General features: G+C 38.7%; 110 protein-coding genes and 1 riboswitch (1 of these 111 running past the window's edge). Of the genes, 84 read left to right on the top strand and 26 right to left on the bottom strand.

The genetic code is table 11. From position 1 onward, the window contains the following. The 3 genes from T357_RS0111900 to tnpA form a co-directional block, all read right to left on the bottom strand. Positions 1-91, bottom strand: the beginning of a protein-coding gene (locus tag T357_RS0111900; RefSeq protein ID WP_031552828.1) for a hypothetical protein. The gene continues 1,712 nt to the left of window position 1, outside the view; 91 of the gene's 1,803 nt are visible here — the first part of the coding sequence; the start codon lies at positions 89-91; its stop codon lies off the left edge, out of view. A 10-nt stretch (positions 92-101) separates the two neighbouring features. After that, on the bottom strand, positions 102-5,051 hold the full coding sequence (locus T357_RS0111895; RefSeq protein ID WP_031552826.1) for a hypothetical protein: 4,950 nt from the start codon (positions 5,049-5,051) through the stop codon (positions 102-104). A 147-nt stretch (positions 5,052-5,198) separates the two neighbouring features. After that, entirely contained in the window at positions 5,199-5,624 is a 426-nt protein-coding gene (gene tnpA, locus T357_RS0111890; protein WP_031552824.1) for an IS200/IS605 family transposase, read from the bottom strand. Between the two features lie 78 nt (positions 5,625-5,702). On the opposite strand from tnpA, the gene T357_RS0111885 reads away from it, so the two are divergent. Both T357_RS0111885 and T357_RS0111880 read left to right on the top strand, forming a co-directional pair. Continuing rightward, positions 5,703-7,070 carry an RNA-guided endonuclease InsQ/TnpB family protein gene (locus T357_RS0111885; RefSeq protein ID WP_049962404.1) on the top strand — a complete coding sequence of 456 codons (1,368 nt, stop codon included), beginning with the start codon at positions 5,703-5,705 and terminating at the stop codon, positions 7,068-7,070. Between the two features lie 239 nt (positions 7,071-7,309). Then, positions 7,310-9,067, top strand: a complete 1,758-nt coding sequence (locus T357_RS0111880) for a hypothetical protein (RefSeq protein WP_031552818.1) — start codon at positions 7,310-7,312, stop codon at positions 9,065-9,067. 172 nt (positions 9,068-9,239) lie between these two features. Here the strand turns inward: T357_RS0111880 and T357_RS0111875 are convergent, their stop codons facing one another. From T357_RS0111875 to T357_RS0111855, 5 genes are all read right to left on the bottom strand, one after another. Beyond that, positions 9,240-9,746, bottom strand: a complete 507-nt coding sequence (locus T357_RS0111875; protein ID WP_031552815.1) for a methyltransferase family protein — start codon at positions 9,744-9,746, stop codon at positions 9,240-9,242. A gap of 9 nt (positions 9,747-9,755) precedes the next feature. After that, positions 9,756-10,376: a class I SAM-dependent methyltransferase gene (locus tag T357_RS0111870; RefSeq protein ID WP_031552811.1), complete on the bottom strand. Its 621-nt coding sequence runs from the start codon at positions 10,374-10,376 to the stop codon at positions 9,756-9,758. Between the two features lie 3 nt (positions 10,377-10,379). After that, positions 10,380-11,144 carry a class I SAM-dependent methyltransferase gene (locus T357_RS0111865; RefSeq protein ID WP_031552808.1) on the bottom strand — a complete coding sequence of 255 codons (765 nt, stop codon included), beginning with the start codon at positions 11,142-11,144 and terminating at the stop codon, positions 10,380-10,382. A 135-nt stretch (positions 11,145-11,279) separates the two neighbouring features. After that, a complete protein-coding gene (locus tag T357_RS0111860) occupies positions 11,280-12,440 on the bottom strand; it encodes a hypothetical protein (RefSeq protein ID WP_031552805.1) in 1,161 nt (386 codons plus the stop codon). Between the two features lies 1 nt (position 12,441). After that, complete coding sequence (locus tag T357_RS0111855) at positions 12,442-14,148, bottom strand: single-stranded-DNA-specific exonuclease RecJ (RefSeq protein ID WP_031552803.1); 1,707 nt, start codon at positions 14,146-14,148, stop codon at positions 12,442-12,444. A gap of 137 nt (positions 14,149-14,285) precedes the next feature. Between T357_RS0111855 and T357_RS21210 the strand changes: the two genes are divergently transcribed. Continuing rightward, the gene (locus T357_RS21210) at positions 14,286-14,474 is read left to right on the top strand and encodes a hypothetical protein (protein WP_155991406.1); all 189 of its coding nucleotides are present in this window, start codon (positions 14,286-14,288) and stop codon (positions 14,472-14,474) included. Between the two features lie 69 nt (positions 14,475-14,543). Here T357_RS21210 and T357_RS0111845 read toward each other — a convergent pair whose 3' ends face one another. From T357_RS0111845 to T357_RS0111805, 9 genes are all read right to left on the bottom strand, one after another. After that, entirely contained in the window at positions 14,544-15,224 is a 681-nt protein-coding gene (locus tag T357_RS0111845) for a hypothetical protein (RefSeq protein ID WP_031552800.1), read from the bottom strand. Positions 15,225-15,375: 151 nt separating this feature from the next. Next, the gene (locus tag T357_RS0111840; RefSeq protein WP_031552797.1) at positions 15,376-17,211 is read right to left on the bottom strand and encodes an AAA family ATPase; all 1,836 of its coding nucleotides are present in this window, start codon (positions 17,209-17,211) and stop codon (positions 15,376-15,378) included. A 5-nt stretch (positions 17,212-17,216) separates the two neighbouring features. Beyond that, on the bottom strand, positions 17,217-17,879 hold the full coding sequence (locus tag T357_RS0111835; protein WP_031552795.1) for a hypothetical protein: 663 nt from the start codon (positions 17,877-17,879) through the stop codon (positions 17,217-17,219). Between the two features lies 1 nt (position 17,880). Next, positions 17,881-19,092 (bottom strand): hypothetical protein, encoded by a 1,212-nt coding sequence (locus tag T357_RS0111830; protein WP_031552793.1) that lies wholly within the window; start codon positions 19,090-19,092, stop codon positions 17,881-17,883. 174 nt (positions 19,093-19,266) lie between these two features. Next, entirely contained in the window at positions 19,267-20,169 is a 903-nt protein-coding gene (locus tag T357_RS20365; protein WP_031552791.1) for a 3'-5' exonuclease, read from the bottom strand. An 11-nt stretch (positions 20,170-20,180) separates the two neighbouring features. Then, positions 20,181-21,221 (bottom strand): hypothetical protein, encoded by a 1,041-nt coding sequence (locus T357_RS19310; RefSeq protein WP_044916832.1) that lies wholly within the window; start codon positions 21,219-21,221, stop codon positions 20,181-20,183. Between the two features lie 182 nt (positions 21,222-21,403). After that, positions 21,404-25,018 (bottom strand): DNA polymerase III subunit alpha, encoded by a 3,615-nt coding sequence (locus T357_RS0111815; RefSeq protein WP_031552788.1) that lies wholly within the window; start codon positions 25,016-25,018, stop codon positions 21,404-21,406. Between the two features lie 142 nt (positions 25,019-25,160). Next, positions 25,161-26,255, bottom strand: coding sequence for a glycerol dehydrogenase (locus tag T357_RS0111810; RefSeq protein WP_031552786.1), 1,095 nt, complete (start codon positions 26,253-26,255; stop codon positions 25,161-25,163). A gap of 207 nt (positions 26,256-26,462) precedes the next feature. Next, complete coding sequence (locus T357_RS0111805) at positions 26,463-26,864, bottom strand: hypothetical protein (protein ID WP_031552784.1); 402 nt, start codon at positions 26,862-26,864, stop codon at positions 26,463-26,465. 1,716 nt (positions 26,865-28,580) lie between these two features. Here T357_RS0111805 and T357_RS20360 point away from each other — a divergent pair. The 4 genes from T357_RS20360 (at position 28,581) to T357_RS0111785 (ending at position 31,774) form a co-directional block, all read left to right on the top strand. Further along, positions 28,581-29,420, top strand: a complete 840-nt coding sequence (locus T357_RS20360; RefSeq protein WP_049962403.1) for a ParA family protein — start codon at positions 28,581-28,583, stop codon at positions 29,418-29,420. Positions 29,421-29,424: 4 nt separating this feature from the next. Continuing rightward, positions 29,425-30,036: a hypothetical protein gene (locus T357_RS0111795; protein WP_031552778.1), complete on the top strand. Its 612-nt coding sequence runs from the start codon at positions 29,425-29,427 to the stop codon at positions 30,034-30,036. 170 nt (positions 30,037-30,206) lie between these two features. After that, positions 30,207-31,379 (top strand): hypothetical protein, encoded by a 1,173-nt coding sequence (locus T357_RS0111790; protein ID WP_031552775.1) that lies wholly within the window; start codon positions 30,207-30,209, stop codon positions 31,377-31,379. Then, the gene (locus T357_RS0111785) at positions 31,376-31,774 is read left to right on the top strand and encodes a hypothetical protein (protein ID WP_031552773.1); all 399 of its coding nucleotides are present in this window, start codon (positions 31,376-31,378) and stop codon (positions 31,772-31,774) included. The genes T357_RS0111790 and T357_RS0111785 overlap by 4 nt, the downstream gene beginning before the upstream one ends. 166 nt (positions 31,775-31,940) lie before the next feature. On the opposite strand, the gene T357_RS0111780 is transcribed toward T357_RS0111785, so the two are convergent. Continuing rightward, positions 31,941-32,645: a recombinase family protein gene (locus T357_RS0111780; RefSeq protein WP_044916830.1), complete on the bottom strand. Its 705-nt coding sequence runs from the start codon at positions 32,643-32,645 to the stop codon at positions 31,941-31,943. Positions 32,646-32,948: 303 nt separating this feature from the next. Here T357_RS0111780 and T357_RS0111775 point away from each other — a divergent pair, with 303 nt between their 5' ends. Continuing rightward, positions 32,949-33,362 (top strand): hypothetical protein, encoded by a 414-nt coding sequence (locus T357_RS0111775; RefSeq protein WP_031552767.1) that lies wholly within the window; start codon positions 32,949-32,951, stop codon positions 33,360-33,362. A 136-nt stretch (positions 33,363-33,498) separates the two neighbouring features. On the opposite strand, the gene T357_RS0111770 is transcribed toward T357_RS0111775, so the two are convergent. The 3 genes from T357_RS0111770 to T357_RS0111760 form a co-directional block, all read right to left on the bottom strand. After that, entirely contained in the window at positions 33,499-35,055 is a 1,557-nt protein-coding gene (locus T357_RS0111770; protein ID WP_197027345.1) for a hypothetical protein, read from the bottom strand. 1,620 nt (positions 35,056-36,675) lie between these two features. Beyond that, positions 36,676-36,873, bottom strand: coding sequence for a hypothetical protein (locus T357_RS0111765; RefSeq protein ID WP_031552762.1), 198 nt, complete (start codon positions 36,871-36,873; stop codon positions 36,676-36,678). 84 nt (positions 36,874-36,957) lie between these two features. Continuing rightward, positions 36,958-37,668: a gamma-glutamyl-gamma-aminobutyrate hydrolase family protein gene (locus T357_RS0111760; protein WP_031552759.1), complete on the bottom strand. Its 711-nt coding sequence runs from the start codon at positions 37,666-37,668 to the stop codon at positions 36,958-36,960. Between the two features lie 208 nt (positions 37,669-37,876). Between T357_RS0111760 and T357_RS0111755 the strand changes: the two genes are divergently transcribed. Next, complete coding sequence (locus T357_RS0111755; RefSeq protein WP_031552756.1) at positions 37,877-38,614, top strand: YggS family pyridoxal phosphate-dependent enzyme; 738 nt, start codon at positions 37,877-37,879, stop codon at positions 38,612-38,614. Between the two features lie 71 nt (positions 38,615-38,685). Here T357_RS0111755 and T357_RS0111750 read toward each other — a convergent pair whose 3' ends face one another. Then, the gene (locus tag T357_RS0111750; protein WP_031552753.1) at positions 38,686-39,279 is read right to left on the bottom strand and encodes a hypothetical protein; all 594 of its coding nucleotides are present in this window, start codon (positions 39,277-39,279) and stop codon (positions 38,686-38,688) included. A gap of 464 nt (positions 39,280-39,743) precedes the next feature. On the opposite strand from T357_RS0111750, the gene T357_RS0111745 reads away from it, so the two are divergent. From T357_RS0111745 to T357_RS0111620, 25 genes are all read left to right on the top strand, one after another. Then, entirely contained in the window at positions 39,744-40,001 is a 258-nt protein-coding gene (locus T357_RS0111745) for a hypothetical protein (RefSeq protein ID WP_031552749.1), read from the top strand. Next, the gene (locus tag T357_RS21205; RefSeq protein WP_155991403.1) at positions 39,998-40,156 is read left to right on the top strand and encodes a hypothetical protein; all 159 of its coding nucleotides are present in this window, start codon (positions 39,998-40,000) and stop codon (positions 40,154-40,156) included. Before T357_RS0111745 ends, T357_RS21205 begins: the two co-directional genes overlap by 4 nt. A gap of 115 nt (positions 40,157-40,271) precedes the next feature. Next, entirely contained in the window at positions 40,272-40,427 is a 156-nt protein-coding gene (locus T357_RS21460; RefSeq protein ID WP_197027343.1) for a hypothetical protein, read from the top strand. 13 nt (positions 40,428-40,440) lie between these two features. Then, positions 40,441-41,772, top strand: coding sequence for a hypothetical protein (locus tag T357_RS0111730; RefSeq protein WP_031552746.1), 1,332 nt, complete (start codon positions 40,441-40,443; stop codon positions 41,770-41,772). 3 nt (positions 41,773-41,775) lie between these two features. After that, entirely contained in the window at positions 41,776-42,450 is a 675-nt protein-coding gene (locus tag T357_RS0111725) for a hypothetical protein (protein ID WP_031552744.1), read from the top strand. 142 nt (positions 42,451-42,592) lie between these two features. Then, positions 42,593-42,790, top strand: coding sequence for a hypothetical protein (locus tag T357_RS0111720; RefSeq protein ID WP_031552741.1), 198 nt, complete (start codon positions 42,593-42,595; stop codon positions 42,788-42,790). A 267-nt stretch (positions 42,791-43,057) separates the two neighbouring features. Continuing rightward, complete coding sequence (locus T357_RS0111715; RefSeq protein ID WP_031552737.1) at positions 43,058-43,276, top strand: helix-turn-helix domain-containing protein; 219 nt, start codon at positions 43,058-43,060, stop codon at positions 43,274-43,276. 11 nt (positions 43,277-43,287) lie between these two features. Continuing rightward, positions 43,288-43,704, top strand: coding sequence for a BREX-3 system P-loop-containing protein BrxF (brxF, locus tag T357_RS0111710; RefSeq protein ID WP_031552733.1), 417 nt, complete (start codon positions 43,288-43,290; stop codon positions 43,702-43,704). Between the two features lie 12 nt (positions 43,705-43,716). Next, complete coding sequence (locus T357_RS19305; RefSeq protein WP_031552730.1) at positions 43,717-47,421, top strand: DUF6079 family protein; 3,705 nt, start codon at positions 43,717-43,719, stop codon at positions 47,419-47,421. A gap of 2 nt (positions 47,422-47,423) precedes the next feature. Continuing rightward, entirely contained in the window at positions 47,424-49,949 is a 2,526-nt protein-coding gene (locus tag T357_RS0111700) for a DNA methyltransferase (RefSeq protein ID WP_031552727.1), read from the top strand. A 16-nt stretch (positions 49,950-49,965) separates the two neighbouring features. Next, positions 49,966-52,638 (top strand): DEAD/DEAH box helicase, encoded by a 2,673-nt coding sequence (locus tag T357_RS0111695; protein WP_031552724.1) that lies wholly within the window; start codon positions 49,966-49,968, stop codon positions 52,636-52,638. A gap of 4 nt (positions 52,639-52,642) precedes the next feature. Further along, a complete protein-coding gene (locus tag T357_RS0111690) occupies positions 52,643-54,109 on the top strand; it encodes a PglZ domain-containing protein (protein ID WP_031552721.1) in 1,467 nt (488 codons plus the stop codon). Then, complete coding sequence (locus T357_RS20355; protein ID WP_049962402.1) at positions 54,102-54,806, top strand: hypothetical protein; 705 nt, start codon at positions 54,102-54,104, stop codon at positions 54,804-54,806. Before T357_RS0111690 ends, T357_RS20355 begins: the two co-directional genes overlap by 8 nt. Positions 54,807-54,940: 134 nt before the next feature. Next, complete coding sequence (locus T357_RS0111680) at positions 54,941-55,147, top strand: YdbC family protein (RefSeq protein WP_031552715.1); 207 nt, start codon at positions 54,941-54,943, stop codon at positions 55,145-55,147. 21 nt (positions 55,148-55,168) lie between these two features. Then, positions 55,169-55,615, top strand: a complete 447-nt coding sequence (locus tag T357_RS0111675; protein ID WP_031552712.1) for an anaerobic ribonucleoside triphosphate reductase — start codon at positions 55,169-55,171, stop codon at positions 55,613-55,615. After that, positions 55,605-56,399 (top strand): hypothetical protein, encoded by a 795-nt coding sequence (locus T357_RS20350; RefSeq protein WP_049962401.1) that lies wholly within the window; start codon positions 55,605-55,607, stop codon positions 56,397-56,399. Before T357_RS0111675 ends, T357_RS20350 begins: the two co-directional genes overlap by 11 nt. Positions 56,400-56,408: 9 nt before the next feature. Continuing rightward, entirely contained in the window at positions 56,409-57,023 is a 615-nt protein-coding gene (locus T357_RS0111665) for an AbiTii domain-containing protein (RefSeq protein WP_031552706.1), read from the top strand. 464 nt (positions 57,024-57,487) lie between these two features. Further along, positions 57,488-58,492 (top strand): sigma-70 family RNA polymerase sigma factor, encoded by a 1,005-nt coding sequence (locus tag T357_RS19300; protein ID WP_031552703.1) that lies wholly within the window; start codon positions 57,488-57,490, stop codon positions 58,490-58,492. Continuing rightward, positions 58,485-61,469 (top strand): DEAD/DEAH box helicase, encoded by a 2,985-nt coding sequence (locus T357_RS0111655; protein ID WP_031552700.1) that lies wholly within the window; start codon positions 58,485-58,487, stop codon positions 61,467-61,469. Before T357_RS19300 ends, T357_RS0111655 begins: the two co-directional genes overlap by 8 nt. 129 nt (positions 61,470-61,598) lie before the next feature. Further along, on the top strand, positions 61,599-62,279 hold the full coding sequence (locus T357_RS0111645; protein WP_049962400.1) for a 3'-5' exonuclease: 681 nt from the start codon (positions 61,599-61,601) through the stop codon (positions 62,277-62,279). Between the two features lie 340 nt (positions 62,280-62,619). Continuing rightward, positions 62,620-63,822: a DUF2130 domain-containing protein gene (locus T357_RS0111640; RefSeq protein WP_031552695.1), complete on the top strand. Its 1,203-nt coding sequence runs from the start codon at positions 62,620-62,622 to the stop codon at positions 63,820-63,822. Positions 63,823-63,877: 55 nt separating this feature from the next. After that, complete coding sequence (locus T357_RS0111635; RefSeq protein WP_031552692.1) at positions 63,878-64,222, top strand: hypothetical protein; 345 nt, start codon at positions 63,878-63,880, stop codon at positions 64,220-64,222. 30 nt (positions 64,223-64,252) lie between these two features. Then, on the top strand, positions 64,253-65,503 hold the full coding sequence (locus tag T357_RS0111630; protein ID WP_031552689.1) for a hypothetical protein: 1,251 nt from the start codon (positions 64,253-64,255) through the stop codon (positions 65,501-65,503). Positions 65,504-65,597: 94 nt separating this feature from the next. After that, on the top strand, positions 65,598-67,013 hold the full coding sequence (locus tag T357_RS0111625) for a PIN domain-containing protein (RefSeq protein WP_242840105.1): 1,416 nt from the start codon (positions 65,598-65,600) through the stop codon (positions 67,011-67,013). 320 nt (positions 67,014-67,333) lie between these two features. Further along, positions 67,334-68,188 carry a transposase gene (locus T357_RS0111620; protein ID WP_197027341.1) on the top strand — a complete coding sequence of 285 codons (855 nt, stop codon included), beginning with the start codon at positions 67,334-67,336 and terminating at the stop codon, positions 68,186-68,188. Between the two features lie 4 nt (positions 68,189-68,192). Here T357_RS0111620 and T357_RS0111615 read toward each other — a convergent pair whose 3' ends face one another. The 3 genes from T357_RS0111615 to T357_RS0111605 are packed head-to-tail and all read right to left on the bottom strand — an operon-like array spanning position 68,193 to position 71,800. Next, complete coding sequence (locus T357_RS0111615; RefSeq protein ID WP_242840104.1) at positions 68,193-69,257, bottom strand: tyrosine-type recombinase/integrase; 1,065 nt, start codon at positions 69,255-69,257, stop codon at positions 68,193-68,195. Next, positions 69,247-70,221: a tyrosine-type recombinase/integrase gene (locus tag T357_RS0111610; RefSeq protein WP_031552679.1), complete on the bottom strand. Its 975-nt coding sequence runs from the start codon at positions 70,219-70,221 to the stop codon at positions 69,247-69,249. Before T357_RS0111610 ends, T357_RS0111615 begins: the two co-directional genes overlap by 11 nt. Further along, the gene (locus T357_RS0111605; protein ID WP_031552676.1) at positions 70,214-71,800 is read right to left on the bottom strand and encodes a tyrosine-type recombinase/integrase; all 1,587 of its coding nucleotides are present in this window, start codon (positions 71,798-71,800) and stop codon (positions 70,214-70,216) included. Before T357_RS0111605 ends, T357_RS0111610 begins: the two co-directional genes overlap by 8 nt. A gap of 380 nt (positions 71,801-72,180) precedes the next feature. On the opposite strand from T357_RS0111605, the gene T357_RS0111595 reads away from it, so the two are divergent. The 24 genes from T357_RS0111595 to T357_RS0111475 all read left to right on the top strand — a co-directional run bounded on the left by T357_RS0111595 (position 72,181) and on the right by T357_RS0111475 (position 96,995). Beyond that, positions 72,181-72,780: a Mu transposase domain-containing protein gene (locus tag T357_RS0111595; RefSeq protein ID WP_242840103.1), complete on the top strand. Its 600-nt coding sequence runs from the start codon at positions 72,181-72,183 to the stop codon at positions 72,778-72,780. 12 nt (positions 72,781-72,792) lie between these two features. Next, positions 72,793-73,542, top strand: coding sequence for an IS21-like element helper ATPase IstB (istB, locus tag T357_RS0111590; RefSeq protein ID WP_031552671.1), 750 nt, complete (start codon positions 72,793-72,795; stop codon positions 73,540-73,542). 391 nt (positions 73,543-73,933) lie between these two features. Further along, a complete protein-coding gene (locus tag T357_RS0111585; protein WP_031552669.1) occupies positions 73,934-74,425 on the top strand; it encodes a hypothetical protein in 492 nt (163 codons plus the stop codon). 434 nt (positions 74,426-74,859) lie between these two features. Beyond that, positions 74,860-75,240, top strand: a complete 381-nt coding sequence (locus T357_RS19295) for a macro domain-containing protein (protein ID WP_049962399.1) — start codon at positions 74,860-74,862, stop codon at positions 75,238-75,240. Between the two features lie 136 nt (positions 75,241-75,376). Further along, positions 75,377-76,909 carry a tetratricopeptide repeat protein gene (locus T357_RS0111575; protein ID WP_155991400.1) on the top strand — a complete coding sequence of 511 codons (1,533 nt, stop codon included), beginning with the start codon at positions 75,377-75,379 and terminating at the stop codon, positions 76,907-76,909. A 417-nt stretch (positions 76,910-77,326) separates the two neighbouring features. Then, the gene (locus T357_RS0111565) at positions 77,327-77,533 is read left to right on the top strand and encodes a YdbC family protein (protein ID WP_031552662.1); all 207 of its coding nucleotides are present in this window, start codon (positions 77,327-77,329) and stop codon (positions 77,531-77,533) included. Positions 77,534-77,664: 131 nt separating this feature from the next. Further along, on the top strand, positions 77,665-79,938 hold the full coding sequence (locus T357_RS22005; protein ID WP_049962398.1) for an AAA family ATPase: 2,274 nt from the start codon (positions 77,665-77,667) through the stop codon (positions 79,936-79,938). A gap of 101 nt (positions 79,939-80,039) precedes the next feature. After that, a complete protein-coding gene (locus tag T357_RS0111555) occupies positions 80,040-81,368 on the top strand; it encodes an McrC family protein (RefSeq protein WP_031552657.1) in 1,329 nt (442 codons plus the stop codon). A gap of 229 nt (positions 81,369-81,597) precedes the next feature. Beyond that, positions 81,598-81,936 (top strand): hypothetical protein, encoded by a 339-nt coding sequence (locus T357_RS0111550; RefSeq protein WP_031552654.1) that lies wholly within the window; start codon positions 81,598-81,600, stop codon positions 81,934-81,936. Positions 81,937-81,949: 13 nt separating this feature from the next. After that, the gene (locus T357_RS0111545) at positions 81,950-82,885 is read left to right on the top strand and encodes a DUF4268 domain-containing protein (RefSeq protein WP_044916825.1); all 936 of its coding nucleotides are present in this window, start codon (positions 81,950-81,952) and stop codon (positions 82,883-82,885) included. A gap of 72 nt (positions 82,886-82,957) precedes the next feature. Next, on the top strand, positions 82,958-87,988 hold the full coding sequence (locus T357_RS0111540) for an AAA domain-containing protein (protein WP_031552647.1): 5,031 nt from the start codon (positions 82,958-82,960) through the stop codon (positions 87,986-87,988). A gap of 49 nt (positions 87,989-88,037) precedes the next feature. Next, positions 88,038-88,478, top strand: a complete 441-nt coding sequence (locus tag T357_RS0111535) for a GatB/YqeY domain-containing protein (RefSeq protein WP_031552645.1) — start codon at positions 88,038-88,040, stop codon at positions 88,476-88,478. 333 nt (positions 88,479-88,811) lie between these two features. Continuing rightward, positions 88,812-89,618: a hypothetical protein gene (locus T357_RS0111530; RefSeq protein ID WP_031552643.1), complete on the top strand. Its 807-nt coding sequence runs from the start codon at positions 88,812-88,814 to the stop codon at positions 89,616-89,618. Positions 89,619-89,621: 3 nt separating this feature from the next. Beyond that, a complete protein-coding gene (locus T357_RS0111525) occupies positions 89,622-90,338 on the top strand; it encodes an InlB B-repeat-containing protein (protein WP_031552640.1) in 717 nt (238 codons plus the stop codon). 10 nt (positions 90,339-90,348) lie between these two features. Further along, entirely contained in the window at positions 90,349-90,687 is a 339-nt protein-coding gene (locus T357_RS0111520) for a GNAT family N-acetyltransferase (RefSeq protein ID WP_044916823.1), read from the top strand. A 45-nt stretch (positions 90,688-90,732) separates the two neighbouring features. Further along, positions 90,733-91,470, top strand: a complete 738-nt coding sequence (locus T357_RS0111515) for a DUF429 domain-containing protein (protein WP_031552636.1) — start codon at positions 90,733-90,735, stop codon at positions 91,468-91,470. Positions 91,471-91,706: 236 nt separating this feature from the next. Next, positions 91,707-92,234 carry a macro domain-containing protein gene (locus tag T357_RS0111505; RefSeq protein ID WP_031552634.1) on the top strand — a complete coding sequence of 176 codons (528 nt, stop codon included), beginning with the start codon at positions 91,707-91,709 and terminating at the stop codon, positions 92,232-92,234. Positions 92,235-92,268: 34 nt separating this feature from the next. Further along, on the top strand, positions 92,269-93,951 hold the full coding sequence (locus tag T357_RS0111500; RefSeq protein WP_031552632.1) for a hypothetical protein: 1,683 nt from the start codon (positions 92,269-92,271) through the stop codon (positions 93,949-93,951). Positions 93,952-93,972: 21 nt separating this feature from the next. Then, the gene (locus T357_RS0111495) at positions 93,973-94,386 is read left to right on the top strand and encodes a WapI family immunity protein (RefSeq protein ID WP_031552627.1); all 414 of its coding nucleotides are present in this window, start codon (positions 93,973-93,975) and stop codon (positions 94,384-94,386) included. 127 nt (positions 94,387-94,513) lie between these two features. Next, the gene (locus tag T357_RS20340) at positions 94,514-95,287 is read left to right on the top strand and encodes a YdcF family protein (protein WP_197027340.1); all 774 of its coding nucleotides are present in this window, start codon (positions 94,514-94,516) and stop codon (positions 95,285-95,287) included. A 42-nt stretch (positions 95,288-95,329) separates the two neighbouring features. Further along, positions 95,330-95,527, top strand: a complete 198-nt coding sequence (locus tag T357_RS21760) for a hypothetical protein (protein ID WP_242840102.1) — start codon at positions 95,330-95,332, stop codon at positions 95,525-95,527. A 43-nt stretch (positions 95,528-95,570) separates the two neighbouring features. Beyond that, positions 95,571-95,819: a hypothetical protein gene (locus tag T357_RS21755; protein ID WP_242840101.1), complete on the top strand. Its 249-nt coding sequence runs from the start codon at positions 95,571-95,573 to the stop codon at positions 95,817-95,819. A 31-nt stretch (positions 95,820-95,850) separates the two neighbouring features. After that, complete coding sequence (locus T357_RS0111480) at positions 95,851-96,606, top strand: DUF6429 family protein (RefSeq protein WP_330373120.1); 756 nt, start codon at positions 95,851-95,853, stop codon at positions 96,604-96,606. 20 nt (positions 96,607-96,626) lie between these two features. After that, positions 96,627-96,995, top strand: coding sequence for a DUF488 domain-containing protein (locus tag T357_RS0111475; protein ID WP_031552619.1), 369 nt, complete (start codon positions 96,627-96,629; stop codon positions 96,993-96,995). A 668-nt stretch (positions 96,996-97,663) separates the two neighbouring features. Here T357_RS0111475 and T357_RS0111465 read toward each other — a convergent pair. Next, positions 97,664-98,428, bottom strand: coding sequence for a hypothetical protein (locus T357_RS0111465; RefSeq protein ID WP_031552617.1), 765 nt, complete (start codon positions 98,426-98,428; stop codon positions 97,664-97,666). Between the two features lie 208 nt (positions 98,429-98,636). Between T357_RS0111465 and T357_RS0111460 the strand changes: the two genes are divergently transcribed. From T357_RS0111460 to T357_RS0111335, 26 genes are all read left to right on the top strand, one after another. Next, positions 98,637-99,746: a hypothetical protein gene (locus T357_RS0111460; RefSeq protein WP_197027339.1), complete on the top strand. Its 1,110-nt coding sequence runs from the start codon at positions 98,637-98,639 to the stop codon at positions 99,744-99,746. Between the two features lie 286 nt (positions 99,747-100,032). Next, entirely contained in the window at positions 100,033-100,356 is a 324-nt protein-coding gene (locus T357_RS0111455; protein WP_031552613.1) for a hypothetical protein, read from the top strand. Beyond that, on the top strand, positions 100,353-100,982 hold the full coding sequence (locus T357_RS0111450; protein WP_031552611.1) for an L-2-amino-thiazoline-4-carboxylic acid hydrolase: 630 nt from the start codon (positions 100,353-100,355) through the stop codon (positions 100,980-100,982). Before T357_RS0111455 ends, T357_RS0111450 begins: the two co-directional genes overlap by 4 nt. Positions 100,983-101,010: 28 nt before the next feature. Continuing rightward, positions 101,011-101,664, top strand: coding sequence for a class I SAM-dependent methyltransferase (locus T357_RS0111445; RefSeq protein WP_031552609.1), 654 nt, complete (start codon positions 101,011-101,013; stop codon positions 101,662-101,664). Between the two features lie 51 nt (positions 101,665-101,715). Beyond that, entirely contained in the window at positions 101,716-102,126 is a 411-nt protein-coding gene (locus T357_RS0111440; protein ID WP_031552607.1) for a peptide deformylase, read from the top strand. Positions 102,127-102,140: 14 nt separating this feature from the next. Beyond that, positions 102,141-102,554 (top strand): EamA family transporter, encoded by a 414-nt coding sequence (locus tag T357_RS0111435; RefSeq protein ID WP_031552604.1) that lies wholly within the window; start codon positions 102,141-102,143, stop codon positions 102,552-102,554. Between the two features lie 76 nt (positions 102,555-102,630). Continuing rightward, the gene (locus tag T357_RS0111430) at positions 102,631-103,092 is read left to right on the top strand and encodes an RpiB/LacA/LacB family sugar-phosphate isomerase (RefSeq protein ID WP_029201160.1); all 462 of its coding nucleotides are present in this window, start codon (positions 102,631-102,633) and stop codon (positions 103,090-103,092) included. A gap of 114 nt (positions 103,093-103,206) precedes the next feature. Next, positions 103,207-103,719: an RNA 2',3'-cyclic phosphodiesterase gene (gene thpR, locus T357_RS0111425; protein ID WP_031552603.1), complete on the top strand. Its 513-nt coding sequence runs from the start codon at positions 103,207-103,209 to the stop codon at positions 103,717-103,719. Positions 103,720-103,774: 55 nt separating this feature from the next. Further along, a complete protein-coding gene (locus tag T357_RS0111420) occupies positions 103,775-104,242 on the top strand; it encodes an HD domain-containing protein (protein ID WP_031552602.1) in 468 nt (155 codons plus the stop codon). After that, complete coding sequence (locus tag T357_RS0111415; protein WP_242840100.1) at positions 104,239-104,940, top strand: YczE/YyaS/YitT family protein; 702 nt, start codon at positions 104,239-104,241, stop codon at positions 104,938-104,940. Before T357_RS0111420 ends, T357_RS0111415 begins: the two co-directional genes overlap by 4 nt. A gap of 26 nt (positions 104,941-104,966) precedes the next feature. Further along, positions 104,967-105,623: a metallophosphoesterase family protein gene (locus T357_RS0111410; RefSeq protein WP_081828144.1), complete on the top strand. Its 657-nt coding sequence runs from the start codon at positions 104,967-104,969 to the stop codon at positions 105,621-105,623. A gap of 107 nt (positions 105,624-105,730) precedes the next feature. Beyond that, entirely contained in the window at positions 105,731-106,423 is a 693-nt protein-coding gene (locus T357_RS0111405; RefSeq protein WP_031552599.1) for an AlkZ-related protein, read from the top strand. A gap of 19 nt (positions 106,424-106,442) precedes the next feature. Beyond that, positions 106,443-106,889 carry a hypothetical protein gene (locus tag T357_RS0111400; protein ID WP_031552590.1) on the top strand — a complete coding sequence of 149 codons (447 nt, stop codon included), beginning with the start codon at positions 106,443-106,445 and terminating at the stop codon, positions 106,887-106,889. A 10-nt stretch (positions 106,890-106,899) separates the two neighbouring features. Then, positions 106,900-107,439, top strand: a complete 540-nt coding sequence (locus T357_RS0111395) for a 3'-5' exonuclease (RefSeq protein WP_031552588.1) — start codon at positions 106,900-106,902, stop codon at positions 107,437-107,439. 3 nt (positions 107,440-107,442) lie between these two features. Beyond that, positions 107,443-107,760, top strand: coding sequence for a hypothetical protein (locus T357_RS0111390; protein ID WP_031552585.1), 318 nt, complete (start codon positions 107,443-107,445; stop codon positions 107,758-107,760). Positions 107,761-107,795: 35 nt separating this feature from the next. Further along, positions 107,796-107,894: a YrrC family ATP-dependent DNA helicase gene (locus T357_RS22340; protein ID WP_442944865.1), complete on the top strand. Its 99-nt coding sequence runs from the start codon at positions 107,796-107,798 to the stop codon at positions 107,892-107,894. Between the two features lie 70 nt (positions 107,895-107,964). Continuing rightward, complete coding sequence (locus T357_RS20335) at positions 107,965-108,294, top strand: hypothetical protein (protein ID WP_155991397.1); 330 nt, start codon at positions 107,965-107,967, stop codon at positions 108,292-108,294. A gap of 154 nt (positions 108,295-108,448) precedes the next feature. After that, positions 108,449-108,736, top strand: a complete 288-nt coding sequence (locus T357_RS0111380) for a hypothetical protein (RefSeq protein ID WP_031552582.1) — start codon at positions 108,449-108,451, stop codon at positions 108,734-108,736. A gap of 66 nt (positions 108,737-108,802) precedes the next feature. Continuing rightward, the gene (locus tag T357_RS0111375) at positions 108,803-109,789 is read left to right on the top strand and encodes a virulence RhuM family protein (protein ID WP_031552579.1); all 987 of its coding nucleotides are present in this window, start codon (positions 108,803-108,805) and stop codon (positions 109,787-109,789) included. Positions 109,790-110,323: 534 nt separating this feature from the next. Then, positions 110,324-110,875: a flavin reductase family protein gene (locus T357_RS0111365; protein WP_031552577.1), complete on the top strand. Its 552-nt coding sequence runs from the start codon at positions 110,324-110,326 to the stop codon at positions 110,873-110,875. Positions 110,876-110,922: 47 nt separating this feature from the next. Next, on the top strand, positions 110,923-111,396 hold the full coding sequence (locus T357_RS0111360) for a MazG nucleotide pyrophosphohydrolase domain-containing protein (protein WP_031552574.1): 474 nt from the start codon (positions 110,923-110,925) through the stop codon (positions 111,394-111,396). A gap of 41 nt (positions 111,397-111,437) precedes the next feature. Beyond that, entirely contained in the window at positions 111,438-112,025 is a 588-nt protein-coding gene (locus tag T357_RS0111355; protein WP_031552570.1) for an HD domain-containing protein, read from the top strand. 29 nt (positions 112,026-112,054) lie between these two features. Continuing rightward, complete coding sequence (locus T357_RS0111350) at positions 112,055-112,564, top strand: pyridoxamine 5'-phosphate oxidase family protein (protein ID WP_031552567.1); 510 nt, start codon at positions 112,055-112,057, stop codon at positions 112,562-112,564. 15 nt (positions 112,565-112,579) lie between these two features. Continuing rightward, positions 112,580-113,185, top strand: a complete 606-nt coding sequence (locus T357_RS0111345; protein ID WP_031552564.1) for an HD domain-containing protein — start codon at positions 112,580-112,582, stop codon at positions 113,183-113,185. Positions 113,186-113,223: 38 nt separating this feature from the next. Further along, a complete protein-coding gene (locus T357_RS0111340) occupies positions 113,224-113,979 on the top strand; it encodes a YdcF family protein (protein ID WP_044916818.1) in 756 nt (251 codons plus the stop codon). Between the two features lie 12 nt (positions 113,980-113,991). Beyond that, positions 113,992-114,945 (top strand): MBL fold metallo-hydrolase, encoded by a 954-nt coding sequence (locus T357_RS0111335; RefSeq protein WP_081828143.1) that lies wholly within the window; start codon positions 113,992-113,994, stop codon positions 114,943-114,945. Between the two features lie 292 nt (positions 114,946-115,237). Beyond that, positions 115,238-115,311: riboswitch (cyclic di-GMP riboswitch) on the top strand. The last annotated feature ends 32 nt before the right edge of the window (positions 115,312-115,343 follow it).

Here is a 115,343-nt window from a genome sequence, read left to right as displayed (position 1 = left end):
CCCGTGTGCCTAATATAAGGCACACTATGAGCGTAAGGCATGTGAGCATGGATATTCTTCTTATAAAGTTTTTAAATCTGATAGTTACCATTTATTATCCTTTATGTCTTACTTTTCTTGTTTTGTTTCTCTTTTCCGGCAGCTTCCTGAGCCTTTTCCAAAATACCCGTTGTGTTCTGTGTTGTCTGTTCTTCGCTTTCAGCAGTCTCATTAACCTTTTCCATGATGCCGGTTGATGTCGTGAAGTTATAAGTGAAGGTTAGATCGGTTGTTCCAAATGGATCACTATCATTGCGGGCAAAGGTCATGAACTTATATACAGAATCTTCACCCTTTCTATGAATAATGGTCTCGCCCGGGATGTAATTGTCTCGGTTTTCTATATCTGCTCTGGATGTCAATTTACGTCCATTTACTTCAATCAGATATATATCAGAGAAGCAATCATGTTCATCCGCATGAGTTATTCTTTCTCCACCTCGTAATATTCTGCTAACAGCATCGAGCATCTCCTGGGTGATAGTTCCCCCATTTACTGAATAGCCTAAACTATAAGAGTCATGTGTTTCCGGAGCAAACCAGCCAGAATTAATTACTGCTTTCGGGTTATCGCCATATATGGATTTTTTGTCACATATATTTGCTAGCAAGGATGCTTCATATAGAACTCCTTCATATGAGCCTTGTTCACTTAAACATCCGGCTGTTATTCTTCTTATCTCGTCATCGGTAAGATCAGGCCAAGCCTGTCCCTTAAATGGGTCCTGTATACCGTAGTTTGTTCCGGTACTTATTGCATTTATTCTTCCGAGTCCTCCGCCTGATCGATGGACCTTTAGAGCATCCGGATCATAGTCCACATATTTTCCGACTTTATCGTAATCAATATCCGTTGCGGGCTTCATTCCGGGAAGTCTCGAAATGTTACCTATAGTTACATAGATAACTACTCCCATGTGTCCGCCACACTCATAAACCCATTTGTATTCCTTATGGATATGATCATTCTCATGGATATGGAATGATCCTCCTAAACCATTTGAATCCTTTGGATATGTTTTATTGTCTCCATAGCTTCCGCTTGAAAGCATACATTCCTCAAATTCGTAATCATACTCGGGATCTCCTTGATCATCATATCCAACGAGCACCTTATGCGTATGGTCACCGTGACCTTTGGAGGAATAACCATTAAGGCAGTTTACGCCCCATCTCCATTCTTCTGTCTTTCTCCATCCATCAATTCTTGGAGTCACATCAAGATCATCATCTCTAGGATGTGAGCATAGTCCTGATTTGTGACTTCCTGTTCCGTTTGTGATAGGTACATCACAACTTGAGCACTGCTGACTAAGCTCATTTCCGTCATCATCATATTCCGTAACGATATTCGGTGTGTAATCCTCCTGAAGCCACATGACTTTTCCGTCCTCGGGACAAGCTCCTGTGACAGCGTCTGTCACCATTCCGGATGTATCCTGTGCGTCATCAGTACCCGTAACCTGTGTGGCCGAATTTCCGGGTCTGTATTCCTCGATGGTTATCTGATGTGTTGCCGCCCAAAGGAACTCACAGTAATCAATGAAATACTGCCTTATCTCTTGTTCTGCCAACAGGTCATCACCCTTAAGGTTAACAGTGTTTCTGAAAGTGTAAGGTATATATCTTGACGCCATTGAAAGGATATCTTCGGTGTTATTAAGGTCTACATGATTAGGCTCAAGCTCATTACCGTAGGCATCTCTGAATACTACTCTCTCGGCTTCGTAGAAAGTAACATTCTCATTTGCAACAGAACCTACCTGATATGCAAAATTCTGTCTGTTGTTAAGTGACTCATTTATTATGTTTGAGAAATTTTTGTTCTTTTCTTCAAGTGAATCCTTCACCATCGCTAATAAGTCTGTTTCATCAGCAATGATACCGTTTGCAAGAGTTCCATTCTTTGAACCACTATCCGACGGATCATCGATGTTTGTGAGCATTGATATAAGTGATGTAAGACATGCTACTACAAATACAATTAGCACCACGTACCAGAATACTGCGCTTATGGATCCCACGACGCCGGCGAGTGTAGCTGATGCTGAACTTACAGCTGCCGACACAGCCTGATATGCGGCTGTGCTTGTGATCTTTCCGACGAGAGCCTTTGCAGCTGTTCCTACTGAAGTCTTAGCAAGATATCCTGCGAGTTTAGCAGATGCTTTTGAACCGAATTTTGCTAGTGTATTGTCGAAACCGAATCTTTTGGCTACTGCTTTCGCCACGTTACCAGCCTTTGCTTTCTCCATGAACGATACCACCTGAGTCGCCTTTACCGATGCATGGATGCTTATCTTTGCAACACCTTTTGCGTAGGCATTTATAAGGTTTATTAGGCTGTTGTATGCCGTTCTGAGTCCTCTTGCGGTCTGTGTAAAGCTTCTTAGTCCGTGTCCAAAGTCAGTGTCCCGGAGTGCTTCCCCGACTTTCATTGAGACAAGCATGAAATAACTTCCCATAAGCTGTGAGAACTTCGGCATACGGAATAGTCTTTCCTGATTTGCTGCTTTAAGAAGTGATATAAACTGTTGTGCTTCTTCAGAACTGCTCACTCTTTTTAGCTTTTTCATGATGTCATCAAGGAATGCCTGGTCAAAGATATTCGCTTTTTTCATACCGAGAAGGATCTTCTTAGCCTCGTCAGAACATTTCATATTGCATATTACGTTTGCAATGTTTTGGTCGGTGAAACGTCTTACCATGTTAAGGAAACCACCATTCCTTGTTCCCATAAGAGAACTCATGAGTGAGTTTGTTTCCCCAACATTCACACCTTTCATAAGTGATTTCCAGCTTTCAAGTGTTTTTTTATCTATGCCGAACTTTTTGATTATGTCGGCGTCATTTATATTTACTCCTTTCAGAATTTTTTCCTGTAATGACCTAAAGTCACCTACTTTATCTTTTCCGATGTGGAAATACTGCATTATCTCTGCATCGGTATAATCCGCAAAACTCTTGTGGATGAGCTTATCAAACAATAGATTATTCTTCAGCGTGTTAAGAGAGGAGTTTTCTCCAATGACATCCATATACTCATCAAAGATGTTCTTAAATACCCCTGCCGAGATATTAGTATGTGCACCGTTTACCATTGCCCCATGCGCAAGGAGACATCCCATTGCATAATTCATCATGGGTGATGCATACATGTAGCATTCTCTTAGTACCTGTTGTCCGTCAGAACCACTCATTACAGCATTCATTGCAACTCTTCCGGCAATCTTTCCCACCTGATGAACAGATTTCATATCGCTCAGCGACTTAAAGGTGTTAATGGTCCTTTGCGTCATGATTTCCTTTGTGAAATCGATGGTGTGGGTTTTTACTATTTCGCTCGCGAATAAACTATCATTTGCATATGTGCTACTTTGAGTAAATCTATTTTCTTCGGTTTTAGTTTTAGTATTAAAGGGATTTTTACCGTTACCATTACCAAACGCCCATTCATTTACATTGACACCCTGACTAAAGATATCTTTTTCTGTAGTGCCGGCAGCATTACTGTCGAAATTATAGATTCCTGTTTTGCTAATGCGTTCTTTTTTAGTATTCAGTTCATCTATCTTTTCTGAACGTTCATCAATCTGCCTTTTTATTTCTTTAAGCTCTTCAAGCTTTACGGATGATGTGGTTCTGCCTCTGTAGTTAGGATTATTCTCCTCTGCTTTTTCTTCCTTCTTTTTAAATGGATCCTCTCTGTTACTTCTGCCACCAAATCTATCCTTACAGTAAGACTCAAATCTTTTGGTTGTGCCCTTTACCTGATCACGTATCTCGTCAAATTTTTTTACGATATCAGGTGTTATTGGTGTCGTTTTTACTGTGCCTGTCTTACCAAGATTTTCTTCAGTAACATCCTTTAAATTGGTTGCTTTTGTTGTTCCGAAGCCTGTTTTCTTTTCCGATAAGTCCTTGCTCGGTTCGTCAACTCTCTTTTCCGTTACACTTCTATATGGCTCGTAGGTTTTGTTTTCGGTTATGTCCTTTTTAGGTTCATCGGAACTTGCTCCTGTTACGTTTCTGTATGAACCGTCTGTTTTTGTTTCATAAGGACTTTTCTTTTGTGATTCATTATATTCGTTACTCCATTCATCGGGCTTTCTTACTGCTTCCTGAGTTTTCGGAGTTGTTTTAATCGTACTGTCAGTTTTTTGAGAACTATCTTCAGCTTTTATCTCATCATTAGCCAGGTTATCAAGGGTTACATCTCTGAGATTGGTGCCCTGGGATGTTTCAAAACTCGCATTATTTTCCGATGAGCCCTTATTCTGTTCATCTTTTTTATTCTCAAAAGGACTTTCATAAGAAGATATTTCTTCTGTGGTAGGTACGTAAGAGTGAGTGTCTGATCCCTTGTTTTCTCTCTCATAAGAAGTTGTTTCCTCTGTAGGAGGGACGTGAGAGGGAATGTCCGATTCCTTGTTCTCTCTCTTTTTCTTCTTTTTGTCATAAAAGTCATCATCAACCGGAGAATCTTCATCATCTTCGGGTGATTCCTCTTCTTCAACCGGTTCTTCTTCAGCTTCCTCTGGTTCTTCTTGAAGGGATTCCTCTATATCCCTTTCTAATTCTTCTGCTTCTTCCAGTGCTTTTTGTTCTTCTTCAAGCTGCTTTTCTATCTCAGCAAGATACTCAGACTTAATATCTTGTATCCCTTCATAATCTATATATCTTGCTACAAGAACATTTTCTGAATATGCTTTGAATTCCGGCCCGAAGGCACCAACACCGACAAACTCAGCTTGTATACCCTTTTCTCTAAGTTTTACAGAAAATTCACCGAGAGTTTGTGTGTCTGCTGTCACAACAACCATCCGGTCATCATGCATCAGGTCTCTTTCAAAAGAACGATTTCTCTGAATAGTGACTTCTGTAAGCTTATATGTATTTATATGATATTCCTGATATAGATCGAAAAATTCCGGGAATGCTTCTAATATCGATGCGTAAGCCTGAATAATCAGCTTTATGGAATTCTTGTCAGTAGATCTTAAATTTGTCATGTAGTCCTAATCCTCCGTATAGGAGAATTATGTGTGGACTTCTTTTCGTATTAGGTTTTTTTGAGAAATTTTGTAATATTTCTATCAGTTCAGGCATAATGCCACGTCCATAGGAGCTACGCATCGCATGGGTGTGGGTGAATGCCTTTAAGCCACTCCTTGATTTTTGATGTATTCCTGTACCATCGATAATGAATTTTCACTCACGGTACACACGAAGTAACTTTCAGACCAGAAATATGGCTCCCAGTACCATTTTTTGAGCAGTGTATCTCCGTACAGTTTTCGGATGGTTCTTGATGACTGGGTCTTGACCACATTAACAAGCTCTCCGGGAGCTGTCATCGGGTCTGCCTCGAACAGGATGTGTATATGATCTTCCTCACCGTTCATCTCAAGTATATTAAGACCTCTTTCCTCAAAGAGGTCTTTTATCTTATCATAAAGGTTTTCGCCAAGGACCCCTGTTATCACCGGATGGCGGTATTTGGTGACAAGGACCATATGGTATTGCAGTAAAAAACAGCTGTGCCTGTTTACATAATAGGATTGGTTTTGTTTGCGTTTATACATGTTACCTCCTTTACAACCATATATACAATTATTATAATTATATACGATAAATACTGAGTTTTTAAGGGGTACAACCATTTGTATATTGTAAGCCATATAAATATTACAAATACCAGACATTGGTCATATGGTTATTGCAACAATTATACTGTTTTGGCGTGGAAACTTTACAATGCTTCGCTATACAGAATCAGACAATGTTTTACAGGCTGGGATAAGTCTGTCCGTACGGTTAATGAAGCAGAGGTTTTTAAAGAGATCAAACTTCTTGAAAGCAGTTATCCTTCGATAAGGGTTAAGCGGGTTATTAGTTATTCTCATCTTGAAAAGCTCATGCGTGTAACAAAAAACCCTGATTTCTTTACATCACTTCCCATGCAGACAGCACAGGCAGTCGTAAAACAGGCAGTGCAGGACTTCAAGAACTGGCTTGCGACGATTAAGGATTATAAAAAGCATCCTGACAAATATCTTGGCAAACCTAAAATGCCGCATTACAAAAAGTCAGCCTGCACGGTTACGATCACTAATCAGGATGCAGTTGTTTATGGGAGAGAGTTAAAGCTACCTCTTGTCAAAGAGAGGCTTAAAATAGCCAACATTCCTGCAAACAGCAAGCTTAAAGAATTAAAGATTATCCCTTATTACGGAAGATTTATCATGTCGCTGACTTTTGAAAGTGACGATATCAATGTCAAAAACAATGGCCTTAACAAGGCAGGTATAGACTTTGGAGTGGATAATATTGCAGCTATAGTATCAACGGATGGTTCATCCAGGATATACAAAGGCGGTGCTATTCTTTCCAAAAACGCTTATTATGCCAAAAACAAGGCTAAAGCCGTAAGCATAATCACAAAAGGTCATTCTAAAATGCATGCTGATTCAAAGCATCTAAGGCAGTTGGGTTATAACCACGCAAATTTTGTCAGGGACCAGATCCACAAAATCAGCCGCAGTATTGCTGATTACTGTTTAAGCCACGATGTAAGCCTGCTTGTACTTGGAGAAAATAAGTATTGGAAGCAGAGACTTAATATCGGTGATTCAAACAATCAGAATTTCGTCCAGATGCCAATAGCAAAGTTAAAGCAGATGATCCAGTATAAGGCTTCCATGGCGGGTATAACCGTTGTACTACAGGAAGAAAGCTACACATCCAAAGCAAGTTTTCTTGATGGTGACTATATTCCCGTGTATGGAATTGATAATTATAATGCTGATTTTTCCGGTTCACGAATTAAACGTGGGCTTTATCGTAATGCGAACGGAACCGTTATAAATGCTGACATCAATGGAGCTGCAAACATTCTTAGAAAGGCTGACCCAAATGCGTGGCATTTAAACAAACTGGACAGCATTGAATTTCTCACAAATCCTGAAGTGTTAGGATTCCACGAACTGAATCCCCAAGGTATTCCGGTAAGACGGATAAAGGCTGCGTGAACTAGCCTGTGTTGGTACGGACAGCTACAGAAAAAGAGCCATACTTTAAGTACAGCTCTTCTTGTAGTTCGAAAGACGTAAGTGTTACGACCGCCAAAGATACCACCTCTATAAGCCCGTCAGGGTGTTAGGGGTGGAGGTTCATCAGCAACTATAATGTTAGAGTGAAATCTATACATAATTATAGTGAGAATACTGATATAATCATTATTTGCATCACAACTGGTCCGAGGTATTTTATGGGTTTTATAAGAAAAATCTTTGATGTAGATAAAAAATCAGATGCTGGTTCGCTTAATGAGTCAGGTGACAAGACTTATGACAATACTCTTCATAAGACAATAAATGATGTTCCTGTCAAAACGGAGGCTCCAACAGTCCTTCGCCCTTGTCACAATCAAGGTTCCTTAGCAAACACGTCCTCTACGGATAAACGTTTATTCACGCCTTTAGAGGAACATGAAACCCTTGTATATCATACTGATTGGGGAAAGCGAGATTATGACGTTTCAGAAATTCAGCTAAGAACCATGTACAACAACAGGGAAACTGATGAGATGAGTAAAGATTTTAAGAAAATCATTACTGAAAATCTTGCTGTGAGAAATCTCTGCGATGCTGCTCGGGAGTATGGATTCTACAGTACATTTATTGTCGGTGACCGCCATACATATTTTGTATACGGAACAGATAACGAATACATCAATACAACAGAGTTTGTCGAGCATAACGGAAGACTATTCCCCCTTGAGTTTGTCTTAGAAAACGGATATTCATATTCTGAGTTTTTCTGCTGTTTTAAATGGACTGCTGTTAATATTGATGCTTTTCTTGATCCACGTAGTCATGAAACTGACAGGACTTCAAAACTTCTTTTCATGATTATGGCTGACCTTGAATTTTTGCTTACTACATATAAGCGCTATAACCTTGAGGTCCCGGAGTATGTTTTATGGGACCAGTCAACCGTTAACTATATACATGTCTGTGATGCCGTAGTTGCAAACCCACAGCAGAACGGTACGATCAAAAACCATTATGCCGATGTGCTTGTTAAAACACTAAAGGATATAGCTGTATGGTGCTATCCTGCAAGAAACAATGAGAGCATTGGATATCTCGCGTTCATCCTGGGGACCAGATATAACGTTTTTCATGGCATTAAAGGCGGAGCACACAAAATCTATACTTCCCAAAAGAACTGGAATGATTTTGTGTGGCAGGCAGAAGCAACGAATCCAAAGGCTTTCTATGACTCTTCCTTTAGTCCAGAAGAAGCAGAATTCATACTTAAAGGAATGAGAGAACGATGGGCGCCTTGCCGTGTAGTTGAGAAAAACTCCACTATTACTAAAATGGAAATAGATACAGCACTCAGTTCCACGCTCTATAATGAAGACTCAAAAAAACATTTTGTGAGCAAAGAAGTGACATTAAGATACTGTGCTTTTGATGAAGGTTTAGTTGATTATCTTAGCGAGGAATATACAGAACAGGTACTTTCAAAAGAGTGTATGGATTATGGTGACCAGCTTATTAAGGAGCTTGATTCTGACGAGATGGCAGCTACAACATCACACACAGGTATTGGAATGATTACCGTCAAACCATATGAGCTTGAAGGGTTAATGGATTTAGCATTAGAATATCATGTTAATTTTGGGCATCCAAGATCATGGAGATTCCGTAGAACGTTCAAGGACGGAATTGTTTTTGTCTACCAGTACCATGATATCCCTGTTGTTAACAGTTTCGGATCAAATGGTTCAGGCCACAGGGCCTGCTCTATGACAAACTCCTTCTCTGAACTCCGTGTGCGTACACCTGCTTATAACGGAAAGATATGGCTGGCTGAACAATCCTATCAAAGTGGTGCCTCTCATCCTATCCCATATTCAAATTACACACAATACCTCATTGACAGAGGGTTCCTAGTATCTAATGACGGCATGGATATTCCGATACCGGACGAAGCAACATTAAAGGAACATACCTGATTCTTTAACTATATATATCGGCAATATTTTCAAATATTGCCGATATATATGACATAATCACAATTTAAAGAAGCATTGGACGCTATCCGTTCAAAATAACAGGCTGTGTAACATCATATCTCTTAGTTGGCGCTTCCAGATTCCCATAAGATTCGATAGGCATTTGATTAGATCACTTCCTTTTTCTTTTCCACGGAATGCATCTATTAACGTGTTTCTTATATTCAGTGTATTCGTTACCATAAAGGTGTGTTAACCATTTTTCCTCTGTGTTAACCAGAATAACGGTCATGACGAGCCAGTTAATCAGTGGAAGGAGAAGCATCCATGCATTATGCCACATGAGGATTATTCCTGAAAATGCTATCCACCATCCGCTATACATAGGATTCCTAACTATCGAATATATCCCTTTTGTCTGAAGCCGATTCTCTGTTATTGAGTCATCCATATCCGACTTCACTGCTCCTATATACCAGATAGATATACCGAAAATTATGAGCACCATTCCTATTAAACGAAAAACTATAATCCATTCGTCCTTCAGGGTTCCTAACTTTAACACATACCCAAACAGTATTACCCCTATGATATTAACAATAGCCATAGTTAAGACTAAATATGGACCAATTCCAAACAAAGGAAGTTTCTGGTCTTCCTTCATATAGTTTTTTAACATCTTTAAACCTTATTTCCTTGCAACAACAGTAATCCACGGCTTATTCTCATGATGATATTTACTGACGCTTGAAAAACCCACATTTATCAATGCTTTTTCAATCTCATCCAGGGTATAGCACTTCATCCCATCTATGATGTTCTCGAACTGCAGGCTTGCTTTATCGATACCATCTGCCTCATTGACAATTAAAAATGTCCCACCGGGCTTAATAGCTCTATGTACTTCTGAAAAGCATTTTTCAAGTCCCGGCCAGAAATATATAGTCTCAAAAGCTGTGGCAAGATCATACTTTTCGTCAAATCCAAGCTTTGATACATCACCCTTTTGTACCTTGCAGCGTCCCTTCTTTATCATTTCTTCATTGAATGCTGTGGCCTTCTCAACAGATACATCCGAATAATCAATGGCAGTGACAATTGATAAATAATATTTTTTCATAAGCTCATAGGCATTTCTTCCGCCACCGCACCCGATTTCCAGAATCTCTTCAGGAGTTATGTTCTCCAAATGTGATATGCCCCAGTCAGCCAATTTGGCGTGCCCACTGTTCATGGTATTTACCATCATCTTACCAAGGAATCCCTCCGGCTTTCTTGTCTGATTTAAAAACTTTTTGATAAATCCCATCTTTTATTTCCTCCCCACGAGAATTGCTGAGCCACTGAGTCCCATCCATGTTGACTCCCACTTTGACATGAACATACCGTCAGTAGTATCAACGAGCTTTACTTCTTCATATCCCATATCTTTAAGCTTCTTTACAAAGCTTTCCATGTCACCATATTTACTTTTAGACATGATATCGTGTATTGCAAAAGTACCGCCCTTCTTCAAAGTACGCAGTGTTTCCAGTAGAAGTTCCTGTCTGTCCTTTGATTGGATGTTGTGATATACGTAATTACTTGTCACAGCATCGAAAGTCTCATCAGGGAAATCGAGACTTATTGCATCTCCTTTTTGGAAAGTAGTGTTCGATACTCCTTCAGCCCGTGAATTACTTTCGCATAGTTCTTTACTGAAAGAAGCATATTCCTTTCCCCATCGATCAATCCCGATTACTTGAGCCGTCGGGTTCTTCTTTGCTACTGCTATACTTAGTGCCCCGCTTCCGCATCCTACATCAAGACATTTACCGCCATCAGGAATTCTTATGTACGAAGAAACACCATCTATTATCTGTTTTGACATTTGTCTTTTCCCGTCATAGGAAAAAGCTCTGTACAGTAAATACATCCACTGTGTCAAAAGTCCGCACATAATTGAAACAGCAAGCATTACTTTTCCGATTTTCTTTTTTACTCCAATCATCATAGTAATAATGGTTAAAACTACAGATACTGCTAGAGAACAAGCTATCATCCCTTTGGGCATCCAATTCTTATAGTCTGCTTTCATAAGACTCTCCCTTCTGCCTAACATAATTATGCCTACATAATAACACATTTAGTTAGCTATAACTAACCTTTTATTTTTTATACAGAAAAAGGACCGGACATTGTAAATATCCGATCCTTTGTATGTTAATTGTTATTAGGCAACAGGCTGAGGCTTAAACCTTCTAGCCATATCCTCTTTCCTTGCATTCCCATACCACAGTCTCTTCACAGAATCATGGTTGAACCTCATTTGTTCCACGAACTGAACAAATTCCTGTTCCGTCATGGTGAAGTCCTCAGTATCGATACCCTTTGCCGGTTCTGACACTTTGCAGGCCCTCGCCATGTCCGGATTCTCCAATTCGCCAAGCATCTTCACAGGAGCATAGAAATTCTCCATGTGAAAATTAAAAGGCTGATCTCTAGTTACATCGCAAGTAATAACCAATTTATACCACATACGGTAAATCGTATCGGTATCTGTCTTCCGAATGTCCCCTGATACCTTGACGAGTTTTTTACCGCGAACAACGTACTCACCACTAAACGGTTTCGTTGGATCGTTGAACTCGCCACCCTTTTTTGCAGACGGATATATCCTTATTCCTCCGGCTGTACGCGTCTTGGCTGTCATCTGTTCTTCAGACGGACGAGCCTTGAAAAGAGCACTATCCTTAGGTGAAAAGGTTATTGCAAAGGTACTCGCTTTACTTTCATCAAAAACATTCCTCTTAATATCCATGGCAATAGACGGGTCCATTAGCTCAAGTGCAGCATCGATTGCCGCAATGTCATGAGCGTTGTTTTTGTATTTATCCTTTCCCGGAAGAAGAAATGCTCTCTGTCCAGCCATCTGTTTTAACAACACAGGAAGGTCAGTAGCTCCAAGTATCAGGTCTCCGGGGTTCTGCTTTGCTTTCCCCCAGTTACCTACCTTCAAGATATCGAAGGCCATAGTTCCCGAAGCTTCTGTCTTTGGTGTTGACACTGCAGGCGTGAAGAGTCCCTGCTCGTACATCATAATGAACATAAGCGCATTATCGGCGCGCTTTGTAAAATCCGCCATATCCTGTTGAGGTATATTGGCATACAGAGAAATGTTTCTCATCTGCCCCTCATAATTAACAACACGCTTAGATGTATCAAGTATATTCAGCTTATTTACCGAATACGGTGATAACACCTGAAGGAATGGTTTGTCATGACCGTCTTCAACCGGCGTATACATATCCTTTACGGATATGTTTTTCTCGTTTCTCTTTACTACTGCAAGCTGTCCTGCATATTCTCTGTTGTTTCTTTTTTCGTTTGTCATTTTATGACACTCCTTTCTGACGTCTTCTTTCCAGCATGAGCTGTAAAGGCGTCTTCCGTAATGTTTCTCTTTCCGGTATTTTGGCCGGAAGTATATTTTGAACGAGGAATTGTGTTGTTAATTCCCCGTTAAAATAATTTTTCCCAAGCGTACCTACCAATCCTATTTCTGTTGGGAATCCAAGTTCCTCATATTCTTTTAAGCCTCTGAAAGAGACTGCCTGAATTGAAATTCCCTGGAATTTGACACCCGATTTTCCAATAGCAAGATACAGATTATTGCCTTTTATGGGGTAAAGTTTGAAATAGGGGATATATAAGACTGGAGCGGGATTTCCCACTCCATATGGTGAAAACTTGTCGATTTCTTTCGATATCTCATCGATATCCTTTGCTTCTACTACGATGTCTGCAACAATTGTTTCTTCATCGTAAGGAATATCTTTGAGATCTTCATTGAGTGCGGTCCGAAGCTCACAATAGTTGTCTTTCGATACTGTGAGTCCGGCTGCTCCGGAATGACCACCGTAACCATAGAGAAGGTCCTGATGCCTGTCCAGAAGCTCTTTAAGATTCACTCCCTGGGCGGATCTTCCTGAACCTTTCTGCAGCAATTCATCCGTCGAGTGCTTAGTGAATGCAAATGACGGGCGGTTATACCGTTCCATGAGTTTACCCGCAATGATGCCGACGATTCCCTCATGTATGCTGTCATTTGAAATGAGTATTACCTTATCCTTGTCATAACCTTTGGATTCAACAAACTCAAAACACTTTCCGGCCCAAAAGTCCGTAAGGCTTTTTCTTTCCTCGTTTATTGCTACCAAGCGTTCTGCAATTGCATAGGCTTCATTAAATGAAGTTTCCATGTCTGCAAGAGCCAAAGCCTGTTCTGCTCCGTCATCAAGCAGCCTTCCGACCGCGTTTATACATGGAACTATCGAAAAACCGATAGTCTGCTCGTCCACATACTCTTCGCAGTTCATGGCTACCATTAAGGAGTACAGCCCCATGCTACGTGATTCCTTGTCGGAATTTATGAGCCTGAGTCCTTCCTTTAAGAGCCATCTGTTACCATCGATTAGCGTTACTGAATCCCCAACTGTTGCAATCGCACCGGCAACAATCGCCTGTTTCTTAAACTGCTCTGAAACAGGGGCCTGCAAAGCTAGCATTGCAGCCATGCCGCCTGCACACCAATCTTTAAAATTACTTTTTCCATCAAAATGCGCGTCGAATATGAGGTCAGCTTTAGGAAGTATCACATTCCCTTCGCTATCTATTACCGGTTGATGATGGTCCATTATGATAACAGATGAACCACAGCTTTTTGCGTAATCTATCGCATCGAGTGCGGCCACACCATTATCAATTGTTATCACCGTATCGTTTTCGGTAAGTCCAAAGGGCTCTAATTGAAAAGGCTTTGCCCCGTACCCTTCGCTGAGACGATGTGGGAGTCTTGTAAGGACCTTTGCGTCGGTGATTTCTTTCATGACACCCTTCAGTATCCAGGTCCCCCAGACTCCATCGTCGTCATAGTCACCGAAGATGAGGATTCTCTTCGGTTTCTTCTTTTCCAAGAGTTTGAATAACTCATGGAAGTCGTATGTCCATACTCTCTTATCGTTAGTCAACTGTTCCACGGTCATTCCCGTGTTTTCAGTCACGATTTGAGATATAGACTTTTCTTTATTTCTAATCTTCATTTGATTCCTTTCTTCATACTCTCCATATGACTTATTCTTTTTTCAAATTAATTATGGAAGGGGAAAAGAGTTATAGTCTTGAAATCACGTATGTACTTCGTTATTCTTAAAATAAGAATGTGAAGGGAGTGATAATTTTGAGCGAGATTAAAGAGTTTTCAATGGTGATACCCGATTCTGTCGTTGATCTTCTGGATGACATGATCCAAAAGAGAAAAATTACACTTCCCGAGTCCGATACTTCCAGGGAGACGATGGCTATAATGTGCATACAGCAGTTTCACGACATGATGTACATGCCACATCTTGTGAGATTTGATGATTAAAATACAAAACCCTCTTGATGCAAGAAATTTTTGCACTCAAGAGGGTTTATTTTGTATGTATTAAGGTAGTTAAGATGCTTTGGTACTGTCCTTCTTCTCTGCTATCGCATAATCATAGATTGTGTAATTATGATAGAATATCACCTTTTTGTCCTTGTTGGCTTTCTTGTCCGGAGTTTGGACGATTCCGTATGTCTTTATCTCATCACCAACATGAGCCTCCTTTAAAATCCTTGATTTAATTGCCCCATAGCAGAGAGCTCTTACTACATTTTTTCTGTCATTTTCAGATATGTCTATCTGGATCACCGCAGGCTTATTGTTGCTGTCAATAGACGTAAGATGTATCTCTGTGATCTTCCCTGATACATAACCGGAATTTTCGGGGGTCGAGTATTCCCTGCCAGGAATAAAATAAGCTGAATCTAGTCTTGATATATCTCTTTTAATGATAGTTGCCTCAATGTCGGTCACTGCTTCCTGATGTCTTGAATCTATATATGATTTAAAATGTCCTTCGACTTCGATAGAATCACCTACCTTTATCTTCTCTTCCAAAAGATACTTTTCGGCATCGGAACCAGCTGTTACAAAAAAGTTTGGATATGTCTCAACAGCTACGGTCTTTATCTCGCTGTCTCTTCTTCTTGTGACAAACACAGGGGATGCCACCGTAAATGAATATCCTTTTGCAATCTTCTGTAAACTTGTAACTCTTCCTTTTGCGAAAAATCTGTTTAAAACTGCCATGATGCTTTCTCCTTTTTAATTCGTACTGCATTGCTGCATTTTTTCTTACACTTTAATTATGAAAGGGGATTTTTCAGATAATGTGTATTTGAGACAAAAAAAGAGCGGATTTCCGAAAATTTCGAAATCCACTCTTTAAAAAACGAAATAATTAAGCCGCAGACTCTATTTTTATATCTGAATCTTTTATATGAATTGCGTTGAGGTCGCTGAAGGCATCTACAATTTCCTTGTGGTCTACGCCCATAACGAATACGTTGTGATACCAAAGCGCTACCTCCGGAGATGTAAGCATCGCCTTCAGCTTTTCGATAGTTTCACGATCTAACTGCTCGATGTTATCAATAACCATAACTCCGGTTGGAGCCATCTGGTTTATTAAGTCCATCATAAGAACCGCTACAACAATCTTTTCTCCGGAAGAAAGGAAACTATGCTGTGTCCACTCCTTGTTGTTTGGAGTTTTTGCATAGATTGTTATTCCATTCTCAGGTCTAAGGCATATTGAGAATCCTTCCATTACCTGTCCGGCACGATCTTCCAAAAGAGTGTTTATGTCCTGTATGCAAAGGTCTACACACTGGGCCTTAATCACACCCTTTGAATCCAATGCTTTAACAAGGATATCAAGAGTTTCGGCACTCTCGGTAAGCTTTCCTATCTTACCTTCAAGCTCTTTCTTCTGCTCTGTATCCTTGATGTCCTGGGCTTCAAGCTTTAATTTACGTATAGTTTCATCGTACTCCGATGCATCAATAACATCAGCGGGCTTTTCAGGGATTTCAATCGGATTCTTCTCAAATGCTTCTTTGGATGCAGCTATGGTCTTACGCTTGTTCTCAAGCTTACTAACTTCATCCCAGATTCGCTCATTCGCAATGCACTTTTCCAATGTTCCAGCATCTTTATCAAGCGCTGTCTGCACTTTCTTAATGCATGCTTCATTCTGCAATAAGCTTTCCTGAAGTTCTTTCTTCACTCCTGTCTTATCTGTTGTGCAGATAAGCTTTCCGGAAATGGGGCATACAGGCTTATCGAGGTTTTCAAGAGTAGTCTCTATGAGAGACACATCCTTACTAAGCGTAGCCAAGAGATTTGAGTGCTCTGTTTTTGATTTCTGAGCAAGCTCTTTCTTCTCCTGGATTTTCTGCTTCATCTCATCTGTAGCAGTCCTTCCATCAAGAAGCTTATCAATCTCTTTAAGCTGTTCCTCATAAGCTACGATTACTTTCTTCTGCTCCTCTGCCTTTTTTACCGCAGCTTCGTATTCCCGCTGTTTCTGTATCATGAGTGTTGCATCCTTGTGTGCAAGGATAAACGCTTTTTCTTCATCCTCAACTTCCTGAAGTGTCCTCTTCACAGGATTGGGACGCAGTCTGTCAGCCATTGTTTTAATGGCCTTAAGTTCCGCGTTCACCTCCCTTCTCTTTACCGAAAGCAACTTCTGCGCCTTGTCGAGTTCTGCTAAATCGAAGCTCTCCGGCATCGGAGGAAGGACAGCTCGGAGTTCTGTTTCTGCTAAATCTGAAGCCGATGGACTGAATGCCAGCACTCTGTCAGCATCGAGTGCTGAACCGATGTGCGGGAGTAGATAATCCATTATACTCTCAGACTGAGCAGCGTTAAAAAGCTCTGAAGTCGTTGTCACCCTCAGTGCTTCTGCAGAATCTACATCTCCGCCTTCACAGGCTTCATCAAGAAGAACCTTTGTATAAGCCTCCAGTGTAACCTTTTTCCCATTTACGTAATATGAGTAAGTTGAAGGTGTCTTTTTCACGCCAAGCTTTACCCCGTCATTGACGGTTACCTGAACTGCATATTCAGGCAACACATTCTTTGGCTTATCACCAAAGATTATGTTCAGGGCCGTCACCAGCGTAGTTTTACCTACGCCATTTGGTGCAAGGAAAACTGTTAACGGGTTTGTGATGCTTACATTAAATGTTCTACCATTGAGGTTCTTAACCTCTAACTTCTTTATCTTCATAGTATTTATCCTTTCTGCGGGACTTGTCCCATTGCGTTCACACCTTTTTCGACTACAAGGTAATCGTTTGCTTCGTAGTATGTTTTCCCACTCTTGTTTGAATAGAATGGTTTATGCGTACTTTTGAAGCATACCTTGTCACCAAGGTGTATTTCTTCCAATGCCATTGCGATCTTATTGTCACCCGTGATGTTAATCACCACTTCTTCTGGCATATCATTCCTCGTTCCGATATAAAGGACTATGTTTAAGAATTCCCGTCCTGTCCTATCGGAATACTTTTCTTCCATTTTCATAACTTCTCCGATGATGGCGTAGTTCCTTCTGTCTTCACCAAGGGAGATTTCACCATATGATTTAATTGCATAGGCTCGACCTTCAAGATGTAGGATGTCTCCAAAACGGACGAACGCAATTACATGGGATCCGTTACTTAACTTCCCTGAGTAGATTTTCTTTCTCAGAGACTGAACATAGTTCTTTTCCTCGCTATCTATAATTACATCCCGGACTATGAAATTAGTCCTTACCTTTTCGGACGCTCTCTTATTTTGATGGTATTCTTCGTATTCTATGACTACCTCAAAATGATCTATAAAATCATTTGCGGAGATAATTTCTCCGCAAATGATCGCCAGTTCTTCTTTTTCGAATATCAGTCCAAACATATCAAGCCCCCTCAATATCAAGAGTTGATACATTGGCCAACGCTTTTCTTAACTTGAAATAGGTCTCATCGCAAAGCGTCTGACCCTTTTCTGCCAAATGTGCCTCAAGAAGCTCCGGCAACTGACACATAATCTCTGTCAGGTCATATGCCGTACTCTTTTCGGGATTCAATTCTTTCAGCTTCTTAAGAGCCGCTTTTTTAAGCCGTTTCTTACTGAAAGGCGAATACTCAAAACACACTTTTTCGATAGCCTTGTCGATGATCTTTTCGTCAATCACCATTGGCTTCTTCTTTAGTTCCTTAAGGTGCTTAACATAATGCTCAAACTGAGCATATGTCATTGCAACTATGTCCTTGTCTGAAGTCTTAAGGGAGTTATGCTTGAACTTTTCCCTTGAAGAATAAAAGACCTCGTGGCTAGTTTGAGTTTTCCAGGCAGCCGACACCGTATATGAGGAATTACCTGTATCCGAGTTAGTAATCTCGATATATGGGACCATATTGATACCGTCTAATTTCAGCAGCCTTTCATACTCCGGCAGCTTATACAGGAGCCTTGTGTACCGGTGATTGTAGGAACCAGACATGAATTCAAGTCTCCCTAGCTTTTGATCCTTTCGGAATTCTCTTATCAGCTTTTCCATATCAGACAGCTTCTTTTCACAATATCTGTCTGAAAGGAATGCATGAATCTTTCCAATTCCGTCTGCTGTCTTTATGACCGCCTTTACCGTTGCCTTGGTTGTCATGAGTCTCTTTGCGATTTCACTCGCCTTATCGAGACCACCTACGGTTTTTCCGCCATCGTAATCAATTCTCTGACAGAGAGTTGATAAGGCATTCCCTGAAAGTAGGTAGGCACTCCCGCCAATACCAAGTACCAAATCTTCATTGATCTTAAAATCACCTTGTGGAACTTGAATTCTAGCGGGCTGGAATCTTTCGTTTATTGCGACCGTTTTCACGGCGCCTTTAACATTAAGCTTCACAGTCCTTGCCAACGGTCTGTTAGGTTCTATGCTCCATACAGGAATATTAGGTGGCCCACAATCAGGATCATCACGGAGCACCATGACTGATATCTGGTCAGTGCGGGTCCTTTCTACGTAGGTATGTACATCATTTTCTTCCATGAATTCATAGATTTCTTTTTCACTATTGGTAAAAAAAGCAAACCTATCCTCGATGTACTTTTCTGTGATATTACTCATATCTTTCTTTGCCTCCTGGCATAAAAAACAGAGTAATCTGAGTTTTTGACTTTTTTCTCTCGTCTTTAACTCCGGATTACTCATTTACGTTACAAGCTAATTATGGAAGGAGATTTTTTATATAGAAAAATGAGCGCCCGGTTTTGGACGCTCATTTTAAAAATTATGTGAGTTTTATACGAATTCGGCAACTGGGTAGATCATCCCACCGGCTTCTTTTACAGCCGTGAATACATCATCCATGTTATCAGCTCCGGCCATTGCCATACACTGATGTGCCATGTCATCTATATCATATCTCTCAATTCGATCAGATGTAGTGCATTGCCATTTTTCTTTTTCCATGTATTTAAAATCGCCGTTGTCGGTGGCGATGTAAATACAATTATCCTTCGAAGCATCCCTTGAAAGAGACCTGTTTTCAAAATACTTAAGTCTCTTTACCCTGTTTTTCACTAGGAGCGGGATAATCTTCTCTACGTGTTTTCTTGCAAGTGGTATGAGATAGGACAGGAGTTTTTCTGTAGCATCCACGTCTGCTGATGCATCGTGGAAGCTGTGATCAGGCCCCACAATGTTTAACTCTGTGACATATGTCTTGAGTTTTCTATTGGAGGTCTCACCGTCCATTATTAGGACTTTGGCCTCGTCATATACGTCTATTTCATAATCAAACGTAAACGATTCTCCGCTGCATCTTCTGAACATGGAATCGAGCATTTCATCGTCGAATCTTCTGTTACAGAAACCAACGGGAACACAGCCTTCCATGAAATCCTTAATGGTCCGAAATACATCGGACTCATTAGGTTTTTCTTCAAGCATCTCATCTGTCATTCCAGTAAGGGTAACGATGTTTTCCGGCAAAGAGAATCCAGGATTTATGAGAAGATTCAGACTATCAGTTGTGATAAATCCATCATCTCCATCGAAGATGACTTTCTTTCCGTAGAACTGTATAATCCGATCTTTATCCCTATCAAACCCCGTTGTCTCAAGATCGTAAATAACATAAACTACTGGCTTTTCAAGGGCGAGCATGAGATGTCTCGCCAAATCATATGACAACATTCTCATATCATGCCCCCTTAACTTGCAAGAGCCATCCTGATTGTGTCAGGTGTCACTTCAGTATTGTTCTCTTTGCAATAAGCCGCAATCTTTTCTATATTGCCTACTGTAATGCCTCGACTAGCACAATATGCCTTCGACATACGAACGTACTTTGCCAAGTCAGGATGTGTTGAACTTGCATTAGGATCTACCTGTAACACAGCCTTTGCAAAACCTGTCTGATTCACAATCAATTGAGAGTAATAGTTATTTTCAAACTTATTCGCAAGGCCAAATGCAAACTTAAAGTCCGGAGCCAGCTCACCTTCTACATCACCTGTTTCTGATGTTGCTGTATCTGCACTTTCCTCAAGAGCCTTAAGCTCTGCTTCTAATTGAGCTTTCTTGCGAGCTTTTGCCTCTGCCTCGGCTCTTGCCTTGGCCTCGGCCTCTGCCCTGACTTTTTCAGCCATTGCTCTAGCCTCCGCTTCTGCCTTTGCTTCAGCTTCTGCTTTCATTCTCTCGGCTTCTGCTCTTGCCTTTTCCTCTTCTTCTGATTTCTCAGCAGCTTCAGCACGTGCCTTCTCAGCTTCTGCCTTTATTCTGGCATCTTCCTCAGCTTTAGCCTTGGCTTCTGCTTTAGCTTTTTCGGCTTCTATTCTCTGTTTCTCTTCTTCGGCTTTGGCCCTAGCTTCTTCCTCAGCCTTTGCTTTGGCTTCAGCGCGAGCCTTCTCAGCTTCTATTCTCTGTTTCTCTTCTTGAGCTTTGACTCTTGCTTCATTCTCAACCTTTGCCTTTGCTTCAGCCTGAGCCTTAGCCTTTCCGATATCTGTCTGGGCAGTTGGTATGCTTTCATTCTCGATATGGTCTTCTGCTATGTGGAAGAAGGCTCTAAGCGCATCTATTTCTGCTTCCATCTGAGCGCTTCTAAGGTTTTCACCAGACGATAGTCTAACTACTCTGTCTGAACCTTTAGAGACTACAACAGAAACTCCGTTTGAGCCGGCAGGCTGTACGTCTACAAATAATCCTTCTTTGCGGGCTCTTTCTTCTAATAAGATAAATTCTTTCAACATTTTCTTACCTCTTTCTTCGTTTGGAATATTACTCACATATTTTTTTATGCTCATATTCCTTTTTTTATTGATTCAAATTAATTATGTGAGGGGATAATTTATATAAGGTTCAAATTTGCGTAGTGGTAATGATTTTTCGCAAAAAAAGAGACCAGCTTTTTTCTGCCAGTCTCTTAGATATGCTAATTTTTCACTATTTCCGCATTAAAGTTTTTTGAATTTACAATGCATGGATTTATAGGATGTTCATATTTCCTTTTCTCGTTGAATGTTGCATCAATGATGATACAGGGGTTGCCATTTTTACTTATATATGGCTTTATGGCATCCTGTTTCTCGAAGTACCATTCTGCAATGTTGTTAATACGTATGCAGATGATATCTTTTGCCTGTGACAAAGCATTCATTGTTGTTATGACAAGTTTCTGCCTACCATTATCCGGTCTTATTTGGAGTTCCACTTCCGCCGCAGCGTTTTCTTTTATCAGAGTTTTGAACTTGGAATACTCTTTGGCATAACACCATACCTTTACGGTTCCGGTCTTGTCTGAAAGGTTGAAACTTGCCATTTCGGCGCCGTCTGACCTTCTTTTCGTAACTTTAAGGTCTGATATCATACCGGCCACCTTGACTGAATCCCAGCTTTTGACTGAACCCGTCTTAATAATGGTAGATAACCCTTTCGGAATGATATAAGCATCAAGTGGATGCCCACTTATGTAATCACACAACAGGTCCCTTTCAATATTGAAACGTTCTTCAATGTTTTCAAGTATGTTTTCATTAATCTCAAGCTCCATCATTTCGCCTTTTACAGATTTAAGTGACTCCATACAGCTCTCTGTCTTTATGACATTACCACTTTCTAATGCAACAACCAGATCTGTCTCAGCTTTCTTCAGTTTCTTCACCAACGATAATACTGTTGGCACAAGAGTCAGAAGGGCCTTTCTGTTATTACAGAAACTATCGAATGCGCCGCTATTTATCAGCATCTCAAGTACTGTTTTATCCGGCTTTGTACGAAATATAAAATCCTGGAATGAGGAATAATCTCCATTATCTTCTCTTTCCTTAATGATATACCGTACACCTTCTCCAATATTCTTGATACCGGACAAACCATAGCGTATGTCGGATCCTTCCATCAGAAATCCCATCCCCGACTTATTGATGTCTGGTCTTAGGATTCTTACATTACGTTCTTTAAGGTCCTTAAAGTATCTAACCCACCTTTCTGTAGGCACGCTGTTTAGGTTCGCACACATCCATTCAACAGGATAATTCCATTTTAACCATGCTGTCTGGTATGCTAAAACCCCATACGAAACTGCATGAGACTTATTGAAGGCGTACTTAGCAAATTCAAGCATCTGCTCAAATATCTTTTTTGTTGTTTCTTCTTCTATTCCGTTTGCGATGCATCCGGGGGCCTCCTCGTCTCCGTAAATAAAAGCCTGTCTCATTCCTTCGAGTTTCGCTTTTATTTTTTTACTCATGGCCTGTCTGAAACCATCAGCACGAGTCTCTGAAAAACCGGCAAGTTCTTTTGCGATCCTCATGATCTGTTCCTGATAAACTATTGCACCGTAAGTTTCCTTGAGAATCTTTTCAAGTTCAGGGCATAGATACTCAGGCTTTTTACCGTTTCTCGTTTCGATTACAGAATCGATAAACTGCATTGGACCCGGTCTGAACATGGCGTTCTCCTGAGCAATATCCTTAAGGTTTCTCGGCTTAAATCGTTTGTTAAGACTCTTCATTCCATTGGATTCCATCTGGAATACTGTATCTGTATTTCCTTTCTGGAAAATACTCGACATTACACTCTTGTCAAAAGGAATATCCGAAAGACACACTTTTAATCCATGAGTCTTTTCAATCATCCGTTCCGTACGTGTGATTATGGTTAAGGTGTTGAGTCCTAACAGGTCTATCTTTAATAGTCCGAGTTTTTCTGCCTCATTCTTATCACACTGTATATTCATCATTCCGGAAGATTCATTCCAAACGAGCGGGACTATATCCGTCAGATTTGTTCCATCCGTTATAATGATTCCCGCAGCGTGCTGACTTTTAGCACTTATAGAGCCCTGAATAAGTCTTGCTCCATGTATAATAAAGTCTGCATCTTCCTGCCCGCTGAAAATCTCCAGAAGCTCATGTTCGAGAGTACCCTTCCCGTTATAGTCCATCGTGAAATCAAGATGGTCTTGTCCGGATAGTTCCTCCGCTTTTTCAGAGATTAAACTGCATAATGAATCGTACTCCGTTGATTTAAGTCCTTTTCTGTATGCAAGTGCTTTTCCGGCGGCATTAATAGCTGACCTTCCCTGGAACTTTCCTAGTGTCATAATGCCGGCTACGCAGTCCTCTCCATATTTGTGTTTTACATACTCGATTACAAATGGTCTTGCCTTAGTCTCTATATCAATGTCTATATCAGGCATTGATGTTCGTTCAGACGATAAGAATCTTGAAAAATATAGTCCGTTTGCCACAGGGTCTATATCCGTGATATGTAACGCATACGAAACTATGCTGCCACCGGCTGATCCTCTGCCTGGACCTACACCTTCCCCGACTCTACCTTTTACCTTTTCAGAAATCACCTTTTTGTCGAAAGTTCTTGCTATAGCCTTCTCTTCTTCATCATCAAGATTTAGCTTTGCAACCAGTCTTCCATAGTCGCAAATGTCCTGAACGATAAGGAAGTAATCATTTACGTCTAGCTTATTTATGACTGAAAGCTCGTTTTTAGCTCTTTCATCAAATAAAGCTTCATGGTCCTTTCCATATCTTTTATTGATTCCCTCTTTTACAAGATCTTCAACATAAGTCTTTTTTGTATATCCATCCGGAACCGTTACAGCTGGGTAATGTTTCTCGTTTGTAAGTGTACATTCGCACTTTATCTCGATTTCTTGTATACCACCGTAGCCTTTAATAATACTTTCCGTAGGAATTATCTCAGCAAGTCTTTTTACAAGCTGTTTGTCAGTCTTGATATAGAATTCTCTGTCTGTATCCGTCAGATCTTTCCATTTCTTATTTTTCTGAGACAGCACAATAGCTCTTGCCACTGCGTCATCAGAAGTATTGCTAGTCATGTATGGCTCGTTAGAAATTACAAGAGGGATATCCCATTCTTCAGAACACCTTGCCAGTTCAGGCATGACTTTCTTTTCAGTTTCATCTCCATGATATTGAAGCTCAATGAAAAAATTGCCGACTCCAAAGGTATCTTGATACCAATCGGATTCTCTTTTTAAAGCCATATGCTTTTCATTTGCAGATATCGATTCATCAAGTAATGTTTTTGCAAGGACTCCTTCTATTCCGGATGAAGTCACTATGACATTTCCATGTCCTAGAGAATTACTTCCAAAATGTTCTGTTAAGATGCCTTTATCCATTAGAGGATATTCTGTTTTCCCTACTGTCATTATATTTCTGTTTGAGGCTGTAATTGCTCTAAACATTGCCTTTAATCCGTCTTCATTCTTGGCCATGATAACAAGCCTTCGAATGTCTTTTGCGTATTTAACAAAAGCTTCAACCGATAGTATTGGCTTAATGCCATATTTTTTACATGTATCGTAAAACTCATACATCCCGAACATATTGCCAAAATCTGATAATGCTATAGCAGGGCATTCTAATTCCTTTGCTCGCCTTACTATATTTTCCACAGATTGAGTTGAATCCTTAATTGAAAACAAGGAATGAACATGCAGAACGCCAAGACTCAGATTATCAGGTATCGATTCAAGCATCTGTATATAATCTCTTTCCATATCTTTTACCTCATTTAATAACTTATATTTGCTTTCTATGTAATTATGAAAAGAGAAAACTCAGATAAGAAAATAGAGGCTGAGAATGGATTGTTAATCCCTCTCAACCTCTTTGAATTTATAACTATTTATTAAAAATAAATCACTTGCCAAGAGCTATTCTACCCATAGCATCTGCCTGCATGATTGCATCGTAAAGCTCACAAGGCTGAACATCTCCTGCAAGATTATGGATAGTTTCGCCAGGAACACAGGCATTTTCAGCAATAATCCTAACCTGATCTTCAGATGTAATTCCAATCTGCTCAAGTGTTACAGGAAGACCGACTTCAAGGCAGAAGCTTTGAACATCGTCAAACTCTTCCTTAGTAGCACCTTCAAGTACAAGCTGTACCAGTGTGCCGAGAGCTACGCAATCACCATGATCTGCATGCTTGCATCCTACTGCGGTAACACCGTTATAGAAGGAATGTGCAGCTGCACAGTTAACATTATCAGCACCAACACCTGAAAGGTAGACGTTAGCCTCTATAATATTCTCAAGAGCAGGAGTTACTACATGAAGCTTACAAGCCTCAATAGCCTGCTTTCCATACTGACGGAGTGTCTCGTAGCAGAGCTTTGCAAGTGCCTGACCGGCTCTTGTGATTCCGGTTCCTTCAAGACTTGCTGATTCTGTACGAATTGAAGCCCTTCCCTCGAAATATGTTCCGAGAGCATCACCCATTCCAGATATAAGGAAATGTACCGGTGCGTTTGCTATTACATTACAGTCGACCATTACCGCATCAGGGTTTGTTGGATAGAAAAGATACTTGTCAAAGCTGTGGTCATCGTTATAAATAACTGACAGCCCTGTACAAGGTGCATCTGTTGCGGCAACTGTAGGAACAATTACAATATGCTTGCCCTCATAATATGCTGTAGCCTTAGCTGTATCTACAGCGCTTCCTCCGCCGATAGCAACAACAACGTCAATGTTGTCGTTTTTTACTATCTCCTGCATCTTCTTGATCTCACCATTGCTTGAGATTCCGCCGAAGATCTCATAACGTCTGTAGTCATCGTGACCTTCAAAACTCTTCTCAATCTTGTCGTGACAAGCCTTATAACCGCTATTTGAACATACAAACAGCCAACGCTTGCCCATGTAACCCATCTCATCGTAAAACTTGTTTAATGCGTCTCGCCCCTGAACGTACTTGAGTGGTTCGCGCATTGCTCTTAACCTGCCCATCATAATAAATGTGCCTCCTTTGTGTTAATTATTTAACAATGCATATATAATTTTAGACCTTTGTGTTCAGAGGTACAATATGTTAAATGTACAAATTGATAAACAATTAACAATAAATTGTTACATATTGGCCTTCTTTGCTGAACTGAAAACATGTCCAGATCATATATAAAAAAATGGCTGCGAGAAACCGCAACCATTTTTGATTCACAGAAGGTCATAAGCTAGCTCCTTAAGCTCTCTTTCGCCCTTACAATGGATCACAAAATCCATTGATACATGCCCATATCTTCTTTCTATGATTTTTTGAACTTTTGGATCCTTTCTAAGTTTAAAAAGAAAGTTACCGACCTCCGCAACAGATGCTGTCTCTATATCCTTTTCGAAAGCGACCTTTACTTCTTCCTTTTCTTTTCTTTCTACTTTTATTCGTTCAGGTGCCGACAAAGACTTCACAGCTCCTATTTGTGTTGTTTCAGAGACTATACTTTCAAGCTCTTTACATGGCTTTTCAATGGCCAGAGCTTTCCTGCCCTTGTACTCAAAACTTCTGTATGTCTCGTCACCAAGAACTATTATGAGCCTGTCGTTATCTTTAAATGCTTCCATATTCTGTGTCTCTCTCCTTCCAACTTATATTACTGTTTTTATTAAATATGGAAGGGGATTTCTCAGATAATAGCTTTCTGCAGCTTAATACGTCAAATTTAAATTCGTCATTTTAGGTAAACGTGAAACATGAGCTGTTTTAAAGCTCCTCAAGAAGAATATTTGAACATTTTGGATAGTATTCGTAATGATTTTTCGTTCAGAATTGACAGGATTCTATATCTACTCCTCAACTACTCTTTCACCTAAAGAAATCATATATACTATATTTGCATGTAATTTTATAAATAATGTGAGAATTTATATTATTAGAAATACTATTACTTAACAGTCTTAAGAGTAAGATTATTTGATTATATTATAAATATATGTATATATTCTTATATATTTACATATATTCCATAAAAATATATATTTGTATAATCCTTCTCATAATTAAAAGAATTAAACGCGTACTATAAAATCAGTCCTCTGATGAATGCTTAAGTTACATAAGATTCTAGACATATAAATGATATAGAGTTATTTCTTAATCACCGATATATTTGATGGTCTCCTGTTTAATTATATACTGGCCAATGATTCATAATCTTTACCATAATATATAGCTTTCATTACCGGATCCGACTTTGACATTATATCTTCTAATAATCAACTGTTTTTTATACCTGTTTACTATAGATATATATTAATATATTCAGATATATTCTCATATATTCCAATATATTTCAAAATACTCAATCTGACGAATGATTAAATAGATATATTCATATATATCTGCGTATATATCTATATATTTATTAGTATATACGTATATTCTTATTTAATAGATATATTTTTATATATTTGAGTATTTTTATAAATATCTATCAATATATTTATATACATTAATTTAATACATATATTTCTATATATTTGTATTAAAAATATTCTGATATTTTAATATCTATTGAAATATTTATATATATTTGTATATATTTCATTATATGCATTATATAACTTGCCAATGGAACACTGCATTTTAATATATTTACATATATTTATATATATTTGATTTTATTTAAGTCCAAATAATCCAGCATTTATTTGATATATATGTATATATTTATAATATATCAACGGTGTAGATCCTGAAATAATTGCAAGTATTATAGCTCACAATGCGTTTAAACTAATTATATAAAATACCCGCGCTTTTTCAAGTATTATTAAATTCATATATTTATATATATTTGTATTTATTCAGTTATTAACAAGTGAACTATATCTATATTATATACATCTCAAAGCAAATCAATAAAAATATATTAGTATATTCCTATTTATTTACCTTAAAGACAAATTATCCTTTTTACGTATATATGTATATATTTCTATATTCCCATCCTTTAACAAATTTTCTAATTTGTATATTTTAATATATCTCTTTACATAAAATATATATACGTATATTTACATATGTTCTTATTTTAAATTCAAATATATATTCATGTATTTATAAAGATATCATTACATTTCAATATATGCCTAAATATATTTTAATATATGTGTATATTTACGTATATTCGTATATATGTATTAATATTTCTAAATATTCTCAAATATATTGAACTCAGTTTCTTGTTGTGGTATATTGTAAGTATTCGGAAAATATTTACATATATTTACGTATATTTGTATATATACAGTTTTAACGTCAATGGGAGGTCACAGATAATGAATTCAAAAGTTATCGTAGTACATAATTTAAAAGGTGGAGTCGCAAAAACCACAACTGTAATCCAGATGGCAACAGCACTTGTAAAGTTCCATAGCAAGAAAGTTCTTGTCATTGACTGCGACCCGCAGTTCAACACGACTTTCACCTGTGGAGTAGACACAAACGAAATACGAACACTTTGGGATATCTTTGAATATTATACCGGCCAGGAAGATGCTGAAGAAGTCACTATGGACGACATAATAGTGCCTACAAAGGACGGATTTGATCTTGTTCCTGGTGATCTTGAGCTTGTTGGTGCCGATGATGATTATATGGGTGTTTCCGATAACATCAAAACACTTAACAAGGCACTTCGTGACATGAAAAAAGAATATGATTACATTATCATCGATACACCTCCTTCACTTAGCCTTATGGTTAAGAATGCTTACTTTGCTTCACCAAATTCCCAGATAATATGTCCTACAACTCTTGATGTATATGGATATCAGGGACTTGATTCTTTACAAAAGCGTCTTGATCATTTCGCAAAGAAGTACAGAATGACTGAAAATCATCCTGATTTCAAGATAACTGGAATTCTTAGAACCATTGTGGAGTCAAACACCAAGAATGATCAGACATATTCAGAAGGTATTGAATACTTCGCAAATGAGAACAATATTTACTGCTTCAAGGAAATCATCCATAAGACCACACAAGTTAAAAGAGCACAGAACGAGATGCAGAACCTTTTTGACTACAAGGCCGATTCTACCGCAGCCATGGATTACAAATACTTTGTAAAAGAACTCCTGGATCTTGAAAAGAAACTTGATAAGGATGTGAGGTAAACCTATGAGTATTAACGCAGAGAAGAAAAAGAAAAAAGAGTTCCAGGTTCCCGCAGCCATGCAGACAATGATGGCAAGAAATAAAAAAGCTGCATTGGAAGAAGAGAATGAAGCAGTACCAGAGCCTATTGAGGAAGCACCTAAGCCCGTTAAGAAAGCAGTGCCAGCTCAAGACAAAACTCCAGTAAAAGATACAAAACCGGCTCAGGAACAAGCTGTAAAGAATGATGTTAACCCGCCTGTAGAGCCGGTCATTAATACTCCAGTTGTTCCCAAGAGAGTAGATGAGCCAATTTCCCAACCAGTACAGAGTGTTGTGGAAACTACACCATTATCAACATCAAGGATTATTCAGCAAACTACATCCAAGACTAAAAAACGTGGTCCCAAAGTTGAGCCATATTTCATAGGCTCAGAGAAGAGACCGATGCCTCTTGTTCTTAACGAGAGAGATAAGCGTTTTATGGACTTCATGTCAGAAACTTATGGTCGTAATACTAACTTTTTTGTAAGGGCAATGATAGCTCATGAGCTCCAGGCTCGTAAGAAGGAATTTGAACAGTATCTTGCAGAAAACGGAGAAGCCATTTCCGGGAACACCATTGTGAATATATAAATATATTTATATATATTTGTATATATTTACAAATTAGCATATTTCTATTCAAAGAATCGCCGTATTAATTACGACGATTCTTTTAAATTATTCGCGTCTATATTAAATTTGACGTTTGTCAAAATTTCACCTATAATTTTTCTAGAAAAATTCTTTTGGGTGATTTTTTTATGAAGGCTGAAATTGACATCAGACGACTGAAAAAATTCATATCGATTTTTGGAACGCCTCCGGTTTTTTTAGATCACGAAGTAATAAAATCATCTAACGTCACAATTAAATATGACGTTTCAGCGTCTAATTATTCATTATTCTTTAAACCAGTAATTGTCAGAATGGAAACGGTCAATGTCGGAAAAAACAAGATTCCGACCGGCCTGTATATTCTCATAGAAGGGCAGGAGCGATTACCTTTGGCAAAGGTTTTCGATTCTATACCGGCTATTGTAATAGACAGTCGTTTGTCAGAAACCGAAATAGCTTCTCTCGAATTTTTGCTGAACACTGACATTGAAGACTTAGACGAGTCTTCAATCATACAGGTAGTAAAGTTTGGGTATGATCTTATCTTAAGGACTATTGCTCCTGACAAAGGTAAAGATCCGAACCTAATTGATGGCAATATCAACCGGCGTGTCATTGAGGTCCTTTCTGAACTGATACCTATGTCAACACAGAATCTATACAGATATGTAGGTATCATCCGGCACCTCGAGCCACCTCTAATAAATTTATTTAAAAGTGGGGTGCTGAGCCTGAGAGCAGCATACCTGATCTCAAGTGTAAAACCGGATGTTCAGCTCTGTGTATATGATTTCATTTTGAGATACCAGATGATAACTGTTACAGAACAGGATGCCTATACCTTATGCCGATTGATGAAAGAGGAGATTGATTATATGGATGAGCAGAAGTTAAAGGAAATGGAAGAGCAGAACAAGCTGCTCGAAAAAGAGCTCGCTAACGTTAAGAACCAGCTTGCCCAGGCAAGGAGCAAATCAAAGTTATACCGAAAAGAGATACTTGATGCTGTAGACGAAGATATGAGGAGCGGAGCCGGCAGTTATAGTAATATCCCAAATCTAAGTACCCTGCTTGCTATAGAGGACAAGTTTAAGAGCATTAACAGCCTTACCTCAAGTCTTGTTAAGACAATCTACAAAGCTACATCAGTTCAATACGACTTCCATAACAGGGAGCTTGAGAATCTTGAACTTCTCATCAATAAGTTTGTCTCAGTGTATAATGACATTTCCGAGGATGAAAAGCTTGCCGTGGTGAATGAGTCTGATGTAAAGGATGGGGTTCTTAACGCTAAGAAGAAGAGAGGACGGAAAGCATGATTACAAAAATTACTGATCCCTCAGCCGGGGTTATATACAGCCTGAAACTTGTTCTTCAAGAGATGAATCAGAAGGAGACAACTGAGCTGGCAAAGGATATTGAAGAATTAAACGTCCTTCTTGTAAAAAGCGGGGTACATCTAACTTTAAATTCTGCCGGTGAATCGGCAAATGTGGTTCTGTCATATGTAAACAATATCGCTAAGAGAAATGCCGGAAGAAAAAAGTTGATAGGGCAGGCTAAGACCGTTTCGGATGTCTTTAATTATAGAAAATCCCATACATCCGAAGAAGCTGCAGCTTACGCAGGAATCGGCATACGTTCTTATCAGAGAAGAGTTAAGAAGTACAAAGAACTTAATCGTTGGCATGAAGATAACCAGCTTTACTTCTAAATCATCTTATGATGTTAAATGAATGAGCGAGGAACCACAAATTATTTGTGGTTCCTCGCTCATACGTTTTTTAAATCCCATTTTTGAACGCGACACAATTAATTTTGACGTTTTTGGCGTTGTTTGCAATGAAAAATACTTTATTTTCTTCTTATATTATTTTCTATCATGCAGATTCAGAAACTGTCGCTGCCTGAGTCTTCAATTCCTTTTTATATTTATAGAATGTGTTTCTCGCCAGTTTTGTCAGCTTCATCATATCTATATCCGAAAGATTACCATTAAAGTCCTTTGAGGATTTAAGGATGATCTCTTTCATTTCCTTTGATTTTTTCGTGGTAAGTTTCGTTCCTTTTGGTTGTCCGATCTGTTTCCCTTTAAGACGAGCTGTTTCGATACCGCCCTTAGTTCTTTCATGCAGATCCAAGACTTCTTTTTCAGCCTGGTCAAAAGCCACACGAATTTGTCTTTTGGCAAGTTTCCGGAAGTAGTTGTTTATACCTTTAAATATTTCATCCTCATCTGTGCCTGTGAGCTCTATACGGTCTTTGATGTTGTTCTTATATATATCGGTGTCTATATAATGCTCATTCAGGAATACAAGGTTTATGTCTCTATCGAACAGCTCGAAATATGCTTTAATCCCTTCCTCTGCATTACGGCTCATACGGGATACAGAATCGAAAACAATGGTATCTCCGGATTTGACCGACTTACATAATCTACTCCATTCAGGTCTGTCGATTTTTGTTCCCGTGAAGGCTTCCTGTCTTATTATGGCACTGGGATACTCTTTGGATATGTTTCTTATTTGTCTCTCAATGCTCTGCGTTTTTCTCGAAATTCTGCAATAGCCCCAAATTGTACCCATATTGCCCCTCCAAACATATCAAATGTAACGAACATTATTATTGATACTAGATTTTAGGGTATTTTCAAACTGTAGTCAATCACTTTTGATACGTTTTAACATACATTACTTTTAAGACTTTATTTAATAATGCTAATTATGTACTTGCTTCTTAGCGGGAAAGATTGTCCTGATAAAGACGGATTCGGTCTCACTAATAATGAATTGTACTATTTATTAAACTATGACATCGTTTTTTGATATAGTTGTATAATAACGACGGAAAATTAAAAAAATATCACAGTGAGAGAGGGCAGTATAAATATGGCTTTAAAACTCAAAGAATATAAAAATGGTATTTATGGTCTGAAATGCGGAAAGCACTATGTTGTACCGAGTACTTCAGAGAATGATAAGTATGATGTAATAGATAGCAAACGAGATATAGTCTCTCAGGGATTTTCAGATATAGAGGATGCTCAGTGGGCGATCAAGTATTATGAGCTTAGTCCCAGAAAGAAAGAGATTTTTGACAAAATAGCAAAGATGGCCATCTGGGAGCTCAGTGGCATCATGGAACAGTACATCAGAGGAGATGATGTTCTTGGTAATCCTGATGATAATGAATGGCTTTATAAAACGGTACTTGCGTTAAGACACAGGAAAAAATATATGAAGCCTGAGATTCCCGGAAATGCTACCAGCTTTCAGAAACTAAAAGTAGAAGAGAAGAAATAATACTCTCACACTGATACCAAACAAATAGCTGCACGCTCGATCTGAACGAGCGTGCAGCTAATATTTCTTATCAACGGAATTATGTTCACAGCCTTTAAAGCTTTCTCTAGTACACCAATCCTGATCTCACTGCTTATTATTCATAGAAGCGCATTGACACCTGCCCTGTTTCCTCATCAATTGAGGTTGTTATCTGCACAGCTTTGTCAGGAGTGAGCTCTTTAGTGTTTATGATAGCATCCTGCACTGTGTCATTAACCTTTAACATGTTTACAACATCCATAAGAGTTATGGTTGATGTGCTTTTGACTCTTTTATCTGCATCAACCATATCAAGATACAGGTATTTAGCCTTCTTTTCAACATACTCTCTGTCTTCATAAGACATGTTTTCTACATTATAGTCAGCATTTCTTATAATCTTTCTGACCTTTCCAAGCATGTCTGACATATCATTATAGCCACCGCCATAAAACATGTCCGGAGTGAGTTCTATAGGTGCTTTATAATTCTTCATTCCATAAAGTACAACGCCCATGGCATTCTTTATCTTTTCTTTTTCGGCTTGATCCTTTAGATAAACAAAGCCATTACGAACCATGTCATAGTCATATCTAGCTTCTGTTGCTATCTTTAAACATGACTCATCATCGAAAGCATTGTTGATTACAGGTGATACTTCAATTATTATGTCACGGACTCTGGCGATTGTATTTGTTCTTGCAATCACGATATCACTATCTTCCAGAACCGGTTCATCTATCGTATCATCAGATTTTTTCGTGCTAACGCGAAACCTTATAAGCTTTTTTTCGCGTCCTTTTTTTACTTCTTCATATATCTCATATACCTTCTCTGCAAACTCGCTGTCGTTTATTTCATCAAGTATCTTAACCAGAAGATCACGGAATTTATCGTATCTTAAATATGTCGAAACAAGGTGGCTCTTGAAATCGTTAGTTAGATTGTCAAAGTCCTCATTGGTCTCTGATATTTTGAGTCGCTGTGTCAAAGATGATTCAACTTCAGGTGGGATATCCGGCTTGGTACTCATATAACCGATGAGCCATTTGAGTTTATTTGTTCCGATGCTGATTATGTATTCATCACGTGCTTTAAAATTGGAATCTTTAATTATGTTTGTGATTTCACCATTTATTAACTCATAAAACTTCAATGTAAACTGAGACTTTAACCCCATTTCAAGAGATAAAGACACCTTTGTATGTAAGCTCAGATGCATGAGTTCTTTTGCAATATTTGGAGCGTCCTTTTTATTTATAAATTTTATATAAAATGTTTTGTCCTTCGTATCATAATATGCGCCGGATATGAGATTAACAACGCCGGATGTTTTTCCATCATTTCCGGGGATCAGAACTTTAAATTCGTCGACAAAACTTCCCGAACCAATATCGTCAGCCGGAAACAGTGTATCTCTTAGATCAGTCCAGTTAGAGTTTCTGCCTGGTATCAGCGACAAAAAATCCTTCTCTTTAAAAACTGCATTTATTCCTTCTGAAAAATCAAGACGTGACTTTTCCAGAAGCTCACCCTTCATATAAGCCTTTTGTTCCTCTGTGATAGAAAACTCATCCATATCCCGAAGATTGTACAGGGCCATATTAAAGAGTTTAAGAGATGTAATCTGCTGTCGTCCGATAGAATTTATCAGTACAGTACTCTTACTCATAGTGATTGGCACTATCTTCTGTTTCTTTTTTACTTTCGGTTTAGTTTTTCTCAACATAATAAAATCCCAACATCTTAATTCTGAACAATAAAGTCTATTAGTTAATATTATATATTTATGTGGTCTATAAAACAACAATTATTGTACTTTGTAGGGGTGTAAAAACGGGATATATTGCACTTTGTAGGGGTGTTAATATAATATTTCTTGCACTTTGTAGGGGGATTTCAAAGAAAAATGTACTTTGTAGGGGGATATCCATTATGTCTGGTTCCTGAAATCAGGATACAAAATATTATTTCCTGTAGGTCCGAACTGGTTTTTAAACGTTGAATCGTGTCCTTTTAATAATGGATGCAGCATTTGTAATCACCCCTAAAAAGTGCAACTAATGCAAAACTATTAGAAATGTGAGAGTGTAATCCCTTTGTAGAGAGACTTTATAAAGGGATCATGGCGCTTTTCCGGAACAATACAACCATTAATAGACTGCTTTTTCTGTAAGAATATTTGTAAAACAGTCCATATCCCCCTAAAAAGTGCAGAAGAATTTGTAATATCTTCAAATTTATTACTCATCTGATAGAAAATCATGTACTTATTAGGGGGATATGACTTATATGATGTACTTTTTAGGGGGATGAAGCTCTAACTCGTGTACTTTTTAGGGGGATATGAACTAAATCAATGTACTTTTTAGGGGTGTATGGACCACAAAAACCGCTTATATGGGCTATTTGCAACCAAAAATATGGTTAAAGATAATTTCATACACCCCTATAAAGTGCAATGTATTATATATTATCCTTAAAAAGTAAGCCCAGCTGGCACTAAAATAAATACAGTTTCGGGAAAATAGTGCCGAATTGCTGCTCTTTTCAGGGGGATTTACGAAAAAGAATGCACTTTTTAGGGGGATATACGGAAAATCAGTGTACTTTTTAGGGGTGTATGCGAAAAAAAGTGTATTTCAGGGAGAATCAAACCATATTTACCGCACTTTTTAGGGGGATATACAGAATATAATGCACTTTTCAGGGGGATGAAGCTCTAATTCGTGTACTTTTTAGGGGGATGTTCAAAAAAAGAGTGTACTTTTTAGGGGGATGTAACCCAGATTACTCACTTATTCGGGGGAGATCAAGGCATTATTTGCCATTATTTCTATCCTTTTTATTATGAAAAACGAATAAAAACATTTGAAAGCCCCCCTAATAAGTGCAATAAATAAGCCATTTTCTGCTTCATATAAAATGTATCTGATTTTATGCACTTTTTAGGGGTGCAAGCATACACTTTTTAGGGGGATGAGCCCAAAAATCGATATGTTAACGGAATGCACTTTTTAGGGGTATCAATATATACTTTATAGGGGTGTAAACATACACTTTTCAGGGGCGCAAAACTGCACTTTTTAGGGGTAATGAGTTTTAAAAAACCGTATAAACACGTTATTTTGACACTCTAAATCCCCTCTGTAATAATAAATGTTGTTGTTGTAATTAAATTATCTATATATACATATATTAATTAATTACAACAACAAGAATAGCAACTTATTTCGGGTATAGAAATAAACAAACGCGCTGAAGGATTAACAGATCTTTCAGCGCGTTTTTCTTATTCTTTTTTCAATTTTCCCATCTTTATATATTCGATAATTGCGATAGTATTTGCCAAAAACAGGGATATGACAAGGAGCCACATGACTTCAGGTCTTGATTTGTCCATGAAGATATCGACCACCAATGCCAATATCCATAAAAATACTGCCGCCTTTATCTCAAAAGTCCATTTCCATTTTCCTCTAAAAAACATGTGACTCACTCCCTTCTTTATGATTCCATATATAAGATTATACCAAAGCGGAATATACAAATACAGCAGATTGAGATGTATATATTATTTGGAAATGTGACATGCATCCACAAATGCTTGCACAAGCTTCATACTGTCTTCACAAACTTTGTATGAAAACTCCGGATGCCACTGAACAGCCACTGCAAATTGTTGATCCTTTATTTCTATTGCCTCAACTAATCCATCTTCTGAGAAAGCCATCCTTGTCACTCTTGGAGAAATCTCTTTTACTGCTTGATGGTGATAACTGTTGACTTCATGTATGCCGGGTCCAATAATCCTTGCCAGCTTTGTCCCAACTTCTACATTCACCTTATGTGCTGCCTGTTCATACGGTGGCAACATATGATGTTCTACTTCACTATCAAACTCCGATGGCAGATCCTGATAAAGTGTTCCTCCGAGATGAGCATTTATAAATTGGATTCCACGACAGATTCCAAGAAGGGGTTTATCATCCCTTATGCAAAGATCCAACATATATCCTTCCATTGAATCCCTTAATGAACATGGGATTCCGCATTTATCTGTTGCTTCCTGCCCATATACTAAAGGCGATACATCATGTCCCCCGGTAAATAGTATTCCGTCACATATTTTGTAAGCATCATTTAGTTCCGCTTTATCATCAGTTAAAGGAAGCATTACAGGTAATCCACCACATTTTTCTATCACTTTCATATAGCCTGGTAACATCCAGTAACTTTCTTTTTCGTCATCATATAGCGGTATCAATCCTATAATTGGTCTCATATTCTTCTCCATAAATAAAAGGGCATCTGCCTATACTGACAGACACCCTTGCCTTTGATGATTTATATGATAAAGCTATTGGCTGTTTAATACAACCCTGCTTCAGGTATTTTATTCTGGTCATATGTTTTCTCTTTTTTTGGTTCTTTATAAATGATCAGATTTGTAATATGCTGAATCTCAAATGATTCGGAAGGAGATATTAGTAATGAGTGGTGAGAAATCTATAGAGTCAAATCTTAGGTTCGTGGAAGACAGGATAAGGGCTGCATGCGAAAGATCCGGACGGAATCCTTCAGAAGTGACTCTTGTTGCAGTAAGTAAGACAAAGCCCTTTTCAGATATCCTTGAAGCAAGGAAAGCCGGTGCCAAAGAGTTCGGTGAAAACTATGTCCAGGAGATGATGGAGAAAATAGAAGAGGCTTCTAATATATCTGATATGGCCAATGTAAAATGGCATATGATAGGACACCTTCAGAAGAATAAGGTCAAGTACCTTATCGGGAATACAGCTCTTATCCATTCCGTTGATTCCATAGCCCTTGCTGAACAGATTGAGAAAGAAGCAGCAAAGAAGGATGTGGTGATGCGCATTCTTCTTGAAGTTAACGTGGCAGAAGAGGAGAGTAAATGGGGATTTAATACAGAGACCGTGAAGGATGCAGGTAAAGAGATATTGGCTTTCCCTCATGTGAAGGTTCTCGGTCTCATGACTTCAGCACCTTATACAGAGAATCCGGAGACCAACAGACTGTTCTTTAGAGACCTTAATACTTTGGCACATGAGCTTTATGAGGATAAACTCATAGCCGATCAGGACAATGACTTCAAACTCCCGGTTCTTTCCATGGGTATGACCGGGGACTATGAAGTAGCGGTAGAAGAGGGCGCCACAATGGTGAGAGTCGGTACCGCAATATTCGGAAACAGGCACTATAATGTGTAGTGAACTTAAATAATATAGAAAAAAATGGCCTGTGAAGTATTAGCAGTATCTTCACAGGCCTTTTCTTTTTTCTATCCTGATCCGATTCCTCCGGCATCCGAAGCTACAGCATCAGCTTCTACTATTTCCGGGGCACCTTCAGGCGCTTCTGTTTCGCCTATATCCGGCTGATCTTCCGGCTTTTCATCTTCGTCTTCCCAAAGAGATTTATGCTTCTTATTGGTTTTCTTCGACATCATCCGCATTTGTTCTGCCATGGTGTATAGTTCCGGGAACTTTTCCATCAGCTTCTTTAAATCCTTTGCAGGTACACGATCACCTTTTCCGTAACGAATGGCCACCTGCATGCATTTGCTCATTTCTTCGCTTTCCTTGGCATAAGCGTCAGCTTCATTTTTTGCAGCCTGTATATTCTGTAGGGATGCCTGAAGTTCTGTTACCATGGCCGTATAATCACAGTATTCCTTATGTTTTTTCGAAAGTGCCTGGTAGCTAAGTTCCAACCGGTCATAATCTTCCTTTAAGACATCGGCTTTTTCCGGCTCTTCTTCCATTATCTTCGCCAATGATTCCTTCTCATGACGAACTTCGCTCATTCTCATCGTATATTTTCTGATCTGTTTCCCATAGGTAGTGAGGGCATCATTGATTGTGAGTTTTGACATGGCAAACCTCCTGAGATCATGTTCAGTAAATTAAATACTTCCTATTGGGCTTATCGGCAGATTCAGGACAATTTATATAGAAAAAATATATAAAAAAAGCCAAATCGGGAATAGATATGAAGGGCGTTGATTTAAATGGTAAAAATCCTAGTTTTATTAAATCAGCGCCCGACTAACGAATATTTGTAAATATATAAGAATATATACATATATCTATAAATAATAGGTGATTATCTTATTTTGGTTAATCTAAGAATATATGTTCTCTTTCTATGTACATTTTTTTCTCACCTTATTTGCTACGATATTTATAGGATAAGAAGAACAAATAAGCATCATTGGAAAGGATTTGCTTCTTCTTACATCAAAAAGCATCCGTGACCAATACAATGGCGGATGCATATATTGAAAGTATAGAGTAGTGGTCACGAAGAGTGTGACCGGTAGAGAATCAGGAGGACAAAATGGTTAGGATGCCGAACAAAAAGACACTGATGCTAAGGAACATCGATATCCGTATAAGATATGCCGCAGGATACAGCGAAAAGGAAGTCTCTGAGATGTGTGGCATGGAATTGGATGTGTTCCGGAAGAAATGGAATGATGTATTAGAGCGGGTAGATTACCTTTCAAGACAAGGGTTTGAAGATGATGTAAGGGCCTTTATGAATGATGGCATTTTCTGCATAAAAGGCTTTAAGGAGGTGGCAAAGATAGCATGAGTGATAAGAGATATGACGTAGACCGTGAAGATGATCATCCAGACTATGAGTTTGATCATCACGGTGAAAGATCAGGGGACAGTCTTTGGGAATTCGTGACAGTAGAAGTGTTTGCCATATTCATATCCCTGGTTCTACTTCATATTTTCTTTTGAAAAACAAATAAATTCATAAATCAGGTTCAAAAAATCTGTTTAACAAAATACCGGTAAAACCTGTGTAGGGAGGCACAGGATGAATGTTCATATATATCTAACAAGGAGGTTAGACATGAAGGTTATAGCTATTTTACTGATCCTTTTAGGAGTGGCGGGGATCTTTCTTGGTTCCATGATGTTTGGGGACATTGGCCTTGCCTGTATCGTTGGAGCGCTTGCGGCGTTACTTTCAGGAATCGGGTTCCTGATGGTTTCCAGAAAGGTATAGGAGGAGCTGAATCATGAAGAAATGGTCTTTGGCACTTATTTTATCAATGGCAATTATGGCAGGCTGTGGGTCAAATCCAAGTTCTGCTCAGGCTACCGAAGCAAATGTTGAAGTGAAGGATAATCGTACAGAAACCGAGAAAAGCAGCGGTTCAGGCTCTACAGTAGTCGATAACAGACAGAAGAAGGAATCAGCTTCTTCGATGGCTTCAAAATCAGTAAGTGATGATGATTTTGAAAAGACCGGCTATATCTATGAAAACTCGATAGGAGATTCACTTTACTTCTATATAGTAAAGAATAATTCCGCTGCCACAGTAGATATCAACGGAAATGCAACAGCTTATGACTCGGCAGGTAGTGTGATAGGGGCAAGTCAGCGGGATATAGATGTACTTGGTCCCGGTGAGACGAGCCTTATGGTTTTCTACTTTGACAGCGTATCCGGAATAGATAAGGTTGACTGCGCTCTTTCATATGACACAAGTCCATATTATAAGCCGGTCATCAGCAATATCCGTATGGAACAGACTATCAATGATAAGAACTTGACCATAATGGCAACTAATGAAGGCGAAATCAATGCCCAGTTTGTAGAAGCCTACGCTCTTTTCTTTGATTCTGATGGAAAAGTCATTGCATATGATTCCAAATATGTGACTGATAATGACAGTGAGATAAAGCCGGGAGCAACATTATCAGCACAGCTTACCACTTACAATGGTTTTGATCATGTTGAATGTTATCTGACAGGCAGATCAGATGGAGAGGCTTCCGTTTCAACAAACGAAGTATCAGACAGTGACTTTTCTGTTAAGGAATACAGCTATGAAAACACTATAGGCGACAGCATGAGGTTCCTTGTGATAGGAAACAACAGCGAAAAAACCGTAGGGATTAATATCAATATGACAGCATATGATGCATCAGGAAACGTGATCGGTGCTGACGATGGTTCCATAGATGTGGTAGGTCCTGGGGAAGAATCAATAGCAACCTTCTACTTTGACTCTGTGAAGGACATTGACCATGTTGAATATACCATGGGCTATGATACAGATCCTTATTATGGTTCAGTACTTAGTGATCTTGAAGTGGTTCAGAATATAAATGATAAGAACGTGGTCGTTACTGCAACAAACAAGGGAACTGAAGCTGCAAAGTTTGTAGAAGCATACGCTTTATTCCTGGACTCTTCCGGAAACGTAGTTGAATATGGTTCTACATACATAACAGACGGAGACAGTGAGATAAAGCCCGGAGCAACACTTTCAAAGCAGATCACAGCCTATGAGCCATTTGATACGGTTGAACTGTACCTTACCGGACGAAAGGGAGGATTCTAAGCCATGAAGAAGAGAGCATTGGCCATATTCCTTACACTTGCAATTGTTTTATCGGCTCTTTCAGGCTGCGGCAGTCAGGTAGAGGAAGCAAAGCTAGAGGCTTTAAATAATACAAATGCAGAGACTGAAAAAAGTTCGGAACCTACGACAGAAGAGACTACAGAGACTTCCGATGATGGCATGAAGGAACTTGAAGCGATTGGTGACGTAAATGTCGATAAAGGACTTTTCAATGTAACTCTTAATATTCCGAAGGACTTTATAGGAGAGGCTACCCAGGAAGAGCTTGATGAGCTTGCAAAGGAAAAAGGGTTTAAATCTATAACGTTGAACAGCGACGGAAGTGCTACTTATGTGATGAATAAAGCACAGCATGAGGAGCTTCTTTCAGGAATCAGGGATTCCATTAATTCTTCACTCCAAGAGATGGTAGGTTCAGAAGAGTATCCGAATATAACAAAGATCGAAGCTAATGAGGATTTTACAAGCTTTACTGTTACCACAAAGAACAAGGAGCCGGATTTTGCTGAGTCATTTGGAATATTAGCGCTATATATGTATGGCGGCATGTACGGAGTCTTTTCCGGGGAAAAACCTGAGAATGTCCATGTGGATTTTGTGAATGCGGATTCCGGAGAGGTGGTAAGCTCTTCGGATTCGAAGGATATCAGTTCTTAAAATTATCAACTTGTAATCAAATGCATCCGTGACCAATACAATGGCGGGTGCATTTATTTTAATAGCACCTTTAAAATTGTAGATACTTGTTTTGCAAATATTTTCTATTTAGAAACAAATATGAGATTATGTCGAGGTAAATATGGAAAAAACATTATTTGAATCTGAAATCTTTAACAAAGAAGCAAAAGGAATGGCTCCTTTTAGAATCAGGGTAACGGAGTCGATAGGTAACGGTACTCATACGGTTCAAGTCACCCGTGTAGAATTTGATAAAGCTTGCGATAATCTTGTTATTAAAAACGAAGAAATATTGAATGGTTCCGCTTGGCATGATTGAGATTCCAGATCAAGCTGATGTATTCTTCAATCTTTACGAACTGATATAGGGATAACGAACAAAATCATGTACATAGCCATATATGAAAAAAGTCAGTACAATTCCTGATGATTATTTACAAACCATTAATCCACAAATACAAATTAAATATTTGCAAATCTAAATGTTATATTTTTTATCTATGCCAAGTATGTTATACTGATTAAGTACCGTGAACCTTTATTGCTTTAGCATAATCTAGGCAGATTATTAATGTGAGGTAATGGAATGGCTATATCATACAATGGCTTATGGAAACTACTGATTGACAAAAAAAAGAAAAAGACTGACTTGATAGAAGATATAGGAATAAGTAGTAGCACACTGGCAAAAATGAGTAAAGGTGATGCTGTGTCTCTCAACATTCTCGAAAAGATTTGTGAAATGTATGAATGTGATTTTGGCGATATTATGAATTATGAGAAGAGTAATAAAATAGGAGAATAATTATATCTACTATGGGGACTATTATAGAATTCAAAGAATTACCAAAGAATGATTACATGTTGGCCAGATTGTTGGTTTACTGTGCAAAATTTAATATTGTAAATCAAACCTATTCCGTTAGTAAAGAGTTGGCAGATGGATTACTTGCTTGTAAGCCTAACAGGCGAAGTATGAAGCTTGAACAGATTTTTAATAATGTGTTAGACAGATATCCAGACGAAGTAACTATAAAAGATATAGATGTAATGTTTAATCCAGATTATATGGTGGATGTATTGAAGATTCTAATAGCAGCCAGGAAAAGAAAACGATACAGCGTTATCTGGCCTGGCAGATTAGAAAATGAGAAACTGATATACGGAGAAGAAGGCTATCCGGATTATAAGGTATATAAAATAGAAGATTATGACATTACGTGTGTGAGATAGGAGGAATAATAAATGAAGTATTCAGAATTGATAAGCTTTAAGCCAATTGAATCTACCATCCAGTTGCTTGAGACAGCGGATAAGAAGATCGCTCAGGACATGGTACAGACATATGTTATGTCTGATACGATGGCAGAAAACATAAAACCGACTGTTATAGATCAACTGCAGATGGAAGAAGTGGTAGATAACAAAGCGGTCATGATAGTTGGTAACTATGGTACCGGTAAATCACATCTCATGTCTGTTATCGCTGCTATCACAACTGATGCTGATAATCTTCAGTTTGCACAGAACAAGCGCTTTGCAAAGGATATGGAGATTGTTGCCGGAAAGTTTGAAGTTTTGAGACTTAAGGTTGATGGTTTGACCATGCCACTCAGAGAAGTTATCTTGGCTGAAATTGAAGATGACTTCACAAACCGTGGCATCGACTATACGGTTCCGGATTTGAATAATGTCCGCGATAATGCACGTCTGATCAAAGAGGTAATGCAGGTATTTCAGTCAAAGTATCCGGATAAGGGATACTTGATAGTTATAGATGAGTTGCTTTCATACCTGACATCACGTGATGAGAGACAGATTGTTCTGGATCTGGCCTTCCTTCAGTCTATGGCTGAAATGTGCTCCAAGTCGAGAATCCGTCTAATCTGCGGAGTACAGGAGAAGGTGTTCGATAATCCGAGATTCAGTTTTGTAAGCGAGACACTAAAGAAGGTCGGTGACCGTTTTACTCAGATTATCATTACCAAGGAGGCAACAGCCTATGTTGTATCAGAACGTATTTTGAAGAAAACACCGGAGCAGAAGGCTATTATCAGGCAACATTTAGAAAAGTTCTCCGGTTTATACGGTGGAATGTCATCGAAGATGGAGGATTTTGTAGATCTGTTCCCGATTCATCCGTCATACATTGATGTATTTAATAAAATCTATGTCATTGAGAATAGGCATATTCTGAAAAATATATCTATGACTATAAAGGACATCTTTGATACGCAGGTTCCAGAAGATGCACCTGGCGTTATTTCCTTCGATGATTACTGGCCTGCGATTAAGTCTAATGGTCTGTTGAAGAGCGATGTTACAATTAGCCGTGTTGTTGGTGCCAGTGGACAGTTGGAAGAGATCATTAATCGTTCCTTTACTAAGGCTGCATATAAGCCAATGGCAATACAGATCATCTATGCGTTGAGCGTTCATCGTTTGACTACGAATGGCCTGGATGTACAGTTTGGTCTTACAGCAGAGAACCTGAAGGATGATCTTTGTCTTTATTTGACGATGCCGGAACAAGATGCAGATTTCCTTTTGGGAGCAGTAAATGCGACATTGAAGGAAATTATGAAGACGGTTTCTGGCCAGTTTATTATTCATAATGAGTCAAACAATCAGTACTACATCGATGTTGACAAGGTGGTCGATTATGATGAACGTATCAAACAGAAGGCCTCTATAATGTCGGATGATGAATTGAACCGCTATTTCTATACTGTTGTCTATGGGTGTTTAGAGTGGAATGAAAAAGAATATGTTGGTGGATTTAAGATATATCAGTATGATCTTAACTGGAATTCACACAACATCTTCCGTGAAGGCTATCTGTTTATGGGTATTCCTGGCGAAAGAAGCACAGCGCAGCCTGAAAGAGATTTCTATATTCACATCATGCCGCCATTCGGAGATGTGAGTGCAGATACGCATAATCTTGATGATGAAGTGTACTTCTATTTCAGGGGCAATGACGATTTCAAAGAGAATCTTCGTCTTTATGCAGCCGCAAATGCTCAGGCTGATATTAGCGAAGGTAAGGATAAAGATGCTTATCTAGGAAAAGCGGCAATTCTTAAGAAAAAGCTGATCAAATACCTGAGTGAGAATAAGAACACTTGCTTCAATGTGACATATAAGTGCCAGATGAAGCAACTGATTGAGGTTTTGAAAGGTAAATATAACAGAGACATGACATTTAAGGATACCATCGATTTGGCATCCTCTATAAGTTTGGATGAGTATTTTGAAACCATCTATCCTGGATACCCAGTAATGAAGACGAAGATCACTAGAAAGAATCAAGCGGAGAATGTCAAGGCTGCTTTTGATTATTTTGCCGGCAGGAAGAATCAACAGGCAACACTTATGCTACAGAGTTTTGGAATCCTTGATGGTGATAAGATCCGCCCGGAAGGCTCAAAGTATGCTTCGTACTATATTGATATGATCAAGAAGCTACAACCTCAAGGAGTTTTAAATTACACCGATATCTTTGATGAAGAGAAAACTTTTGATGGTCACGTACAGTTTATAGATAAAGAATTTAAAATCAATTATTTGTTTACGCCGATTATCTTTCTTTCATTGGTATATGCAGGATACGCGGTAATCACATTAAAGGATGGTAGTACGCTGACTGCATCAACATTAGATAAGGTTCCAAAGACAAGCGTATTTGACCTATATGAGTTCAAATATCTGTCTAGACCGGCACAGCTTTCTATGTCTGAACTTAAGAAACTGTTTGAAGTATTAGATATCAATCCGGCACTTCTTGATAATCCGAATGACAGAGACAAGGGTGTTGAGGAACTTATAAAGAAATCACTGGAAATGAGTAATAATTCTGTGCTTTCTGATAGAAAGTTATCAGACGGATTTGAATTATGGGGTGAACCGCTTGCTAACCAGCAACAGGTAACAATGATGAGAAATGCTGCAACAGCTGTTAAGGATGAGTTTAGTAATTATCAGAAAAAATTCAATACTCCTGCAAAACTGAATAATTTTAGTTTGACATATGATCAGATTGAAGAACTGGATAAGCAGATTCAGTTGCTTCGCAGGATTCCGGAGTATATTACCTTTAAGACTGACTGTGCGGATATTGTAGGATACATTTCAGCAATCGAGTACATTGATCTTGGAACTGACATGAAGTCTGCTATAGAGGATAGCAAGGCAACCTTCAGGGAAATCCGTGACAGTATCATGGATGGAACCGCAGGTGATGTTGCTGCCGGTAAGGTTGTAGCAAAGCTTGAAAAGATCAAGGAGAAATATATAGACATCTACTTTGATGAGCACAAGAAAAAGAGACTTGGTATTGATGATGCAAAGCGTCGTGGAAAGATTCAGGAAGGACAGTCACTTAGCAATCTCAGGAAGCTGAAAGGAATTGAAATTCTGTCAGGAGCTAAGCTATCAGAACTTGAACAAAGTATGGCTGAACTGAAGGTATGCTACAGTCTTACGCCGCAGGATTTGAAGAGCAGTCCGATTTGCCCTCATTGCCGTTTCAGCTTAGATGACAAGGCAAAGAATGTAGCTGGACAGATTGAGCAGATGGAAGACCGCATCGATCTCATGGTGAATGAGTGGACAAAGATGCTTCTTGATACATTGTCCGATCCTATCATCCTTGACCAGAAGAAATTCTTGAAGGCACAGGAAGCACAAGCAATCGATGATTTTGTATCATCCGGCACTCTTCCTAAAAAGGTGGACGATTTCTTCGTAAATAGCATCAATTCCTTACTTAAGGGATTTGAACCGGTTGTCATTGAGATGGAAGATCTGATGCATAAGCTGGAAGAACTGCCACCGATGGATGAGGGATCTTTTAAAGCAAAGATTAATGAAATAGTTTCAGGCTATACAAAAGGCAAGGACACTGGAAAGCTTCGTATCGTAGTGAAGCGCAGGGAAAGTGAGGATTGATTATGGAATCGAGAAAACTTACAAAGGCGGATTTAGACAAAGTACGCGGAATAGAAGGCTTTCCAATTGGAGAGGATGAAGATATCATTGCACTTTCTGATGCTCCATATTACACTGCTTGCCCGAATCCGTTTATTGAAGAGTTTATTGCGGAGAAAGGCACTGCATATGATGAAACAACAGATAATTATCATAGAGAGCCATTTACAGCTGACGTCAGTGAAGGAAAAAACGATCCAGTTTACAATGCCCACAGTTATCATACAAAAGTTCCTTACAAGGCAATTATGCGGTATATCCTTCATTATACTGAACCAGGAGATATAGTTTTTGACGGCTTTTCCGGAACGGGAATGACTGGAGTCGCTGCTCAGATGTGCGGCAGTGATGGTTCACAGTTAAGTCTGGTCAATAGAGATGAAAACTATGGGGTAAGATATGCAATTTTAAATGATTTAGCTCCAATTGCGTCATTCATTGCACATCATTTCAATACCACGGTTAACACAGGACGTTTATATAGCGAAGGTCGTAGAATCCTAGATGAGTGTGAAAAAGAGGCTGGCTGGATGTATCAAACTGATCATACAGAAGGTAGCGCAAGTTCCTTGCCAGGCTTAAATCAGAAGGGGATTATCAACTATACAATAATGTCAGATGTGTTCATCTGTCCTCATTGTGGTGCAGAAATAAACTTTGGCAAGCAGGCTGTGGATTTTAATAAAAAGGAAATCAAAGATAAATTTGATTGTCCGAAGTGTAAGTCGAGTCTTGCAAAGAAGGACTGCGAGCATGCTATGAATATTTTCTTTGATGAATGTCTTGGGGAGACAAGGTCGGTAGCAAAGATTTCACCAATTCTGATTAACTACACATATGCGGGGAAGACATATTCAAAAACTCCGGATGATAGTGATTTGGAAGTGATAGAGAGAATCGAGAATATGTCGATTCAAGAATGGTATTCGAATAGTCGCATGTGCGTAGGAAAAGAGAGTAGGCGAAACGACAAGTTTGGAATCACACATGTACATGATTTTTGCACAAAACGCAATAATGCTTACTTAGCAGTTTTATATAAGCATATTATTGAATCAGAGTTCAGAGACGAATTGATGTTTGTTTTCACAGCCTCGTTGCAGAGAGCAAATAAAACGAACCGATTTAGATTTGGTGGTACTGGCAATCTCAGCGGAACACTATATATTCCTTCTCTTCAGTTTGAAAGGAATGTAAATCTTTTATATGCAGGAAAGCTCGATGACATTATTAAACAAAAGAATATGATTCCTAAAGGCAACAATGTCATAATAAACACGGGGTCATTATCAAGTTTGCCAAATATACCTGACAATTCAATCGATTATATTTTTACTGATCCGCCATTTGGAGATAATCTAAATTATTCTGAATTAAGTTTTATCTGGGAATCATGGCTAAAAGTGTGCACTGATAATAAGGACGAGGCCATTATAAATTCATCTCAGAATAAAGGCTTGGTTGAATATCAGCAGTTAATGACAGATTGTTTTACAACTTGCTATAGAGTATTGAAACCAAACAGGTGGATGACTGTTGAATTCCATAATTCCAAAAACGCTGTTTGGAATGCTATTCAAGAGAGTTTAAATAGGGCTGGGTTTATTGTAGCTGATGTTAGGACACTTGATAAGCAACAGGGGAGTTTTAAGCAGGTCAATAATAGCTCAGCGGTCAAACAAGATTTAGTTATCTCGGCTTATAAGCCTAAAGAGAGTTTTAGTACGGAGTTTATGAATAAGGCTGGTACAGAAGAATCTGCTTGGGCATTTGTGAGGCAGCATTTAGACAATATACCTGTTGTAGTAATTAATGGTGGAAAAATTGAGATGATTGCTGAAAGGCAAGCATATTTGTTGTTTGACAGAATGGTAGCATATCATATCATGCATGGTATGCCGGTACCGCTTGATGCTTCAGATTTTTATAAGGGTCTGGATGAAAAGTTTTTGGTAAGAGATGGAATGTATTTCCTTCCGGATCAGGTAAATGAATATGATACAGCCCGAATAAAAACAGATGTTGAGCCTATCCAGTTTTCTCTTTTTGTTACTAATGAAAAAACTGCTATAGCGTGGCTATATCAACAGTTGGATACGCCACAAACATATGCGGAATTACAGCCAAAGTTCATGCAAGAAGTAAAGTCGGTAGACAAATTTGAAGCAATGCCTGAGTTACAGGTGATTCTTGAAGAGAATTTTATTCAAGACGAAAAGAAGAGATGGTATATTCCAGACATCAAAAAAGAAGGAGACGTCGTAAAACTACGTGAAAAGAAACTTTGGAAGGAGTTTGAGGACTATCTTGCTTCAAAGGGTAAACTAAAACTATTCCGATCCGAAGCAATCCGCGTGGGATTCGCAAGACTATGGAAAGAGAAGAATTATAAGGCTATTGTTGACATGGCAGAGAGGCTCCCTGAACAGACAATTCAGGAGGATCCGAACATTCTCATGTACTATGATATCAGCTTGAGCCGTGTTTGATTGAAGAGGTGATAAAGTGCTGGAGACAGGAAGATTTGCGTTTGATACAACAAATAACGCAAGTGTGCAGATATTGGAAAAGATTGAAGCCTGGGGATATACATCTTACCGGGTCTTTAATCCTGCCTCCGGTACCGTGTATAAGGTTACGGAGGATCAGCTGAAGGAGGACGGCGGAACTAATACTTACGATGAAAACTATCTGCGATATGTTACGCTGCTTTCTAAAATCAAGAATGAAACCGCAGGAGGCTTGCTGTCTTCCTTGGCAAGCGGCGTTATTCCACTTCCGCATCAGCTTCATGTCCTGAACCGTGCAATGGAGAATAACACAATCCGCTATATTTTGGCGGATGAAGTCGGTCTTGGTAAAACCATTGAAGCCGGTATGGTCATAAAGGAACTGAAAACAAGAGGTCTGGTAAAGCGTGTGCTTGTTGTATGCCCGACCGGTCTTGTAACTCAGTGGGCGGCAGAAATGCAGGAAAAATTCCATGAGAAGTTTAATATTATTTTGCCGTCAGATTACGATACTATTCGTAGGCTGACTGATAATGACGATGTTTATGGTCAGTATGATCAAGTCATTTCTCCGATGGATTCCATTAAGCCTATAGAGAAGCACGCCGGCTGGACTGATGAAAAAGTCGAGAAATATAACGAGGAGCGAATTTATTCCATCATCAATAGTGGATGGGATCTTGTGGTAATTGACGAGGCACACAGAGTTGCCGGGTCCACTGGTGAAGTGGCACGTTATAAACTGGGACATCTGCTTTCACAGGCAAGCCCGTATTTGCTTCTTTTATCAGCCACGCCGCATAACGGAAAGACAGAACCGTTCCTTCGTCTGGTAAGGCTTCTGGATGCAGATGCATTCCCGAATGCAAAATCTATTGTAAAAGAACAGGTGGCACCTTATCTTATCCGAACGGAGAAGCGGGAAGCCATAGATAATAAAGGAAACAAATTATTTAAGAAACGTATCACGCATCTGGTTACACTTACCTGGGATGAACGCCATTCCATGCAGCGGGAGTTATATGAGCTTGTTACGGATTATGTTTCAAAGACCTATAATAAAGCTCTTCGGAACCGTAAAAAGAATATGTGCCTCATATTCTTGCTTATCATCATGCAACGCATGGTAACAAGTAGTACGGCGGCTATTCGCCAGAGTTTAGAGAGACGTCTTCAGGTTCTGAAAAATCAGAGCACACATCTTGGTAATCTTACTGAGGAAGACCTAGCAGAGCTGGATATCGAAGATGGCGTAGAGGATGCGCTGGAGGCAATATCCCTGGATATGGAAGAGGAAATCCAAGAATTGGAGCTTATCATTTCCACGGCAAAGCAGGCGGAGTTCCAGCATCCGGATGTGAAGGTTGAAATACTTACAGATACGATTGATTTGATTTTGAATGAAGAGCCAGATCAGAAGATCATCGTTTTCACGGAGTTTGTAGCAACTCAGAGTTACCTTCGCCAGCTGCTTGAAAACAAAGGATATACTGTTTCTATTCTCAATGGTGGAATGAGTATTGAGGAACGAAATGAAGCCCTGCGTGAGTTCCGCGAGAAAACAAGTATTTTTATTTCTACGGATGCCGGTGGTGAAGGTTTGAACCTTCAGTTCTCTAATATCATCATAAATTATGACCTGCCGTGGAATCCGATGAAAATTGAACAGCGATGTGGTCGTGCGGATCGTATCGGCCAGAAGAGGGATGTTCATATTTATAATTTCATCATTACCGATACGGTCGAAAATCGTGTCAGAGAAGTCCTGGAAGAAAAGCTGTCAGTGATTCTTGCAGAAATGGGCGTTGATAAGTATTCGGATGTGCTGGATAGCGAAGTGGCAGAATGCGATTTCACGGATGCCTACATGAATACCATTGCAAAGCCCTACAAGCTGGAAGAGAGTTTAAAACCTATAGAGTCCGAGATGCGACAGCAGCTTAAAAACTCTAATCAGTACAAAGAGATTATTCGGGAAGAGAAGGATCTGCAAGAACTGGTTGGCCAGGAATCTGATTTTGATGTGGATGCAGCGTTAAGGCTTATGCTTGCCTACTATAATGGCTGGCAGGGACAGGAATCTACATTGATTGATCGTATAGGAATGACCGATACAGAAATAACAAGACATCTGAAGACAGACATCATCCAAGATCGGATGTCGCCTATCTTGTCTGTAGGAATAAAAGACTTTCCGAATGAGGAAGGTTACTTTATGCTGTGGGAACTTTCGATCTCAGATGGAGAGAGCAGTAAGAGATTTGTTCCTATTTTCGTTAATAAAGACTTCGTACTCAGACCGGTTGCCGGTAAACGCATCATGGATCAATTCCTGGATGCGAATTCCAGGCTGACGGTCAGTGAAGTCCAGAATCTTCCGGCAGAGGCCTATGAAAAGCTGGAAAAGATGAGCATGGATTTTGCCTATGATACATTTGTGGAGCTCAAAGAAAAACAGCTTCATAAGAATCAGGAATCCTATAACAAATATATGTATGCGCTGCAGCTGCGGACAGAGGCTGCAGACCATATCGGAATTGAAAACATTCGTAAATCCCGTTTGCAGAGACTTGAAAAAGAACGGGAAGAAATTGAAAGAAGCTTTGCGAAGGGAAATAAGGTGTATCCTGATTTCCGGTTATCATTACTTGTGAGATTGGAGGCGTAGGGAGATGTTTGGAGCCTACGTTTATGAGAAGTCATCAGCGGAGTATGAGAAAAATGTACTGCTGATAGATGTTGATGGGCTTGAAGAGAAAACTGAATACAGTGCTTACTTCTCCAATCAGGGATTTTTGATAGTGCGTTATGAGAATGATCTGATTTATAGATCAAAGATCGAAGGCCGTGTTAAGAGCGGACTTGAAAAGATTTTGCTGATTGCCAGACCGGGGATTTATATTCCCTACGATGTACAGAAATGCTTCCGCACGACGAACATCAGTATTGCTGAGATGTTTCCGAAACTGAATGCTTCTGCGGTAAAGGAAGATCCGGATTTGGATTATGATCTGCTTACGATGGCCTATCGGAAGAACTTCTCTGATCTGAGTTCTTATAAAGCGACAAAGGACTTCATCAGGGATTCGGTTCGTGATAAGGCTAATGTTAAGAAGTATATTGACAATCTTTGCGGTGAGCTGGAGACAGCAGTAGGTAATGCAAAGAATTACCGGGACTGGTTTTCTGTTTCAGAAAAGAAGGCATCTATCCATGTACTGGCTGAACAGTATGGTATCACTGTTGACATAGAAGACTTATGCCGGCCGTTCATTGATTTTATCTTGAAGGGCTTTGGAAAACTGTCTGCGGAAATGGCAGGAGATACACCAGTGCTTGTGAGCAGGGCAATGGACTACATGAATGATCACAGCAAGAAGTTTCTGATCATTGTTATGGATGGTATGTCGGAATTTGACTGGAAGATACTCTCCAGGTCTTTTGACGGAATCCGTTATGATCATTCGCATGCTATGGCGATGATTCCAACAGTAACATCTGTTTCGAGACAATGCTTGCTTTCCAATAAATTTCCGGTAGAACTGGAATGTCCTTGGAGCCAGAGCAAAGAAAAGAAAGAGTTTATAGACTGTGCGAAAAGCCTGGGATATGCTGAGGCACAAATTGGATACGAAAGAGGATATGATGCTGATTTCGGACCAGCGGTATCTTGTGCTGCTATTATCATCAATGATGTAGACGATATGGTGCATGGACAGCTTCAAGGCCGCACAGGAATGTATAACGATATATCATTGCTTATGAAGCAGGGAAAACTTATCGGAACGGTACGAAGGATGCTTAAAGCTGGATTTGATGTTTACATCAGTGCCGATCATGGTAATACACCATGTACAGGTATGGGTAAGCTTATGAAATCCGGTGTAGAGACTGAGACTAAGAGCCACAGGATGGTGGTGTTGAAGGACTTTGCAGATAAGGATGCTATTCTTGAGAAGTATCCGGGGCTTATCGAGTATCCAAAGTATTATCTAGATAAGCAGTTTGATTATCTTATCTGTGGCATCGGTGGCTCCTTTGATGCGAAGGGAGAAGAGGTTATGAATCACGGCGGGATTACGATTGATGAAGTGATTGTGCCGTTCATTAAGATAAAGGCGGTGGACAATAATGGCTAAAATGGTAGGTTATGCGTGCAGTATACGATTATCATGGCTAAATGAAGCGGTAAGAATGCTGAAGGAAGAACTTCCTGAGGCTGATTATAAAGAGAAAATGAATGAGTATCTGTCTTATGAGATCGACAGTCCGACCAGGCTGCGTAAGACAAGAGAGATTCTGATGAATGTGTGGTATTATCCATCAGAAGAACTGGATCCTGTGAGGAAAGATGCCTTGGAGGTATTGGCAGAGTATCCTGACTGTTCTGAGCCGATACAGTATCTGATGCTTTGCCTTACATACCCGGTGTTTAAAGATGTATGCAAGATCATGGCTAAACTGTTTGATTTCCAAGATGAGATTACAAATCCGGCGCTTAAACAAAAACTATATGATGCCTGGGGAGAGCGCGGAACGCTTGAAGCAACGACAAGAAGAATAACGCTTACACTGAAAGAAATGAATATTCTGAGGAATGAAACGAAGACAAGATATATTCTTCATAAGATACCGATAACAAATGACAAAGTGTTGGATTTCGTTATTGCTCAAGGAATGAAGCTTGATGGCAGCAGTTATTATTCGTATACGGAACTGGAACATCTGAACATACTGTTCCCGTTTGAGTATTCTGTAAAGAAGGAACTGCTCATGCAGAGTGAGAAATATACGATGAGCGGATTCGGCGGGGAAGTGGCATTCACTTTAAAATGAAAAATTTTAAAGCATTATAATATAAACGTTTTGAAAACACTAGTAGAACACTTTAACATTTTCATTTTGATTAAATCTATTATTGTTTGTAGTACTTGAGATTTACCTTTAAAAATCATTACAGGAGGCAATTTATGGCAGATTTTCAATACGAAATAGTTGAAAAACTCGGTATCCTATCAACAAGTTCGAAAGGGTGGACTAAGGAACTCAATAAAATCTCGTGGAATGGAGCAGAAGCAAAGTATGATATCAGGGAATGGGCACCGGAACATGAGAAAATGGGAAAAGGCGTGACTTTGACAGAGGAAGAATCAAGAATTCTTAAAGAGTTATTGTAATAATATTGGGAGTTAGGAGGCATGGATAATACCTTTAGAATATCGATTCCGACTGACAAAGACGGATATGTTTTGCTGCAATGTCCTTTATGTTGCTGTCATTTTAAACTTAATATCTCAGATATAGAAAGCATAAGCGAAATATTTTGTCCAGGGTGTGGCATGAAATCTGATTCTTACATAACAAATGAAGTCATTGAACTTGCTCAAGCTAAAGTTATTAATCAGTTCGAAGAAGAAATATACTCTATATTCAAAGGGATTGAGAAAAAAACTCGTGGCAAAATGATTTCTATAAAAGCAGGTGAAAAGCCAAAACCATCTCCTGAAAAACCAATACGAAATAAAGTAGAAGCTATGGATATAGCTTATTTTACGTGCTGTGATAAAACATGCAAGGTAAAGAACATTAGAAAGATGATGGGATGTTATTGTCCTTTTTGTGGGGTAAAGGAATATGAGCTTTGAAATCAAGGACTTAAAAAAGCTAATGTATGACTTTAATAGGGTTTCAGAACGCCTGATGCATACAGATTTTGCAGATTTTATGCAAAATTTAAGTAGATTTATTTCTTTTATTGATGATAGAGCGTTAATCAAAAAGTATATAGAAGACGCTGGTTCACCTACTATAAATATTAAAGATGAAATAAATGAGGTTTCCAATAACAGAGGAGTTTTTGATGTAGGTGATGATGAAAATAGCGAAGTAGCAAATATCTACTGTATATTACACTACATTTTGGATAACAATATAAATTATCATTCATTGATTTTTTTGGGTTATTCACATGGTAGTACTAAATGGCAGGATATGATAGATGGATTTAATAGTCGTGTAACAATGCTCTTGATATCAAATATTGAGGGATATCTAACAGGACTGGGGTATGAAATGGGATTAGATCAACAAGCAAAGAATATATATAATAACTTCAATGCGCCTATAAATAATATGGGGATTCAGCAAGGAGATAACAATATAATGAATAACTATAATGAAAGTATAGATTACGATAACTTGCAATCGGCCTTATCTGAAATTGTAAAATATAAAAGTTCTTTTGATTCTGAATTTGGAAGTGATGGTAAAATTATTAGTGATAAACTTGATCAATTAGTTGAATTAGTCAAGAAAAAAGAAAATCCAGGTTTAATTAAAACATTAGTAGATGATATTCGAGGAATTGTAATTGCGGCTGGGGGTAATCTATTGTCAGCAGGCATTATTGGATTATTACCACAGCTATAAGGTAGTGATATGAAAGGAATTATTTTAGAGCTCCAAACCAATGCTTTAGATGAACAAATTACTGTTGAAGAGCTATTACGTAAGGCATATTTAGTTGCACGTAAACTACAATTGAAAGAATTCCAAAAGTGGATAGAAGATGAGCAGAATGGATATGCAGGAAAGAGAGTGCCAGATTTTAGATATATACATGGAAGCTATAAGGCTCTTAATCCTGCTATAGGGTGGATACCATTAATGTTATCGCCGAAATTTGAGGATTTGATTTCAAAAATGCCCATAGATTATCCAATTTCTCAGATTCAAAATCTATATAATAAAAATGATGGAACAATATCATTTACGCCTAATGCAAAAATACAACAATTATTGAATCAAAGTATAGATTTTCCTATTGATATGGCATTTAGTTATCAAGCTAATAGTAGCGAATTATATAGAATCCTTAGCACAGTTAGAAATAAAATACTTGAATGGGCAATTCTCCTCGAAGAAAATGGAATTGTTGGACTAGAATTATCTTTTTCTGATAAAGAAAAAGAAACGGCTCGCAATAGTGAAGGAATTATTCAATACACAAATAATTTTTTCGGAACTATAGATGAAGCGAACTTTTCACAATGATTAAAGGAGACTTAAGTAAAGAAATAATAAAATAGCAATTATTTCCTGTTAAAGTTAATCAATTTTTTGAAAGCTATAATATTTTTTAACCGGTATTCGCAGAAATACCGGTTTTTTAGTGCATATTTAACGATATTCTCTGACATATCATCATATATATTTGTTAAATATAACTTATATTGATTACTATAAAGCAATTATAATTGACACATAAAGCGTATAATGTTCAATAATATACTTACAAATCATTAAAGTTATAACTTTTGCTAGCAAAAATGTGCAAAATCAACAAAGTTACAACTTTTAAAACGCATTTGAAACGGCGTTATGCACAATTTCTTGTTGACAAAAATTATGCTTGGGCTTATCATCAAGCCATCAAATGTTGGTGCACACAACATAACCTGATCAGATATCGGATCACATAAGTGCGATTATGTAGAAATCGCAGAAGGAGCAAAATCATGTTAGATAAAGATGCTGTTCTTAGAATGGTTAAGTTGTATACAAATATTCGAAATGAAATTGGTCAGGATGATTATCTCGAATTGATTTCCGGATTAGATAAAAATGAAGTTTGCGAAGTAATGCAGATTCTTGATGAAAACCATATTACTGTGACAGAGGATTCAATTGAGAAAGAGAGATCATCATATGTATATCTCAATGATAACTGCAAACTCACCAATGAAGAAATATGTGTTATATACCAACAGGGAGACAAGTCAATGCTCATAGCTCTTTGTAAGAACAATGAAAAACTTGTTCATAAGATCGCTTTTAGAGTAATGAAGGAATATAATCCTGAGTCCTTGACTGAAGAAGACCTTTTTGTAGAAGGAAAACAGGGACTAATTAGGGCCGCTCAGATGTTTAAATCAGACATGGGATGTAAGTTTTCGACATACGCCTGCTGGTGGATCAGACAATATATCACAAGAGAAGTGATGAATAACGGTTATTTCATGAGACTCCCAGTACATATGTTCGAAAAAATAATCCGTATTAATAGAGTACGTAAATCTCTAAGAAACCCGACAGTCAGTGACATTCAGTTAAAGCTTCTTACAAATTATGGAATTGACTATAGCCTTGAGGAACTAAGAAAACTTCTTATGTACGCTGACCAATATCTTAAGACTTCAAGTCTTAACAAAGTGATTGGTCAGGATGATAAAGATACGGAAATTATCGAATTCATTCCATCAACAGTCAATGTTGAAGATGAGGTAATGCAGACTGTCATGGCTGAGGAGATAGATAAGGTTTTATCTACTCTAACAGACCGAGAAAGCACAATTATCCGTATGAGATATGGAATCGGAAATTATGATCCAATGACTCTTGAAGACATCGGAAAAATATATCATTTAACACGTGAGAGGATACGTCAGATTGAAGTAAAAACACTCAGAAAACTTCGAAATATCTGTAAAAAAAATAGATTGGAGGATCTTTTAAGTGCTTAACTACAGAGAAAAAATCAGAAGAACAATTGAAAATAGAAATGATACATTATCACTTTTTGTACTTAAGGGATTTGATATGGAAGTCTGTGGTTTCCATAAAGCGAATCTTACCAGAGTAATTGACAATAAAATCAGATACTTCATGGAAGTTGCAATGAAACCCGAAAAGGTAATGTCTTTTGAGGAATTTGTATGCCTATATGACATGTCTCTTGCTCAATATAAGAGCATTATCATTCTTGAAAATCCGGAATTTTCAGAGCTTTATCCTCTTAACGTGAACCTGAATGAAGATGTGAAGAATTCACTTCTTACGAGCTTTGATGAAGATGTCAATTCAACAGCAGAGCTTATAGATATCAAGCTTATGGATGAGTATCTTAATATTTTCAGCAACTTCATTAATACTGAGGATGGCATCAGATGCTCTTATAACATAAATAGCGAGTATCTTAAGAATGAGAAGATTTTAAGGATCACTATAGGTGAAGCGCCCGAGAAGGAAACGTTGGATATCGGCAAAAAATATGATTACGATGAAGTCATTTCCTATCCAGAAGTAAGGGAATACATGTCAACGTACTGGGGTTATGATTCCTTCCGTGACTTCAGGATCTATGATATGGATGCTCTTGAGCTTGGAGAAAAGAAAGTAATAAGTATTTCGCAGGAAAAGATCATCGGTGACATGATCACTCAGGCAGAAGCATGTGTTAAAGGTACTCAATCAAGAGATATTTTTGTTACAGCCCCTACCGGTGCAGGAAAGTCACTTATGTTCCAGCTGCCGGCCATGTATCTCGCAGATAAGTACAACCTTGTAACAATAGTGATCACACCGCTCATTGGCCTCATGAATGACCAGGTTCAGGCTCTAAATAGAAAGGGATATTTTGCAGCAAGGACCATCAATTCAGATATTTCTCCCATTGTTAAAGAGGAAATCCTTAATGAAGTGTCAGAAGGAAGATGTCACATCCTATATCTTTCTCCGGAATCTCTTCTCAGTAGGAGTGATATCACTCAGCTTATCGGTTCACGCCGTATAGGAATGATAATCGTAGATGAGGCTCATATCGTTACCACCTGGGGAAAACAGTTCCGTCCTGATTACTGGTATCTTGGAGATTTCATTAGTAAGCTAAGAGCAAAGCAGTCAAAAGCGCCGGAAAATCCGATGTCCTTTGTCATTGCATCCTTCACTGCCACAGCAATTTATGGTGGGCATGAAGATATGTACACAGAGACACTGAACAGTCTTCATATGATCGATCCGATATCATATCTGGGTTATCTTAAGAGAGATAATCTTTCTATAGAAATTAGTGAAGTTGAAGCGATAAAGAAAAAGACTGAGTACGAGCTTGATAAATTTGACGCTCTTATAGAAATGATCAGAACTACCATAATGAGAGATCAGAAGACACTTATCTATTTTCCAACTGTTGCTCTTATAGACAGATTCTATTCATATTGTGCCAGCAAAAATCTTAAAGATTTTGTTGCGAAATATCATGGGCAGATGTCATCGGATCAGAAGAATGAAAACTTCCAGGATTATCTTACTGGAAAAAAGCTTATAATGATCGCTACAAAGGCATTTGGAATGGGTATAGATATCCCTGATATCGCAGTAGTTTCTCATTTTGCCCCAACCGGTAATGTATGTGACTATATGCAGGAGATAGGTCGCGCGGCAAGGGACAAGAAAATTGAAGGTCATGCCATCTATAAGCATATGAGTAATGACTTTCAGCATATCAACAGGCTTCATGGTCTCAATTGTATTAGTAAGGGACAGCTCGTGGAAGTGCAGAGGAAGATTCTTGAGTTATTTGAAACACAGAGATACAGTGACAGAAAAAATCTTCACTGTAAGAAGAGAAATGAAATGCTTATAGATACAGACAGCTTTTCATATATCTTTGATAGCCCTATGAGCGATGACAATGAGCTTGTCAATAAGGTAAAAACAGCAATGCTCCTTATACAAAAGGATTATGAAAATAGAGGACTTCGTCCATTTTCAATGCGTCCGATTCCGATTTTTGCATATGGATTTTTAAGTATGGAGCCTATTGTGCAAAACGCATTGAATCATAAATTCGGTGGAGTTGTCAGTCTTAAGGATAAAGCTCTTAACATCTGTGAAGTTAATCTCAAAAAAATATGGGAGTCATCTTACCAGGATAAGATGTCATTTCCGAAGTTCAAGTATATGCTCTATAGCGGAAGTAAAGATCTAGAAATAAATAAAACTTATAAGTTCAATACTGCAATGGCGATAGACATAAATTTTGAAGATGGTGCTGCAAATACATTTGAGAAAACATTTTCAGGGATCAAAGAAGCCATCAACACATCAGTAAGAAACAATATATATACATCTGAAGATGACATGGCAAAAATTTTATCAAAAACATCTGGAATAAGCCTGTTTAAGGCTGAAAATATAATTCGTGTTGTAGTAGCTGCGGTAACATCATTTGGCAAGACAATTTCAAAAGGCATGAACTCAAGAATATATGAGGTTAAAAGATTAAATGACAATACATCAAAATACCTCTTTAATCCAGCATCAAGAAGCTTTCTTTCATGGATAGAAAAGGAATTTAAGATCATTGTAAGTGAAACCAAGGACGGTACGATGTATGTGGTAAATAATGATAAGAACAATAAGACAAAAGAGATCCTAACAGCTCTTGGAATACTCGAGTCCTTCGGAGTTCTCAGATTCAAATCTCTTGGAGGAACAAACAGCCAAATATATATCTACGTGAATGAGACAAAAAATCTTAGGATTGTTAGAGAAAAGCCTGAGATGTATAAAAATAGACTTCTTGAAACTGTCTCTGAGAGACACAAGGAATCTGTGAAAATGCTTAGTTATATTTTCCAAGGTAAATTCAAGAGTGATGAAGTTTGGGAACTGCTTGAAAACTATTTTCTTGGAATATTGCCTGAAGAACTAAGATGACGTACTTGGATTTCGGGTGGCAGGACGATTTGGCTGATTACTACTTTACAGTTAGCGTTATTAATAGTGTTTTAATTGATTTTAAAGCAAAAAGATTTGATTTAACAGTAACAGATGGAAAGGAGAATCATGACCTACATATTTGTTGATTTTGAGATGGAGTATATCGATAAAAAATATCGGAATATTCCAGGAGTTTGTGTCAAGGAGATAATTGAAATAGGTGCAGTAAAGCTGGACGAACAGTTTCAGGAGATTGACAGGTTTAAGGTATATGTAAAACCTAAGTATTGTTTAGGAATCACAGCAAAAATAAGGTCTCTCACCGGAATAACTAATTCAAAGATTGTCGGAGCAAAGTCATTTGAAGTTTCTTTCCGTGAATTCGTTTCTTGGTGTTATGAAGGTTCGGACGACGAAATCAATATTTTTGATTGGAGCGGTACAGATCTGTTTCAGGCAAGAAGTGAAGCTGCATTTAAACTAAAGGCGGTGGGGCATGAGGTAAACAATTTATTTACTCATTGGTATGATTTTCAGAAGGATTATTGCAGTTTCTTTCCAGGTAAAAAAGTCATGTCTCTAGAACATGCGCTTAACTACATTGGCATGAGTTTTGAAGGACGACCTCATGATGCATTGAATGATGCACATAATACAGCAAGACTCTATACTGAGACGAAGACAACCGACGTCAATGCCATAAGAAATAAGATAGATTCTATAGCTGGAAAACAAAATAAGCTATCTAATTCTATGGGGGCCTTGTTTGACTTCAGTGCATTCTCAGCACAGCTAGCTATTGCCTGACTGCAAAAATTAAACATTGTCTGTGTAATACATCTATACAAAACGAATCATCAATATTCATCAGGCAACGTAAAAAAATCTTTATTCTTAGTCTCAATTGGTTTAAACCTAGCTTTTGCATGATCAAGTCTAAGATTTTCAAAGTTCTGGCTGTCCCAACCTTCTTAAAATCATTCTGACTTGTTTACTGACATATCATGTATTCCCTGTTTAATTTATGAATATGTATTATATGCTCACAAAAATTCTTATGTGGGTGTGTTAATTGTTGGCTTTAAATTCAAAATAAAATAATTGTAACTGATGTAATAAATATATTAATTAATATCGAGGTAAAAAAATGAGCGAATTAAAATGTCCACATTGCGGAAAAGTATTTACAGTTGATGAGAGTGATTATGCTGCAATTTTACAGCAGGTACACTCAAAAGAATTTGAGCGTGAAGTTGAGAAACGCATTGAAGAGAGACTTGGCCAGGTAAGGGCTGAAGAGGAGCTTAAGGTGGCTCAGGCTATCGCTAATGAGCGAAAGAAGTTGGAGAAAGATATTGATAAGGTGAAGGATCAGCTCCTTAAGGCCAGGGAGGAACGCCAGAAATTGGTAGGACAGCTTGAGATGGCTGAGACCCAGAAGAAGCTGGAGATTACAGAAGCCACATCTAAGCTGGAGATTGCTAATCAAAAGCAGAAAAATGATTATGAGTCTAAGCTACAGCTTCAGAAATCACAGTATGAAGGAGAACTTCAGCAGGCTCAGACACAGATTGATTTCTATAAGGATCTGAAGGCAAAAATGAGCACTAAGATGATAGGAGAATCTCTTGAAGTTCATTGCCAGACTCAGTTTGATCAGATTCGTTCTACTGCATTTAGAAATGCATATTTTGAAAAGGACAATGATGCCCGTACTGGCAGCAAGGGTGACTTTATCTTCCGTGATTATTCCGATGATGGAGTTGAGTATCTCTCTATCATGTTCGAAATGAAGAATGAGATGGAAACTACAGCTACAAAGCATAGGAACGAGGATTTCTTTAAGGAACTTGATAAGGACCGTAAAGAGAAAGGCTGCGAATATGCAGTACTTGTATCTATGCTGGAATCCGACAATGAACTGTATAACCAGGGAATTGTAGATGTATCTCATAAGTATGAGAAGATGTATGTTATCAGACCACAGTTTTTCATTCCGCTTATTTCACTGTTGAAGAATACTTCCCTTAATGCACTTCAGTATAAGCAGGAATTATTATCTGTCAGGGAGCAGAATCTTGATATTACTCATTTTGAGGAAGATCTTGCAACCTTTAAGACCGGATTTGCGAGAAACTATGAGCTGGCAAGCCGTAAGTTTAAGGATGCAATCGATGAGATTGATAAATCTATTCAGCATCTGCAGAAGATTAAGGATGCCTTGACATCGTCTGAGAACAATCTGCGACTCGCAAATAATAAGGCGGATGATCTGACGATAAAGAAATTGACTAAGAATAATCCAACTATGCGAGCCAGGTTTGAGGAAGCAGGCGCTAAGTTCAGCTAAAAAAAGCCTATATAAGAATGATTACGATTGTAGATTAACATACGGAGAAAGAATAATGAGCAGGACTATAACTGAATTAACAAATTTATCAGGAGCTGTATATGTTTACGTTCCTAAGAGAGACATCGAAAAGAAGTTTCTTGAGGATGCGGAAAGAGAAGGCTTTTCTTTTGGCAATGGGTTCAAGCCTACAAGAAGCCTTGGAAATGATATTTACAGGATCATGGAGGATATGACCATGTGCCATGTGAACTTCTTTGGTCATGCGGCACACGACAACAAAAATATCGGATCTGTGGATGATCGTCACTACATAGACTATGCCAGGTATGTAGCCGGTAAAGATGATTATGATGATTTTAGAGAAGCTAATGTGAATGCAAAATCGGTGTTGTACTAAAAGTACTGATGGTGATGGGAGGTAAATGTAATGATAGTTAAGACTGGAATTGCGGAAGATCATATTTTATTTTTAGTAGATGTTTTTAAAGGTGATTTAGATAATATTATCTCAAGAACATCTTTTGAAACCTTTCAGGAGTTCTATCGCTTTATAACAGAAGAGAAATTTGAAGATACAGAGGGGCTGAACTGCTGTTTGACTATAAGTTATGGCGATGGATTACGCATGACTAATGCATTTGAAAACTCATATTCCTTTAAAAATGGAAAGATCGATCTTGGCAATCTTTTTATAACTTTAAATAGCTTTGTTGAAGTTATAGAGGAATGCGGTGGTGTAGACATTGGCCTGATAAAATCCGAAAGAGTTATTTCTCAGGGACTTTATGAGCTGAAAAACACTGAGGATTATAGGAAACTTCAGAAGATCAGATTGGATTTGAATGAAAGAAAAAGAGTATGCCGCGGATGTTTTGAGTCACTGGAAAAGTGCACGTGCAAAGAGCCGGATCTCGGAGTAACGATTATAGACCAGGATTTTCAACCTTTTTTAAAAACACTCGGAAATACATGTTATGATGACGAAGAAACAGAGTTCCTTCAGCAGTGGAGATTTGAGTATACAGATGCCAAGGCGGTGTGGGATGGAAAAAAAGCCAGAGGCGATTATACAATTAGTTTTAGATGTCAGACATATCCTGAGCTTCCAGGGTTTGAATCTTTTCCGGTTAGTGATTCCATAGAGAATGATGAAGATGGTCTTTTTAAGATACACTGTGAAGGAGATACAGTAGCTGAGTACGAATTGGATAAGGCTAAAAAATTCAAGCTGTTCAATGACTGGGCTAAAGAGTTTAAGGAAAAAAGAGAAGTAGATCCTTACTCTTTGGAAGAGAATAAAGATAAAAAGACAATATACGATCTAGACAAATATATGTATGTATGTCCTCACTGTTTTGCTGAAAGGAGAGAGTGCGTCTGTGATGATAATAAGAATTGTATAGAGATAGATCGCAACATCTATCCGGCAATAAGAAATTTGAACAGGGCAGGTTATCGTACTTCTTTCTGCTGTGAAGGACATAGTAAGGAAGATCCACACGGGAATATCAGATTTGCGCACTTCTATCACTTTGACAGCATCCCTGATTTTTGTACATATACCAATAATTGCTTCCTGAATTTCTATTATGAAGGAACTACCGATGAAGAGTTCGAAGCTGATAAGAAAAAGAAACTAGAAGAACTGATTGCCTGGTCAGAATCATTTTTGAAATAGTGACAGAAAAGGTGGGGTTGTTATTTCATTCAAGGCAATTTATCATTGTGTAATATATAAGCCCTAATACATTTTATAGAATAAAGGACCTATCATGGATATACAGAATAATAGATGTACCTACAATCTGGCAGACTTAATTCCTTCTGATGTAAATTTGTCCAGCGAAAGCTATGGACAACAATACGACATCATATCTAAAGTAGCTTATCTTATTGGGGTTCCGAAAAAGATCTTCGAAAATGAAAATGAGCCTCCTAAGATAGAAATATACAATAAGCTGAATCAGGAAAAGAAGGCTCGTATCATCCGAAATCTATGCAGTCTCAGAACTCAGCTTGAGAGGAGTTTTCTAAAGATATGCCAGGGAATACAGCGTGAAGGCAGAAGCATTATTGGAATGCCGGAGTATATTTCATCAAGTACTCTACAGCAGCTTTCTGAAGATGGTATAGATATATACAAGAATCTGAAAGAGCCGACACCTTTCCTGATAAACATTAACCAGAACATCAAGAGCAGGATCAATAATTGCAGGGATCTGTTTCCGGATTGGCTTGAATGGAAATATCTCTCGGATATTTTCATTATGCCGGATGGACTTAGTGAGGCCGGAACAAAGAAGGCGGCTGAGTTCTATTATACGAACTTTATGTACTACCCTTATCAGCAGTATATCAACTGGCCGGCGGAGGATGAGGGAAATATTCTTTATTGTGACGGAAAGTTTGTACCGCTTTTGTATTCGTGGAACAATGATGAATTTGTGGATATGAGCCTGGTGTCTGATGTCAGTGACAGGACAAAGGGCAATATTTATAAGTTCATCGAAGAGAGTAGCAGGTGTATCTTCATCGTTGATTGTGAGAATTCCGATCCCTACAGGTTATGCGCTGCAGTGAAGAATCTTGATGCCGAGAGATTGTCTAAAATAGAAAAGATCATACTTTTTGATGATGTACATGCTGCTTCAGCATGGGAAATGCTGAGTTCATATGTGAAGATCCCAGTGGAGTATATTCTGATAGAGAGGCTTAAGGATAATAAGTCTCTTGCGGATGTTAAGGTTGCTGCCAGAACTGCAAAAGAGTTTTATTCCAATGATGTTGATTCATTCGTTTTGGTATCAAGTGATTCTGACTACTGGGGGCTTTTGGAGGAACTTCCGGAAGCGAATTTTCTTGTTATGGTTGAGCATGAGAAGTGCAGTTATGCTTTGAAGGAAGCTTTAATACAGCATGGGATATTCTATTGTTACATTGATGATTTCTATTCTGGGGATGGCGAAGGAATCAAAATGGAAGCACTGCAACGGGAGTTGTCAAGAGCAGTCAAGGCATCACTTGACCTAAACTTACATCACCTAATGGGTGAGGTACTTGATCGGACAAGGATCAGGATGACTAAGTCAGATATAGAGAATTTTATTAATAGGAAGGTTAAGAATAGCCTACGGCTTGAGATTTCTGAGGATGGGGATGTCGAGATAGAGTATAGGGTAAAGAAATAACTGCATTGACTAAAAAAAGCAGGTGTACAGCTTCGGCTTACACCTGCTTTTTCAGGATTTTCTGACCATACTGATCTTTAAATATTTCAATTATATCCATACCACCAAAAAGTTACATACTTTGAATTATCAGATTTATTAGAATCGAGGGTCTTTCACGGCGAACTGCGTATTCCGCTCCATCGGGAAATTGATTCCGCTCAAAACGGGATGACTATTTCCGCCCGTTCGGGAAGCATTTCCGCACTAAACGGGAAACATTTTATATATGCTATAGTTCTTTTCGTAGTTAAAAATTTATTACGAAAGGAGCTATGATTATGCATGACTACAACACAATTGTTGGCGTTATCAGCCTTCGAAACGATAAGGTTTCCTATCCGGTAATACGTCAACGCTATGGCATTGGTAACAGTGGCATAGACCTAATCATGAACCGGTACAAAGAATCCGGTTTATCCTGGGAAGACTTCCTAAAACTGGAACCTTCACAGGTGGAGGAACTTATTTATCCTCCGAAAAATATCAGGAAGGTTGATATTCCTATGCCTGATTTTGAACTCTACTACGAAAGGATGATGACTAAAGGCAGCCGGGTAAACATGTTTTACTGCTGGCTTGATTACAAAAGCGAACATCCGAATGGATACCAGAGTTCACAGTTCTATGAATACTTTAATCGATTCATAGAAAGGAATTACGGCGGCGACAAAGTTGCCATGGCTGTCGAACGTATTCCTGGCGAGAAGATGTACATCGACTGGGTTGGTGACCAGCCAAAACTTCTTGTTGATCCTCACACAGGTGAAATAAGAAAGGTTCATGTATTCACTACAACCCTTGGTGTAAGCAGTCTTGTTTATGCTGAATGTTTCCTTGATGAGAAGTTGCCAAGCTTCATGCAGGGAACCATTAATGCCATTACTTTTTACGATGCAGTGCCTCGGTATCTTGTACCAGACAACTGCAAAACTGCGGTTACTAAGCACACAAAGGATGAGCTCATATTAAACACCGCCTATCAGGACCTTGAAGAATTCTATAACGTAGTAATACTGCCTCCTCCGGCGCGTAAGCCAAAAGGTTATCGGCAAAAAAGTATTATCGGAAATCTCAGCCTGAAACATCATAAAGAGAAGCATTTCAGGCCGAGAAGCCGAAAAGATTTCCGATAACATTTCATCCAAGGCCACAGAAATGGAGTAGATATTCTTCTTTACCTTTCCATTTCTTTTCCGGAGTTGATACAGTATTACCGGCCGCATCCTTTTCAGGAAGAGCTTCTTGATCAACAGACCGAAGAGCTTCAGCCATTGCGTCATTGTCAGCGTGTGCGTAGATTGCAGTCGAATCGAGCGATGAATGGCCAAGGAAGTCTTTTATATATGAAATCGGAATACCAGCTTTATACATTGCCATTCCGATGCTGTGGCGAAACACATGACAATGCAGATTTTCTGGAAAAGATCCATCCATGGAATGAATCATTCTGGCATAACCTGCAAGGAAAGAATTCACCGCTCTTGGAGTCATCTTTGTATGTCTCCCATCATGCGTGGTATAAAACAGATAGTCAGAATTCTTCCCTTGCGGATGAAACTCAGCAAGGTAGGCATACAGATGAGGAACCACCTCTTCTGGCAATGGATTGTACCGCGTTTTATCACCTTTTCCGTGTAGACGGATCTGGACACTGGCACCGTTACGAATGATATCACCCAATGTCATGCTTACCAGTTCTTCGATCCTGCCTCCCGTTTCATAAGCGTGTATCATGAAATACTGGTTGCGTCTCCCGTTCCGGGTAGTCGTGTCCGGGGCAGCAAAAACTGTTTCAAGTTGATCCTGATTTAAGTATTCCAGCTTCGGCTCAATCTTACCCCTAAAACGGTGAATGGATTTTACCTTCAGATATAGTTCAGACAAGGCAACATCTTCATCGCTGCAGTAACGAAGGAACGCTTTGATTGCTGAAAGCCTGAGATTTATGGTATTTATGGCCTTTGATTGGCTGTCCCTCAGCCAGATACAATAGTCATATATCATTTCTTTCGTAAAGCAGTCAAAACTGACTTTGTCAAAAGGGATGCCTTTTTGCTCCCGGAGGTATTGGCGAAACTGATCTAATGAAACGGTATAGTTTTTCACGGTGGCTGGTGAAAACTTCCTTTGGATCGCCAGATATTTATGCAGGAAATCCCGAAGCATCTCATAAAAGTAGAGTTCTGATCGTTTAATCCGCATGTGGCACCTCCGGAAGTATAGCGGTATTCACTGACCGCATACGTGACTCGAATTCCGGATAGAAGGGCTCTGCCAATGTAAGATAGTAGTCCGTATCTGCAAAGTTGGAATGCCCAACAAACTCGCTCAGATAAGGATAAAGGGCATTCAGGTCGGCTTTCTCCATGACCCACTGGTTCAATCTGTAGACGCAGTAGGAATGACGAAAGTCGTGAACTCTCGGTGTGTTTCCCTTTGTAACAGATGCTTCGGGAAGTACATCCCAGAATTCGTGGAACCATAGGTCGAGAGTGGTTTTGCTGTAATAGTCTCCTTTGTGATTCGGGAAAAACGCCTCCCGCCCCGGTAGATATTTACTGATGATGCTGTTATAACGGCGTAGCAAATCCAACATATCCGCGCTGACATAAATGATACGGGCTTCCCACCCCTTAGATTTTCTGATAAAGATTTTTCCGGTTAACAGGTCTATATCAACTACACTCAGCAAGCGTGCTTCCGATGACCGGAGCCCGCATGTAAACAGCAGGCGGAAGATCACGGGGATCACATAGCAGCGATAAGGAGAAAAAGGAGATTTCCTGCACTGGTCTATAGAGGAAAAGAAAGCCTTCAGCTCTGCTTCTGTGAAGATATGTGCATCATAGTGTACCTGCTTATGGGGAACACCGCCCGGAATAATGTATGCAGGCTTTCCTGTTCCTGCAAGGTATTTCCCAAGCTGTCGCACAGGAGTCACTCTCCGAAGTAAAGTATTCGGATGTAGGCTTGAGCATTTATTAATCCAGGCATTACAGATATCTTTTGACAGTTCCTCGCTGTCTGGATAATTCTCTGCAATCATAGTGTCGAAGTAACCCAGTACCCTAGCTGAAGTAAGATATGGATACCCGGCGGCTCGTTTCTGGATGATAAATGCTTCCAAATCTGTACGAAGTTTACTGCGGAATACGGGATCAGCCATGGCATTCACCTTCTTCCCAGTATTTCTGCCCAATCAGAGAGAAACCGAGCGGACACTCACGGAGCATCTGTTCTTCCATTGACAGATAAGGTTTATCAGATTCTTTGGATATATGGCCAAGTGTATCTGTAATAACCTGATGTGGCACCTTCTTTAACAGAAGCTTGTGCGTCAATGTATACCGGCAAACGTGTGTACCGTGGCTATCACGGTTAACAGTCTTTATATCCGCCTTTTCAAACAGACGGGAACAAACCGTGTACATCGATTCGAGTTTTTTATGTGGGGCCTGTTGACGGACAAAGACAAATGGATAGTTTTTTGCAGCTGCTGGTCTTTCGTTCATGATGTAATCAATGATAGCATTGCCAACATCCTCCAACAACGGAAGACAGAGCGTCACGCCAGTCTTTTCCTGTTCCAGGACGATCTGATCATTCTTCCAGTCGATCTGACTGAAACGGAGGTTGCACACATCAATGTCACGTAACCCGAGGCGGAGCGCCAGGCGCATCATGGCTTTGTTGCGTAGTGGTGAGTTTTCCATTGCCTGGTAAAGATTATCTTCGTCTGAGGCAGTAATGTATGGCCGGAGATGCATGCTTCGACAGGCAGGTGTAAGAACCATTCCTGAGAAATCTGCAACCACAAATCCGGCAGAATGCAGATAGGAAAGGATCTGGCGTACGATGGGAAAAACAGTTCCGCGGCTGTTCAGGCTGAGCCTTTCGGAAAGGAAGACCAGCATGGATTGGATTTGCTCTGGCCCCATAGTATTAAGGCAGGAAACATTTCTGACGCCAAGTCCTTCTATCATGACCCGGAAGGAATAGTCATAAAGACTAATCGTTCTGTTTTCAAGGTTCTGTGTGCGCAAGAAGGTAAGGTATTGCTGCCGGAGAACTTCCAGCGTTTCTTCTTGACAGCATATTTTTCGGGACGTAAAAAGCTTCCACTTAAAGCATCCGGTATCAGCAACTTCAATCAGTACGAGAACTGCCCGGCGGCGAATCTTTCGCTTCCACTCATGAAGAAGTCCATCCCGGCTCTTTTGGTTTGTATCTTCAATGAATGAAATGCATTTGTTTCTCGCAAACATTGTATCGCCGCGGAGATACAGAGAGATATACAACTCTCTCCATGCCTGCATGTACTGCCAGTAGGTGGAGAATGACAGTTGAAGATACTTCATTTCCTGTTCTGCCTTGCGGATCAGATAACCCGTATCAAGGCTGCCGTCGGATATAGGGAACTCTACTGTATGATTGATCCGGTCAGCCTCTTCTGAAGAAAGAATTTCCGGCTCATTATAAAGTTTTCCTTCCGACGTAAATGCTTTTGTTCCGGATGCCTTGTCCACCAGACGAACCGCATGGAATAGCTGAAAGCGCAGATCCGGTGTTGTTGCTCTGGCGATATAAGAATCGTAAAGTTCTTGACAAGGTTCCTCGATTCCCTTTTCATCTGCGAAAGCAGCCAGTTTTTTCAGATAATTCTTGCGGGCTTCATATGTTGAAGGGGCAAGAAGCTGTTTCTGCTGTTCAAGGACAACGTTGACTATTTCTTGTAGTTTGCTCATTTCGGCACTCCTTTCTGCCGCAGAGATTATTGCGGTCAGAAAAAGGATATCAGTTGAGCAAACGAAGGAAAATGTTATCGGCAAAAATTCATTCGCAGATCTTCAAGTAACTGGACTTTACGCAGAGATTTCCGATAATACTTTTTTGCCGATAACCTTTTTTATCGGTAATTGCTGATAAAAAAGGCAAGCCATCTGTCGAGAACCATGTCAGATATCTTGAAACTCATCTGATTGAGAGGCTGAAAGAAGGTATTTATACTTCTCTGGAAGCACTCAATGATGCAACACAAAAAATAATAGCGGACATCAACAGACGCGAGTTTCAGAAAAAGATCGGTTCAAGAATGGATGCATACCTAAGGTATGACAAGCCGCAAATGAAAACGCTGCCAGGCGATAAGTATTCAACTTGCGACTACAAATACATCCTTAAGGTTCCTGATAACTATCATCTTGAGTATGATGGCCACTACTATTCTGTATTGTATACATATCGTGGACAGCCTGCAATCTTAAAGGCTACACCTACAGAGGTAATGATTTGTGATCGTAACAACCGCATTATATGCAAGCATAAGCGTTCGTACAAAGACTTTCCGAAATACATCACAGATGACAGTCATATGAAGCCTGAGCATCTTTACTATAAAGAGGTCAATGCACGTGATGGAGACTATTACCGCAGATGGGCATCAGCTTACGGTGAATGTACTGCTGAACTGATTGATCAGGTTCTGCGCTCCGCAAAGCATGAGGAACAGGCTTATAACAGTTGTGCAGGTATTCTTCATTCCTGCAAGGCTATACCGCATGGAATTGTTGAGGAAGCAGCTCGTAAGTGTATCGAAATGCACGCATGCAAGTATTCATACTTTAAGAGAGTCCTTGGAAACGTTGTAAACAACATCGATTCCGGTGGCGGAGGTAAATCACTTCCCAACCACGAAAACATCAGAGGAAAGGACTTCTATAAGTAAAGGTGAATATGAATGAAAACTAATAAACTAACCGCTGAAGAAATGGTCATTGCAGACCGTCTCAAGCAGATGAAAATGTCAGGCATGGCCGAAGCTTATGAGGAACAGCTGCTCAATCCAAACTCAGACCTGATAAGATTTCAAGACAGATTTTCCGCTATTATAAATTTCGAATGGGAACTTCGATTTAACAAGAAGTTTAATCGATTTTTGAAGAAAGCAACGCTTCGTTATCCCCAGGCATCCTTTGATGAAACCATCTATGAACCTGACAGGATGCTTGATACCGAAACGATCGAGCAGCTTTCTACATGCAAGTGGCTGGACGAAGGAAGGAACCTTCTCATAACTGGTGCAACAGGAGCAGGTAAATCATATATATCAAATGCGTTGTGTATTGCTGCAATTAGGCAGTTTAAAACTGTCAAATATATCAGGGCCAATACCATGATGAGCGAAATGGATCAAGCCAGGATTAAGGGAACATATCTTGATTACGTAAATCACATGGCAAAGCTTGATATGCTGGTTATTGATGACTTTGGGCTGATGGATTTGGATCTCGATAAGTGTCGTGACTTCTTTGAAGTCATCGACAGTAGGGATAATCAGAAATCCACCGTTATTGTTTCACAGTTACCGGTTAAATCCTGGTATGACTTATTTGCTGACAATACCTATGCTGATGCATGTCTTGACAGTATTATTCACAAGGCGTTCCGCCTTGAACTGAATGGGAAAAACATGCGTAATCCGGTATAACGATTAAAACTTACCGTTTGGAGCGGACAGCCTTCCCGCTGAAGCGTGCAGGCTGTTCCGTTCAAGCGGAATACGCACGGCGAACAATGTAAAAGCTGGATATCACTGGATTTTGATGGTTTTTCGCAATTATTAAATGTCTATAAACTTATTACAATTGTACATTTTTTTGTTTTGTGCACGAGTAGAATTAAGATATCGAAGCAAAAGACAGGTCGATATTTAAGAGGTGGGTGCTTCTATGGATGACAAAGATGAGTTATTTGATTTATTTGTGTTAAGTAATATGCACCGTCATTCAGGCGGATGCCTCACATGTTTGATCTTAATAATCATGCCCGTGGTACTGATCGTGGGCATTATCCAATCTATATGCTAAAGGTTTATAATTATGGATAAGAATTATAAGAGAAAAGAGTTCCTTAGACGGCTGGCTGCCTTGGTTGTAGTAATCACTATGTTTCTTCTGTACTTCAACATTTGTTCTTATTGCATAAAACAACAGGAAGAACAGAAAATAAGAGATAAGAAAATAGTTGACGTTCGCAGACAAAAAGAAAGGGAGAGCCTTAATTCGACAAGCGTAGTCATTAGCCTGGAAGAAACAGAATCTTCAGAAATTATTGAGACCAATATGGAGACCAGTGAATCGGGTGACACTGTAACAGTAGTTGAAGAAACCGAAGACTTTAAGCCACCGGTTTCTATCAGACACATGGTAGACAATTATAAGCCTTTATATTCATACTCCGACACATGGGGCAAGAAAAGCTCTTCGAAAAAACATAGAAGACAAGACTATATTGAGAACCTGGCAGAAGAATATATGGATGCTGAGGGACTGGATTATGATTCAGCGTATGAGGCGGCGGAAGAGGATTGACTCTTATCAGGAATTTATTGTCCTCATGCATTTAGGCTTGATTCCATCTAATTAATACTACGACAATGAGAGGTTTGAAAGAAGAATGAAAGAAGTATTGAATAAACTTGGTTTTGTGTTAAGTTCAGAAACTCTTCATGGGAATGAGTATAGTAAAGGTGATATGATAATATATATCTTACCTAGCAAAAAAACTAAATATCGTTCTTTCACCAGATGATAATAAATTTGTGCAAAATTGCAACAAGTACACAAGATATCATAGTACTGCTTTAAAGGCATTTCCAAAGGAAAAAAACAAAGGGGAAAAAGAGATTCATTATGGATTTCAGATTAAATTTGATGATTTAGACAGTTTTGAGTCTTGTCTGATGAATTACGTTAATTACAGGATGAACTTATATGAATAGTCTTTATACACGAGGTGAACGCAGATGCCGTTTAAGATAATAAGAAATGACATAACAAAGGTAAAGGCCGATATTATCGTGAACACGGCAAATCCGAAGCCCGTCATTGGATGCGGTACGGACAGTGCAATCTACAGTGCGGCAGGAGAACAAAAGCTGCTGGCCGAGCGTCAGAAGATAGGGGATATCGCTCTCGGCAAGGCAGCTGCAACTCCGGCATTTGAACTGTCTGCAAAGCATATTATTCATACCGTGGGACCTGCGTGGGTGGATGGAAATCATGGGGAACGTGACATACTCCGTTCCTGCTATGTGAGTTCCCTGGAGCTGGCATCAGAACTGCATACGGAGAGCATCGCTTTTCCACTGATTGCCATCGGGGTTTTACGGCTTTCCGAAAGATGAGGCTTTGAATATCGCTCTGGCAGAGATTGGCAGGTTCCTGCTCACACACGATATGAAGGTCATTCTAAGGAAGTACCTGGCGGATCGGGGTTGTTGATGAGTACACTAAGTGCTATATGAGAAAGTGAGCGTTGATATGACATATGAAGAAGCTAATGAAATAATAGATGAAAAACTACTTATAAAAAAAGAACCGTTCAATAAAATTAGTAAATATATCGAATCCTGCAAGGCTGTAGAAGACAGATATTATTTGTATACAAATTATGTTGAGAGATTGATTGATCTTTTCATATATGATTACATTTTTTATGGCAAAGCTCCTAAAATGTTTGATAAAACAGAGTATATTAAAGCACTAGAAAATTCTATCAATCATAAACCCTATAAAGATTACTGGTATAATTGTTTTTTAGAATTTCATAAGGGCAATAATGTAAAATGTTTGACTGAATTGAAAAAGTGGTTCTCTGATGATAACAATCCCTTCAAATCAAAAAAGATGGATGAAATAGATGCAATAGATATGTTTATTCGTCCTTTTAAAGAAGGTTTTCCAGAATTGTGGGAAGAGATATGTAATAATATCAAAACGATTCAAACTGAGAATGGAATTTTCGAACTGCTTGATATGTATAAACGGTTCTATACGTCTGAGTATGGAGAAGATAGTATTGAAATTCTAACTGATTTCACTGTGAGATATCCGGGTTTTGTTTCTCCGCATGAATTTCTCGGAACAGTATATTTTGATTTAAAGCATTGGAATAACAGTCTGGCGGAATTTGAAAAGGTAACTGAACTTGCTTGGTACATTTATAGAAAAGGCTATATACCTTTTATGATGGCTTATTCGTACGATAAAGTCAGGGATTATAAAGAAGCTGAAAAATATTATCAGTTATGCATTGAACGAAATACCGGTGATGAATTTGCCAAGAATAATTTAGCGTATCTCTTTATAAAACAGAAACGATTTTCTGAAGCGATTCCGCTTCTCGAAGAGTGTATATCTGAGAAAAGAGGTATGCCATATATTGCGAATAATTATGTTAGAGCACTCATTGGATTGGGAAGAAATAAAGACGCAAAGGAATTTGTTAAGAACACAGAATTTAGAATAGCTAAGGATATTAAAGAGAAGGTTAAAAAGCTTGATAATAAAAACTACAAGAAGGTTGAAACTAAGGTAGATATTATTAATGACAATAATGATATAGAAGAGGAAGAGCTGATCATAGACAAAAGAAATCCGGTGCCATTGTTCCAGTTTTCTACAGAAAAAATATTGGAAGATGAACTGACAGCAAGAATAGAAAACGGTAATCCTGTATTCGGGAAGAAGTTAAAAGTCTATAGACGAAAGGGGGATTATGGAAGACAATACCGGATTTTTGTTGATGGTCAAGTTGGTATATTTGATTTACTTTGTGAAGATGATATGGGGGACCTATACATCATAGAACTAAAGAAGGATTCTGGCTATGATGATGTATATGAACAAATCTCAAACTACCTCGATTGGATTAATAAAGAACCTAAGTTCAAGGGAAAGAAAGCACATGGAATTATATGTCTTAACTCACCTTCAAAAGAATTGATTAATAAGGTTCATGAAGATCCGAGGATGGAGATATATAACTACCAAATATCGTATAGTAAGCTATAAAGAGTAAAGAAAAGAGCAAATGGGAGTAAGTTTTAATGAAATGATTTTTTAGTGTTTGAGCTTTGCTTTATTATGGTTCTTATCGTGGCCTTTATTGGGATGCAAAGAAGAAATCAGTTGAAAAGATATATGCAGATTAGCATGGGGATGACTGAAACTGAGATGCTCTCTATTATGGGAAATGGATATAATGTCAGTAGCTTAAAGAAAAACCGAAAAAATATGAATGGAGAATTAATGCATCAAGTTCAGGCACTTATGGTCACGGAGTAAGCATTAGAAACTATACTGGTGTAAGAAAAGTTGATATTTATACCAAAAATGGATTTGTAGAAGAGATACGTCCATATAATGTCTAACAAGAATGGGTGATCTTATTATTTAGTTATGCATATTGGAGTATTGAAAGGAAATACTATGTCAGATTTCAAATACGAAATAATAGAAGAACTCGGCGTTCTCTCTGAGAACGCTAAAGGCTGGAGAAAAGAGCTAAATCGAATCTCCTGGAATGGTGCAGCGCCAAAATATGACATCCGTGACTGGTCTCCGGATCACGAGAAGATGGGTAAGGGTGTTACTCTGACTGATGAAGAATTAGCAAAGCTGAAAGAAATTATATAAATAAAAATTAAAGTCATAATCAATATTTATATAACGTTCTTTGATGCTATCTTTCCAAACCGGAAGAGATATAAGTCAAGTTACTATGGATCCGTGATGAATATACACACAAAACAGTGGAAGATTTATTTATGTGTGTCGAGGCAGATCATGTAAATGTTTTTCTGACAGAAGGAAGTGAGAAAAAAGCAATGACGAAGATAGATGTAGTTTGGCTAGCTGCCGCTGTTCTGACATATAATGTATGCCAGGAAAATGTAAACTGGCAGCTTGAAGATGTATATTTCCAACAACAGAATATTGTGAGAGCTGCAAAAGCCATCATGGGAGAAGAGATTCCTAATGCTTTGGTAAACCAACATGCAGTAGCTAATTCAGGCAGTTTAAACCGTAATTGCGCATATCTGGTTGAGGTAAAGGATAAGAAGCGAAGGTTATCATTCTTCGGAGAGTTCACAGACCAGAAAGAACATCCGAACATGAACGAAATGAAAGACAACATTATCGTTGAAACAAAAACCGGAAACATAAGCATCCAACAGTTATTTAATTTCGTCAAGGATGTGTATACGCCAAGGATGAAAGAACTAGCTGATGGAAAAGTTATTGTGGTTAAAGAGAAGGATAAACCAAAGATGACCGATAAAAGGAAATATGATAAAAACTTAATTCTTTACGGACCTCCTGGAACAGGAAAAACATATAACAGCGTGAATTATGCCGTGGCTATTTGTGAGGGGAAGACCTTTGAAGAAGTGCAGCAAGAAAGCTACGACGATGTTTTATTACGCTTTGAGGCACTTAAGAAGTCCGGACGTATTGCTTTTACTACATTCCATCAGTCTTATGGATATGAAGAGTTTATTGAGGGAATTAAGCCTGTTACGGATGACGAGACAGGTAGCATCTCATATGAGATTACAAATGGTATATTCAAGGACTTCTGCGAGAAGGCTGAATTGCCGCAGGATATAAAGGTCAATCATGATGCTCAGGTATATGTAGTGCGTCTAAAGGGAAACGGCAATAACGATCTGAAAAAAGAATGCTTCCGTGACGGTGAGATAAGATTCGACTGGGCAGAAGACTATACAGGCGGCTGGATGAAGTGGTTTTCCGCAATGAAGCCGGGAGATTATGTTTTGTCATATTATGGACAGTCTAAAAACATTGATGGTGTCGGCATCGTTCAGGATGAAGAGCCTTTGTATGATGAAAGTAAGGGCTCCTATAAGTGGACACGAAAAGTTGAGTGGCTTGTGACAGGCAGGATAATCGATGTCCTGGATGCCAATAACGGCAAGTATCTGTCAAATTTCCATGTAGGACGTGTGCCGGACATGAAGCTCAGTTCGCTACTGGCTCTTATAGGCGGAAGTGGAGATGATCCAGATGTTACGTTTGAAAAGGCATGGAAGAAACTTGCTAAGGCTGCGGAAGACAACAGAAATAAATATACTTTTACAAGGCGGTCAGGATCAACTATAGAAGCAGCTTTTAATGGTTCTGATTCTTTTAAGGTTGAATGGAGCGGCGGTACAAGCAATATCCTTAAAAAGAAAGATGTTTATGAGCAATGGACTAATACGGAATTATCCATAGATTCTATTCCCAATGGCGGTACAAAATGGCTGATTTACGCTAGACAGGCTATACTTGACGAACTGACTAAGCTTGGATTGACGGAGTATAAAGGAAATGCTTCTAAAGGATCTGATGCGTGTGTGTTTATCATTGATGAGATAAACAGAGGAAACATTTCGAAGATATTCGGTGAGCTGATTACTCTGATAGAAGATACGAAGCGAAAAGGATGCCCAGAGGAAATGACAGCAAAACTTCCGTATTCGCATACTGAGTTTTCGGTTCCGAAGAATGTTTATATCCTTGGAACTATGAATACGGCAGACCGTTCTATCGCTCTGATGGATACAGCACTTAGAAGAAGATTCTCATTTATTGAGATGATGCCGAATAGTGATGTGCTCGATGCTCTTGGCGTGGGAACAATCACGGATGGTGATAAAGAACTTAATGTATCCAATATGCTAAATGTCATAAACAGGCGAATAGAGTTTCTGTATGACAGAGAGCATACGATTGGTCATGCATTCTTTACCAAACTTAAAGATGATCCCTCGGTAAAGACGTTGGCTATGATCTTTAAGAAGAATGTCATTCCTTTGCTTCAGGAATATTTTTATGAAGATTATGCAAAGATTCAGTATGTTCTTGGGGATAATCAGAAGGAAGCCTCTTTAAAGTTTATCCTTGATGAAGGACTGGATGTAAGGGATATCTTCAATGGCGTTCCTGATATAGATTTGCCAGAAAAGAAATACCGTATCCAGGAATCGGCTTTTTATAAACTATCGAGTTATAAAGGAATCGGTAAAGGGTTATAAGATATTCTAAAAAACAATAAAACATCCTATCTTAGGATTAGGTACAGTAGTACGGAAAACTGATTTAGAGAATATTTGATATAAAGAGGTGTTTTATAAATATGGGCGAAGTGCTTCAAATCAGGGAATTTGATGCCGTTACATGTGCGGATGACAATAAAACTAAATATGGTTATCGTCTATACAAGAAGCATTTCGGCGAGCTTATGAGATTTGTCAAAGAATACACTTCTGATGATAATAATGCTGATGCCTTGGATTTTATGAAGTTGAGTTTTAAGCGGAATGTAGGAGATATCATTTCGTTTAACAATTATGTTGGTATGATCCAGCTTCCGGACGGTTTTCAGATTGAGATCTTGCCTAAGATTGATTTCGGGGAGAACGACGATGATTTCAGCAAAACGAAGAGAATATTCCTGAAGATGCTTCGGACTATGAAGGACTTTGAAGGAAAAGTGTTCAGTGAATCTAATCTGAATGTTGACAGGATGAATCTTTATGAGATCTTCATTAATATGTATCTTGGTGAGGTTCGCCAACTGGTAAAGAAGGGGATTAAGTCTGATTATGTAAGTCAGGAAGATAATCTCAACTACTTTAAGGGAAAACTATTGGTAAATAGCCATATCAGGGTAAATACTGTTCATAAAGAACGTTTTTTTGTGGCATATGATGAGTTTCATCCGAATAGACCGGAAAACAGACTAGTAAAGTCTACGCTTCTGAAATTGCAGAAGCTAACACAAAGTTCAGAGAATGCCAAAGAGATTTACCGATTGCTTTCTTTTTTTGAGATGGTAAAGCCTTCTACAAATCATGAGAAGGACTTCTCGAAAGTTGTAATAGATAGAAATACAAAAGACTACGGAATGTTGATGCAGTGGTCAAAAGTTTTTCTGTTGAATAAGAGTTTTACTACCTTTTCGGGTTCGAATGATTCCAAGGCAATCCTGTTCCCTATGGAGTCGGTTTATGAGTGTTACGTTGCACGTATGCTGAAGAAGGTTATGATCCCTCAGGGGTGGGATGTATCTACTCAAGATAAAGGATACTATCTTTTTGAGCAACCGAGGAAGCAGTTTGCGCTCCGCCCGGACATTGTTTTATATCGGGGAAACAGATGTGTTGTTCTTGATACGAAATGGAAAGCACTTGTGGATAATCCCAGTGCGAATTATGGAATATCACAGGGAGATATGTATCAGATGTATGCATATTCTAAAAAGTATTCGACTTCAGAAATATATCTTCTCTATCCGATGAACAAGGATTTCAGAGGGCATAATGACATTTGGTTTGGAAGTGATTTAGATGGCATCATGCCTACCAATGTTAATCTGTTCTTTATTGATCTAGCAGATAAAAAAAGTATAGAAGAACTTGGAAGTGTTATTTCGTCGATGGATCTGATGGCAGTAGATTATTGAGTATAAGAATCGAACGTACTGGTAGATTCATTGTTGGAAAGAATGAAATAATTATTATAGCCGTCAGAACCGGAATTTTACCAATTTTGGATTTCAGATTAAGTTTGAAGATGTATAAAGCTTTGAGTCTTGTCTAAAGGATTATGTCAATTACAAGATGATCTTATAAAAAATATTTTTAAAAATATTGTGAGGAGATATCAATGGCAGATTTTAAGGAGGTTGTATAGTGGTAGGAAAATATCCTGTTATTACTCTTTGCGGCAGCACACGCTTCAAAGATGAATTTATAGAAGCTCAGAAAAGACTCACATTAGAAGGGAATATAGTCATCAGCGTTGGCTTATTTGGACACTCCGGCGATGATGAAGTCTGGGACGGCATGGATGAAGGGACTGTTTCCAAAACCAAGGAAATGCTTGACGACATGCATAAGCGGAAGATTGATATGGCTGACTCTATATATGTCATCAATGTCGGAGGATATATCGGAGACAGCACAAGGTCCGAGATTGAATATGCAAAGAGACAAGGGAAAGAGGTTATGTATCTGGAGCCTATAGAGTAAGGGGGATCAGATTATGGCAACAATGAAACTAGGGAAGTTGCAAGAAGTTGATATCAGAAAACTGTGGAGTCATGAACAATATGACTTCTCTGAGTGGCTGTCTAAGTCTGAGAATCTGGAACTTCTTAATGAGGCTATTGGGCTTACTTTAAGCGAAGTAGAGAAAGAGGTTTATGTCGGGGCTTATCGATGTGATCTCGTAGGAACAGATGAAACAACAGGAGATAAAGTCATTATAGAAAACCAACTTGAAATGTCTAATCATGACCATCTGGGGAAAATCATCACGTATGCGTCAGGATTAGATGCTAAAGTTGTAGTCTGGATTGTTAAAGAAGCACGTGAGGAACATCGAAGTGCTATTGAATGGTTAAATAATAATACACCTGAAAAGCTTAGTTTTTTCTTGATAGAGATACACGCATATCAAATCGGAGATTCTTTATGCGCACCAAAATTTGAGGTGGTTGAAAAGCCGAATGGATTTATTAAAAACGCTAAAACACAATCCTCCGGTTCCGGTGATTATAACAAATCCCAGGGAGAGCGTATAGAGTTCTGGACAAGATTTAATGAAATCCTAGTAGAGAGGGGGAAGCCTTTTAACGTGCGTAAGGCGACCACAGACCACTGGTATGATATTGCTATTGGAACCAGTGATGCTCATGTATCTCTCACATTGGTAAACAAAGAGGGCTATGTTGGAATAGAGCTCTATATCAGTGATAACAAAGATCTCTTTGATAAGTTGTATGCTCAGAAAGAAGAGATAGAAAATAAACTTGGATTGGTACCAGACTGGCAGAGACTGGATGGAAAGAAGGCATCAAGGGTACTTTATCGTATGTCAGGCTTGGATTTTGATGATCACTCGAACTATGACAGTCTGATGAATGAGATGATAGACAAAGCAGTTCTATTCTCCAATGTATTCAAGAAATATGTTTAGAGTTTAAGCAGATACGGTACTGAAGGAAATAAGAGTGAATAGCGCATTAATGTGTAGGAGGATTTTATCATTATGCAAGATCTGACTGAAAATAGTACTGTCAAAGATCACGATGAAGTAACGAAGCAAAATAAGGTTATATCACTATTTCAGTTTATTGAAGAACTAAACAAATTAAAGCAAACTGCTATTCTTGATTATAAAGACCATATATGGCATTATGAATTGTCAAATCTGCCAGACGACCCGGATAATATACAGGTGTTTTATCAGGATCGTGTGGAAGAAGAGGAAACTGAAACTAATAAAGATAATGTTTTATTGGTTGTTCATAAACCCGATTTTACGAAATGTCCGGAGCCAGATGAAATATTTAAAGAATGGCTTCTTCCTGGATGGGATGATTATACTAAAGATGCAGAAGTAAGATCGAGTTTAATAATTATAGAAGGTGAAGATTCAAGTGCGATTTCTGCGGATAAAAGTGCTGATGATCCGGAAGACGAAATTGTGCTTTTCGAATCTGATCCAGATAGAGTTTTGGCTTTTGAAAAATGGATAGAGTTAAGGAATATATGGTGTCAAAAGCAAAAAACAACCAAGGCGACTAGGGATTTATTTTCTGATCTTTATAGGCTTTATTTTGAACTACAACGTGAATCAGAAACTGAAGAGATGATAGTCGCAAATGGTATCATTTGTGATAAGGAAAATGGGAAGATAAATCACCCGGTCTTAACACATCGTGTAAAGCTGGAATATGATGCAAATGAGAATACAATATACATTATTAATGCAGAAGTACCGTCAGAATTATATTCTTCAGTATTTCAGGTAATGAATGATGTAAATCTGGAAGGAATTGATACTCTCAATGAGAATTTACAGAATAATGATTATCATCCGTTAGATCGAAATGATACACCTGATTTTTTAAAAGCTCTCATTCATTCATTATCATCTAAAAGTGTATTTTCGGATTCCGGAATTCCAGATAATTGGAAAAACAATTCAAGATTACTGCTGTATCTGTCACCATGCTATATCGTGAGAAAACGACTGGATGGCACAATAAAGGCAATTGAACAAATAATTGAAAATGTCAATGAAACAGGAGAAGTACCGGCACCTATAATTGATATTGTAAGTGGTGGTACTATTGACGTGCCTGAAAATGATAAAGAAGAAACAATAGAAGAACTTTTGGCTCAAGTTGGTGGTGAAAGTGTCGATATTCTTTTATCCAAAGAAGCTAACAAAGAACAGTTGGAAATAGCAAGAAGAATAGAGAGATATAATGCTGTTCTTGTGCAGGGCCCTCCGGGAACCGGAAAAACTCATACTATTGCAAATCTGATGGGACATTTTTTGGCACAAGGAAAAAGTGTTCTTGTTACCAGTCAAACAACAAAGGCGCTCAAAGTATTAAAAGAGAAAATTTACGGCAGTCTGCAAAACTTATGTGTATCTATTCTTGATGATTCTAATGTTGACATGGAGAGGTCAATTGACGGAATCACAACATATATGTCCGATACTACATCTTACGCGTTAAAAAAAGAAATGGATTCGCTGGCTATTGAACGACGCGATATCATAAAGGAACTTGCAAAAACAAGAAAAACCATTTATGAGATAATAAACGCGGAAAATAACTGTATTGTATACAATGGAGAGAGTATTTCTCCGTCTAAGGCAGCCGAATTTGTTGTGGATCATATGCAGGATTTATCCTACATACCGGGAAAAGTAAAATTAAATGCTCCTTTACCTTTGACTTTTGATGAATTAACTGATTTATACCGGAGTAACGAAATAATCACAACAAATGATGAGACCGAATTGGCGAAAGATTTACCTGATCCTAAATCTTTAATGTCTCCGGATGATTTTATAAATATAGATAATGCACTTAATGAATCCAATAAAATCATAAAGGCTATTTCAGAAAAAAATGGATGGACAGTAAATGCTGATCCTCAAAATAAGAACATAATAATTAGCGGACTTAAAAAAGCCATATCAATACCATATCCTTCAATAGAAGCTGTAGAGGATTTAAAAAGTTATGTTGATGCATTTGGTGAAATAGAAAATTGGATGAAAGCCGTAGCTATAGACGGGAAAAGGGGTGGAAACTATAAACAACGCTGGCTAATGTTAATCGAGCAGATCCAGAAGACAAAAGATTTCGCAGATTCTATCATTTCTGAGCAATTGGGAATGAATATAGAAACTGATGGATCATTTGATTTAGCAAGTAAAAAGCCTGTATTTGAAAAGTTACGTTTGGAATTAGAAAAAAATGGGAAGATTAGTGCGATAAGTAAGATGCTGCATAAGGAATATCGCATTGTTCTTGATTCAGTAAAAATAAACGGTAACGAAATTCAATCATCAAAAGAGATTGACGTCATACTTCATAAAATAGACCTAAATGAATATCGTGATCAATGTGCAAACTATTGGAATGACCTTCTACCTTCACAAGGTAAAAGCAAATTTTATGAGTTAGATACAGACAATCAGGAAATGATTGCTGAGAAACACGTTAGTATCATAAAAACATATCTTGATTGGTACGATAAAGACTATAAACTCTTAACGGATAAATTGAGTGTACTTGGTATACCTAAAGAGATTGTATTTAATGAAGATGAACTTGATTCGGATGCAACACATATAGATAAAGCTTTAAATGCTATAGAAAAAACACTTCCGGACATTTGTGATATATTAACAGCTTTAGTTAAATCAGAGGATGACGCAAAATCAAAAAAATCAACACAATATAATCTAACAGCCGGAGAAAGAAGAACTAGTCAGATTTGCAGAGCATTGGATTCGGACATATCCAGAAGCGATACGGAAGCATATTCGATACATTATTCTGAGTTGAGTGAGATATACAGTAAGAATCTTGTCCAAAATAGACGCTGTATGATGTTAAAAAAGCTTGATCCAATAGCACCTGAATGGGCAGATTCTATTCGAAGACGGCAAGGTATACATGGTCAATTCACTGTACCGGATAATATTGAAGATGCGTGGAAGTGGAAACAATTATACGGAATTATTGAGGATATCACCAAAAAACCATTAAGTGATCTACAGAGTGAAAGCTTACGATTAGGAGCTGATTATAGGAAAATCACGGCTTTATATGCCGAAAAAAGTGCCTGGTATCATTTGTTGAATCGGACTGAACATGATATCGACATGAAACAAGCACTTATAGGATGGAAGCAAACAGTCAAAAAAATAGGAAAAGGTACCGGTAAAAGGGCACCTGCATTAAAGGCTAAGGCACGAGAGTTAATGGCTAAATGTCAAAACGCTGTGCCCGGGTGGATTATGCCTATAAATAGGGCATTGGAAACTCTTAACCCTAAAAATAATCGATTTGATATCATTATTATCGACGAAGCAAGCCAATCTGACATATCTTCATTGGCTATATTATATATGGGTAAAAAACTGATTATTGTTGGAGATGATAAGCAGGTTAGTCCTATGGCTGTCGGTATGGAAGTTGATAAGATGAATTCCTTAGAGCAAATGTATATAAAAGATAAGATACCGAATTCACATCTGTACAATTCTAAGACATCTATTTATGATATCGCGGCTACAACATTCCAGCCATTAATGCTCAGGGAGCACTTCAGATGTGTACCGGAAATAATAGGTTTTAGCAATATGCTTTCCTATGATTATAAAATCAAGCCTCTTAGAGATGCGAGCCAAAGCATACTACAACCAGCTGTAGTTAATTATCGTGTAGAAAATGGAAAACGTGATGATGGAGGAAAAACAAATATAAATGAGGCTAAAGCAATAATTGCTCTTATGAAAGCATGTTTAGAACAACCTGAATATGATAATAAATCAATGGGAGTCATATCTTTACTCGGTGATGAACAAGTAAAGGTTATATCTCAAATGATAGAGCAGGAAATAGATCCTGTGGAGATTTCCAAGAGAAATATCCTGTGTGGTAATTCTGCAAATTTCCAGGGCGATGAACGTGATGTGATCTTTCTGAGTCTTGTGGATAGTAGCGATGGCAATGGACCAATTCGAATGCTTGGAAGCGGAACAGAAGATGCTATTAAGAAACGTTATAATGTTGCGGTCAGCCGAGCACGAGATCAATTATGGGTTGTTGATTCATTGGATCCGGCTTTAGATTTAAAGCCAGGTGATATGCGTAAAATTCTTATTGATTATTCATTAAATCCCAATGCATCAGCTATACGACATGATGAAATTGAGTCAAAATCTGAATCACCGTTTGAAGTTTCAGTTGCAACAAGTCTATCAGATCGTGGATATCATATAGAACAACAGTGGGAAGTAGGTGCGTATAGACTAGATATGGTTGTCCTTTGTGGAAACAATAAGGTTGCAATTGAATGTGATGGAGAAAGATGGCACAGTGGTGAGGCGAAGATACGTGAAGATATGGAGCGTCAAACAATACTTGAACGCTTGGGATGGAGATTTATTCGTATAAGAGGTAGTGAATACTATAGATATCCTGAAAAGACGATCGAACGTGTTATTTCTGATCTTACTAATTTTGAGATTTATCCGGAAGATTCCGACAACAATTCTTATGTAAAGAGAGATACTGATCTATTAAACAGGGTAAAAAACCGTGCAGCCATAATTTTATATGGGGAGGAGCCTACGCCCATTGACGTAAGTGAAACAATACAAGAAGCATTAAATCCTACCAAGTATGAAAAACCTAGAGAGGAAACAAATCATACGGAAAATATAAAAATTATTGATAAGGTGATACAAGAAGATACTACAAAGGTATTAAAAAAGTCTGATGAAAAGAAATACTCTTTTGTTGAGCAGCTTACTATACCGGGTTTGGATGAAGAATCATCGGATGAAATTATCCAGTTACTAAAAGAATCAAAGGTTACATATATTGATAAAAGAAACCGAAATGGTGCACTTTGGATATTGGGAGGTTCAGAGCTTCAGCCTGTTGTAAATAAAGCAAAGAAATTAGGATTTACTTTCATTTACAAAGAAGGCGGAGGAAAAGTGACAAAGGGAAAAAATGCATGGTGGTGTAAGAAATAAAGCTTATACCTAATAGTTTTTAAAAATAATAAGAAAGAAGGTATTAAACATGACAAAATTTGAAACCCTTCAAAAAGACATGATCGCTGCAATGAAGGCAAGAGATAAAGCTAGAAAAGATGCAATTTCTTCTCTTATATCAGATGTTAAGAAAGTGGCTATAGACTCTGGATCAAGAGACAATATAGGTGACGACCTTGTGGATCAGGTGATTCTTAAGTCTCTTAAGACTGCGAAAGAACAGATCGATACTTGTCCGGATGATAGAGCAGAACTCAAGGCAGAGTATCAGTTCAGATATGATGTAATCAAGGAATATGCCCCTTCTATGATGTCTGAAGATGAAATCAAGGCATTCCTGAATGAGAAGTTTGCTGAGGTGATAGCAACCAAGAATAAGGGAGCAATAATGAAAGAGATAATGCCGGTTCTTAAAGGTAAAGCTGACGGCAAGGTGATCAATATGATAGTTGCAGAGCTTTGTAAGTAAGACTTAGGAAGGAACACCCACACGGATAGAAAAGATAAGCATATGAGAGTTTAATGATTTTTTAGAACATTTCTCTTCTGCTGTGCAATTGCAAAGATTGGTGTATAAGAAGTCATTGTCATGCCAGAAGAGAATAAAGAACGTTTACGAGACAGATGTAATAAAACAGTTTGTTACTTGACCAGGAGCTACAAACTCAAGAAAGATGTTGGTGAAGTCTTCCCGGTGCTTGTGATTCTGTCGGAGTCTCTCAGGTGTCTCAGCTTACAAAGATGATGATGGCGTTTACTTAGAAAGCTGAAGCTTTAAAACAAGGCAAACAAAGGAGTCCCAATGTACCGTTTAGCAAACTTTAACGAAGAAAACACTGAAGAAGGCAGCGTATATCGCTACATTAGCGTAGCTGTATCGAAAACCATAATAGATTGTCTCGACGAGTATCTTGATGACACCGAAAAGTATGATGCGTTTTTTCAGTATACTTTTTCGGACAGTTTTTTTGAGGGCTTAAGCCGATATGTATTACCGAAAGCATTATGCTTAGATGAAGGTGATGATGATGCACAGGCAGGCTATGAGTTCACTTTTTCAAAAATGAGGCGGATGAGAGAGAAGATGCTTGACCAAAATGAGTTCTATACCTTTGATGTCTTCGAAGAGATGCTACTTTACTCCATGTGTGATATCGAAGCTGCCAGAGCCAGAACTGCGGCAGGCAGAAAGAAAAGAGAACTTTTTAAAGATAAGGTCGAGGCTGCCAGAGCAGAGCTCAGAGAAAAGTTTAAGCTTAATGCCAGGGATGCCAATGACTTCTCCAGAAAGATGTACTATGCCTCTGCAATGCTTCTTAAAAACAGTGAGGATGATAATCTGATCTTCTGGGATGATGATTACGCTTTTTTCTGGAAAGATGGATTTATTAAAGGGATTGGCTATCTGAAATCTATGGTAGGGCAAAATGCCGGGTATGGATACAAGTATACCTGTGATATTTTCTCTGATATTGGGATCAAGACACCGTTGATGCTTCTCGGAACGGCAGAGGCAAATCGAATAGCCAATGAAGAAGAGGGTAAGCGGATCAAGGATTACATGGATGATTTCTATGGAAATATCACAGGGGGAAAGGAAAAGAATTAATTTATGAAAAGAATAACTATCATGCTGGTATTACTGGTCTTTGCAACAATACTTATATCTTGCGGAAAACCAAATACTGACTCGGCAGAAACTACTACTCAAATTCAGACCGAGAGCTCTTCACTAGAAGATACAGACATATCCAAAACTGTTCTGCTTAAGATTGAGACAGAAGGATTGGGCTATGTTGCTTATGCAGAAGATGGAGAGACTCCTTATTTCGATGAGGAATATCATGCCCAGTCGGGGTACGTGAATGCTGAGCCCGGTTCACACTTCATCATTTCGGCTAAAGCAGAAAAAGGCTGGGAGTTTAAGAAGTGGAAGAAAGACGGATCAGATTTTTCTACTGATGATCAGATAGAAATTGTCGTGGACGAGCCGGTAAGCTATATTGCCTACTTTGATACTGAAGGGGCGTCAGAAAAAGAACTTACGGATGAACAGGCATTAAAGGCAGTTAAGAATTATTGTTATGAAAGTAATCCGAATCTTTTGGATATGGAAAAATCCGGAGATTACACGATCTTTTGGGAGATAGAATCATTTGGTGATAATCAAATTGTAGTTTTGTACAGGTCATATACAGGAGCTGAGATACGTTATTACATTGATTCTGTTTCCGGTGATACGTATGTAACTGAATTTGTAAAAGGCATTACCGATAGCGAACAGCGTACTGATGAGACATTTAATGCTTGGGATTATGTGGACGAATAAGGAGCACCCTATGAATTTCAAATCAAACAATTCAAGCACATGGCTGGAAGATGAGAACGGAAAACGTATTGCAGTACTTGAATATCCGGAAGTTAAACCCGGGATAGTAAACCTTACTCATACAGAAGTAGATCCGTCTATGAGCGGACAGGGAATAGCCGGAAAAATAACAGAACATGTAGCGAACCTTCTTAAAGAAGATGGCCGTAAAGCAGAGCTTTCATGCTCGTACGCTATAAAATGGTTCCAGAAGCATCCTGAGTATGCAGATGTTTTAGCAGATCCTGAAGCAGAAGCAGAAAAGGCAATGAACCTCGGCGGACCGGCGTGTGGTATTAAACGGCCTTAAGTCTAAGATATTTTCATAGATTTGCATTAGCAGAATGGTGTTTAAATGGATAATCGTAGAGTTCTCGTCTCCGAAGAAGGTAGATATATCGGGGCTGATGGTTGTAAGAACGGATGGATAGTTGCAGTAATTGAATTTGGAAGACTAAAGATTGAAAAATATGGTTCTATGACACAGATTATAGAATCATATCCAACGTTTAATCAGTTTCTTATTGATATGGCTATAGGTCTTCAAGAATCAGCAAATGATATAAGACCAGACACTGCAGCAAGAAAAATGATTAAGCCACGTTCTTCTACGATATTTCCGGTCCCTTCACGACAGGCCGTATATAAAGACAACGAGACAGACCAGAGAAAAGCGAATATATCAATTCTTGGGAAAAGTCTTGCAAAACAATCGATGGCAATCATTCCAAAAATAAGAGAATTAGATATGTTCTTTGATAAACATCCTGAATATAAGAATGTAATCTGTGAAAGTCACCCGGAACTATGTTTTGCAAGATTGAATAATCAAGTTGTGACGAGCAAGAAGAAAGACATAGTAGGAATCAATGAAAGAATCCAGATATTGTCGAAATATATAGATATTGAAAGCCTTAAAGATATAAGGAATTTTGCCAAAACTATACATTGCAATCCAGATGATGTCATTGATGCAGTTTGTTTAGCAGTTACAGCAAGCATGAAAAACAAAGGACATTGTGAGACTGTTCCTGATAAGCCGTGTAAGGATGCCAGAGGATTATTTATGCAGATGGTAATCCCTAAGATATAAGTCAAGATGTCTCTATAAAGAACGGATATTAGCCTATGACAGTAACAGAGATTTCAGAAAAAATACCCGAAAAAAGAAGAAAAATCGAAGCAGCAAAAGCATTGTCTGACGCAGAAATCGATGAAATCATAGAATCTTGCGGCAATATATAAGGAAAAATTTTTCTATAGTCATTTGAAGTAAATGAATCAAATTGCCAGAAACGGTGATAAGCAAAAGTAAAGGTGGAACAAATTATGAGCAATATAGTTCTTATCCAGGAATCATGTGTTAACCAGAATGTGGATGCAGTGGTAAATGCTGCGAATTCGGGCCTTTGGGAAGGCGGTGGCGTCTGCGGGGCAATTTTCAGTAGTGCAGGTAGTTCTGAGCTTGCGAAAGAGTGCAGCAAGTATAAGACTCCGCTTAAAGACGGTTCTGCGGTCATTACTTCGTCATGCAGAATGAAGAATTGCAAGGCAATAATTCATGCCGTGGGTCCTGATTTCAGAATAAAGAAGGATGCTTTCAAAGAATTGTTTGAAGCGTATTATAATTCAATGACTGTATTAATGGAAAATGGCTATCACAGCATTTCATTTCCTTTGATAAGTTCGAGTATTTTTGCAGGGGATCTGAAGCATCCGGTTGCTGAATCTACAAAACAGTGTAAGCGGGCATACAAGAAGTTTACGGAAGATTATCCGGATTATGATATTGATGTTAAAGTCTGTGTGTTCAGCCCCAAGGATTGGGATGAGGCTAAAACAGAGTTTGACAGCTGATTAAATAGTTAAATCATAAAGGAAGCATACGCTTATGAGAGCACCTTTCAACAACCAATTCTTCCAGGATCAGTTTAATGATGACTTTATTGAAAGCATAGATCCTATAGACATTGAACGTAAAAAAGAAATTGCAGGCATTATGTTACAGGATCTGATGAATCGGCAAAGTGGTAATGTGGTCGCACCTGATACCACAGGAGTCGGATTCTATTTTCTGATGGATTTTGTCACACCTGAAATGTCCTGTGATTTTGCCCTGATCGAGCAGGACTTTCTCAAAAACTGCAGAGGTAAGCTTGATGAATTCCGGGAGGCAGGCTGGTATGGGGATAAGTCCTTCAGGACAAACAATCCTAATGATGCATTGAATAACTGCATCATAAGGCTTATCTATAATGGTGCAAAGCTTGGCGACGATTATTGTCTGGAACTCATAAAGAATCTCTACAAGGTTTATCATAAAAGAGAGTATAACCGGCTTAAGCGATTCCGTACTATCAATGCAGATGAAATCCTTTCACTTTCCGAAGACGATATTTTTGGAGATTGGTTTTCATCGGCAGGACGTATAGTAGCAATGTGCCAATTTCTGGGAATTGAACTTAATGACAATTGTTCTTTCATATATAAGCTTCTGAACAATGGCAGGGAGGAATTCCTTGCAAAAGAAGATGAAGATACGTTTTTTGATGATTTAGATCAAGAACTTTTCGATGAATGTTCAGAACAGGTTAGTGATTGGCTGAATGAGCTGGAAAAACAAAATGTTCCATATAGAAAAATGATAAAAAAGTATCTGGAAGCTTCAGACTTCATTGGCATATGCATGAAGTTTAACGGATATGCAGAGGATTATCCGAAATTATGCCTTGAAAATGATATGGGTCTAAGACTGCAGATGACACGTACTCTTGCGATGCTAAGGACATGGAAACCAAATAAAGAATTTACATTCGATGAAGTTCAGTTTTATACCAGTTTATATGATCTTTCAGCTGCACTGACTGATGTTGCAGATTGTCTTAATTATGAGGTTGGTTATCTTATCGGTGATGAGATAGATGAGATAGACATTAACGAATCTCTGTTCAATCCTGCTAACATGACTGTTAATAAAAGAAGCAAGAAGCCTGAAAAGAAACCCGCAATAAATGTTGCTCCGCTAAGTAAAGGTGATGTGAGCACTGAGGACTATTTGTCTGAGATTGCAGAACTTCGGAAGAAGCTTAATGAAAAGGAGCAGGAAAACAGGTATCTCCGTGAACAGTACAGAAATGCAAAAAGGTCTTCTGAGGAAACGGAAGGACTTGTAAAGAAATATGAGGCTGAACGGGACGAGCTGATTGCACTGCGTGAGTATGCCTATAATTCTGAACATAAGGATGATGAGATAGCAGAAGATAAGCTTCCGGATATGGAGAAAGCAATAGCTGATAAAAAGATCGTCATAATCGGAGGTCATGTGAACTGGCAGAACAAGCTTAAAAAGCTATTCCCGGAATGGCTTTTTGTTGCCACAGATGCTTATAAAACCGTAAACAGTGGAATGCTGGAAGATAAGGACAAGGTTTATTTTTATACAGATTACATTAGCCATATCAGCTATAAAAAGTTTATTGCAATAGTGAGGGAAAAGAACATACCATTTGGATATATAGGTTCAATCAATATTGGCAGCGTAGTGGCTCAGATTTATGGAGAGATGGAGAGGTAAAATCGGTATTTGTGAGGAAAAATGTACAGAATAGAGATAGACACATTCATATTAGAGCTTATTCCTGAGATTTATTTACAGGACTTTGCATATCCTGTAAATGTAACGCTAGGCGTGAAGGTTTCAAGTTATGGCTATTCAGCTGAAACATTTATGGACGTCGGTGTTCGGGATATAGCTGAATTTGCTGTTCAGTTGAATAATCTCTATGAAACACTGGAAGGAGAGGCGAAATTGGAAGAACCTTACAGCGTTCACAATTATATTGTATTCATCGCTGAACCGAACGGTCATATCAAAGTCACAGGACAGTTGAACAATAAAAACGTTTTTGGATATACACAGGAAATAAATTTTGAAAACGAGATTGATCAGACTTTTTTGAGAAGCTTTATCGATCAATTATTTACTGATTTCAGAAAATATAATGAATGACATCGTGTCAAAAACATCTAAAAATAATATGAAACACATAATTAAATATATATTTATGCTCTGCATGGTATTTTTTCTTTCAGGGTGTGTCAGCCGGAACGTTAACCCCTCCGAAGATCCCAAACTTTTGGAAAGTATCGTCGAAGAGATAGCAGTGGATTATGGAAGCTACGGTGCGGAGGCAAATGACAGGATTGATAAACTGTTAAAAGACCTGACCGATGCAGACAAAGTTACAGGAACACGGTGGAAGGAAATCATGAATATATGGAGTTGCGATGAGCTTTGTCAGCCGATCCATTACGATATCCTGCCGGATGGTCTACCCGATACTGACGAACTCTGCATCGTTGTTCTCGGTTTTCAGCTGAATCCTGACGGAACAATGAAAGAGGAACTTGTTGAACGCCTTACCGTTGCCCTGAACAGTGCCAAGAAGTATCCGAATGCGTATATTGTCTGCACGGGAGGCGGAACTGCTTCCGAGAATGAATCCGCTTCAGAAGCCGGTGAGATGGCGAAGTGGCTTAATGAGCAGGGAATTGAGAAAAAGCGTATTATTGTGGAGGATAATTCTATCACTACCGCCCAGAATGCAATTTTCACCTATGACATTCTGACATCTCTCTATCCGTCAGTAAAGAAACTTGCAATTGTGTCGAGCGACTATCATATTGCGACAGGGGAGCTACTTTTTAAGGCTGAGTCGATCCTCAGGGCTAATGCCCCGGGCAATGAAAAACTTGAGGTGATCTCCAATGCCGCATGGAAGGCGCCTTCCGGTTCACTTTCTACCATGTTCCAAGCGGGAGCATTAATAGAACTGTTCGGGGACGTGGAAACGGCCTTCGATATCTATTATGACAATTATGATATACACGGGCTGCCTCCGCTTCATTGAGATATTATACAGATTAAGCATAATTACTATCTGGAGGAAATTGTGACAATAGCAGAGATTTTGAGCAATATGATAGCTTATTCCAATGGCAACATTCATGATATCGACCATCTTATCCGCGTATGGACGTATGCAAAAACCATCGGAGAATTAGAATGTATTGATAAGGACACACAGTTTATTCTTGAAGTTGCCGCGATTACCCATGATATTGCCTGTCCCCTTTGCCGTAAAAAGTAATGGGAATACAAACGGGAAATATCAGGAGGAAGAGGGTGTTCCCATGACGAAAGCATTCCTTTCCGACTGCGGAATGAGTGAAGGGCAGATTGACCGTGTTGCCTTCCTTGTTGGTCATCATCATACGTTACAAGAAATCGATAGCATAGATTATCAGATCCTTATAGAAGCAGATTATATAGCAAATGCCACGGAGAACGGGTACAGCCGGGAAAATATCGAGAATTTTATGAGTAAAATAATGAAAACAGAAAGCGGAAAAAGACTGGCACAGGACATATTTTGTCTGTAAGAGAAGTCCAGCTTGAAAGGATAAAGGAAAAATGAGAACACGGGAAGAAGCCATTGATGACATGATACTGGCACTTATGTATCTTACACGTTTTAATGACGGAGAAGGCAGGCCTTTTAATGAACTTGCGTGGAAGAACTATGATTTTGATGCGATGGATAGACTTGATAAGGAAGACCTTATCATTAATCCAAAGAATAAGTATGCATATCTTACGGAAAAGGGCCGTGAAAGGGCAAGGCGTATGCTGTCAGAACTTGATGTAAAAGAACCGGGGATATATAAACGTTTTGAGTTTTGTGAAATCAAACCTGAGTTATCAGATGAAGTTGTGAAGATCGAACAGATATGCTTCCCTCCAAATGAAGCATGCACTCCGGAACATATGAAGGCACGTATCAAAGTTGCGCCGGATCTGTTTTTGGTGATTAAAGACAGGGAAAATGATGGAAAGATTGTAGGATTCCTGAACGGCATAGCAACAAATGAACGTATATTCAGGGATGAATTTTTCGCTGATGAAAGCCTTCATGAGCCTGATGGAGAAACAGTAATGATTATGGGCCTTGACGTCCTTCCGGAGTACAGAAAAATGGGTCTTGCCAGGGAACTTGTTTTTAACTATTGCAGGAAAGAGCAGGCTCGCGGACGGAAGAGACTTGTACTGACATGTCATAAGGAAAAGATAAAAATGTACAGGAAATTTGGATTCGATGACCTGGGAGAGTCTGCATCCAATTGGGGCGGTGAAAAATGGCATGAGATGGAGATAAGGCTTAATTTCTAGATGAATTGAGGCGACAATGTATGGGCAGTATCAGGACTAAGAGAATTTACAAAGCGCCAGAGGTGAATGATGGTATAAGGATACTTGTTGACCGGCTATGGCCAAGGGGAATAAAGAAAGAATCAGCTTCGATAAAAGAATGGAAAAAAGAGATTGCGCCATCTAATGAGCTTCGGAAATGGTTTAACCATGATCCGGAGAAATATCCTGGATTCCGTAGGAAATACATGGAGGAGCTAGATGCATCAGAAGATGCTGAAAGGTTCCTTGGATTTGTGAACGAGCATCTTAGATCTACGAACATAACGTTGCTGTATGCTGCGAAAGATGAAGAACATAATAATGCTTTAGTGCTTAAGGATTGGCTGTCTCATGATAGAAATTCTTAGATTGAGAAATGATGTGTAGCTGCACGATTTTACGGTCGTGCAGCTATTTTTAGATGAGGATTTCAGAGAGGAATCGAAGTCTCCGGATGATCATTCCTTATAATCCGTGAAGTATCCGTGGTCAAAGTTGTCTAGTGCAGCTTCAAGAGCCCATCTGTCTTTCAAGAGCTTGATAATCTTCTTTTTTGAATGTTTCTTGCTTTTCTTTTTTACAAATTTTGAAACCAGGTCGAGGCATGGTTCCGTCCATCAAGATATCTTACGTCACAACTCATAGGTTTGCTCCTTTTTCTTTTTATCTTACCCTAGGACAAAACAAAAAAACATTCTCGTATTAGGTGAGAACTCAACCAAAACTGGAAAGTTAGATGAAGTTTTTTAATAAACTTAGCCGCAATCGCTTAACTCATCGGATTTAGATATCAGGTACCTTCGTAAAAAAGGGAAGTACACCGTAACAGCAGATGCTCTTAACATGCGTCTTGGTGTCGTTAAGGGAAAGACCATGTTAAAGGTCCTTAAGAAAGGAGAGGGAGTCTAGAACTACGGATATTACACGTCGGTGTCCGGGAATAACTGGCTGCTTGTTAAGGTTGGGAGTGATGTGGGGTATTGCTCTGTTAGGTATTTAGTAAAAAAATAACCCGTCTGATGACGGGTTAAACGCCTTAGTAGTAAAAGGTTATTTTAAGTCCACAGCCCTCATCTGACTCAATTGTGTAATTGAGACCATAATCGGTTGTTCTCAAAGACCAATTGTCAAGTGGAATTATAGATGTACGATAGCCCAATGTTGAATAATCATTAGGGTCGTAAACGTCTGCATAACTCTTTAAGTAATTGAAGAAGTTTGTTCCTTCATTTTGGCCTAAGAGTTCTACAAGGGTAGTATATACTACATTAGGAAGATTAGCGTAGTATGCTGTAGTAGCAAGAAATCCCTCGTTATCAGGGCTATTTGGATGCATTGCAACATCAGCATTGATGTAATCCACAAAATCACTCCAATCTCCGGTTATGTAGCACATCATAAAAGCGCCACCATCAACATTTGTGAAAATATTGATTCCATATTTTCCTACATAGCCCTCAGGAGGATTATAGTAGAAACCTTTACCATCAGTCTGCTGTTTGTACGGAACAGAGAGGTAAGGCTGTTCCAAATAAAACTTCTTGAGTGCTGATTTATGTAACTCAAAGATTTTGTTATAGTCCTTAGCCGCCATAGCTTCAGCAAGCGATTCGGCTGAATTGTACACTGTAATGTCAGGATAGTTGTCAACTACTCTAGTGTATTCTGTTGTTCCTTTTTGAACTATTATTTTACCTTCGGTTGAATCAACAGGAACAGTAATAATATCTGCAACCGCAGTACCACAAGTTCCAATAATCATCATTGCCGCAGCCATAGCGGCGATAAATTTCTTTTTCATACTCTGTTTCCTCTTATTTTTTAATAAATAACCCTGTCGTAGATAGTATCATGTTATCTATTATAGAATCCATTATATTTAAATATTTTTAATTTTAAATCAATCGGCAACATTAAGAATCGGCTATTCTTGATCCTTTTATTGTTGGTGGATTATTGCCGATTAATATTTCAGATAGAAAAATCGAGCATAATAAAAGAGGTGTGCCATGTCCTTTTTTACACGTTTGAAGCGAGCTATAAAGGCCTTATTTAATCCTGATAGTGATCAGTCTAGCTTAAAAGATAAATTTGAGCCTTTAGTAAAAAGAGTCGAAGAAAATGAACAAATAAAATACAGTGAAAAAGTATTTGACGAGCAACCAGTACTAAAAACTAAACAGCCTGATGAAAAGAAAATAAATATTGAAAAAATCAAGGCCGCAATGACTCCTGAAGAACTCGATAGATTTGATTTTCTTAATTCATATGGATTGTCTGTTTATGCACGAGCACAAGCCACTAAGCAGCCTTATGGAGGTTATGTACGCCCCAGAGATATGGGAAATACGTTTTTAGGTCAAAATCCTAGTGATGGAATAGATGGACTAAATCCCGATGAGGATGTTCGTTCAAATCTTATTGGATTAGCTGTTGATTATCTTACTCGTTTTATGATAGGCGAAAAAGCTACAGAGGCATTTAAGGTATCACTCTTAGGTGCATCAATAATCCATGAGGACCAAAAAGCATCTCAATTAATATCGAGGATAAAAGGTCTTGATAAAGAATCAGTGATAAGCGCGGTAAAATTATCCGGATATGATGTGGTTTACAGATATAGTGTATTTGGATATAGACAAGTAGATACAATAAATCCTAATGATTCAACTGTTGAGAATATCATCACAATGGTAAATCGTTCTCTGAAGTTCTTTGAAAGATATGGACCTTGTGTGCTATCAGGTTTTGATTTAGAAGGTGGTTATACAGAAATCGTGGCTAACGGTGATGGAGACTATTTGACTTCGGATACTTTATGGGACTTTAAAGTATCTAAAAATCGATACACTTCCGTTCAAACACTTCAACTTTTGATATATTGGCGAATGGGGCTTCACTCCATACATCCTGAGTTCAAGAGTGTGGAATATTTAGGTTTTTACAATCCAAGGACAAATTATGCATCACGTATATGGGTTGAACGGATACCGCCTGATATAATCGAAAAGGTTGAATTTGAAGTGATTGGTTATAGACCTAAAGGTAAAGAAATCTATTTCGAGGAAGGACTACTTGAGAAAATCCAAAAAAGGATAGGCGACATATATATACCATGAATATTCAATGGTGGCCCGAAGCATTCCTAGCTTCAGGTCTTTTTCTGTGCGGTTGTTCTTTTCGACTTCTATTAGAATAAATTTCAAAAACCCCGGAATTTCACTCATCGAATTCCCTTAGAGAGATAGAAGGAATATTTATATTTCAGACCGAACAAATCATGTCTTTCTGAGGAAGTAGAAGTAGGAATGGACGCTCCTTCAAATATTGGAAGCTGAGAACAAGCATAAAACATGGGAAGAGTTTGAATAAGAGAAGATTCATTTATTTTGTAGAAGTTATGGTATGATGAATCATAGAAAAAATGATGAAAACTATTTGGAGAAACCTAAGTTAATGAACAAAGTGTTCAATATTATAAAGAGCATAATGAATGGCATTATCATATCCGGAATGATCATTTTAGTGATCGGTTTGTACTACCTGATCATAAAGGCCGGCATTCCATATCAAGATCCGACAGAGGAACTTCGAATTCAGTACGCAATCAATATGGGTATCGGGGAAACTCTTATTGTAAATGGCTTATTAGTATTTATCCTGGGACTCATTGGAAGAATAACCGCATTTGTATTGGGGCGAAAGATACATAATCGAAAGAACATATGAAATATTTTGGAATGCCATTAGGTATGTGGCTTTTGTATAAGCAAAGCTTTAGAGATAATCTGGTAAGCGTTCTTAGTTTTTCTGATACAGAGGCTGACGAAACCATAAAATCAGCGAAACCAAGATATAAGAAAATCATTGGGGAGCTTCCTGAGTTTGAGAAAGAGGATCGGTTCAAGATAAATATTGTAAACTGTGCCATGTTTTCTGCTGTGATACTCAGCATGAAAGAGAAACCAACGGTTGAGGCAATTACGGCCTATTATGCTAAGGCAATGACAATTCTCTCCACTAGATGGTTTTGCAGACAGGCAGGTAAAAAGAAATTTAGTGTTTCAGATATAAGTGAGATGAAAGCTACGGCAGAACTCAAGGCTGCTGACAGGAATCCTTACTCCTGGAATATGGAATTTATTGATTATGGTGACGGTTCTGGATATGAAGCCAGGTTCACTAAGTGCGGAATCTGTACACTTATGAAGGAACTCGGGATTTATGAGTTTGTTCCTGCTATGTGTCATTTGGACTATACAATGAGCGACATGGGCGGAACGTCGAAGTTTTCCAGAAAGTATACATTGGCATCAGGCGGGCCGTACTGTGATTGCGGCTACAAGAAGAAATAAACGAATATTCCAGACGGGGAAATCTGTAATGGCGGATAAGATTAAAGAAGCATATCGGGCATCAAAAAACATATATGATGATGTGATCACTCAGGGAAGTTTACTTAGCAAACTGTATATCAAGATTTTCTGGAGCGGAACGGATGACAATGAGATAGCGCGGAAGGTTCTTTCTTACATACCTGAGAGTTTCTTAGGAACAATTCTTGATGTGCCTGTAGGAACGGCAGTGTTTACAGAAAATAAATGGAGAACGCTTACGGAATCTAAAATAATATGCCTTGATTATAGCGAAGATATGTTGGAAAAGGCAAAACAGAGACTTAAAGATTGTTCGAATGTTTCCTTCATTCAAGGGGATGTCGGAAATCTTCCGATGGAAGATAATACTTATGACATTGTACTGTCAATGAATGGTTTCCATGCGTTTCCTGATAAGGAAAAAGCATTCAGAGAGACGAACAGAGTATTAAAAACTGGTGGGAAATTCATCGCTTGTTTATACATAAAAGGAAAGTCAAGTTTATCAGACTGGCTTGTAAATACCATACTTTCAAAGAAAGGCTGGTTTACTCCTCCGTTTCATACCGAGGAAGAGCTTATAAAAATTCTGGAGCATATGTACAAGGACATTGACATTCATGTTGATGGTTCAATGGTGTATTTCTGCTGTACGAAGTAGCAAAACAGTAGGTATTAGAGATGATAGAAAGTGTTTAAAAGGAGGTAATCGATGGTTAGAAAGATAGTACGTGATCCCATGTTCCTACAGCAGAAGTCAGAACCAGCAACAGAAGCTGATAAGGAAATAGTTCAGGACCTTATAGATACTTTAAATGCAAATCTGGAAAGATGCGTCGGCATGGCAGCAAATATGATTGGAGAACGTAAGCAGATCATAGTGGTTGCGGTAGGCCCCATAATTATCCCGATGATAAATCCTGTGATCACAAATAAATCAGGAAAATATGAGACAGAAGAGGGCTGCCTTTCTTTGGATGGCATGCGCCGTTGCACCCGTTACAAAGAAATAGAGGTAGATTACCTGGATCAGAACTTCCAAAAGCAGCACGATAAATACAGCGATTTCATTGCGCAGGTAATACAGCATGAGATCGACCATTTTTCAGGCCAGTTGATATAATAGGAGGCAGTAATATGTGGTTGTTATACGCGATTATGTCATCAATATTTGCTGCATTGACATCTATCTTAGCGAAGGTAGGCATTGAAAATGTTAACTCTAACCTGGCAACAGCGATTCGAACGGTTGTTGTTCTTATTTTGGCGTGGGGAATGGTTTTTCTCACAAATGCTCAGAAGGGATTGAATGCAATAAGTACAAAGAGCTGGATCTTTTTGATCCTATCAGGGTTTGCTACGGGAGCATCATGGTTATGCTACTACAAGGCGTTACAGGTTGGAGAAGCATCTAAAGTTGTTTCGATCGATAAGCTGAGTGTAGTCATCACTCTTGTGTTAGCGTTTATCTTTCTGCATGAACAGGTCACTTCAAAGTCCGTTATCGGATGCGTGCTTATAGGTGCAGGTACATTGTTGATGGTACTGTAATGATCACGGAAAATTAATTTCAGAATATCATAAACTAAGGTTTATCAGGTATTATTTATATACGAGGAGGGTTACTATGATAATAGCAATGGCAAACGATCATGCGGGAACAGAGATGAAGGAAGAGATAAAGGCTTATCTCATATCACAGGGACATGAAGTAAAGGACTTTGGGACATATGATAAAGAGTCCTGTGACTTGTCAGACTTTGTTTATCCGGCAGCTCTTGCGGTCGCAAAAGGAGAATGTGACAGGGGAATCTTCTGTGACGGTGTAGGCTATGGAAGCGCACTTATAGCAAACAAGATAAACGGCTGTTATGCTGCAGTATGCCAGGATCCGCTCTGCGCAACGCTTGCAAGGGAGCATACGGACTCAAACATACTTTGTCTTGGTGCGAAGATAATTGGTGGTCTTATGGCGATGGAAGTAGTCAAGAAATGGCTTACCACTGAACCTCTTATGGAAGAAAAATATCGCAGAAGAGTACAGAAAGTATGTGATATCAACGATAAGCATTGTGTTCCGGTTAAATAATGGCTTCGTACGATAGAATCTAAGATGTATGGAAAAAGTTGAAGCTCCTAATGGAAAGATAGAATTTCAGTTCTGCGTTGAAGTTAATGATGATCAACAATAGGGAGAAACTCGATGCGCCTGTTTATTGCGATAAACTTTAATGAAAACATGAATTATGCTCTTTTAAAGATGCAGAATGATTTGAAGAGATGCGGGATAAAAGGCAGCTTCATTCGAGAAGAGAACCTCCACATTACACTGGTATTCATTGGTGAGAATGATGATCCCAGAATCATTGAGAAAATAATGCGTAATGTGTCATTTAGAGCTTTTACAATCAGGGTATCAGGCTTTAGGTTGTTTAAAGATATGATATTTGCCAATGTAGAGGATAATCCTGATCTAAGTGACTATGTGAAGAGGCTAAGACTTGCTCTTTCAGAGAACAACATAGATTATGATAGAAAGAGCTTTATGCCCCATATAACGCTTGTAAGACGAGTCAGTAGTACCAGCATGCTTGAGAAACAGACTGAAAAATCCATAGTTGAAACGATGAAAGTAAATAGAATTTCCTTGATGAAATCAGAGCAAGGAAAATATGGGATGATTTATACGGAAATAGGGTATGCTAAGGCATTTTAGTATAGTTTATAAAGATGGTTCCGGAGGAGAAAGCATAAACGGGAAAGGAAATTCTATGAGCAGATTAAAAGAACTAAGAAAATACATTGATAAGAAGCTTAACAAGATGGAAGATGAGGATAAAAGAACCGGTGCTATTTCCCATCTTTACGGAGTGTCACTGGCAGCTCAAATGATAGCGAAGAAAAGGAACCTTAATCCGGAACTTGCATCAATGGCTGCGATGCTGCATGACATGCACGCGTATAAGACCGGATCTTATGATGATCATGCGCATCTTGGTGCGGACTATGCAAGAAAAATTCTCACGAAGCTTGAACTCACAACTCCAGAGGAAACTGACATTATATGCTCAGCAATCTATCACCATGATGATAAGCTGAATATAGACGGTCCCATGGATGAAGTGTTAAAGGATGCTGATGTTATTCATCATTGCATGAACGACATGTCAAAACCCATAAAAGAAAAGGAACAGGCAAGGTTTGACAGGCTTATGAAGGAATTTGGGATAGAGTTATGATTGAAATATTGAATAACAGTAACTTAAAAGAGAACCGTACAGTAAGTGCGATAATGACTAATGTACTGTTAGCCGCAGTCAGTTTATTCTTCAACGGTTTTGGAGTATATCTGACCATACAGGCTAACATAGGCGCAGGTCCATGGGATGTGCTGAATCTTGGATTGTCAAAGACCATGGGTATCCTATATGGAACTGCTTCGGTTGCAATATCATATGCGATTCTTGGAATAGATGTTGCTTTGAAAGAGCCTATTGGGATCGCAATGTTCATTGATGCCTTTGTGGTTGGCAAATCTGTTGATTTTTTCAATAAGATTAATGCTGTTCCGGCATGCGACTCAGTTCTAAAGGGAGTTTTTATCATGCTCATCGGCCTTACGATAATGGCTTATACGCAATACACCTATATGAGCGCTGCCCTTGGATGTGGTCCCAGGGATACACTCTTGGTCGCCCTTGCTAAAAGAGCCAGGAAGATTCCAATTGGAGCAGTGAGTATAGCACTCCTGAGTATCGCGACTCTAGTAGGATGGATACTTGGAGGGCCGGTAGGCATTGGTACACTTATCTGTGCTTTTGCAACAGGACCTATAATGCAGATGGCTTTTTCATCTGTGAAATTTGATGCAACACATGTCCACCATCAGCATCTTACATATTCTATGAAGGTATTAATAGACAGAAATTCTGCATGAGAAAAGATAATTAAGGATGTTATGCCATGAAGATAGCAATCATTTCTGATACTCATTCACTCCTTAGACCGGAGGTTGAGGAGAAGCTCAAAGACTGTGACTATATACTGCATGGAGGAGACATCGCTTCTAAGGAGACCTTTGAAAGATTAAAGGAAATAGCTCCGGCATATTTTGTCAGGGGAAATGCTGATAAGGACTGGGCAAAGGATATTCCTGTTGAACAGGATATTGAGCTAGAAGGATACCGCTTCTATATGGTCCACAACATAAAGCATATAAGAGAAGATCTGTCCGGCATTGATTTTGTGGTATATGGTCATTCCCACAAGTATGAGAACCGGCAGAAAGACGGAATAACTTATCTAAATCCAGGTAGCTGTGGCCCGAGGAGATTAACGCAACCCGTGACTTTTATGATTATGACAATAGATGATGGTTCATACAGCGTAGAAAAAGTCGATATTTCACCAATCCTTAAGAAGGGAACGAAGTACCCGCCGGAAAAGGAAATGGATAAGCTCATAAAGAGCATAATAAAGGATATGGAATCTAACCGATCGGTTGATGAGATTTCCAAGCGGAACCGGGTTGAGAAGAAACTGACGGAAGAAATACTGCAGATTTATATCACTCATCCAGGGATAGATGTTAGTGGGATATTGGATAGATTGAAAGAATAAATAACGAAGAGAAAAGCTTTCAAGATAACGCATATAAGCGGATAGATGTTAGATTGTGAGAGACAAACAACATAGAGTGCGAAGAATAATTATCGCGAAGAAAGAATATGACTTTTTCAGATGATTTTGAGATTAGCTCCATGGAGGAACTAATAGAACTTATAGATGAGGCGGGCTTTGTCCCGTTCTTTTCGAATGGGATAAAAGGTTTTTCATTAGAGGAACATATTGCGCCGGGATGCTGGTATGACGATGCTGACAGTGAATTCTGGCCGGCATGGGAATGGAAGGGCCCTGTAATAAGAAAAATGAAATGTGCCTATGGGAAATTCCTCAGAAACAAGGCCATGTATATAAGCTCCAAGTGGTTCCCTGATTTCGCGAACTTCAGAAGACAGGGGTATGATTTTGATGCAAGATACGATGATGGTCTTGCATCATTTTATGACAAGGAACTTTTTGAGCTGCTGGATTTGAAGGCACCTGCCTTATCAAAGGAACTCAAGAAGGACGGCGGTTACGGAAAGAATGGTAAAAAGGGCTTCGACACCATAATCACAAGGCTTCAAAAACAATGCTATGTGATCACAAGCGATTTTTGCTATTCTACAGATAAGTACGGTAATAAATACGGCTGGGGAATAGCGGAGTATTCAACTCCCGAAAAGTTCCTTGGAAAGAAGTTTAAAAATTCAGTCTATAAGCGGACACCGGAGGAATCCTACGTCCGCGTATTAAAGCAGCTTAAAAAGATATTACCGGACGCAGAACAAAAACAGATTGAAAAGATCCTTAGGTAACTAAGGACAGAGGATATATATGATTATCAATAGAGACGATGATGATTCACGGATAATACATGTCCGTTATGGAATAATAGTAGCTAACAAAAAGCACTCAAGATTTGTTATTGTAAGAACTGATACAGAGGACTACCCATTGGTTTTCTTAAAAGAGCGGTCAGATGATGAAGAATATGAATATGACAGCTACTACATGCTGTATAAAGCAGCACTTACGGCAAAAGAAGCCGATAAGATTCTGGACCTTCTTAAGGATAATGATAAGAGGAAAGCAAATACACTGTTAAAGAAGTATTTTAAGGAAGATGGTTTACTATGTGAGTTTGCAGGACCGGTAAGACTCGATGATGCTGTTCCTGATACATGGTATGATGTGTGGAAGGAAATAGAGGGACCGGTAACTTTTCGGAGAGACCTGCCTGGTTACTATGAAGCTGATGTGATAGAACAGGATATGTTTTAGAGGAAGCGATATGTCAAGATACGTAGTTTTTGATGTTGAGACACCAAATCATCTCAATAATAGGATGAGCGCAATAGGTATTTCTGTTATTGAGGATGGGAAGATTACAGAAGAATACTATTCTCTGGTGAATCCTGAGCAGTCATTTGACTATTTTAATGTACAACTGACCGGAATTAGTGAACAGTCAGTCAAGGATGCGCCTAATTTTCCTATGGTCTGGGAAAGGATAGAACCCATTATGGGTAGTGGAATGCTTGTGGCTCATAATGCGGTCTTTGATCTTGGGGTTCTTAAGCACTGCCTTGAGGGATACGGTATAGATTGGAAACCTTACGTCAGATATATGTGTACCGTTCAGATGGGTAGAAGGCTGCTTCCCGGCATCAGTCATAAGCTTAATGTCCTGTGTGATTATTATGGGATAGGTCTTAATCACCATCAGGCCGACAGCGATTCCCGGGCATGTGCAGAGATTCTACTTAGATATTTCGAGTCAGGGGCTGAGGCAAAGAACCATATCAGGACTTATTCTTTTAGGAAGGAGTAGTCCGTGAATAAAAAACAGGGCAATAACTGGACTGCATATCATGATAAGGATATAAATCGGTATTTTGCAGAGATTATATATACCAGTCGCGAAGGCCGGGAACAATACAATTACGAAATCACACAGGAGATATATGATAGGTTGGGATCTTTCGATGATGACATTGAAAACGAAAGACTGATAAGAACCGCCAAAATAACGTACTCCTTTGAAAACACTATGTATGGCACTCTTGGACCTGAGAGAATGGTGTGGGATGAGGAAGCTGACAAAGCTATGCAGGATAGTGTAAAAAGGATAGATAATAAAAAAGGAAAGTAAGACTTGCATAGATAGTTCCTAAAGGAATCATTTTGATGCAGAAAATCAGGTGTGTAGTAGAGAGAATCACATATCAGAATCCTGAGAACGGGTACTCGGTACTTAAATGCAAGTATGGGAATAGGCAAAAGTGAAATTATCATGAATACGTATGAATCATATTTAAAACATGAAGCGGGAAACATTATTACAATAGAAGAATGTATGGAGATATACTCTCAATTAGTAGAAAGCATTTCTTTATGCACATTGGAAGACAAGGATGAATTCTGGAATGAATTTATTGATCGAGCGGCCAGATATACTTATATAAGGAATCAGTGGGAAACCATGAATACAGAAGAGAAGATGGCTGCTGACGATGGACGGACTCAGGCGCATAATGTTGTGATCACTTCTCTTAATACTCTTGCAAGAATAGTAGAGAATGAGGGTGGTGATGCTTCATGGAGGTCACAGCTTGGAGATTACAGGAAGCGTATAGGCGATTTTGCTTGCTTTGTGTCTTATATAACAGGAATATGCAATAGATAAATAAGCCTGATAAATAGCGGCTGACTCACGAAAATGTCATGAGTTAGCCGTTTTTATATTCGGCTCGCTATTTTCAAAACATCAGTTCTTGATATTCAAAAAAATTGGAGTATAATAAGTATCAGAACTTATGTTTGATAAAAGAGGTTTTAAAATGAGCAAACGATTTCCTGTAGATGTGATTCTTCAGCACAATACCGACGGTACAATAATACCGATAAGGCTTAGATTTACTAATAATGACGGTGAAAGAGTAGACTATACAATAAAAGGCTACAAAGATCTATCCGGCCAGGAGACAAGAACTATGCCAGATGGGGTATATGTGACAAGCAATGATCTGGTATATCAATGCAAGCTGATCGTTAATAATCAGCAGAGACTTATTTATCTGCATCGGGATCCAAGTGGTAAATCGTGGTTTATGACGGTATGTGCTTAATACAATACCGATATTACAGAGTCACTTAGAATCAATCGGGATTTGTGATGGAAGGGATATATTCTAATGGATAATAAGGGCGAAGTGATTATATATCAGACTTCTGATGGTCTGAGTAAACTGGAAGTAAATCTTAAAGATGAGACAGTGTGGCTTTCTGCAAACCAGATGGCGGTTTTATTTGATAGAGACGAAAAAAACATACGTAAGCATATTAACAATGTGTTTTTAGAGGGTGAACTTATAAAAGAGAACAACACGCAAAAAATGCGTGTTGATGGAGTCAAACAGCCTGTCGCATTTTATAGTTTGGATGTAATCATCTCAGTTGGTTACAGAGTGAAATCTCAGCGAGGTACGCAATTCCGAATATGGGCAAATTCTGTTTTGAAGGAATATATCATCAAAGGTTTTGCCATGGATGATGAACGCCTGAAGGGAAACGGTGGCGGAAATTATTGGAAAGAACTCTTAGACAGAATCAGGGATATCCGTTCTTCCGAGAAGGTTCTTTACAGACAGGTTCTGGATCTATATGCAACCAGTGTAGACTATAATCCAAGAAGTGATGAATCGATTCAGTTCTTTAAAATTGTTCAGAATAAGCTTCATTATGCAGCCCATGGGCATACTGCAGCTGAAGTTATCTACGAAAGAGCAGATGCGGATAAACCTTTTATGGGACTTACATCTTTTTCGGGGGAACTGCCGGCACTGAAAGATATAAGTGTTGCAAAGAATTATTTAAAAGAAGATGAGTTAAAGATCCTTAATAATCTTGTTTCCGGTTATTTCGATTTGGCTGAAATCAATGCCATTGAACATAGGCCTATGTATATGAGTGATTATGTGGAGCAACTTGATTCTGTTCTATCCTCCGGAAAAAGAAAACTGCTTGAAGGTCCAGGTAAAATCAGTCATGAAAAAGCAATTGAGAAAGCAACGACTGAATATCGAAAATACCAGGAAATCACCCTTTCACCGGTTGAGGAAGAGTATTTGAAAAGCATCAAGGATGTAGCTCAAATAGCAAAAAAGAAGACGAGAAAATAGGAAACTGATCCCAAATGCAGATAAAAACTATGTTTAATAATATCGTACGTAGGCTAACATAGGTTACTACGTCGCATAAAAAAATCCCGTATGATTCACCTCAAGTGTGGACGAATCATACGGGATTTTTCTATAGCCATTTTAATGCTTTCTCAATTCCTCCGATTCTGATTTCATTGATAATCGCACGCTGCTCCGATTCTGGTTTATTTTTTAGATATTGTGCCTAACTGGCTATTTTTACTCCTGTTTCTACGGGATCGTTCTTCTGAGACCAAACGGAAATACCAGCTGCTTCCAAAAGCTGTCTCTTTAACTCTTCCTCACTCATGATAGACCTCCACACTATATATAAAAAGGATCTGGATAAAGTTTATGTAAATCGCCTTGTCATGTATATCATATCGAACCGGCCATGGATACTATAATATTTACAGAAATAATATTCCTGGCTTGTTGTCATAGATACGGTAAAGAACCATGTGCTATAGTAAAGAAAGCGTATTGTAAGCATACTTTCGAGGAGAAACAACTATGAGTAGAGTTAATTTTGGAGCTAAGCCACTTATGTTGCCACAGCCGGTCCTTATCATTGGAACCTATGATGAGAACGGTGTTCCCAATGCCATGAATGCAGCCTGGGGAATTACGACAGACTTTAAGGAGATCACTATCAGCCTTGCTGAGCACAAGACAACTGATAATTTCAACATCACAAAAGCATTTACAGTCAGTATGGCAACAGAAGATTATGTTGTAGCCTGCGACTATGTAGGTATCGAGTCAGGGAAAAAGGTTCCAAACAAGTTTGAGAAGGCCGGATTCCATGCCACAAAGAGTGAATATGTAAATGCTCCGCTTATCGATGAGCTTCCTATGGCACTTGAATGTAAGGTTAAGAGTTTTAATGACGGAATCCTTATCGGTGAAATAGTAAATGTTTCAGCAGATGAGAGTGTGGTCACTGATGGAAAGATTGATCCCAAGAAATTAAAGCCAATTACTTTTGATCCTTGTAATAACACCTATATTGGCCTTGGTAATGTAGTTGGAAACGCATTTAAGGACGGTATAACCTTAAAATAATGTAGTTACTTCTGTTGTTTCCAGCTTTAGGTTAAGGGGTACCATTTATGACAGAGATTGAGAGATTAAAAGATATAGTAAAAACATTACGAAGTGAGAATGGGTGCCCCTGGGACAAGGCACAGACTCATGTGAGTCTTAAGGCAGCTTGTATCGAAGAGGCTTCCGAAGTGATCCGCGGGATCAACATTCTGGAAGAAACCAAAGATCCGGAAAACCTGAAAGAAGAACTTGGAGACCTACTTCTCCAGGTAATGTTCCATGCAGTAATGGCTGAGGAGGAAAGGCTCTTCACCTTTGATGACATCGCTAAGACAGTATCAGAAAAGATGCTGAGAAGACATCCTCATGTATTCGGAGATATGAAATATGCTTCTGAGGAAGAACTCCGTGAAGCATGGAATGAGATAAAGAAGGAAGAAAAAGCAGGGAAAGAGTGGCAGGAAGAATATCTGAAAGCTGCCTTTAAGGAAGCATCAGAGCTTATTACAAGGGCAGAAGTTCGGAAAGGATTCAGATAAATAAAAGGTGCCAGTTTAAACAATGAAGGGGTAATTTTTCGATGGATGAACGTTTGAAAAAACAGCTGGAATTCTCTCTTGAGATTGATAAAGAAAAGAACGTTTTCAGACAGACCAGCCTCTCAGGGCATGGGAGAAAAGAGAATGATGCAGAACATGCCTGGCATATGGCAATTATGGCATATCTGTTGAAAGAATATTCAAATGAGCCAATAGACATAGCAAAAACCATGCTCATGTGTCTTATCCATGATGTGGTGGAAATAGATGCAGGTGATACCTATGCCTATGATGAAGAGGGGCTTAAGACTCAGAAAGAACGAGAGGACAAGGCCAAGGAACGTATATTTTCAATTCTGCCGGAAGATCAGAAAAAGGAACTAATATCATTATTTGACGAGTTTGAGGCTTATGAAACTCCTGAATCAAGATTTGCTCATGCCATGGATAATCTACAACCGCTTTTACTAAATGAAAGTAATGACGGCGGAGACTGGAGAGAACATAAGGCTACAGCTGATAAGGTTTACGGAAGGCAGAAAAAGACAAAACTTGGATCGGAAAAGCTCTATGAGGAAGTGACTGATAAGATACTCAAGAAGAACATAAAGAATGGGAATATTCTATAGCTTCTTTCTTTATAAAAAGGATGAATACAATGTGGGAACTTGACTATGATAAACAGGCAAATTACTGGATAAAAAAGGATACTGATTCAGCTAAACTTGAACGGGAGAAACTGAAGGAAAGAATAGAATCCTTTATATGTGAGAGAAAGACATGTGCACTGGCTACGGCTGCGGACGGTTTTGTAAGATGTACTCCGATCGAATATAACTACATAGACAGATCATTTTACTTTTTGTCGGAAGGCGGGCTTAAGTTTAAAGCATTAAAAGATAATAAGAATGTCAGCATTGCTATTTTCGACGCTTATGATGGATTCGGAAATCTGAAGGGACTTCAGGTACAGGGTAAAGCCTGGATGATAGAGCCTTTTTCAGATGAATATTTGAAGATTCTTGAGTATAAGAAGATTCCGGTTAAAGCTATTAGGAAAATGCCTGATGCCATGAATCTGATCAAGGTGGTTCCAAAGAGTTTCGATTATCTTGATTCAGATCTTAAGCAGGAAAACGTAGATATAAGACAGCATTTGGAACTGTAAGGAAGGGGATAGAAAATGATAACGAGAGAAGAAGCTTTTAATCTGCTGAAGAAATACAATAAGGATCCTTTCCATATCCAGCACTCGCTGACAGTGGAAGCAGTTATGAAGTGGTATGCGAAGGAGCTTGGATATGAGGATGAAGAAGATCGCTGGGGCATCGTGGGACTTCTCCACGACATTGATTTTGAACTTTATCCGGAGGAACACTGTCTTAAGGCTGTATCTTTACTAAGGGAAGGCGGGGTAGATGAGGGTATCATACATTCTGTCTGTTCACATGGATATGGGATAACTGTACCATGCGGTGTGACAATAGACGTGGAACCTATACATGAGATGGAAAAGGTTCTGTTTGCCGCAGATGAACTTACAGGACTTATATGGGCTGCGGCACTTATGAGACCATCCAAGAGCACAAAGGACATGGAATTAAAGTCCCTGAAAAAGAAGTATAAGAGCAAGGGTTTTGCCGCCGGTTGTTCCAGAGAGGTAATCGAACGGGGTGCTAAACAGCTTGGCTGGGAGCTTGATAAACTCCTCGATATGACGCTTAAGGCTATGGCTGCAAGCGAGGATACGATAAATGCAGAAATGGCTGCTGAGGAACAAAGTAAATAAAGAAATATACTTTTGGGGAATACAGGAAAATTTTTGGTATGAACTATATAAGATATTTGTTTCTGGCATTCATGTTTATTAGTCTTATCTACTCTGTCAGTATCTACATGGTAGGAAGCGGGACATTCTCATTTTTGATATGGATATTCAGCACAATTGTTTTCGGACTTTTATTCTATCTTTCAGGCAATGGAAGGTGGATGAGGATTCCATCTGGGATAAGATGTGCAGGTTACCTTATAATCGGATTAACGGCAATAGTCTTTACCATCTGCCTTATTGCCATGGCCAGTCACTTCAAGGATAAAGGTGAAGAAAATCTTGATTATATAATTGTCCTTGGCGCACAGATGAAAGGCGGAAGTCCTAGTACGATCTACAGATTCAGACTTGATGCAGCATATGAATATCTCATGAAGAATCCTGACACTATCTGCATTGTATCCGGCGGAAAAGGTAAGAATGAGACTGTCAGTGAAGGAGACGGGGGAAAGGAATATCTCATTTCAAGAGGTATTGATCCTGAGCGTATCATCGCAGAAACAAAAGCCAGGGATACAGTTGAAAACATATTGTTTTCAAAAGAGATAATGGATCGATCAACAAGCGATGATACATTAAGGATAGGTATAGTGACAAACAATTTCCATGTCTTTCGGGGCATACATCTGGCAAAGAGGTACACAGAAAACCAAGTTTACGGGATAGCAGCATATACAGTGCCCTGGTATCTTCCTAACAATATGATAAGGGAATGCTTTGGCATTTTAAGAGATTTCAGGAAAATGAAATAAAAGAGGCTTTTTATGAGAATTATAAACCTGATAGAAAATACAGAAGGAAAAGCAGGATGTGCAAGCGCACATGGACTGTCATTTTATGTTGAGACGTCCGGACATAAATTGCTTGTAGACCTGGGGCCATCTGATGAAACAATAAAAAATGCAGAGAAGTTAGGCATTGACATCTCACAGGTAGATACGGTCATTCTGAGTCACGGACATTATGACCATTCAGGAGGAATCAAAGCATTCTCCAAGATAAATTCCAGTGCTGTAATTTACATGCAACAGTCGGCATCGGATGATCATTATGCCGACGATGGAGAAAGTGCAGGCAGTGAGCGATACAAATACATAGGGATAGATAAAGATATCTTGAATCTTCCCCAGGTTAAGATAATATCCGGTGATTACAGAATCGATGATGAACTGGAGCTTTTTACGTTAAGGAAGAGGACACATAAACTACCGTTTACGAATAAACGCATATTGAAAAAGGAAAACGGGAAATATGTAGAGGATGATTTCAAACATGAGCAATATCTCGTAATAAAGAATGACGGTAAAAGTATACTGATGTCCGGCTGTGCACATAACGGAATACCAAACATCCTTGATGCTTACAAGGATAAGTATGATTCATTCCCGGACGCAGTGATCAGCGGCTTCCATCTGATGAAAAAAGAAAAATACACAAAGGATGAAATAAACGAGCTCCTGAAAACCGGAAGGGAATTGAAGAAATGCCCGACCATGTTCTATACCTGTCATTGTACTGGGGAAACAGCTTATAAGATACTCAGGATCACAATGGGCGACCAGATCAGGTATGTCCATTCGGGTGACGAAGTAAAGATAGAGAAATGGAACAAAGATAAGGAAAGGAAACAAGTATTTATGAAATGGCATAAGTTTTTTGCATGGGCTACAGTATTCTGTTTTGTGATGACAATGATTACAGGATATGAGAAGAAATGATTGATCACTCTAATTCTAACGGCAACATTTTAATTGTTGCCGATTCTTTGGGCAAAAATATGCTGAAATTGTCTTGATTATGGGATTAGGATATAAGAAAACGTTTAGAAAGCCCAAAACCTTAAAAATAAGAACGCTATAAACAAATTAAAAACCAAAATTAATTTATTAATTTTAACTAAAGTTATTGCAATTTAAATAATTTAGAGTATAATTAGAATTGTAAAGAGGAGATGAGAAAAGAAAGGAATCAAAAAAGATTCGCTTCTCTTTAAACTAAGATCCAACCTAGATCTTAGTTGGGCAAACCCGGAGAAATCCGGCGACGCAAAGCTATAGGGACCGAAAGGTCAGCCAGTTGCACTTGAAAGGAAAAGAAAATGAGAAACCTCGTTAGA

The sequence above is a fragment of the Oribacterium sp. FC2011 genome, from assembly GCF_000701645.1.
Lineage (GTDB): Bacteria > Bacillota > Clostridia > Lachnospirales > Lachnospiraceae > Oribacterium.
Note: the sequence above shows the minus strand (reverse complement) of the source record. Positions and strands in the feature narration are given on the sequence as shown.

Bases quoted from the DNA above. Each gene is read 5' to 3' on its own strand.
- T357_RS0111895 (WP_031552826.1), bottom strand. From the start codon at position 5,051: ATGACAAATTTAAGATCTACTGACAAGAATTCCATAAAGCTGATTATT.
- tnpA (WP_031552824.1), bottom strand. From the start codon at position 5,624: ATGTATAAACGCAAACAAAACCAATCCTATTATGTAAACAGGCACAGC.
- T357_RS0111880 (WP_031552818.1), top strand. From the start codon at position 7,310: ATGGGTTTTATAAGAAAAATCTTTGATGTAGATAAAAAATCAGATGCT.
- T357_RS0111875 (WP_031552815.1), bottom strand. From the start codon at position 9,746: ATGTTAAAAAACTATATGAAGGAAGACCAGAAACTTCCTTTGTTTGGA.
- T357_RS0111870 (WP_031552811.1), bottom strand. From the start codon at position 10,376: ATGGGATTTATCAAAAAGTTTTTAAATCAGACAAGAAAGCCGGAGGGA.
- T357_RS0111865 (WP_031552808.1), bottom strand. From the start codon at position 11,144: ATGAAAGCAGACTATAAGAATTGGATGCCCAAAGGGATGATAGCTTGT.
- T357_RS0111860 (WP_031552805.1), bottom strand. From the start codon at position 12,440: ATGACAAACGAAAAAAGAAACAACAGAGAATATGCAGGACAGCTTGCA.
- T357_RS0111855 (WP_031552803.1), bottom strand. From the start codon at position 14,148: ATGAAGATTAGAAATAAAGAAAAGTCTATATCTCAAATCGTGACTGAA.
- T357_RS0111845 (WP_031552800.1), bottom strand. From the start codon at position 15,224: ATGGCAGTTTTAAACAGATTTTTCGCAAAAGGAAGAGTTACAAGTTTA.
- T357_RS0111840 (WP_031552797.1), bottom strand. From the start codon at position 17,211: ATGAAGATAAAGAAGTTAGAGGTTAAGAACCTCAATGGTAGAACATTT.
- T357_RS0111835 (WP_031552795.1), bottom strand. From the start codon at position 17,879: ATGTTTGGACTGATATTCGAAAAAGAAGAACTGGCGATCATTTGCGGA.
- T357_RS0111830 (WP_031552793.1), bottom strand. From the start codon at position 19,092: ATGAGTAATATCACAGAAAAGTACATCGAGGATAGGTTTGCTTTTTTT.
- T357_RS20365 (WP_031552791.1), bottom strand. From the start codon at position 20,169: ATGAGAATGTTGTCATATGATTTGGCGAGACATCTCATGCTCGCCCTT.
- T357_RS19310 (WP_044916832.1), bottom strand. From the start codon at position 21,221: ATGTTGAAAGAATTTATCTTATTAGAAGAAAGAGCCCGCAAAGAAGGA.
- T357_RS0111815 (WP_031552788.1), bottom strand. From the start codon at position 25,018: ATGGAAAGAGATTATATACAGATGCTTGAATCGATACCTGATAATCTG.
- T357_RS0111810 (WP_031552786.1), bottom strand. From the start codon at position 26,255: ATGGGCAGGTTAAGAGCAATGCGCGAACCACTCAAGTACGTTCAGGGG.
- T357_RS0111805 (WP_031552784.1), bottom strand. From the start codon at position 26,864: ATGGAAGCATTTAAAGATAACGACAGGCTCATAATAGTTCTTGGTGAC.
- T357_RS20360 (WP_049962403.1), top strand. From the start codon at position 28,581: ATGAATTCAAAAGTTATCGTAGTACATAATTTAAAAGGTGGAGTCGCA.
- T357_RS0111795 (WP_031552778.1), top strand. From the start codon at position 29,425: ATGAGTATTAACGCAGAGAAGAAAAAGAAAAAAGAGTTCCAGGTTCCC.
- T357_RS0111790 (WP_031552775.1), top strand. From the start codon at position 30,207: ATGAAGGCTGAAATTGACATCAGACGACTGAAAAAATTCATATCGATT.
- T357_RS0111785 (WP_031552773.1), top strand. From the start codon at position 31,376: ATGATTACAAAAATTACTGATCCCTCAGCCGGGGTTATATACAGCCTG.
- T357_RS0111780 (WP_044916830.1), bottom strand. From the start codon at position 32,645: ATGGGTACAATTTGGGGCTATTGCAGAATTTCGAGAAAAACGCAGAGC.
- T357_RS0111775 (WP_031552767.1), top strand. From the start codon at position 32,949: ATGGCTTTAAAACTCAAAGAATATAAAAATGGTATTTATGGTCTGAAA.
- T357_RS0111770 (WP_197027345.1), bottom strand. From the start codon at position 35,055: ATGAGTAAGAGTACTGTACTGATAAATTCTATCGGACGACAGCAGATT.
- T357_RS0111765 (WP_031552762.1), bottom strand. From the start codon at position 36,873: ATGTTTTTTAGAGGAAAATGGAAATGGACTTTTGAGATAAAGGCGGCA.
- T357_RS0111760 (WP_031552759.1), bottom strand. From the start codon at position 37,668: ATGAGACCAATTATAGGATTGATACCGCTATATGATGACGAAAAAGAA.
- T357_RS0111755 (WP_031552756.1), top strand. From the start codon at position 37,877: ATGAGTGGTGAGAAATCTATAGAGTCAAATCTTAGGTTCGTGGAAGAC.
- T357_RS0111750 (WP_031552753.1), bottom strand. From the start codon at position 39,279: ATGTCAAAACTCACAATCAATGATGCCCTCACTACCTATGGGAAACAG.
- T357_RS0111745 (WP_031552749.1), top strand. From the start codon at position 39,744: ATGGTTAGGATGCCGAACAAAAAGACACTGATGCTAAGGAACATCGAT.
- T357_RS21205 (WP_155991403.1), top strand. From the start codon at position 39,998: ATGAGTGATAAGAGATATGACGTAGACCGTGAAGATGATCATCCAGAC.
- T357_RS21460 (WP_197027343.1), top strand. From the start codon at position 40,272: ATGAAGGTTATAGCTATTTTACTGATCCTTTTAGGAGTGGCGGGGATC.
- T357_RS0111730 (WP_031552746.1), top strand. From the start codon at position 40,441: ATGAAGAAATGGTCTTTGGCACTTATTTTATCAATGGCAATTATGGCA.
- T357_RS0111725 (WP_031552744.1), top strand. From the start codon at position 41,776: ATGAAGAAGAGAGCATTGGCCATATTCCTTACACTTGCAATTGTTTTA.
- T357_RS0111720 (WP_031552741.1), top strand. From the start codon at position 42,593: ATGGAAAAAACATTATTTGAATCTGAAATCTTTAACAAAGAAGCAAAA.
- T357_RS0111715 (WP_031552737.1), top strand. From the start codon at position 43,058: ATGGCTATATCATACAATGGCTTATGGAAACTACTGATTGACAAAAAA.
- brxF (WP_031552733.1), top strand. From the start codon at position 43,288: ATGGGGACTATTATAGAATTCAAAGAATTACCAAAGAATGATTACATG.
- T357_RS19305 (WP_031552730.1), top strand. From the start codon at position 43,717: ATGAAGTATTCAGAATTGATAAGCTTTAAGCCAATTGAATCTACCATC.
- T357_RS0111700 (WP_031552727.1), top strand. From the start codon at position 47,424: ATGGAATCGAGAAAACTTACAAAGGCGGATTTAGACAAAGTACGCGGA.
- T357_RS0111690 (WP_031552721.1), top strand. From the start codon at position 52,643: ATGTTTGGAGCCTACGTTTATGAGAAGTCATCAGCGGAGTATGAGAAA.
- T357_RS20355 (WP_049962402.1), top strand. From the start codon at position 54,102: ATGGCTAAAATGGTAGGTTATGCGTGCAGTATACGATTATCATGGCTA.
- T357_RS0111680 (WP_031552715.1), top strand. From the start codon at position 54,941: ATGGCAGATTTTCAATACGAAATAGTTGAAAAACTCGGTATCCTATCA.
- T357_RS0111675 (WP_031552712.1), top strand. From the start codon at position 55,169: ATGGATAATACCTTTAGAATATCGATTCCGACTGACAAAGACGGATAT.
- T357_RS20350 (WP_049962401.1), top strand. From the start codon at position 55,605: ATGAGCTTTGAAATCAAGGACTTAAAAAAGCTAATGTATGACTTTAAT.
- T357_RS0111665 (WP_031552706.1), top strand. From the start codon at position 56,409: ATGAAAGGAATTATTTTAGAGCTCCAAACCAATGCTTTAGATGAACAA.
- T357_RS19300 (WP_031552703.1), top strand. From the start codon at position 57,488: ATGTTAGATAAAGATGCTGTTCTTAGAATGGTTAAGTTGTATACAAAT.
- T357_RS0111645 (WP_049962400.1), top strand. From the start codon at position 61,599: ATGACCTACATATTTGTTGATTTTGAGATGGAGTATATCGATAAAAAA.
- T357_RS0111640 (WP_031552695.1), top strand. From the start codon at position 62,620: ATGAGCGAATTAAAATGTCCACATTGCGGAAAAGTATTTACAGTTGAT.
- T357_RS0111635 (WP_031552692.1), top strand. From the start codon at position 63,878: ATGAGCAGGACTATAACTGAATTAACAAATTTATCAGGAGCTGTATAT.
- T357_RS0111630 (WP_031552689.1), top strand. From the start codon at position 64,253: ATGATAGTTAAGACTGGAATTGCGGAAGATCATATTTTATTTTTAGTA.
- T357_RS0111625 (WP_242840105.1), top strand. From the start codon at position 65,598: ATGGATATACAGAATAATAGATGTACCTACAATCTGGCAGACTTAATT.
- T357_RS0111620 (WP_197027341.1), top strand. From the start codon at position 67,334: ATGCATGACTACAACACAATTGTTGGCGTTATCAGCCTTCGAAACGAT.
- T357_RS0111615 (WP_242840104.1), bottom strand. From the start codon at position 69,257: ATGCGGATTAAACGATCAGAACTCTACTTTTATGAGATGCTTCGGGAT.
- T357_RS0111610 (WP_031552679.1), bottom strand. From the start codon at position 70,221: ATGGCTGATCCCGTATTCCGCAGTAAACTTCGTACAGATTTGGAAGCA.
- T357_RS0111605 (WP_031552676.1), bottom strand. From the start codon at position 71,800: ATGAGCAAACTACAAGAAATAGTCAACGTTGTCCTTGAACAGCAGAAA.
- T357_RS0111595 (WP_242840103.1), top strand. From the start codon at position 72,181: ATGAAAACGCTGCCAGGCGATAAGTATTCAACTTGCGACTACAAATAC.
- istB (WP_031552671.1), top strand. From the start codon at position 72,793: ATGAAAACTAATAAACTAACCGCTGAAGAAATGGTCATTGCAGACCGT.
- T357_RS0111585 (WP_031552669.1), top strand. From the start codon at position 73,934: ATGGATAAGAATTATAAGAGAAAAGAGTTCCTTAGACGGCTGGCTGCC.
- T357_RS19295 (WP_049962399.1), top strand. From the start codon at position 74,860: ATGCCGTTTAAGATAATAAGAAATGACATAACAAAGGTAAAGGCCGAT.
- T357_RS0111575 (WP_155991400.1), top strand. From the start codon at position 75,377: ATGACATATGAAGAAGCTAATGAAATAATAGATGAAAAACTACTTATA.
- T357_RS0111565 (WP_031552662.1), top strand. From the start codon at position 77,327: ATGTCAGATTTCAAATACGAAATAATAGAAGAACTCGGCGTTCTCTCT.
- T357_RS22005 (WP_049962398.1), top strand. From the start codon at position 77,665: ATGTGTGTCGAGGCAGATCATGTAAATGTTTTTCTGACAGAAGGAAGT.
- T357_RS0111555 (WP_031552657.1), top strand. From the start codon at position 80,040: ATGGGCGAAGTGCTTCAAATCAGGGAATTTGATGCCGTTACATGTGCG.
- T357_RS0111545 (WP_044916825.1), top strand. From the start codon at position 81,950: ATGGCAACAATGAAACTAGGGAAGTTGCAAGAAGTTGATATCAGAAAA.
- T357_RS0111540 (WP_031552647.1), top strand. From the start codon at position 82,958: ATGCAAGATCTGACTGAAAATAGTACTGTCAAAGATCACGATGAAGTA.
- T357_RS0111535 (WP_031552645.1), top strand. From the start codon at position 88,038: ATGACAAAATTTGAAACCCTTCAAAAAGACATGATCGCTGCAATGAAG.
- T357_RS0111530 (WP_031552643.1), top strand. From the start codon at position 88,812: ATGTACCGTTTAGCAAACTTTAACGAAGAAAACACTGAAGAAGGCAGC.
- T357_RS0111525 (WP_031552640.1), top strand. From the start codon at position 89,622: ATGAAAAGAATAACTATCATGCTGGTATTACTGGTCTTTGCAACAATA.
- T357_RS0111520 (WP_044916823.1), top strand. From the start codon at position 90,349: ATGAATTTCAAATCAAACAATTCAAGCACATGGCTGGAAGATGAGAAC.
- T357_RS0111515 (WP_031552636.1), top strand. From the start codon at position 90,733: ATGGATAATCGTAGAGTTCTCGTCTCCGAAGAAGGTAGATATATCGGG.
- T357_RS0111505 (WP_031552634.1), top strand. From the start codon at position 91,707: ATGAGCAATATAGTTCTTATCCAGGAATCATGTGTTAACCAGAATGTG.
- T357_RS0111500 (WP_031552632.1), top strand. From the start codon at position 92,269: ATGAGAGCACCTTTCAACAACCAATTCTTCCAGGATCAGTTTAATGAT.
- T357_RS0111495 (WP_031552627.1), top strand. From the start codon at position 93,973: ATGTACAGAATAGAGATAGACACATTCATATTAGAGCTTATTCCTGAG.
- T357_RS21755 (WP_242840101.1), top strand. From the start codon at position 95,571: ATGACGAAAGCATTCCTTTCCGACTGCGGAATGAGTGAAGGGCAGATT.
- T357_RS0111480 (WP_330373120.1), top strand. From the start codon at position 95,851: ATGAGAACACGGGAAGAAGCCATTGATGACATGATACTGGCACTTATG.
- T357_RS0111475 (WP_031552619.1), top strand. From the start codon at position 96,627: ATGGGCAGTATCAGGACTAAGAGAATTTACAAAGCGCCAGAGGTGAAT.
- T357_RS0111465 (WP_031552617.1), bottom strand. From the start codon at position 98,428: ATGAAAAAGAAATTTATCGCCGCTATGGCTGCGGCAATGATGATTATT.
- T357_RS0111460 (WP_197027339.1), top strand. From the start codon at position 98,637: ATGTCCTTTTTTACACGTTTGAAGCGAGCTATAAAGGCCTTATTTAAT.
- T357_RS0111455 (WP_031552613.1), top strand. From the start codon at position 100,033: ATGATGAATCATAGAAAAAATGATGAAAACTATTTGGAGAAACCTAAG.
- T357_RS0111450 (WP_031552611.1), top strand. From the start codon at position 100,353: ATGAAATATTTTGGAATGCCATTAGGTATGTGGCTTTTGTATAAGCAA.
- T357_RS0111445 (WP_031552609.1), top strand. From the start codon at position 101,011: ATGGCGGATAAGATTAAAGAAGCATATCGGGCATCAAAAAACATATAT.
- T357_RS0111440 (WP_031552607.1), top strand. From the start codon at position 101,716: ATGGTTAGAAAGATAGTACGTGATCCCATGTTCCTACAGCAGAAGTCA.
- T357_RS0111435 (WP_031552604.1), top strand. From the start codon at position 102,141: ATGTGGTTGTTATACGCGATTATGTCATCAATATTTGCTGCATTGACA.
- T357_RS0111430 (WP_029201160.1), top strand. From the start codon at position 102,631: ATGATAATAGCAATGGCAAACGATCATGCGGGAACAGAGATGAAGGAA.
- thpR (WP_031552603.1), top strand. From the start codon at position 103,207: ATGCGCCTGTTTATTGCGATAAACTTTAATGAAAACATGAATTATGCT.
- T357_RS0111420 (WP_031552602.1), top strand. From the start codon at position 103,775: ATGAGCAGATTAAAAGAACTAAGAAAATACATTGATAAGAAGCTTAAC.
- T357_RS0111415 (WP_242840100.1), top strand. From the start codon at position 104,239: ATGATTGAAATATTGAATAACAGTAACTTAAAAGAGAACCGTACAGTA.
- T357_RS0111410 (WP_081828144.1), top strand. From the start codon at position 104,967: ATGAAGATAGCAATCATTTCTGATACTCATTCACTCCTTAGACCGGAG.
- T357_RS0111405 (WP_031552599.1), top strand. From the start codon at position 105,731: ATGACTTTTTCAGATGATTTTGAGATTAGCTCCATGGAGGAACTAATA.
- T357_RS0111400 (WP_031552590.1), top strand. From the start codon at position 106,443: ATGATTATCAATAGAGACGATGATGATTCACGGATAATACATGTCCGT.
- T357_RS0111395 (WP_031552588.1), top strand. From the start codon at position 106,900: ATGTCAAGATACGTAGTTTTTGATGTTGAGACACCAAATCATCTCAAT.
- T357_RS22340 (WP_442944865.1), top strand. From the start codon at position 107,796: ATGCAGAAAATCAGGTGTGTAGTAGAGAGAATCACATATCAGAATCCT.
- T357_RS20335 (WP_155991397.1), top strand. From the start codon at position 107,965: ATGGAGATATACTCTCAATTAGTAGAAAGCATTTCTTTATGCACATTG.
- T357_RS0111380 (WP_031552582.1), top strand. From the start codon at position 108,449: ATGAGCAAACGATTTCCTGTAGATGTGATTCTTCAGCACAATACCGAC.
- T357_RS0111375 (WP_031552579.1), top strand. From the start codon at position 108,803: ATGGATAATAAGGGCGAAGTGATTATATATCAGACTTCTGATGGTCTG.
- T357_RS0111365 (WP_031552577.1), top strand. From the start codon at position 110,324: ATGAGTAGAGTTAATTTTGGAGCTAAGCCACTTATGTTGCCACAGCCG.
- T357_RS0111360 (WP_031552574.1), top strand. From the start codon at position 110,923: ATGACAGAGATTGAGAGATTAAAAGATATAGTAAAAACATTACGAAGT.
- T357_RS0111355 (WP_031552570.1), top strand. From the start codon at position 111,438: ATGGATGAACGTTTGAAAAAACAGCTGGAATTCTCTCTTGAGATTGAT.
- T357_RS0111350 (WP_031552567.1), top strand. From the start codon at position 112,055: ATGTGGGAACTTGACTATGATAAACAGGCAAATTACTGGATAAAAAAG.
- T357_RS0111345 (WP_031552564.1), top strand. From the start codon at position 112,580: ATGATAACGAGAGAAGAAGCTTTTAATCTGCTGAAGAAATACAATAAG.
- T357_RS0111340 (WP_044916818.1), top strand. From the start codon at position 113,224: ATGAACTATATAAGATATTTGTTTCTGGCATTCATGTTTATTAGTCTT.
- T357_RS0111335 (WP_081828143.1), top strand. From the start codon at position 113,992: ATGAGAATTATAAACCTGATAGAAAATACAGAAGGAAAAGCAGGATGT.